At 71.2% G+C, this 113894-nt stretch carries 116 protein-coding genes and 1 pseudogene (1 of these 117 running past the window's edge); 97 read left to right on the forward strand and 20 right to left on the reverse strand.

Going from position 1 to position 113894, the window contains the following annotated elements:
- The 4 genes from AC1DWJ_RS11875 to AC1DWJ_RS11890 all read left to right on the forward strand — a co-directional run.
- A protein-coding gene (locus AC1DWJ_RS11875) for a DUF1326 domain-containing protein (RefSeq protein ID WP_477620868.1) crosses the window boundary here: on the forward strand, nt 1-328 show its 3' portion. Its footprint begins 275 nt before the window's first position; 328 of the gene's 603 nt are visible here — the last part of the coding sequence; the start codon falls outside the window, past its left edge; the stop codon is at nt 326-328.
- Between the two features lie 4 nt (nt 329-332).
- Nucleotides 333-1145 carry a DUF2182 domain-containing protein gene (locus AC1DWJ_RS11880; protein WP_477620869.1) on the forward strand — a complete coding sequence of 271 codons (813 nt, stop codon included), beginning with the start codon at nt 333-335 and terminating at the stop codon, nt 1143-1145.
- A 222-nt stretch (nt 1146-1367) separates the two neighbouring features.
- A complete protein-coding gene (locus tag AC1DWJ_RS11885) occupies nt 1368-2081 on the forward strand; it encodes an SGNH/GDSL hydrolase family protein (RefSeq protein WP_457253380.1) in 714 nt (237 codons plus the stop codon).
- A gap of 121 nt (nt 2082-2202) precedes the next feature.
- Entirely contained in the window at nt 2203-3495 is a 1293-nt protein-coding gene (locus tag AC1DWJ_RS11890; protein ID WP_477620870.1) for a glycosyltransferase family 39 protein, read from the forward strand.
- On the opposite strand, the gene AC1DWJ_RS11895 is transcribed toward AC1DWJ_RS11890, so the two are convergent.
- Nucleotides 3414-3902 (reverse strand): hypothetical protein, encoded by a 489-nt coding sequence (locus tag AC1DWJ_RS11895; protein ID WP_477620871.1) that lies wholly within the window; start codon nt 3900-3902, stop codon nt 3414-3416. The genes AC1DWJ_RS11890 and AC1DWJ_RS11895 overlap by 82 nt on opposite strands.
- Nucleotides 3903-3915: 13 nt before the next feature.
- On the reverse strand, nt 3916-4149 hold the full coding sequence (locus AC1DWJ_RS11900; RefSeq protein WP_056884115.1) for an Lrp/AsnC family transcriptional regulator: 234 nt from the start codon (nt 4147-4149) through the stop codon (nt 3916-3918).
- 225 nt (nt 4150-4374) lie between these two features.
- Here AC1DWJ_RS11900 and thiL point away from each other — a divergent pair, with 225 nt between their 5' ends.
- Nucleotides 4375-5340, forward strand: coding sequence for a thiamine-phosphate kinase (gene thiL, locus AC1DWJ_RS11905; protein ID WP_477620872.1), 966 nt, complete (start codon nt 4375-4377; stop codon nt 5338-5340).
- A gap of 146 nt (nt 5341-5486) precedes the next feature.
- Here the strand turns inward: thiL and rpmB are convergent, their stop codons facing one another.
- Nucleotides 5487-5681, reverse strand: coding sequence for a 50S ribosomal protein L28 (gene rpmB, locus AC1DWJ_RS11910; RefSeq protein WP_056922510.1), 195 nt, complete (start codon nt 5679-5681; stop codon nt 5487-5489).
- A 170-nt stretch (nt 5682-5851) separates the two neighbouring features.
- On the opposite strand from rpmB, the gene AC1DWJ_RS11915 reads away from it, so the two are divergent.
- From AC1DWJ_RS11915 to rsmD, 4 genes are all read left to right on the forward strand, one after another.
- Entirely contained in the window at nt 5852-7573 is a 1722-nt protein-coding gene (locus AC1DWJ_RS11915) for a DAK2 domain-containing protein (protein WP_477620873.1), read from the forward strand.
- 2 nt (nt 7574-7575) lie between these two features.
- Entirely contained in the window at nt 7576-9816 is a 2241-nt protein-coding gene (locus tag AC1DWJ_RS11920) for an ATP-dependent DNA helicase RecG (RefSeq protein ID WP_477620874.1), read from the forward strand.
- A gap of 101 nt (nt 9817-9917) precedes the next feature.
- Nucleotides 9918-10694: an alpha/beta fold hydrolase gene (locus AC1DWJ_RS11925; RefSeq protein ID WP_457253373.1), complete on the forward strand. Its 777-nt coding sequence runs from the start codon at nt 9918-9920 to the stop codon at nt 10692-10694.
- A 25-nt stretch (nt 10695-10719) separates the two neighbouring features.
- Nucleotides 10720-11295 (forward strand): 16S rRNA (guanine(966)-N(2))-methyltransferase RsmD, encoded by a 576-nt coding sequence (gene rsmD / locus AC1DWJ_RS11930; RefSeq protein WP_457253371.1) that lies wholly within the window; start codon nt 10720-10722, stop codon nt 11293-11295.
- A 151-nt stretch (nt 11296-11446) separates the two neighbouring features.
- On the opposite strand, the gene AC1DWJ_RS11935 is transcribed toward rsmD, so the two are convergent.
- Entirely contained in the window at nt 11447-11740 is a 294-nt protein-coding gene (locus tag AC1DWJ_RS11935; RefSeq protein WP_457253370.1) for a hypothetical protein, read from the reverse strand.
- 163 nt (nt 11741-11903) lie between these two features.
- Here AC1DWJ_RS11935 and AC1DWJ_RS11940 point away from each other — a divergent pair, with 163 nt between their 5' ends.
- From AC1DWJ_RS11940 to trmD, 41 genes and pseudogenes are all read left to right on the forward strand, one after another.
- Nucleotides 11904-12461 carry a hemerythrin domain-containing protein gene (locus AC1DWJ_RS11940; protein WP_457253369.1) on the forward strand — a complete coding sequence of 186 codons (558 nt, stop codon included), beginning with the start codon at nt 11904-11906 and terminating at the stop codon, nt 12459-12461.
- Between the two features lie 47 nt (nt 12462-12508).
- Entirely contained in the window at nt 12509-13036 is a 528-nt protein-coding gene (gene coaD / locus AC1DWJ_RS11945; RefSeq protein ID WP_457253368.1) for a pantetheine-phosphate adenylyltransferase, read from the forward strand.
- A complete protein-coding gene (locus AC1DWJ_RS11950; RefSeq protein WP_457253367.1) occupies nt 12966-15146 on the forward strand; it encodes an acyltransferase family protein in 2181 nt (726 codons plus the stop codon). The genes coaD and AC1DWJ_RS11950 overlap by 71 nt, the downstream gene beginning before the upstream one ends.
- 137 nt (nt 15147-15283) lie before the next feature.
- Nucleotides 15284-15871, forward strand: coding sequence for a YceD family protein (locus tag AC1DWJ_RS11955; protein ID WP_477620875.1), 588 nt, complete (start codon nt 15284-15286; stop codon nt 15869-15871).
- Nucleotide 15872: 1 nt separating this feature from the next.
- Nucleotides 15873-16067, forward strand: coding sequence for a 50S ribosomal protein L32 (gene rpmF, locus AC1DWJ_RS11960; protein WP_056922518.1), 195 nt, complete (start codon nt 15873-15875; stop codon nt 16065-16067).
- Between the two features lie 53 nt (nt 16068-16120).
- Nucleotides 16121-16888 carry a ribonuclease III gene (gene rnc / locus AC1DWJ_RS11965; protein WP_457254158.1) on the forward strand — a complete coding sequence of 256 codons (768 nt, stop codon included), beginning with the start codon at nt 16121-16123 and terminating at the stop codon, nt 16886-16888.
- A gap of 75 nt (nt 16889-16963) precedes the next feature.
- Entirely contained in the window at nt 16964-17833 is an 870-nt protein-coding gene (gene mutM, locus AC1DWJ_RS11970) for a bifunctional DNA-formamidopyrimidine glycosylase/DNA-(apurinic or apyrimidinic site) lyase (protein WP_477620876.1), read from the forward strand.
- A gap of 47 nt (nt 17834-17880) precedes the next feature.
- Nucleotides 17881-18177, forward strand: coding sequence for an acylphosphatase (locus AC1DWJ_RS11975; RefSeq protein WP_457253364.1), 297 nt, complete (start codon nt 17881-17883; stop codon nt 18175-18177).
- A gap of 226 nt (nt 18178-18403) precedes the next feature.
- Nucleotides 18404-18595 (forward strand): hypothetical protein, encoded by a 192-nt coding sequence (locus AC1DWJ_RS11980; RefSeq protein WP_457253363.1) that lies wholly within the window; start codon nt 18404-18406, stop codon nt 18593-18595.
- Entirely contained in the window at nt 18592-18918 is a 327-nt protein-coding gene (locus AC1DWJ_RS11985; RefSeq protein ID WP_457253362.1) for a chorismate mutase, read from the forward strand. Before AC1DWJ_RS11980 ends, AC1DWJ_RS11985 begins: the two co-directional genes overlap by 4 nt.
- A 258-nt stretch (nt 18919-19176) precedes the next feature.
- Nucleotides 19177-22749, forward strand: coding sequence for a chromosome segregation protein SMC (smc, locus tag AC1DWJ_RS11990; protein ID WP_457253361.1), 3573 nt, complete (start codon nt 19177-19179; stop codon nt 22747-22749).
- A 60-nt stretch (nt 22750-22809) separates the two neighbouring features.
- Nucleotides 22810-23073, forward strand: coding sequence for a hypothetical protein (locus AC1DWJ_RS11995; RefSeq protein WP_457253360.1), 264 nt, complete (start codon nt 22810-22812; stop codon nt 23071-23073).
- Nucleotides 23074-23277: 204 nt separating this feature from the next.
- Nucleotides 23278-25968: a WD40/YVTN/BNR-like repeat-containing protein gene (locus tag AC1DWJ_RS12000; protein WP_457253359.1), complete on the forward strand. Its 2691-nt coding sequence runs from the start codon at nt 23278-23280 to the stop codon at nt 25966-25968.
- Between the two features lie 84 nt (nt 25969-26052).
- Nucleotides 26053-27273 carry a signal recognition particle-docking protein FtsY gene (gene ftsY / locus AC1DWJ_RS12005; protein WP_457253357.1) on the forward strand — a complete coding sequence of 407 codons (1221 nt, stop codon included), beginning with the start codon at nt 26053-26055 and terminating at the stop codon, nt 27271-27273.
- On the forward strand, nt 27266-28330 hold the full coding sequence (locus tag AC1DWJ_RS12010) for a hypothetical protein (protein WP_477620877.1): 1065 nt from the start codon (nt 27266-27268) through the stop codon (nt 28328-28330). Before ftsY ends, AC1DWJ_RS12010 begins: the two co-directional genes overlap by 8 nt.
- On the forward strand, nt 28327-29172 hold the full coding sequence (locus AC1DWJ_RS12015; RefSeq protein WP_477620878.1) for a phosphotransferase: 846 nt from the start codon (nt 28327-28329) through the stop codon (nt 29170-29172). Before AC1DWJ_RS12010 ends, AC1DWJ_RS12015 begins: the two co-directional genes overlap by 4 nt.
- A 147-nt stretch (nt 29173-29319) precedes the next feature.
- A complete protein-coding gene (locus tag AC1DWJ_RS12020) occupies nt 29320-29676 on the forward strand; it encodes a VOC family protein (RefSeq protein WP_477620879.1) in 357 nt (118 codons plus the stop codon).
- Between the two features lie 69 nt (nt 29677-29745).
- Nucleotides 29746-30207, forward strand: a complete 462-nt coding sequence (locus AC1DWJ_RS12025) for a hypothetical protein (protein ID WP_477620880.1) — start codon at nt 29746-29748, stop codon at nt 30205-30207.
- On the forward strand, nt 30204-31202 hold the full coding sequence (locus AC1DWJ_RS12030) for a hypothetical protein (protein WP_477620881.1): 999 nt from the start codon (nt 30204-30206) through the stop codon (nt 31200-31202). The genes AC1DWJ_RS12025 and AC1DWJ_RS12030 overlap by 4 nt, the downstream gene beginning before the upstream one ends.
- Nucleotides 31203-31211: 9 nt before the next feature.
- Nucleotides 31212-31868: a maleylpyruvate isomerase N-terminal domain-containing protein gene (locus AC1DWJ_RS12035; RefSeq protein WP_477620882.1), complete on the forward strand. Its 657-nt coding sequence runs from the start codon at nt 31212-31214 to the stop codon at nt 31866-31868.
- Between the two features lie 53 nt (nt 31869-31921).
- Nucleotides 31922-32872, forward strand: coding sequence for a hypothetical protein (locus AC1DWJ_RS12040; RefSeq protein ID WP_477620883.1), 951 nt, complete (start codon nt 31922-31924; stop codon nt 32870-32872).
- Between the two features lie 107 nt (nt 32873-32979).
- Entirely contained in the window at nt 32980-34398 is a 1419-nt protein-coding gene (locus AC1DWJ_RS12045) for an ammonium transporter (protein ID WP_457253349.1), read from the forward strand.
- Nucleotides 34395-34733, forward strand: coding sequence for a P-II family nitrogen regulator (locus AC1DWJ_RS12050; RefSeq protein WP_056922536.1), 339 nt, complete (start codon nt 34395-34397; stop codon nt 34731-34733). Before AC1DWJ_RS12045 ends, AC1DWJ_RS12050 begins: the two co-directional genes overlap by 4 nt.
- Nucleotides 34734-35013: 280 nt before the next feature.
- On the forward strand, nt 35014-37389 hold the full coding sequence (locus AC1DWJ_RS12055) for a [protein-PII] uridylyltransferase (RefSeq protein ID WP_457253348.1): 2376 nt from the start codon (nt 35014-35016) through the stop codon (nt 37387-37389).
- Nucleotides 37390-37467: 78 nt separating this feature from the next.
- Nucleotides 37468-39078, forward strand: coding sequence for a signal recognition particle protein (gene ffh / locus AC1DWJ_RS12060; RefSeq protein WP_457253347.1), 1611 nt, complete (start codon nt 37468-37470; stop codon nt 39076-39078).
- Entirely contained in the window at nt 39075-39899 is an 825-nt protein-coding gene (locus AC1DWJ_RS12065) for an alpha/beta fold hydrolase (RefSeq protein WP_457253346.1), read from the forward strand. Before ffh ends, AC1DWJ_RS12065 begins: the two co-directional genes overlap by 4 nt.
- Before the next feature lie 49 nt (nt 39900-39948).
- Nucleotides 39949-40791: a class I SAM-dependent methyltransferase gene (locus AC1DWJ_RS12070; protein ID WP_477620884.1), complete on the forward strand. Its 843-nt coding sequence runs from the start codon at nt 39949-39951 to the stop codon at nt 40789-40791.
- Nucleotides 40792-40815: 24 nt separating this feature from the next.
- A complete protein-coding gene (locus AC1DWJ_RS12075) occupies nt 40816-41901 on the forward strand; it encodes an amidohydrolase family protein (protein ID WP_457253344.1) in 1086 nt (361 codons plus the stop codon).
- 265 nt (nt 41902-42166) lie between these two features.
- On the forward strand, nt 42167-43201 hold the full coding sequence (locus tag AC1DWJ_RS12080; protein WP_457253342.1) for a sulfate ABC transporter substrate-binding protein: 1035 nt from the start codon (nt 42167-42169) through the stop codon (nt 43199-43201).
- Nucleotides 43202-43208: 7 nt separating this feature from the next.
- Nucleotides 43209-44132, forward strand: coding sequence for a sulfate ABC transporter permease subunit CysT (cysT, locus tag AC1DWJ_RS12085; protein ID WP_457253341.1), 924 nt, complete (start codon nt 43209-43211; stop codon nt 44130-44132).
- Entirely contained in the window at nt 44129-44935 is an 807-nt protein-coding gene (cysW, locus tag AC1DWJ_RS12090) for a sulfate ABC transporter permease subunit CysW (RefSeq protein WP_457253339.1), read from the forward strand. Before cysT ends, cysW begins: the two co-directional genes overlap by 4 nt.
- Nucleotides 44932-45585: pseudogene (locus AC1DWJ_RS12095) on the forward strand (sulfate/molybdate ABC transporter ATP-binding protein); the annotation flags it as partial. The gene cysW and the pseudogene AC1DWJ_RS12095, both read left to right, overlap by 4 nt.
- Before the next feature lie 30 nt (nt 45586-45615).
- On the forward strand, nt 45616-45942 hold the full coding sequence (locus AC1DWJ_RS12100; protein WP_457254157.1) for a TOBE-like domain-containing protein: 327 nt from the start codon (nt 45616-45618) through the stop codon (nt 45940-45942).
- 94 nt (nt 45943-46036) lie between these two features.
- On the forward strand, nt 46037-46501 hold the full coding sequence (locus AC1DWJ_RS12105; RefSeq protein WP_457253337.1) for an RrF2 family transcriptional regulator: 465 nt from the start codon (nt 46037-46039) through the stop codon (nt 46499-46501).
- Nucleotides 46498-48033, forward strand: a complete 1536-nt coding sequence (locus tag AC1DWJ_RS12110; RefSeq protein ID WP_457253336.1) for an SDR family NAD(P)-dependent oxidoreductase — start codon at nt 46498-46500, stop codon at nt 48031-48033. The genes AC1DWJ_RS12105 and AC1DWJ_RS12110 overlap by 4 nt, the downstream gene beginning before the upstream one ends.
- Nucleotides 48034-48041: 8 nt before the next feature.
- Nucleotides 48042-49070, forward strand: coding sequence for a phosphotransferase enzyme family protein (locus AC1DWJ_RS12115; protein WP_457253335.1), 1029 nt, complete (start codon nt 48042-48044; stop codon nt 49068-49070).
- A gap of 181 nt (nt 49071-49251) precedes the next feature.
- A complete protein-coding gene (gene rpsP / locus AC1DWJ_RS12120; protein WP_457253334.1) occupies nt 49252-49824 on the forward strand; it encodes a 30S ribosomal protein S16 in 573 nt (190 codons plus the stop codon).
- A gap of 2 nt (nt 49825-49826) precedes the next feature.
- Nucleotides 49827-50069, forward strand: coding sequence for an RNA-binding protein (locus AC1DWJ_RS12125; protein ID WP_056922545.1), 243 nt, complete (start codon nt 49827-49829; stop codon nt 50067-50069).
- Between the two features lie 143 nt (nt 50070-50212).
- Nucleotides 50213-51064: an alpha/beta fold hydrolase gene (locus AC1DWJ_RS12130; protein ID WP_457253333.1), complete on the forward strand. Its 852-nt coding sequence runs from the start codon at nt 50213-50215 to the stop codon at nt 51062-51064.
- Between the two features lie 12 nt (nt 51065-51076).
- Nucleotides 51077-51625: a ribosome maturation factor RimM gene (rimM, locus tag AC1DWJ_RS12135; protein WP_457253332.1), complete on the forward strand. Its 549-nt coding sequence runs from the start codon at nt 51077-51079 to the stop codon at nt 51623-51625.
- 13 nt (nt 51626-51638) lie between these two features.
- Nucleotides 51639-52838, forward strand: coding sequence for a tRNA (guanosine(37)-N1)-methyltransferase TrmD (trmD, locus tag AC1DWJ_RS12140; protein ID WP_457253331.1), 1200 nt, complete (start codon nt 51639-51641; stop codon nt 52836-52838).
- Here the strand turns inward: trmD and AC1DWJ_RS12145 are convergent.
- Together AC1DWJ_RS12145 and AC1DWJ_RS12150 are read right to left on the reverse strand one after the other, a co-directional pair.
- A complete protein-coding gene (locus AC1DWJ_RS12145; protein ID WP_477620885.1) occupies nt 52822-53622 on the reverse strand; it encodes a ceramidase domain-containing protein in 801 nt (266 codons plus the stop codon). The two genes, trmD and AC1DWJ_RS12145, sit on opposite strands and share 17 nt — an antisense overlap.
- A 44-nt stretch (nt 53623-53666) precedes the next feature.
- Nucleotides 53667-54425, reverse strand: a complete 759-nt coding sequence (locus AC1DWJ_RS12150; RefSeq protein WP_457253329.1) for an ABC transporter permease — start codon at nt 54423-54425, stop codon at nt 53667-53669.
- Nucleotides 54426-54585: 160 nt separating this feature from the next.
- Between AC1DWJ_RS12150 and AC1DWJ_RS12155 the strand changes: the two genes are divergently transcribed.
- The 14 genes from AC1DWJ_RS12155 (at nt 54586) to AC1DWJ_RS12220 (ending at nt 66100) form a co-directional block, all read left to right on the forward strand.
- Nucleotides 54586-55656 (forward strand): LacI family DNA-binding transcriptional regulator, encoded by a 1071-nt coding sequence (locus AC1DWJ_RS12155; RefSeq protein WP_477620886.1) that lies wholly within the window; start codon nt 54586-54588, stop codon nt 55654-55656.
- Nucleotides 55657-55705: 49 nt separating this feature from the next.
- A complete protein-coding gene (locus tag AC1DWJ_RS12160) occupies nt 55706-55930 on the forward strand; it encodes a hypothetical protein (protein ID WP_457253327.1) in 225 nt (74 codons plus the stop codon).
- A gap of 279 nt (nt 55931-56209) precedes the next feature.
- Nucleotides 56210-56569, forward strand: coding sequence for a 50S ribosomal protein L19 (gene rplS / locus AC1DWJ_RS12165; RefSeq protein WP_457253326.1), 360 nt, complete (start codon nt 56210-56212; stop codon nt 56567-56569).
- 71 nt (nt 56570-56640) lie between these two features.
- Nucleotides 56641-57381, forward strand: coding sequence for a signal peptidase I (lepB, locus tag AC1DWJ_RS12170; protein WP_457253324.1), 741 nt, complete (start codon nt 56641-56643; stop codon nt 57379-57381).
- Nucleotides 57378-58670, forward strand: coding sequence for a signal peptidase I (gene lepB, locus AC1DWJ_RS12175; protein WP_457253323.1), 1293 nt, complete (start codon nt 57378-57380; stop codon nt 58668-58670). Before lepB (AC1DWJ_RS12170) ends, lepB (AC1DWJ_RS12175) begins: the two co-directional genes overlap by 4 nt.
- 3 nt (nt 58671-58673) lie before the next feature.
- Entirely contained in the window at nt 58674-59405 is a 732-nt protein-coding gene (locus tag AC1DWJ_RS12180) for a ribonuclease HII (protein ID WP_477620887.1), read from the forward strand.
- Nucleotides 59402-59719: a DUF2469 domain-containing protein gene (locus AC1DWJ_RS12185; protein ID WP_091780812.1), complete on the forward strand. Its 318-nt coding sequence runs from the start codon at nt 59402-59404 to the stop codon at nt 59717-59719. The genes AC1DWJ_RS12180 and AC1DWJ_RS12185 overlap by 4 nt, the downstream gene beginning before the upstream one ends.
- Before the next feature lie 164 nt (nt 59720-59883).
- A complete protein-coding gene (locus AC1DWJ_RS12190) occupies nt 59884-60255 on the forward strand; it encodes a YraN family protein (RefSeq protein ID WP_457253321.1) in 372 nt (123 codons plus the stop codon).
- Entirely contained in the window at nt 60252-61787 is a 1536-nt protein-coding gene (locus AC1DWJ_RS12195) for a YifB family Mg chelatase-like AAA ATPase (RefSeq protein ID WP_477620888.1), read from the forward strand. Before AC1DWJ_RS12190 ends, AC1DWJ_RS12195 begins: the two co-directional genes overlap by 4 nt.
- Complete coding sequence (dprA, locus tag AC1DWJ_RS12200) at nt 61784-62884, forward strand: DNA-processing protein DprA (RefSeq protein ID WP_457253319.1); 1101 nt, start codon at nt 61784-61786, stop codon at nt 62882-62884. Before AC1DWJ_RS12195 ends, dprA begins: the two co-directional genes overlap by 4 nt.
- Nucleotides 62885-62957: 73 nt before the next feature.
- Nucleotides 62958-63638, forward strand: a complete 681-nt coding sequence (locus tag AC1DWJ_RS12205; RefSeq protein WP_477620889.1) for a glycosyltransferase family 29 protein — start codon at nt 62958-62960, stop codon at nt 63636-63638.
- Nucleotides 63639-63649: 11 nt separating this feature from the next.
- Entirely contained in the window at nt 63650-64156 is a 507-nt protein-coding gene (locus tag AC1DWJ_RS12210; protein WP_457253317.1) for a hypothetical protein, read from the forward strand.
- Between the two features lie 64 nt (nt 64157-64220).
- On the forward strand, nt 64221-65135 hold the full coding sequence (locus AC1DWJ_RS12215; RefSeq protein ID WP_477620890.1) for a tyrosine recombinase XerC: 915 nt from the start codon (nt 64221-64223) through the stop codon (nt 65133-65135).
- A gap of 137 nt (nt 65136-65272) precedes the next feature.
- Nucleotides 65273-66100, forward strand: coding sequence for a DUF3152 domain-containing protein (locus AC1DWJ_RS12220; RefSeq protein ID WP_457253315.1), 828 nt, complete (start codon nt 65273-65275; stop codon nt 66098-66100).
- Here the strand turns inward: AC1DWJ_RS12220 and AC1DWJ_RS12225 are convergent.
- The 4 genes from AC1DWJ_RS12225 to AC1DWJ_RS12240 form a co-directional block, all read right to left on the reverse strand.
- On the reverse strand, nt 66082-66486 hold the full coding sequence (locus AC1DWJ_RS12225; RefSeq protein WP_477620891.1) for a M23 family metallopeptidase: 405 nt from the start codon (nt 66484-66486) through the stop codon (nt 66082-66084). The two genes, AC1DWJ_RS12220 and AC1DWJ_RS12225, sit on opposite strands and share 19 nt — an antisense overlap.
- A 358-nt stretch (nt 66487-66844) precedes the next feature.
- Nucleotides 66845-68011 carry a pyridoxal phosphate-dependent aminotransferase gene (locus tag AC1DWJ_RS12230; RefSeq protein WP_457253313.1) on the reverse strand — a complete coding sequence of 389 codons (1167 nt, stop codon included), beginning with the start codon at nt 68009-68011 and terminating at the stop codon, nt 66845-66847.
- A 40-nt stretch (nt 68012-68051) separates the two neighbouring features.
- Nucleotides 68052-69308 (reverse strand): MFS transporter, encoded by a 1257-nt coding sequence (locus tag AC1DWJ_RS12235; protein ID WP_477620892.1) that lies wholly within the window; start codon nt 69306-69308, stop codon nt 68052-68054.
- A gap of 55 nt (nt 69309-69363) precedes the next feature.
- The gene (locus AC1DWJ_RS12240; RefSeq protein ID WP_477620893.1) at nt 69364-70227 is read right to left on the reverse strand and encodes a GDSL-type esterase/lipase family protein; all 864 of its coding nucleotides are present in this window, start codon (nt 70225-70227) and stop codon (nt 69364-69366) included.
- A 287-nt stretch (nt 70228-70514) separates the two neighbouring features.
- On the opposite strand from AC1DWJ_RS12240, the gene rpsB reads away from it, so the two are divergent.
- Together rpsB and tsf are read left to right on the forward strand one after the other, a co-directional pair.
- Entirely contained in the window at nt 70515-71552 is a 1038-nt protein-coding gene (gene rpsB, locus AC1DWJ_RS12245) for a 30S ribosomal protein S2 (protein ID WP_477620894.1), read from the forward strand.
- Nucleotides 71553-71650: 98 nt separating this feature from the next.
- On the forward strand, nt 71651-72481 hold the full coding sequence (tsf, locus tag AC1DWJ_RS12250; protein ID WP_457253308.1) for a translation elongation factor Ts: 831 nt from the start codon (nt 71651-71653) through the stop codon (nt 72479-72481).
- 78 nt (nt 72482-72559) lie between these two features.
- Here the strand turns inward: tsf and AC1DWJ_RS12255 are convergent, their stop codons facing one another.
- Nucleotides 72560-73027: an iron chaperone gene (locus AC1DWJ_RS12255; RefSeq protein WP_457253307.1), complete on the reverse strand. Its 468-nt coding sequence runs from the start codon at nt 73025-73027 to the stop codon at nt 72560-72562.
- A 102-nt stretch (nt 73028-73129) separates the two neighbouring features.
- Here AC1DWJ_RS12255 and AC1DWJ_RS12260 point away from each other — a divergent pair, with 102 nt between their 5' ends.
- Nucleotides 73130-73318 (forward strand): hypothetical protein, encoded by a 189-nt coding sequence (locus tag AC1DWJ_RS12260; RefSeq protein ID WP_457253306.1) that lies wholly within the window; start codon nt 73130-73132, stop codon nt 73316-73318.
- A gap of 8 nt (nt 73319-73326) precedes the next feature.
- On the opposite strand, the gene AC1DWJ_RS12265 is transcribed toward AC1DWJ_RS12260, so the two are convergent.
- Nucleotides 73327-75288 (reverse strand): M13 family metallopeptidase, encoded by a 1962-nt coding sequence (locus tag AC1DWJ_RS12265; RefSeq protein ID WP_457253305.1) that lies wholly within the window; start codon nt 75286-75288, stop codon nt 73327-73329.
- Between the two features lie 143 nt (nt 75289-75431).
- Between AC1DWJ_RS12265 and pyrH the strand changes: the two genes are divergently transcribed.
- The 6 genes from pyrH to purU all read left to right on the forward strand — a co-directional run bounded on the left by pyrH (nt 75432) and on the right by purU (nt 81230).
- On the forward strand, nt 75432-76184 hold the full coding sequence (gene pyrH, locus AC1DWJ_RS12270) for a UMP kinase (RefSeq protein WP_056922566.1): 753 nt from the start codon (nt 75432-75434) through the stop codon (nt 76182-76184).
- Between the two features lie 87 nt (nt 76185-76271).
- Nucleotides 76272-76829 carry a ribosome recycling factor gene (gene frr, locus AC1DWJ_RS12275; RefSeq protein ID WP_056922567.1) on the forward strand — a complete coding sequence of 186 codons (558 nt, stop codon included), beginning with the start codon at nt 76272-76274 and terminating at the stop codon, nt 76827-76829.
- 23 nt (nt 76830-76852) lie between these two features.
- Nucleotides 76853-77788: a phosphatidate cytidylyltransferase gene (locus AC1DWJ_RS12280; protein ID WP_457253304.1), complete on the forward strand. Its 936-nt coding sequence runs from the start codon at nt 76853-76855 to the stop codon at nt 77786-77788.
- A gap of 60 nt (nt 77789-77848) precedes the next feature.
- Nucleotides 77849-79102, forward strand: coding sequence for a 23S rRNA (adenine(2503)-C(2))-methyltransferase RlmN (gene rlmN / locus AC1DWJ_RS12285; RefSeq protein ID WP_457253303.1), 1254 nt, complete (start codon nt 77849-77851; stop codon nt 79100-79102).
- A 19-nt stretch (nt 79103-79121) separates the two neighbouring features.
- Entirely contained in the window at nt 79122-80315 is a 1194-nt protein-coding gene (locus AC1DWJ_RS12290; RefSeq protein ID WP_457253302.1) for a monooxygenase, read from the forward strand.
- A gap of 30 nt (nt 80316-80345) precedes the next feature.
- A complete protein-coding gene (purU, locus tag AC1DWJ_RS12295; RefSeq protein ID WP_477620895.1) occupies nt 80346-81230 on the forward strand; it encodes a formyltetrahydrofolate deformylase in 885 nt (294 codons plus the stop codon).
- A gap of 88 nt (nt 81231-81318) precedes the next feature.
- Here the strand turns inward: purU and AC1DWJ_RS12300 are convergent, their stop codons facing one another.
- Nucleotides 81319-81837: a DUF1990 family protein gene (locus tag AC1DWJ_RS12300; RefSeq protein ID WP_477620896.1), complete on the reverse strand. Its 519-nt coding sequence runs from the start codon at nt 81835-81837 to the stop codon at nt 81319-81321.
- Nucleotides 81834-83036 (reverse strand): LOG family protein, encoded by a 1203-nt coding sequence (locus tag AC1DWJ_RS12305; protein ID WP_477620897.1) that lies wholly within the window; start codon nt 83034-83036, stop codon nt 81834-81836. The genes AC1DWJ_RS12300 and AC1DWJ_RS12305 overlap by 4 nt, the downstream gene beginning before the upstream one ends.
- A gap of 62 nt (nt 83037-83098) precedes the next feature.
- Here AC1DWJ_RS12305 and AC1DWJ_RS12310 point away from each other — a divergent pair, with 62 nt between their 5' ends.
- Nucleotides 83099-84097, forward strand: a complete 999-nt coding sequence (locus AC1DWJ_RS12310; protein WP_477620898.1) for an aminoglycoside phosphotransferase family protein — start codon at nt 83099-83101, stop codon at nt 84095-84097.
- Nucleotides 84098-84113: 16 nt separating this feature from the next.
- Here the strand turns inward: AC1DWJ_RS12310 and AC1DWJ_RS12315 are convergent, their stop codons facing one another.
- Genes AC1DWJ_RS12315 through AC1DWJ_RS12330 form a run of 4 tightly spaced genes read right to left on the reverse strand, consistent with a single transcriptional unit; the run spans nt 84114 to nt 87854 of the window.
- Nucleotides 84114-84503, reverse strand: a complete 390-nt coding sequence (locus AC1DWJ_RS12315; protein ID WP_457253297.1) for a pyridoxamine 5'-phosphate oxidase family protein — start codon at nt 84501-84503, stop codon at nt 84114-84116.
- A 27-nt stretch (nt 84504-84530) separates the two neighbouring features.
- Complete coding sequence (locus tag AC1DWJ_RS12320; RefSeq protein ID WP_477620899.1) at nt 84531-85919, reverse strand: NAD(P)/FAD-dependent oxidoreductase; 1389 nt, start codon at nt 85917-85919, stop codon at nt 84531-84533.
- A gap of 16 nt (nt 85920-85935) precedes the next feature.
- Entirely contained in the window at nt 85936-87372 is a 1437-nt protein-coding gene (locus AC1DWJ_RS12325; RefSeq protein ID WP_457253295.1) for an aspartate aminotransferase family protein, read from the reverse strand.
- Complete coding sequence (locus AC1DWJ_RS12330) at nt 87369-87854, reverse strand: Lrp/AsnC family transcriptional regulator (RefSeq protein WP_477620900.1); 486 nt, start codon at nt 87852-87854, stop codon at nt 87369-87371. Before AC1DWJ_RS12330 ends, AC1DWJ_RS12325 begins: the two co-directional genes overlap by 4 nt.
- A 174-nt stretch (nt 87855-88028) precedes the next feature.
- On the opposite strand from AC1DWJ_RS12330, the gene AC1DWJ_RS12335 reads away from it, so the two are divergent.
- The 14 genes from AC1DWJ_RS12335 (at nt 88029) to ispG (ending at nt 103593) form a co-directional block, all read left to right on the forward strand.
- Nucleotides 88029-89486, forward strand: a complete 1458-nt coding sequence (locus AC1DWJ_RS12335; protein WP_457253293.1) for a gamma-aminobutyraldehyde dehydrogenase — start codon at nt 88029-88031, stop codon at nt 89484-89486.
- 110 nt (nt 89487-89596) lie between these two features.
- Nucleotides 89597-90820: a polyamine ABC transporter substrate-binding protein gene (locus AC1DWJ_RS12340; protein WP_457253292.1), complete on the forward strand. Its 1224-nt coding sequence runs from the start codon at nt 89597-89599 to the stop codon at nt 90818-90820.
- Nucleotides 90820-91932 carry an ABC transporter ATP-binding protein gene (locus AC1DWJ_RS12345; protein ID WP_457253291.1) on the forward strand — a complete coding sequence of 371 codons (1113 nt, stop codon included), beginning with the start codon at nt 90820-90822 and terminating at the stop codon, nt 91930-91932. The genes AC1DWJ_RS12340 and AC1DWJ_RS12345 overlap by 1 nt, the downstream gene beginning before the upstream one ends.
- Complete coding sequence (locus AC1DWJ_RS12350; RefSeq protein WP_477620901.1) at nt 91932-92849, forward strand: ABC transporter permease; 918 nt, start codon at nt 91932-91934, stop codon at nt 92847-92849. The genes AC1DWJ_RS12345 and AC1DWJ_RS12350 overlap by 1 nt, the downstream gene beginning before the upstream one ends.
- Before the next feature lie 9 nt (nt 92850-92858).
- Nucleotides 92859-93650 carry an ABC transporter permease gene (locus AC1DWJ_RS12355; protein WP_457254156.1) on the forward strand — a complete coding sequence of 264 codons (792 nt, stop codon included), beginning with the start codon at nt 92859-92861 and terminating at the stop codon, nt 93648-93650.
- Between the two features lie 5 nt (nt 93651-93655).
- On the forward strand, nt 93656-94930 hold the full coding sequence (locus tag AC1DWJ_RS12360) for a saccharopine dehydrogenase family protein (protein ID WP_477620902.1): 1275 nt from the start codon (nt 93656-93658) through the stop codon (nt 94928-94930).
- A gap of 34 nt (nt 94931-94964) precedes the next feature.
- Nucleotides 94965-96080 (forward strand): agmatinase, encoded by a 1116-nt coding sequence (gene speB, locus AC1DWJ_RS12365; protein WP_477620903.1) that lies wholly within the window; start codon nt 94965-94967, stop codon nt 96078-96080.
- The gene (locus AC1DWJ_RS12370) at nt 96080-97540 is read left to right on the forward strand and encodes an NAD-dependent succinate-semialdehyde dehydrogenase (protein WP_457253287.1); all 1461 of its coding nucleotides are present in this window, start codon (nt 96080-96082) and stop codon (nt 97538-97540) included. The genes speB and AC1DWJ_RS12370 overlap by 1 nt, the downstream gene beginning before the upstream one ends.
- A gap of 82 nt (nt 97541-97622) precedes the next feature.
- Nucleotides 97623-98714, forward strand: coding sequence for a DnaB-like helicase C-terminal domain-containing protein (locus tag AC1DWJ_RS12375; RefSeq protein WP_457253286.1), 1092 nt, complete (start codon nt 97623-97625; stop codon nt 98712-98714).
- Nucleotides 98715-98776: 62 nt separating this feature from the next.
- Nucleotides 98777-99253 carry a guanyl-specific ribonuclease gene (locus tag AC1DWJ_RS12380; RefSeq protein ID WP_457253285.1) on the forward strand — a complete coding sequence of 159 codons (477 nt, stop codon included), beginning with the start codon at nt 98777-98779 and terminating at the stop codon, nt 99251-99253.
- Nucleotides 99250-99606: a barstar family protein gene (locus AC1DWJ_RS12385; RefSeq protein ID WP_477620904.1), complete on the forward strand. Its 357-nt coding sequence runs from the start codon at nt 99250-99252 to the stop codon at nt 99604-99606. Before AC1DWJ_RS12380 ends, AC1DWJ_RS12385 begins: the two co-directional genes overlap by 4 nt.
- 163 nt (nt 99607-99769) lie before the next feature.
- Nucleotides 99770-101023 (forward strand): 1-deoxy-D-xylulose-5-phosphate reductoisomerase, encoded by a 1254-nt coding sequence (gene dxr, locus AC1DWJ_RS12390; RefSeq protein WP_477620905.1) that lies wholly within the window; start codon nt 99770-99772, stop codon nt 101021-101023.
- Nucleotides 101020-102381: a M50 family metallopeptidase gene (locus tag AC1DWJ_RS12395; protein WP_457253282.1), complete on the forward strand. Its 1362-nt coding sequence runs from the start codon at nt 101020-101022 to the stop codon at nt 102379-102381. Before dxr ends, AC1DWJ_RS12395 begins: the two co-directional genes overlap by 4 nt.
- A 51-nt stretch (nt 102382-102432) precedes the next feature.
- Nucleotides 102433-103593, forward strand: coding sequence for a flavodoxin-dependent (E)-4-hydroxy-3-methylbut-2-enyl-diphosphate synthase (ispG, locus tag AC1DWJ_RS12400; protein ID WP_457253281.1), 1161 nt, complete (start codon nt 102433-102435; stop codon nt 103591-103593).
- Between the two features lie 9 nt (nt 103594-103602).
- On the opposite strand, the gene AC1DWJ_RS12405 is transcribed toward ispG, so the two are convergent.
- Nucleotides 103603-104991 carry an esterase-like activity of phytase family protein gene (locus AC1DWJ_RS12405; RefSeq protein WP_477620906.1) on the reverse strand — a complete coding sequence of 463 codons (1389 nt, stop codon included), beginning with the start codon at nt 104989-104991 and terminating at the stop codon, nt 103603-103605.
- Nucleotides 104992-105208: 217 nt separating this feature from the next.
- Here AC1DWJ_RS12405 and AC1DWJ_RS12410 point away from each other — a divergent pair, with 217 nt between their 5' ends.
- The 3 genes from AC1DWJ_RS12410 (at nt 105209) to AC1DWJ_RS12420 (ending at nt 106810) form a co-directional block, all read left to right on the forward strand.
- Nucleotides 105209-106054 (forward strand): GNAT family N-acetyltransferase, encoded by an 846-nt coding sequence (locus tag AC1DWJ_RS12410; protein WP_457253278.1) that lies wholly within the window; start codon nt 105209-105211, stop codon nt 106052-106054.
- 23 nt (nt 106055-106077) lie between these two features.
- Nucleotides 106078-106317 (forward strand): hypothetical protein, encoded by a 240-nt coding sequence (locus AC1DWJ_RS12415; protein ID WP_477620907.1) that lies wholly within the window; start codon nt 106078-106080, stop codon nt 106315-106317.
- A gap of 91 nt (nt 106318-106408) precedes the next feature.
- A complete protein-coding gene (locus AC1DWJ_RS12420) occupies nt 106409-106810 on the forward strand; it encodes a DoxX family protein (RefSeq protein WP_457253275.1) in 402 nt (133 codons plus the stop codon).
- Between the two features lie 67 nt (nt 106811-106877).
- On the opposite strand, the gene AC1DWJ_RS12425 is transcribed toward AC1DWJ_RS12420, so the two are convergent.
- On the reverse strand, nt 106878-107489 hold the full coding sequence (locus AC1DWJ_RS12425) for a pyridoxamine 5'-phosphate oxidase family protein (protein ID WP_477620908.1): 612 nt from the start codon (nt 107487-107489) through the stop codon (nt 106878-106880).
- A gap of 184 nt (nt 107490-107673) precedes the next feature.
- On the opposite strand from AC1DWJ_RS12425, the gene AC1DWJ_RS12430 reads away from it, so the two are divergent.
- From AC1DWJ_RS12430 to AC1DWJ_RS12455, 6 genes are all read left to right on the forward strand, one after another.
- Nucleotides 107674-109458 carry a proline--tRNA ligase gene (locus tag AC1DWJ_RS12430; protein ID WP_477620909.1) on the forward strand — a complete coding sequence of 595 codons (1785 nt, stop codon included), beginning with the start codon at nt 107674-107676 and terminating at the stop codon, nt 109456-109458.
- Nucleotides 109458-110228, forward strand: coding sequence for an HAD family hydrolase (locus tag AC1DWJ_RS12435; RefSeq protein ID WP_457253272.1), 771 nt, complete (start codon nt 109458-109460; stop codon nt 110226-110228). The genes AC1DWJ_RS12430 and AC1DWJ_RS12435 overlap by 1 nt, the downstream gene beginning before the upstream one ends.
- Nucleotides 110229-111011: a TSUP family transporter gene (locus AC1DWJ_RS12440; protein WP_477620910.1), complete on the forward strand. Its 783-nt coding sequence runs from the start codon at nt 110229-110231 to the stop codon at nt 111009-111011.
- A gap of 91 nt (nt 111012-111102) precedes the next feature.
- Nucleotides 111103-112536, forward strand: coding sequence for a ferredoxin reductase family protein (locus tag AC1DWJ_RS12445; RefSeq protein ID WP_477620911.1), 1434 nt, complete (start codon nt 111103-111105; stop codon nt 112534-112536).
- Nucleotides 112537-112544: 8 nt separating this feature from the next.
- On the forward strand, nt 112545-113108 hold the full coding sequence (locus AC1DWJ_RS12450; RefSeq protein ID WP_477620912.1) for an FMN-binding protein: 564 nt from the start codon (nt 112545-112547) through the stop codon (nt 113106-113108).
- 32 nt (nt 113109-113140) lie between these two features.
- Nucleotides 113141-113893 carry an FAD:protein FMN transferase gene (locus AC1DWJ_RS12455; RefSeq protein ID WP_477620913.1) on the forward strand — a complete coding sequence of 251 codons (753 nt, stop codon included), beginning with the start codon at nt 113141-113143 and terminating at the stop codon, nt 113891-113893.
- Nucleotide 113894: the final 1 nt, after the last annotated feature.

A 113894-nucleotide genomic window follows, 5' to 3' on the forward strand; every position in this document is an offset into this window, starting at 1 on the left:
GGTCTTCGGTGGCCAGCTGGGTGGGCCCATGGCGGGTCTCGCGCCGCTGATCGGCGAGATGTTGGGCGTCGAACGCGCCACGATCGTCGTCGAGGACGATGGTCTGCGACACAGCGTCCGCATCGGCGACGCCATCGACTTCGAGATCGAGGACATCGTGCCGTTCGGGGTGGAGTCGGGGGAGCCGATCAAGTTCTCCGGCATGTTCCACCCGGTCGGCTCGGACCTCACCATGGCCGAGGCCAAGCGGTCGCGGATCAGCGCCTTCGGCATCGAGTACGAAGGGAAGACCGGGCTGTCGAAGTCGGACTTCGCGTGGACCGCCTGAGACGATGACCGACATCACGTCGGCGGCTCCACCAGCCCGCGGCGGTCCACGTCCTGCGCTCGTGGCCAGCCGCGCGCACTGGGGGCTGGTGGTGCTGCTCTTCGCCCTCGCCGGCGTCGCGTGGTGGTGGACGGTCGAGCTCATGCGCGGCATGGACAACGGACCGTGGACGGCCCTCGGCACGTTCGGCTGGTTCCTCAGCGTGTGGGTCGTGATGATGGCCGCGATGATGTTCCCGTCGGTCGCGCCGACGATCGCCCTCTACGCCAAGATGAGCGGAAGGTCGCGCCTGAGGCCATTGGTCTTCACTGGCGGTTACCTCGTGACCTGGGCTGGCGCCGGCGTCGTCGCCTTCCTGGTCGGGGGAGCGGTGAGCCGGCTGGCGGGAGGGGGGCTGTCGTGGGACCGCGCCGGGCGCCCCATCGCCGGAGCCGTGTTGGTCTTGGCTGCCGGCTACGAGCTGACCCCGCTCAAGAACGTCTGTCTCGGCAAGTGCCGGAGCCCGCTCGGCACCCTGCTCGGGTCATGGCGCGGCGGCTGGTCGGGCGCCCTCTGCATGGGCGCCACCAACGGCGCATGGTGCGTCGGGTGCTGCTGGGCCCTGATGGCGTCCCTGTTCGCGCTGGGAGTCACGAGCGTGGTCTGGATGGCAGTCGTCGCAGGCTTCATCGCGGTGGAGAAGCTGCTGCCGTGGGGGCGAACAGCCACGTACGGCACGGCCCTCATCCTGTTGGTGCTGGGAGTGCTGGTCCTCGTGGCGCCGGACGCGGTCCCCGGTCTGATGGTCCCCGGAAACGACTCCATGTCGATGACCTGAGGGCGGAGCCGACGCTTGTCCACGACGGTGACCGTGAGGAGGGCCGCGATGAACACGGTGGCAGGTCAATGCTCGAGACGCGTCTGGGTCGGTTCGGCCCTCTGCTTGGTCCTCCTCGGCACCGGTTGCGCTGGTGAGGAGAGTCCGACGAACCCAACCAGCAGGGCCGCCACAGCCACGAAGCCCGCGTCTCCGTACACGGGTTACCCGGACTCCGTCGCGGTGATCGGCCACTCGGCAGTGACGGGCGAAGGCACCCAGCCGGGCGGCCAGGAGGTCAAGGCCAACTCGTGGGCCACCGGCAGCAATCCTGAGGTGAACAGCATCTACCGTCGCCTCCTGCACGCACACCCTGCGATTGCGGGCCACGCCGTCAACTTCGGCACGGGGGGCGCCGACGTCGAGTCGCTTGCCGGGCAGGCTGAGGGGCTGATCGCGCAGGACCCACAGCCTGAGCTGGTCCTCATCGCGACCCTTGACGCGGACATCGCGTGTCCGGCCACCCAGGGCGACTTCGCTGCGTACGGCGAGGCCATCGGGAAGGTCCTCGAAGACCTGTCCACGAAGATGCCCGGCAGCCGATTCTTCATCACCACCCAGATCAGCACACCCAGTCGCGATGCCGCGGTGTACTCACGATCGGAGCGGGCACGCGTCGGGGGCACGGGTCCGTGCGCCTTCCTCGACCCGGAAGGCAACGTCGTCCCCACGGAGCTCAGACGGCTCGAAGCCGCGATCGCAGGATTCAAGACCCAGCTGACGAAGGCCTGTTCGCGCACCGACCGCTGCAGCACCGACCAGACCGGCCGGGGCTGGAGCATCCGTCGATCCGACTACAGCGACGACCTCAACCATCTCGACCTGAGTGGCCAGGCCAGATGGGCCGAGTACGTGTGGAGCCTGCTCCAGGAGGCCACCCTCGTCCCCGCCCACTAGCCGAGGTCGGGTCGTCGCTCACCGCGTCCGAGGGTTCTGGCCCGTTGCGGAGTCATCCGTTCGGCTTCGATCGACCCGGGATTGACGCAGGTGCAACCCGGTTGGGGCCTACGCTCCCTCCGTGACGCATCCACCCGGCAGCCGTGCAGCCCTGGCGCCCGCCACGGGCCGGCGAGCCGTGGTGGTGGCGGCGCTCCTCGCCTTGGTCGCCAAGCTCGCGCTCGCGGCCAGCACGGGCGGGACCCAGGACATGGGTGCCTGGAAGGCGTTCGCCGACGGGGTGCGTGAGCAGGGGCCGGTGGGGGTGTACGCCATCGACTTCTCCACCCGCGACGTCACGCAGTACAACCATCCGCCGCTGGTCGGGTACCTGCTCGAGGCCCTCGCCGCCTTGGAGCGCATCGGCGTGCCCCTGCAGTTCTCCCTGCGGGCGACGACCGCGATCAGCGATGTCGTGGGTGCGCTGGTCCTGTTCGAGATCATCCGGCGACGCAAGTCGGTGGCAGCGGCGACGGTCGCAGGGATCGCCCTCGCGGCCAGTCCCATCCTCCTCCTGGTGTCCGGTTACCACGGCAACACCGACCCCCTGATGATGACGTTGCTCTGGCTGGGCGCCTTCGTCCTGGTCGACCGGCGGATGGCGGTGCTCGGGGGCATCGCCCTGGCGCTCGCCATCAGCGTGAAGCTCGCCCCGATCGTGGCGCTGCCGACTCTGGCGGCGTGGCTCCTGGGACGTCGGGAGCTTCGCCTCCTGCTTGGCGCGGCTGCCGGCTTCGTCGCCACCATCGCACTCCTCTGGGGGCCAGCCCTCGTGTCCGAGTGGGACGGCGTGCGGACCAACGTGCTCGGATACGCGGGGGTTGGTGACCGCCCATGGGGGCTGGTGAAGATGCTGGATGCGGTCAGTCTCCCCACGATGTCGGCCTGGTTGATCGGGCCGGGGCGTTACGCGATCCTGCTCGGCTGTGCGCTCGTGCCGGCCGTGCTGGTCTGGACCAGGCCGCGGGCCGCCATGGAGTGCGTTGCCCTCAGCCTCATCGCGTTCCTCGTCCTCTCACCGGCCTTCGGCGTGCAGTACCTTGCCTGGGCCGCCGCGGCCACGCTGGTCCTCCGGGCCAGGATCGCGCTCGTCTACAACATCCTCGGCGGGCTGTTCCTCTTCGCCGTGTATGCCGACTGGAACCACGGCCTCGACTGGAGCGGCGTTGCCAACGGCCAGCCGTTCAGGCCGATCGAGGTCATCGCCGGCGGAGTGTTGTGGGCGATCCTCGTCGTGGTGGTGTTCATCGGGCTGCGCCGCGTCCTCGCCGCCGGGGCGGGCGAGGTCGGGGATCAGTCGCAGTTGCGGCCGTTGGTGGGCAACGCCTTCGCGGCCGGGCCGAACGCGGGGAGCAGCAGCGGCTCGGGTGCGTAGGCGTGGGGGACCAGGACCTCGATCGCCGGCTCTCGTCCGTAGGTCGTGAACCGCACCCCGTCACTGAGCGGCTCGACGACCCAGTAGATGCCGTCGACGTCGAGGCACTCCTGGTCGGTGGGGCCGAGCGCGGGCCAGCCGCAGGTGGCGATGATGGCCGGGTCGCCCCAGGCAGCCGCGTCACCCTTCACGCCGCCGTTGGCGTCGACGCCCCGTCCCTCCCGACCCCCGACCTCGGCCGGCCACTGTGCGGTGGCGGGCTCGCACTCCGCCGTGTGCTGCGGGGGAAAGACCTCGACGAGGCCGGAGCACGCAGACAGCAGACCACCGGCCACCCCGAGGACGAGGAGGCCGGTGGTCGTGGTGCGGACTGGGCGCGCAGCCCTCAGGCGGGCAGCGCGACGCACGTCGGTCGAACGCTCAGACGTGGACGACGGTGCAAGTCAGGGTGCGGGTGATCCCCGGCACGTCCTGGATCTTGGCGATGACGAGCTTGCCCAGCTCGTCGACGGTGTTGGCCTCGACGCGGGCGATCACGTCGTAGGGACCAGTGACGTCCTCGGCCAGGACCACACCGGCAATACCGGCAATGGCCTCGGCAACGGACGCCGCCTTGCCGACTTCGGTCTGGATCAGGATGTAGGCCTGGACCACCACGTGGCACCTCACAGTTCTGTTAAAGGGTTCCGCTGTTGAAAGGCTCAGCTGTTCAAAGGTTCAGCTGTTGAGCAGAACGGATGTTCTTGACGGACGAGTGCGGTCCTGCCGAGACCATGAGTCCCGGAGAACCACGCGGCCGGGGCGCACCTCGGCCACGCCAGACGCTACCGTGCCCGTGTCCCGCCCGTCTCCCCCGACCCGTCACGAGGAGGTCAAGTCATGGTCACGTCCGCCCGCACCCTGGCTGACGTCTCCGAGTCCGAGCTCCTGCGCGAGATCTTTCCGTTCTTCCCTCCGTCGGCAGCACTGTCGGTCGGGCCCGGCGACGATGCAGCAGTCCTGCGCACCGGCCCCGCGACCGTGGCCACGACCGACTCGATGGTGCGGGGCCGTGACTGGCTCGACGAGTGGTCGACGCCGGGCGACGTGGCGACCAAGGTCCTCACGCAGAACCTCGCCGACGTCGCCGCCATGGGCGCGACGTCGACCGCGATCCTCGTGTCGCTGGTGGCGGAGCCTGCCACGCCGCTCGGCTGGGCGGTGGAGTTCGCCCGGGTGCTGGGGGAGCGGGCCTCCGCGGCCGGAGTCGTCGTCGCCGGCGGCGACCTGTCCTCGGCCCCGACCGGTGTCCTGATGGTGTCGGTGACCGCACTGGGCGACCTCGGCGACCGCCAGCCGGTGCTGCGCAGCGGCGCTCGCCCCGGGCACGTCGTGGCCGTCAACGGCACCCTCGGCCGCTCAGCGGCCGGTCTGGCGTTGCTCCAGGGTGGCGCCGACCCGCTGACCGTCGCGGACGGCATACCTCGCTCGTGCCTGGCTCACCACCTGCGTCCGGTTGCGCCGCTGGCGGCCGGACCAGAGGCTGCCCGCGCCGGCGCCACCGCGATGATCGACCTGTCTGACGGGCTGCTGCGCGACGGTCACCGCGTCGCCGAGGCGAGCGGCGTGCGCCTCGCGCTGTCCCCGACGGGCCTCCTCGACGACTACGCGGCCCTCGAGCCCGTCGTCGGCGACGCCGCGTGGGAGTGCGTGCTCGCCGGGGGTGAGGAGCACAGCCTGCTCGCGACCTTCCCGGGGTCTGTCCCCGACGGCTGGCGCACCATCGGCGTCGTGGAGGCCGGCGACGGCGTCACCTTCGACGGAGCCGTCCAGCAGCCGCGCGGCTGGGATCACTTCCGGGCGTAGCAGGAAAATCGATACTTCCGGGCGTAGCAGGAAAATCGATACTTCCGGGCGTAGCAGGAAATCGATACTTCAGGGGCTAGGGGGCATGAAAGAAGCCGACCTCCCGGTCGGAGATCGGCTTGTTTCGGTATGCCGCAGGGGCAGGGTCAGCGCTTGACCTTGCCGGCCTTGAGGCACGAGGTGCAGACGTTGAGACGCTTCGGGGTCACGCCCGCGTCGCCCACCAGCGCCTTGACGCGCTGGATGTTGGGGTTCCAGCGACGCTTGGTGCGGCGGTGCGAGTGCGAAATGTTGTGACCGAAGCCCGGTCCCTTGCCGCAGACATCGCAGTTGGCAGCCACGGGTGTTCTCCTGAAATCGATTGGTACAAGAATGGGGTGGTCCGTGGAGTCTCCTCGCGCGGGCACAGGCCAGCGACGCAGAGGTCCACGGGAACCGGTCAAGCGTAGCCGAGGTGTGGCGCAACGGCCAAAACGGGGCCGCTGACGGAGTCTGCGGCTAGCCTGCCACCGTGCTCGAAGCCCTCACCGCCGTGGACGCGAGGCGATGGGCCGTGCTCACTCGCGCCGCCTTCGCCGCCCGGCGGGCCGAGATCGACGCGCTCAACGTCTACCCCGTCCCGGACGGCGACACCGGCACCAACCTCTACCTCAGTCTCGACGCCGCCCTCGACTCGGTCCGCACCGAGCACGAGAAGGCCGGCATCCTCGGGGCGGCCACCCTGGAGCAGGAGTGCTCGGCGCTGGCCCGCTCGCTGCTGCTGACCGCGCGGGGGAACTCCGGGGTCATCCTCAGCCAGCTCGTGCGCGGGTTCGCCGAGGCGATCGCCGAGTCGGGGCAGGACCGGGCCGGCGCCGACACCATCGCCGACGGCCTCGAACGCGCCAGCCAGCGGGCCTACGCGAGCGTCACCCACCCCGCCGAGGGCACGATCCTGACCGTGGCTCGGGCGGCTGCCGCTGCTGGCGCGGCCGCAGTCGACCGCGGGCTCGTGGCGGTGGCCGAGGATGCCCTCGACGCCGCGACCGAGGCACTGCGGGCCACCACCGCCCAGCTCCCGGCGCTGGAGCGAGCCGGCGTGGTCGACGCGGGCGCGGCGGGCTACCTCCTGCTGCTCGAGGCGCTCGCACGGGTGGTGCACCAGGACGGCACGCACGTGGGTGAGCGCATGGAGGTGTTCGCGGACGACTCGATGCGCCGCCGCGAGGACTGGAGCCAGGTCGGCGGGGTGGTCGAGCCGATCGGCGCCACCGGGGGAGCGCCCACCGGGGAGGGCGACTTCGTCCTTGGCGGGCCGGCATACGAGGTGATGTACCTGCTGCGCGACACCGACGAGGAGCGGGTGGCCACCCTCACGTCGACCCTCGACGGGCTCGGCGACTCGCTGCTGGTGGTCGGGGGGCCCGACCTGTGGAACGTCCACGTCCACGTCGACGACGTGGGTGCGGCCGTGGAGGCGGGGATCGACGCCGGTCGCCCCTACCGCGTGCGGGTCACCCATTTTGATGTTGGGGGTGGTCGTGCCGTTCACGGTGGTGGCCAGGGTCAGATCGGTCGGGCGACGCCGGCGGCCACGGTGGCCGTCGTGGCGTGTGCGGCAGGTCCGGGGCTGGCCGCGGTGTTCGAGGAGGCGGGTGCAGTCGTCGTGTCCAGCGGACCCGGACATCGTGCTTCGGCGGGCCAGCTCCTCGACGCCGCCCGCGCGGCGCATGCCCGCGAGGTCGTCGTCCTCCCCAACGACGGCGACACGGTGATGGCGGCCGAGGCGGCAGCCAGCGCCGCCGAGCAGGAGGGCCTCACCCTCCACGTGGTCCGCTCACGGACCGCAGTGCAGGGACTGGCGGCGCTCGCCGTCTTCGACGCGACGGCCTCCGGCTCCCGCAACGCCGCGCAGATGTCGCACGCCGCCGCGGCCACCCGTCACGGGGCTGTGGCCGTCGCCAGCAAGCAGGCCCTCACGAGCGCCGGCCCCTGCGAGGCCGGCGACGTGCTGGGTGCCGTGGCCGGTGACGTCGTCATCGTGGGGTCCGACCTCGAGGACGTCGCCGTCGAGGTGGTGGTGCGGCTGCTGAGCAGCGGCGGCGAGCTCGTCACCGTGATCGCCGGTGCCGACGCGCCCGAGGGCCTTGCCGAGGCCCTGGGGGCGCGGATCGAGCGGGGACACCGCGACGTCGAGGTCAGCGTCATCGACGGGGGCCAGCCGCACTACCCACTGCTGCTCGGGGTCGAGTAGGCGTGGTCGACGAGCGCACCAAGCTGGACAAGCTGCTCGGCGTGCGGACCGCAGGCAACCTCGCCAAGCACCGTGACCTCGTGACGGTCGGCGACCTCCTCGAGTTCTGGCCGCGTCGCTACCTCGAGCACACCTCCGACCTGTCCGACCTGCACGTCGGGAAGTACGTCGTGGCCGTTGCCGAGGTCAAGACCGCCGTGACGCGGCGCATGCAGAAGCGACGCGGCGAGATGCTCAACGTGACCATCACCGACGGCCGCAACGAGGTCGACATCGCGTTCTTCAAGGCGTGGGGGCACAAGGACGCCCTCGTCCCGGGTGTCCGCGCGGTCTTCGCGGGTGAGGTCGGCATGTACGGCCGGAGGTGGCAGCTCACCCACCCCGCCTACCAGCTGGTCGAGGGCGACCTCGGCGTCGCTGCCACCGACCGGGGTCCGATCCCCGTCTACCTCCAGGTCAAGGGACTGCAGAACTGGACCGTCGCCGAGTGCGTGCGGATCGTCTTCGACCACCTCGAGGACGTGCCCGAGCCGCTGCCTGCCGCCCTCCGCAGGCGGCACGGGCTGCCCGGGCGGCTCGAGGCACTGCGCGGCATCCACGTCCCCAGGGCCTTCCCCGAGGTGCAGCGGGCCAGGCAGCGGCTGCGCTACGAGGAGGCGCTGGTCTTCCAGACCCTCCTCGCCCAACGGCGGGCACGGCAGGCTGCTGACCGCACGGTCGCGCGCACTCCGCGGGAGGGAGGGCTGCTCGCGGCGTTCGACGCCCGACTGCCGTTCGAGCTGACCGACGGGCAGAAGGCGGTCGGTGCCACCCTGGCCGAGGAGCTCGCCAAGGACGTGCCGATGAACCGCCTGCTCCAGGGCGAGGTCGGGTCGGGCAAGACGATCATCGCACTGCGGGCCATGCTCGCGGCGGTCGACTCCGGTGGCCAGGCGGCCCTCCTGGCACCCACCGAGGTCCTGGCGGCGCAACACCACCGGTCGATCACGCAGATGCTGGGCGACCTCGCCGAGGGAGGCCTGCTCGGGGGCAGCGCCATCGGCACGCGGGTCGCACTGCTGACCGGCAGCCAGGCCACGGCGGCACGCCGCGACAACCTCCTGCAGGCAGCCAGCGGCGATGCCGGCATCGTCATCGGGACGCACGCGCTGATCCAGGAGAAGGTGCAGTTCCAGGACCTCGCGCTGGTCGTCGTCGACGAGCAGCACCGGTTCGGTGTTGAGCAGCGAGATGCCTTGCGGGAGAAGGGATCCCAGCCCCCTCATGTGCTTGTCATGACGGCGACACCCATCCCGCGCACCGTCACCATGACGGTCTTCGGCGACATGGAGACCTCGACCCTGGCCGAGCTCCCGCGGGGTCGCTCACCCATCGCGACGCACGTCGTGCCGGCCGACCGGGGCGCGTGGGTGCAGCGCACCTGGGAGCGAGTCGCGGAAGAGGTGCGCTCGGGCCGACAGGCGTACGTCGTCTGCCCGCGGATCGGCGACGGCGACTCCCAGGCCGCCGGCTCCGCGGCGGGGACGGCTGACGAGGAGGAGATCTCCGACGTCGTCGCCCCCGGGGACGACGACGGCGACGAGCGCGAGGTCGCCGCACCGCCGCGCGAGATGGCGAGCGTGTATGCCGTGGAGGCGACCTTGCGTGCCAACCCCGCGCTCGAGGGGCTCTCGATCGCGGTCCTGCACGGCCGGATGGCCCCCGAGGACAAGGACGCCGTGATGAGCGCATTCACCGCGGGTCGCATCGACGTCCTGGTCTCGACGACCGTCATCGAGGTCGGGGTCGATGTCCCCAACGCCACGGTCATGGTCGTGGTGGACGCCGACCGGTTCGGCGTCTCTCAGCTCCACCAGCTGCGCGGGCGCGTCGGGCGTGGTGTCCACCCCGGGCTCTGCCTGCTCATGACGTCGTCCGAGGCGGAGGCGTCGGTCGAGCGCCTCGAGGCCGTGGCGGCCACCAACGACGGCTTCGAGCTGGCCCGCCTCGACCTCGAGCTGCGTGGCACCGGTGACGTCCTCAGCGGCCGGCAGAGCGGGGGCGGCCGGTCCGGACGGGCGATGGGTCGGGGAAGCTTCCGGTTCCTCTCGCTGGTGCGCGACGAGGAGGTCATCCTCCAGGCGCGGGAGGACGCCGCCGAGCTGGTCGCGGCCGACCCAGAGCTCACGGATCACCCCGAGCTGGCGAAGGCCGTCGCGGAGCGGGTCGACGCCGAGCAGGCAGCCTTCCTCGACCGTGGCTAGTGCTACGACACTGCTCGCCCAGAGCGAGCAGTGTCGTAGCACCGCGCCGACGCCGCCTTAAAGAGGGGCGCGGGTGGCCCGCGGCGCAATACGCTCGACGGATGCTGCTCTCGCATGACGATCAAGGTTCTGGTCCCGCGGTCGTGCTGCTGCACGCGGGGGTGGCCGACCGCAGGATGTGGGACGCCGTCACGCCGGCCCTGACCCACGCGTTCCGGGTGATCAGGCCCGACCTGCGGGGCTTCGGCCAGACCCCGCAGCCGCCCGGGCCGTACGCGGACGCCGACGACGTGGACGCCTTGCTCGACTCGCTCGGGGTCGTCGATGCCGCAGTCGTGGGGTCGTCGTTCGGCGGGCGTGTGGCGATGGAGCTGACCACGCTGCACCCGGCCAGGGTGTCCTCCCTGGTCCTCATGTGCACCGCCTATCGGGGGCTGGAGCCGACCGAGCTGGTGAAGGCGTTCGGCGCCGAGGAGGGCCGGCTGCTCGAGGCCGGGGACGTCGACGGAGCGGTGGCGCTCAACGTCGACACGTTCCTCGGCCCCGAGGGCGATGCAGCGGCGCGGGCCCTCCTGACGCTGATGCAGAAGCGGGCCTTCGACGTGCAGCTCGCTGCCGACGAGGCCGACCCCGGCCCCGAACCGCGCCGGGTCGACGTGGATCCCACGACCATCGCCGTGCCCACGGTCGTGGTGTCGGGAGCCCACGACCTCGACCACTTCGTTGAGGTGGCCGCGCTGTTGGGCGAGCAGATCCCGGGCGCGGAGACGGTCGAGCTCGACTGGGCCGGACACCTGCCTGCCCTCGAGCGCCCGGACGCCGTGATCGCGCTGCTGCTCGACGTGCTCCGCGACGACCCGACGGTGCACGCACCCTGACCCACGCCACTGCTACCTTGCCGCCGTGACGCGCATCATCAGCGGCCGCGCCGGAGGCATGCGGCTCGCCACCCCGGCCGGCTCCGGCACCCGGCCCACGAGCGACCGCGTCCGGGAGGCGCTGTTCTCGCGCCTCGAGCACCTCGAGGTGCTCCTCGGCGCGAGAGTCGTTGACCTGTATGCCGGTTCAGGGGCTCTCGGTCTCGAGGCGGCCAGCCGAGGAGCCGCGACCGTGCTGCTCGTGGAGTCGGACAAGGCCGCCGCCAAGGTGACCCGACAGAACGCCGACACCCTCGGCATACCGGGAGCCACGGTGCGGCACGCCACCGTGCAGCGCGTGCTGGCGACGCCGCCCTCAGCGCCGCAGACCCTGGTCTTCCTCGACCCGCCGTACGAGCTCAGCGAGGAGGCGCTCACCGCCGACCTCACGGCGCTGACGACGGGTGGTTGGCTCGCTCCCGACGCGCTCGTGGTCGTCGAGCGTTCGGCCCGCTCACCGGAGCCGGCCTGGCCCGAGGCCCTGGAGCGCGAGGGCGAGCGCCGTTACGGCGAGACGAAGATCTGGTTCGCTGGGCCACGCACCCCTGATGTCGTCGCCTGACGCCTGACGACGGACGACGGACGACGGACGACGGACGACGCAACGACGCACGACGCAACGACGCACGACGCAACGACGCACGACGCAACGACGCACGACGCGACAGAGCCCGACCGCACCGCGGTCGGGCTCTGTCAGTGTTCCGGGTCGGTCAGACCGCGGGGGAGGTGGGCAGGAGGCTGAACTGCACCCCGCCCGTCTCGTCCACCGCGGCGTCGAGCACCTGGTCGCCCAGGGCGACGGCGGCGGTCTCGTCGAGGTAGACCTTCGCGCCGTCCTGCTCGACGACGGCGTCACCGGGCAGCGCCTGCTCGGCGGTGGTGACGGTCAGGCCGCCGGAGTCGACGCCCTCCTGGCTGAACCGCAGACCAGCGTCCTCGGTGCTGAGGTTCTGGTCGACGAGGGTCTTCACGATCGTGCTGGCGTTCTCGGTCAGGGTGAGCATGGGGGCTCTCCTTCTGTGCCAATGAGTCAGGCGTCGAGGTCAGGACCCCTCCACCGTGTCGCACCCAGCGCAGGGACACCAAAACGGGCGTCCGATGGGTGGGACCAGCCGTCTCACCGAGCCCCGAGATGTGACATCAGCGCAGGTGGGAGAGGGTATGGGCATGACGACCTACGAGATCCCCCGCCCCATCGACGGCGACGTCGTCGAGCTGATCCTCGACGACCACCGCCTGTTCGAGGCCCTCCTGCGAGACCTGCGCGATGCCACGGCCGACCGCGAGACCGCGCGCGAGACGCTGTCCAGCGTGCTCATCGCCCACGGCGAGGCCGAGGAGGAGAAGGTCTACAGCCAGCTGAAGAGCAAGCGCGCCATCACCGCCCACGAGGCCGAGCACGGCGAGGAGGAGCACGCCGAGGGCAACGAGGCCCTGCTCGCGCTCCTGGAGTGCAAGGGCACCGACACCCAGAAGTTCGACCACGCGGTCGAGGCGCTCGCCAAGGCCCTCAACCACCACATCGGTGAGGAGGAGCAGACGATCCTCAACCCGGCCCGTGAGGACGTGTCGGAGCAGGTCCGCCAGGACCTCGGCGTCGCGTGGGCCGCCCGCCGCAACGAGCTGCTCGACGAGGGTGCCGGGTCGATCACCAACGTCCGCAAGATCGTCGCCCGGGCGCACCAGGAGGGCCTCCTCCCCGCCGACGAGGAGGAGGACGAGTAGCCGGCAACGGAGTTCGACGGGGACAGCCGCGCTGCTAGCGTTCCCGTGTGAGCAGCGCTGAGACCACGCAGGCCGGGCCCGTGCAGGTAGGGGCCCGGCGGTGTGTGTGCCCCGGCTCCTACGACCCGGTGACGCTCGGTCACACCGACGTCATCCGGCGGGCGGCGGCCCTCTACGACGAGGTCGTCGTCGCCGTCCTGCACAACCCGGCCAAGCGCGGCACCTTCACCCCCGAGGAGCGGCGCGACCTCATCCTCGACTCGTGCGTCGACCTCCCGAACGTGCGCGTCGAGCTGTTCGCCGGCCGGCTGCTGGTGGACGTCGCGCGTGAGGTCGGGGCGAGCGCGATCGTCAAGGGACTGCGGGGTGGCACCGACTTCGCCTACGAGCTGCCGATGGCCCTGATGAACCGTCACCTCACAGGGATCGAGACCGTCTTCCTGCCCGGCGACCCAAGCCTCGAACACATCTCGAGCTCGCTGGTCAAGGAGGTCGCGACCCACGGTGGCGACATCTCCGGGCTGGTCAGCGATCGCGTCCGGGACGCGCTGCTGGCGCGCCTGCTGGAGCGGTGACCTGACCTCGACGGACCCCCGGACGCCCCGCTTCCGGCCCGACATCGAAGGGCTGCGCGCCGTCGCCGTCCTGCTGGTGGTGCTCTACCACGCAGGCCTGCCGCTCCCGAACGGCTTCCTCGGGGTCGACGTCTTCTTCGTCATCTCCGGTTTCCTCATCACGGGCATCCTGGTGCGGGAGCTCGTCACCACCGGCACGATCAGCTGGGCCCGGTTCGTCGGCCGGCGGATCCGGCGGCTGCTCCCCGCCGCGATCCTCGTCCTCGTCGTGACCGCGCTGGTCGCGTGGTTCGTCGTGCCCGGGCTGCGGCGCCGCGACATCGGCACCGACGTCGCCGGGGCCGCGCTCTACGTCGTGAACTGGGTGTTCGCCCACCGCGCCGTCGACTACCTCGCCTCCGACAGCATCCCCTCACCGGTACAGCACTTCTGGTCGCTCGCCGTCGAGGAGCAGTTCTACGTCGTGTGGCCGCTCGCCCTGATCGCACTCGCCGTGGTCATGAAGCGGCTGGGCCGCCGAGCCGGGGTGGGGGTCGTGGGTGGGCTCCTCGCCGCCATCGCGCTGCCCTCCTTCGGGTATGCCGTGTGGCTGGGTCACGTCGACCCAGACCGCGCGTACTTCGTCACCACCACCCGCGCGTGGGAGCTCGGGGTGGGTGCGGCGCTCGCGGTCTGGTGCGCCGGCAGGGAGCCGGCCACGCGGCATACCGAAGGGCTTGTGGGCGCGGGAACAGGGACCCGCACTGTCGCGTGGGCCGTGCTCGGCTGGGCGGGGCTCGCCGCTGTCGTCGGGTCGGCGGTCTGGCTGCCGGCCGGTGCGACCACGCCCGGACCGTGGACGCTGGTCCCGACGGTGGGAGCCGCGGCGGTGCTGCTCGCCGGCTGGTCAGGTGCCCCGGGCGGACCGGTCCGGGTGCTCGGCAGTGCCCCGATGGTCTGGGTCGGGGGGCTCTCGTACTCGATCTACCTCTGGCACTGGCCCTCGCTGGTGCTGACCGAGTGGGCCCTCGACGGCATCACGACGACCCAGCGGGTGCTGGTCCTGGTGGTGTCGTTGCTGCCCGCCTGGGCGAGCCACCGGTTCCTCGAGAGCCCGATCCACCACAGCCGGGCGCTGGCCGCGCGCACCCGGCCGGTGCTCGCCCTCGGCGTCGCCCTGTCGGCCGTGGGCGCGCTGGCGGCCATCCCGCTCGTCACCGCTGAGTCGCCCTTCCGCACGACGCCGATGGCCGGCGCCAGACCGTCGGTCGACACCTTGGGCGCCACGACCCTCTCGTCACCGCCGAGCACTGACCCCGCGAGGTATGCCGTCGACGACTGGGACTGGCTCACTCCCGACCCGCAGCTCGCCGGCACCGACCGCCCCGCCGCCGACGTCGACCGCTGCCAGGTGGACCGGTTGGTCGAGGAGCCGGTGGCGTGCGAGTTCGGCGTCGCCGACGGCCCGACCACGGTGGCCCTGGTGGGTGACTCCAAGGCCATGCAGTGGCTGCCCGCGCTGGAGCGGCTGGCTCCTGCCCGTGGCTGGCGGATCGTGACCTACGGCAAGTCCTCCTGCGCGCTGGCCGCCGGCCACGCCCAGAACGAGGGCCGGCCCTACCCGGCCTGCGACGAGTGGAACCGGCGGGTCGCCGACCGGTTGCGCACGGACCCGCCCGACCTCCTCCTCACCTCCGGGTATGCCGCGTCGGCCTGGGACGGCGCCCACGCCACCCGGGCGGCCCTGGTCTCCGGGCTGGCAGCCCGCTGGTCGCAGCTGCGCGAGGCCGGGGTGTCCGTCGTGGTGCTGGGGGACAGCCCGCTGTCGCCCGACGACCTCGACGTGTGCACCGCCCGCCACCCCCACCAGCTGAGCCGGTGCGCCTTCGACCGGGCTGCAGCGGTGGCCGGGAGCGGGCTCCCCACCCAACGCGAGGCGGCGGCCTCGTCAGGCACCCCGCTGGTCGACCTCACCCCGTGGATCTGCCCGGTGGAGGAGTGCCCCGTGGCGATCGGGAACGTGTCGATCCACCGCGCGGGTGACCACCTCACGGCCACCTACGTGCGGACCCTGGCCCCCGTGCTGGGGGAGGCGCTGGTGCGCGCCGTCCCGTCAGCTGTGCCACGCTGAAGCCCGCCGGCTGGGACGGACCGGGCCGGGCGGCATACCCGCGCATTTGGGGGAGTGGCCCGTGCTCCGGTAATCTCGTGCGTCGGTCTTGTCCTCGCCCGAGGTGAAGTCCGAGTCACTCGACGTCTGCTGGAGCCATGGAACACCTGAACCCCCGATCGCCGCTGGTCTTCGACACCACGGACCTCGGTCGGCGACCCGGTTCCATGGAACGCCTCCAGCGCACCGTCGAGGCACCTGCCGACTTCGGCACGGACGTCATCGCGGTCCCGGAAGGGGCCCCGATCGAGCTGGAACTCCGGCTCGAGTCCGTCGTCGAGGGCGTGCTGGTCACCGGCTCGGCCCGAGCCACGGCAACCGGCGCCTGCGTGCGGTGCCTGGATCCCGTCAGCCACGAGGTTGTCGGACACTTCCAGGAGCTGTTCGCCTACGCCGATCGCGCGGCCCACCACCGTGAGGTGGGCGCGGACGACGACGAGACCGAGGAGCACGTGCTGGAGGGCGACCTGTTCGACCTCGAGCCCGTGCTCGTGGACACGGTGGTGCCTGCACTGCCGTTCCAGCCCGTGTGCCGGGAAGACTGTCCGGGTCTGTGCTCCGAGTGTGGAGCGCACCTGGCGGACGACCCCGACCACCACCACGAAGTGCTTGACCCCCGGTGGGCCGCGCTCAGCGCGCTGTCCCCCGACACCACCCAGAGCAACACCGAAGAGAAGAGGAACTGACGTGGCTGTCCCGAAGCGGAAGACGTCGCGCTCCAACACCCGTTCGCGTCGTGCGAACTGGAAGGCGACGGCGACCACGCTCACCACGTGCCCGCAGTGCAAGGCTGCCATGCAGCCCCACATCGCCTGCCCGTCCTGTGGCACCTACAAGGGCCGTCACTACACGCCGGCCGAGCGCACCGAGCACCAGGGCTGAGCCGGTCTGAACCTCGCGTGAGTACCCCTCAGTCCCCCATCGGGGACAGCGCGATGCAGCGGCCCGTCGACGGCTTCGTCCAGCACCTCACCGAGGTGGTGGACGGAACGATCGACGAGTCGCTGCTTCTGCGTGCCCTCACGCACCGGTCGTACGCGTACGAGAACGGCGGACTGCCCAACAACGAGCGCCTCGAGTTCCTCGGCGACTCGGTGCTGGGGCTGGTCGTCACCGACACCCTCTACGCCACCCACCCCGACCTGCCCGAGGGCCAGCTGGCCAAGCTGCGCGCCGCGGTGGTCAACATGCGTGCCCTCGCCGATGTCGCCCGCACCCTGGGCCTCGGCGACCACGTGATGCTGGGGCGTGGTGAGGAGAGCACCGGGGGCCGCGACAAGGCCTCGATCCTCGCCGACACGATGGAAGCCGTCATCGGGACGGTCTACCTGTCGTGCGGCATGCCCGCGGCGGCCCGGCTGGTGCACCACCTGCTCGACCCGCTGATGGCCGCCAGCGCCACCCTCGGCGCCGGGCTCGACTGGAAGACCAGCCTCCAGGAGCTGTCCGCCGCCACGGCCAAGGGCGTGCCCGAGTACCGCGTGGACGAAGAGGGCCCCGACCACGAGAAGACCTTCCACGCCCGCGCCGTCGTCGGCGAGGAGGTGCTGGGGGCCGGCAGCGGCCGCTCCAAGAAGGAAGCTGAGCAGCGCGCCGCCGAGCTGGCCTGGCGGGCCCTGACGGCCCGCGCGGGCGACCTCACCGGTGCCGGCGACCCCATCGCCTCGGCCGACGAGGATGCCGTGGCGGGCTCGCCCTCCTAGGCGAGCACCCGGCATACCCGACGTCAGTCGGAGCCGGCCCGCAAGGGTGTCGGGCCCGCATGCTTGAGTTGCCCCATGCCTGAGCTGCCCGAGGTCGAGGTGGTCCGTCGTGGTCTGGACGACCACGTGGTCGGGCGCACGATCGCGGACGCCGAGTTCCGCGGCGAGCGCGTGGCCCGCCGGCACCTGCCCGGCCCGCTCGACCTCGCCGCCCAGCTCGCGGGCAACCACGTCGAGCAGGCCCGGCGACGGGGGAAGTACCTCTGGCTGGTGCTGCGCGCGCCCGACGGCCACCGGCACGGGCTGATCGCCCACCTGGGCATGAGCGGGCAGCTGCTCGTCGAGGCGGCCGACGCGCCGGAGGAGAAGCACCTGCACGCGCGGTTCACCTTCGCCGACCGCGGGCCGGAGCTGCGCTTCGTCGACCAGCGGACGTTCGGGGGGATGGCGTTGGCCGAGCTGACCGACGACCTGGTCCCCGAGACGATCGCCCACATCGCGCCCGACCCGTTCGAGGCGGGCTACGACCGGGCCGCCGTCGTCCGTCGGATGAAGTCCCGCGACTCCGCGGTGAAGCGGGCGCTGCTCGACCAGACGCTCGTCGCTGGGATCGGCAACATCTATGCCGACGAGGCCCTCTGGCGGGCGCAGGTGCACGGCGAGCGGCTCTGCTCCTCGCTCACCAAGCCGACCCTGTCACGCGTGCTCGACCATGCCCACGACGTGATGCTGGCGGCCCTCGGCGAGGGCGGGACGAGCTTCGACGCCTTGTACGTCAACGTCAACGGGGCGTCGGGCTACTTCGACCGGTCGCTGCACGCGTACGGGCAGGAGGGTCGTCCGTGCGACCGCTGCGGCACCCTGATCCGGCGCGAGGCCTTCATGAACCGCTCGTCGTTCTCGTGCCCGCGGTGCCAGCCGCGCCCCCGGCCACGGCGCGGCTGACAGCAGGGGCCCTGCGGTTGTACAACTGAACCGAGAGGGTGGTGCAGATGGATCACAACGGTCCGGCCAGGGCAGTCGTCTGGGTGCACGGTCGGGTGCAGGGTGTCGGGTTCCGCTGGTGGACCCGCGCGCGGGCGCTCGAGCTCGGCCTCGTCGGCCATGCCCGCAACGCCGGGGACGGCCGCGTCGAGGTGGTCGCGCAGGGCGACGAGGAGCGGATCCGTGAGCTGGTCGCGCTGATCGAGGAGCGACCCTCCCAGCACCTGCGGCCGGGCGAGGTCCAGCAGTGCGTGACCACGTGGGGTTCTCCCAAGGACGGGCTGGTCGGGTTCGTGGAGAAGTGACCGCGTCGAGAACTGATCGCGTCGGGAAGTGACCTGACCGGGAAGTGACCTGACCGGGAAGTGACCGGGTCGCGAGTGAGCGTGGTTGCGGCAGTTTGCCCACTGCGGCATTGACCGGCTGTGGTCCGGATGTCACCCTGAGAGATGCCCGGACGTGAAGCCGGATGAGATGCCGGAACGGGCACCCGCAGGACGCGACCCCCACGTCTGCGGAGAAGGAGTCGACATGGCCAAGGCCCTGGTGGGCTATCGCGTGGCGTCTGACCCGCGACTGATGCTCGAGACCATCGAACTGCGTCGCCGGGTGCGGGACCTCGAGTTCCTCGTCGACAGACTGCAGCGCGACAACGACAAGCTGCGTGAAGATCTGAGACACCCCGACGCCGTCGCAGCCGGCGTGCCTACGATTGCCGGGTGAGCTCGACCGCATCGACGCCCGGTTCGTCCCGTTCAACTGGTTCGACCCCTGACGATCTGCTGCGCCTTCGGGCGAGCATCGACAACATCGACGCGGCCCTGATCCACCTGCTCGCCGAGCGCTTCAAGTGCACCCAGCAGGTGGGTGAGCTCAAGGCCCGCGAGGGTATGCCGCCCGCTGACCCCACGCGCGAAGAGGCCCAGATCGCGCGGCTGCGCGACCTCGCCGACCAGGCCGGGCTCGACCCGACGTTCGCCGAGAAGTTCCTCAACTTCGTGATCGCCGAGGTCATCCACCACCACGAGGCCATCGCCGGCTCCTGACCCTGCGCACTTCTGGCCACTGGTGTCGCACGTGGTGCTCATTCCGGGGGTCTGCTGCCGCACAGCTGGCCAGAAGTGGGGAAAGGGAGTGGCGCGGCATACCTCTGGAGCCACTTGTGTCACACGAGGCACAGGCAACGCAGGGCGGCGGAAGGTGCCGGGACCACGCGCGGACCGCGGGTAGGGTGGCCCACGCACAACCGCCCAGGCAGACAGCAAGTCAGGCCACCCCGCATCTCACCAGGAGCCGACCCGCTCGTGTACGTCAAGAGCCTCACCCTGAAGGGCTTCAAGTCCTTCGCCTCGGCGACCACGATGCGTCTCGAGCCGGGCATCACCTGCATCGTCGGCCCGAACGGCTCGGGCAAGTCCAACGTCGTCGACGCGCTCGCCTGGGTGATGGGTGAGCAGGGCGCCAAGAGCCTGCGCGGCGGCAAGATGGAGGACGTCATCTTCGCCGGTACGTCCGGCCGCGCGCCGCTGGGTCGCGCCGAGGTCGCGCTGACCATCGACAACTCCGACGGTGCCCTGCCGATCGACTACACCGAGGTCACGATCGCGCGGACGATGTTCCGCAACGGCGGCTCCGAGTACGCCATCAACGGCACGTCCTGCCGACTGCTCGACGTCCAGGAGCTGCTGTCCGACTCCGGCATCGGCCGCGAGATGCACGTCATCGTCGGCCAGGGCCAGCTCGACGCCGTGCTGCGCGCCACCCCCGAGGAGCGCCGCGGCTTCATCGAGGAGGCGGCTGGCGTCCTCAAGCACCGCAAGCGCAAGGAGAAGGCGCTCCGCAAGCTCGAGTCGATGGAGGCCAACCTCACCCGGGTCAACGACCTCACCGGTGAGATCCGCCGCCAGCTCGGCCCCCTGGGACGCCAGGCCGAGGCCGCTCGCAAGGCCGCCGTCATCCAGGCCGACGCCCGTGACGCCCGCCTGCGCCTGCTCGCCGACGACCTCGTCCAGCTGACCTCGACCCTCGAGCAGGAGGTCGCCGACGAGACCGCCTTGGTCGCCAAGCGCACCGAGGTCGAGGAGGGCCTGGCCACGCTGCGCAGCCGGCTCGCCACCCTCGAGCAGCAGGCCCAGGACGCCGCGCCGGAACTGGCGAAGGCGCAGGAGCGCTGGTTCAGCCTGCAGCAGCTCCGCGACAAGCTCACCTCCACGGAGTCCCTGGCCGCCGAGCGCGTGCGCCTCCTCAGCCAGGACACCCACGACGAGCAGACCTCGGGCCGTGACCCCGAGGAGCTGCGCGCGCAGGCCGCCGAGGCGCGCAAGCAGGAAGAGGCCCTGCTCGCCGAGGTGCGCGAGGCCAAGGCCGAGCTCGAGGTCGCCGTCGCGGCCCGCGAGGCCGCCGAGCAGGCGTATGCCGCGGAGCAGCAGCGACTCCAGCGCCTCGCCCGCGCGGCCGCTGACCGGCGCGAGGGGTTGGCCAAGCTCGCCGGCCAGGTGGGTGCCCGCAGGAGCCGGCTCGAGGCCGGGGAGGCCGAGATCGGCCGCCTGCGCGGCGTCATCGAGCAGTCACTCCAGCGCGCCGCAGCGGCGGAGCAGGAGTTCCGGACCCTCGAGGCGTCGGTCGCCGTCGACGAGGAGGGCGAGGAGGGACTCGACTCCGCCTACGAGAAGGCCGCCGCCGTCCTCGAGCAGGTCGAGGCCGAGGTCGAGCAGCACCGTGAGGCCGAGCGCCTCGCCGAGCGCGACCGCACCAGTGGCACCGCGCGGCTCGAGGCCCTCGAGCTGAGCCTGTCCCGCAAGGACGGCGCCGCCACCCTGCTGGCCGCCGCCGACTCCCAGCACGGGATCGTCGGCTCGGTCGCGTCCCTGCTCCAGGTCAAGGGTGGCCACGAGGCAGCCATCGCCGCGGCGCTCGGCTGGGCCGGTGACGCGCTCGCCGTCGAGTCCGTCGACCACGCGGCTCGCGCGCTCACCACGCTGCGCGCCGAGGACGCGGGCCGGGCCTCCTTCCTCGTCGGGCAGACCGCCAGCTCCAGCGACCCGTCCACGTGGCCGGCCCTCGAGGGCTCGGCCGTCTGGGCCCGCGAGGTCGTCGAGGCTCCCGCCACGGTGCGACCGGCGGTGGAGCAGCTGCTCGACCGCGTGGCCCTCGTGTCAGACCCCGCCCTCGCAGCCGCCCTGGTCTCGCGCGGTGAGGGCATCACCGCGGTCACCACCGACGGTGACGTCTTCGCCCCCGGCTTCGTCCGTGGCGGCAGCAGCCACGCGCCCAGCCTCATCGAGATCCAGTCGGCCGTCGACGAGACCCGCGACCGCGTCGCCGACGCGACCCGGCGGGGTGAGCAGGCCCGCTTCGCGTTGACCGCCGCGCTGGAGCGCCACCGTGCGGCGAACGACGACGTCGAGGCCGCCCTCGAGCGGCTGCACGACTCCGACGCCAAGATGGCAGCCGTGGCCGAGCGCCTCGGTCACCTCGGGGCCACCGTGCGGTCCGCCAAGGCCGAGGCCGAGCGCACCGAGCGCACCATCGCCGATGCCACCGCTGCCCTCGAGAGTGACCGGGTCGAGCTGGCCGGACTCACCGAGCGCCTCGACGAGGCCAGCGCGGAACCGACCGAGTCGCAGGACCCGAACACCGACGAGCGAGACCGGCTGGAGCTCGAGGCGAGCCGTGGTCGCACGGCGGAGACCGAGCTGCGACTCACGTTGCGCACCAAGGAGGAGCGTGGGCGTGCCCTCAAGGGCCGGGCCGACTCGCTCGAGGGTGCGGCCCGCAACGAGCTCGCCGCGCGTCAGCGGCTCGCCGCCCGCCAGGAGCGGCGCAAGCGCGAGGCGACCGTGGCCGAAGCCGTGCGCCGGGGAGCGGCCTACGCCTCCACGCTGATCGCCGATGCCCTCGACACCGCGTCCCGCCAGCGCGCCAGCGCCGAGGCGGAGCGCTCGGAGCGCGACCAGGCCCTGACCCAGGTGCGCCGCGAGGTCTCGGTGCTGCAGGACGACCTGCGCGAGCTCACCGACACCGTCCACCGTGACGAGGTCGCGCGCACCCAGCAGCGGTTGCGCATCGAAGCCATGCAGGCCAAGGCCGTCGAGGAGCTGGGCATCGACCCCGATGCCCTGATGGAGGAGTTCGGCCCCCACCAGCTCGTCCCCTTCGTCGCCGGCCCTGACGACGACCCCGACACCCTGCCGGAGCCGGCGCCCTTCGTGCGCGAGGTCCAGGAGAAGCGGATGCGCAAGGCCGAGCGTGCCCTCGGCGCCCTCGGTCGCGTCAACCCGCTGGCCCTGGAGGAGTTCGCCGCGCTGGAGGAGCGCCACAAGTTCCTCACCGAGCAGCTCGAGGACCTCAAGAAGTCCAAGCGTGACCTGCTCGACATCGTCCGCGAGGTCGACGAGCGGGTCGAGCGCGTCTTCACCGAGGCGTTCCACGACACGGCCGCCCAGTTCGAGGGTGTCTTCAGCCGGCTCTTCCCCGGCGGCGAGGGCAAGCTCACCCTGACCGACCCCGCCAACATGCTCACCACGGGGATCGAGGTCGAGGCGCGCCCGCCCGGCAAGAAGATCAAGCGCCTCTCGCTGCTCTCCGGTGGCGAGCGGTCGCTCGTGGCGGTGGCCCTCCTGGTGTCGATCTTCAAGGCGCGGCCCAGCCCCTTCTACATCATGGACGAGGTCGAGGCGGCGCTCGACGACGCCAACCTGGGTCGACTGATCACCCTCTTCGAGGAGCTGCGCGACTCCAGCCAGCTGATCGTGATCACCCACCAGAAGCGCACCATGGAGGTGGCCGACGCCCTCTACGGCGTGTCGATGCGTGGTGACGGTGTGACCACTGTGGTTTCGCAGCGCATTCGGGACGTGGCTGCCCAGAGCGCGTAGCAGACCGGCGGTCGCGCGTCGATTTGAGCAAACGCGTCCGGGCAGGGCACCCTTGGAGGCATGGTCCCCCTCATCATCGGCATGCTCATCTGCGTCGCACTGGCCGTTGCGGTCGTCGCCGTGGTCGCGATCCCGGCGCGCCGTGAGGGTCGCGAGCTGCTCACGCCGCAGGGCGAGGAGATCATCGCCGTCGTCAAGGAGAAGACCGCGTCGACCCTCGAGACGACCGGTGAGGCGATCGTCACGGCGAAGGACAAGGTCGCTGACACCATCACCCCCGGAGACTCCGCCGACGACATGAGCGGTCGCCACCGCGCCAGCTGACGCGAAGCCCTGACGCTGCGCGTCGGGTAGTCCTCGGAGCCGCTTCCCAGTCCATGGGGGCGGCTCTCGTCGTCGGTGTCTGCGCAGGTCAGGCGTGGTACGTCCGATCCCACCCATGACATTTGTCATGGGTCAGTGACCCCGCTGGCGAGGATGCTGGGCGACGGCCCTGACCCGGGGCCCTTTTCAGAGGGAGTACCGCGGATGGCAACACCACTCACGTCCCGCACGCGTCGCATCATCGCGGCCGGCTGCGGCCTGGCCCTGGTCGTCGGCGGTTCCGCCGGCTTCCTGGGTCGGCACGAGCTGAACGAGGCCTGGCTGAAGTACCAATGGCGTGACCGGCACTACAACGCTGCCGTCATGGAGAAGGCCTTGATGATCGCCGGGGGCAACCCGACCGAGGCCCAGAACGAGTCCAAGGAGGCGGTGACGATCGCCGAGCAGTTCGCGCAGGCGCGCACCGCTCCCGGCATCGTCGCGCCCGGCGCGTATGGCAACGCCTTCACCCAGATCCAGGGCCTGACCCACTCGGCCGGCACCTGGAAGGAGGTCACCGGCGTCCCCTACAACGCCGATGACCCGCGCTACCGCGACTACTACTCCAACTCCTCCGGTGGCGCCGGCCACGTGACCGGACGGGTCACCGGACTGGCGGCCGACAGTGCCAACCACGTGTATGCCGCGGGCGCCGACGGCGGTGTCTGGCGCTCCTCCCAGGGCGGCGGCGCGTGGACGTCGATCGCCGACACCCTGCCCTCCCTGAGCGGCGGTGACCTCCAGCTCGCCGGTGACGGCTCGCTGTGGTTCGCGACCGGCGAGTCCAACACCGGTGCCACCTCGTTCGTGGGGGCCGGCGTCTACCGGCTCGGCAGCCCCACGTCGAGCGCGTTCGCCCCGACCGACCGGGTCGGTGGCAAGGAGCTCGAGTCCACCACCATCGGCCGGATCAGGTTCGGCGGCGGGGCGACCGTCTTCGCCGCGACCAACCGCGGCATCTGGTACCACGCGGCAGGCAGCAAGGCCGGGGCCTGGACCTTCGGCTTCGCGCCCAACCCCACGTGGATGCCCGAGATCAAGGACGACGCGGGCAACGTCCTCGTGCCGGCCGGGTCCAACTGGGGAGGCAACACCTCCTCGGGACCCACCGACGCGGCATACAAGAACATCGTCAACGACATCGCGGTCGACCCGAAGAACCCCAAGCACGTCGTGGCAGCCATCGGCTGGCGGTCGGGTGACACCTACAACGGGTTCTACGAGACCAACGACTTCACCGCCGGCCCGTCGAGCTGGCACAAGCTCTCGGTGACCCTCGGCAGCATCACCAACACCTCCGACGTGGGGTACACGACCTTCGCGTTCAGCAAGACCGGTGACCGGCTGTACGCCCTGGTTCAGCAGCCCAGCAAGATCAGCGGCTCGTCGTCGCTGGCGGGGATCTTCGAGTCGAAGACCGGCTCGCCCAAGGGCCCGTGGAACAAGATCGCCGACGCCGCGCAGCTGCACAACAGCGGATCGGCCTTGGACCGCAAGGGTTACGGCGTCGGCGTCCAGGCCTGGTACAACCAGTTCCTCACCGTCGACCCGGCCAACAGCAACCACGTGTGGGCCGGCCTGGAAGAGGTCTTCGAGACGAAGGACGCCGGGAGCCACTGGTCGGCGGTGTCGCCGTACTGGAACTTCTACTTCCCCTGCTGGAACATCGCCGACTCCAAGAACACCTGCCCGATGGCCGGCCACCCCGACCAGCACTCCGTGGCCGTCGGCAGCCGCAACGACACCCCCGTCGTGTTCTTCGGCAACGACGGCGGCGTCTACCGCCGCCCGGTGAACGGCACGGTCAACGCCAACGGGAACGCCACCGACCTCGAGTCCACCTCGACCGACGGCACCCTCGACGCGCTGCAGTACTACTCGGTCTCCGTCGGCAAGGAGACTGCCGGCAGCGGGGTGGTCGTCTCCGGTGGCCTGCAGGACAACGGAACGTCCAACCTGCGCAAGGTCGCCACGAACGGCACCAACGGCGACACCGAGATGGGTTCTGGCTTCGGCGGTGATGGTGGTGACAGTGCCGCCGACCCGCGCCAGGGCTGCAACCAGCTGCAGGAGTACGTCTACCTGGCGGTCAAGGTCACGAACAACTGCGCCACGAACCCCGGCGCCCTGAGCGAGGCCGCGGCGACCAGCTGGTCGCTCGACCCCGGTGACCCCAACCCCCGGTTCATCGCGCCGGTCGGGCTCGATGGCGCCGACCCGGACACCGCCATCTTCGGCGGCCAGTTCGTCTACACCGTCCCGAAGGTGTGGGCCGCTCGCGACGCCTCGGCCGTGAAGAAGGTCTTCGACCTCGGCGCCGGCCACCAGGCCACGGCGGTCTCGATGCAGGGTGGCACCGCATACGTGTCGTGGTGCGGGCCGTGCAACAACAACGGTTTCGCTCGTGGCATCGCGACCAACGCGGGCGGGACGTGGCACCAGCTGACGCTGTCCTCGACCTTCCCGAACCGGTTCGTGCAGGGCCTGACCGTCGACCCGACCAACACCCAGCACGCGTATGCCGCCATCAACGGCTTCTCGCGCCGGTTCACCGAGGGTCCGGGCGCCGGGGTCGGCCACCTCTACGAGACCACGGATGGCGGAGCCAGCTGGACCGACACGAGCGGCAACCTGCCGGACGTGCCGGCGAGCTCCGTCAAGCAGCTGGGCAACGGGGGAGTGGTCCTCGGCACCGACCTGACCACCTTCTACCGGGCCAAGGGCGCGACGACGTGGCAGGTGCTCGGCACCGGCCTCCCGCTGACGGTGGTCATGGACCTTGAGTCCGCGCCGGACGGCAACCTCTACGCCGCCACCCACGGCCGGGGTATCTGGAGCATCCCGGCTCCGCGGTAGCGGGGCCACGAGAGTCGAGGTGGGCGTACCCGGATCGCGGGTGCGCCCACCTCGAATCGTGTCGCGGGGCGGTGATGGGGGAGGATGGCGCGCGTGATCGATCAGCTGTGGGAATGGATTGCCGTCATCGTCGGGCTCCTCGTCATCCTCGGCGGGGTGCTGCTCGGACTCGTGCGTGGCCGCGCAGGCCGCACCAAGTCAGCGCCCTCACCGACCCCGACTCGCGACCGCGACGTGCTGCCCGGCGTGGGCGACGACGCCGAACCGCCGCGCGACGCCCCCAAGCGGTCGATCGAGGACGCCGGCTCGGTCGACACCCTCCCCACCCCGGTCGACGAGACCCTCCCGTCCCCGACTCCGGCGACCACGCTCGACCGCCCTGACGCTCCCGCCGGTCGCCTCCAGCGGCTGCGGGCCCGGCTGGCGCGGTCGAACACCGCCCTCGGCCAGGGGCTGCTCGCCCTGCTGTCCCGCGGTCACCTCGACGAGGAGGCCTGGGAAGAGGTCGAGGACACCCTCATCGCCTCCGACCTCGGCGTCGAGGCCAGCACCGAGCTCGTCGAGTCGCTGCGCGCCCGCGTGAAGATCGAGGGCACGACCGACGAGTCGACCGTGCGCGGCTGGCTCCGTGAGGACCTGCTGCGGCTCGTCGACCCCACCCTCGACCGCACCGTCGTCAGCTCCCGCGTCGACGGGCGCCCGGCTGTCGTCATGGTCGTCGGCGTCAACGGCACCGGCAAGACCACGACGGTCGGCAAGCTGGCGCGGGTGCTCGTCGCCGAGGACAAGGACGTCGTGCTCGGCGCCGCCGACACCTTCCGTGCGGCGGCCGCCGACCAGCTCGAGACCTGGGGGGCTCGCGTCGGCGTGCCGACCGTGCGCTCCGACCGTGACGGCGCGGACCCCGCAGCCGTGGCGTTCGACGCCGTGAAGGCGGGTGCCGAGCTCGAGGCCGACGTGGTGCTCATCGACACCGCCGGACGGCTGCACAACAAGGTCGGCCTCATGGACGAGCTGCGCAAGGTCAAGCGCGTGATCGAGAAGCAGAGCCCGATCGACGAGGTGCTCCTCGTGCTCGACGCCACCACCGGTCAGAACGGCCTGCGGCAGGCCGAGGTCTTCGCCGAGGTCGTCGACGTCACCGGGATCGTGCTCACCAAGCTCGACGGCACGGCCAAGGGCGGCATCGTGGTCTCCGTGCAGCGCAAGCTCGGGGTGCCGGTCAAGCTCGTGGGCCTGGGCGAGGGGCCGGACGACCTCGCGCCGTTCGACCCCGAGGCCTTCGTCGACGCGCTCCTTGCCTGACCTTCGCGGGCTCCTCACCGCGGCGCTCGCCATGGCTGCGGTGGGTATGCCGTGTGCCGCCGCCCCGGCGGCCGCCGCCGGTGCAGGACGGGTGGACTTCCGGTTCGAGGACGCCCGGATCAGCGAGTCGTCGGGGCTGGCCCTCAGTGTCCGCCACCCGCACACGGTCTGGACGGTCAACGACTCCGGCGACACCGCACGGGTCTTCGCCGTCGACACCCGCACCGGCGCGACGGTCGGGGTGCACACCTTCGCCGCCGCGGTGCGTGACGTCGAAGCCCTGGCGGTCACGCAGCAGGGGCGGATGCTGGTGGCCGACATCGGTGACAACGGCGCCTCCCGCGACCTGGTGAGGGTCTTCTGGTTCGACGAGCCGAAGCTGGGCACGACCTCCGGCGCGCGTGGTGGACCGGCATCGTGGGAGCTCCGCTACCCCGACGGACCGCACGACGCGGAGGCGATCGCAGTCGACCCGCGGACGGGTCGCGTGGTGGTCGTCACCAAGGGTCGGCCGGGCAGCGTCTACGCCCTCCCGACCTCGCCCAGCCGTCAGGGGGTCAACCGGCTTACTCGCGTCGGCTCGGCGCCCTCGACCGTGACCGACGCCGTCTACCTCCCCGACGGCTCCGCGCTCGCCGTCCGGACCTACACCTCGCTCCACCTGCTCGACCCGCGCACGTGGACCGAGCAGCTCACCACGCTGCTCCCGCTCCAGCCGCAGGGGGAGACCCTGGCCGTCGCGCCGGGCGGGACCGGTGTGCTGGTGGGCAGCGAGGGCCGGGGCTCCCGCGTCCAGGAGATAGCCCTGCCGCAGCTGCCGAGCACCTCGACCGGCACCGCCACGGCTACTCCCACGACCTCGTCGCCCGACTCGTCGGCCACTCATTCGACCGTCCCCACCACGCCCGCGCCGACCCCTGGCCACGGCGCGGGTGGCGACGACGGCGCACCGCTGGTCGTCAACCGCGGTGAGCTGGTCGCCGGGCTCGGTGCCAGTGCGGGGCTCGTGCTGCTGGCGCTCCTCGTCGTCCGGCTCTCGCGCAGGCACCGACGGTGAGCGATCGCCAGGCGCCACGCGCCGACGTCGAGGAACCACTGGTCGAGGAGGCGTTGAGCGGGGGCAACACCGGCGTGGTGGTGCGGGTCGGCGACACGGTCCGCCGGCAGGCCGGGCACTGGACCCCGGCGGTGCACGCGCTGCTCGACCACCTCGAGTCCGTCGGCTTCGATGCCGCGCCCCGCGCCCTCGGCACCGATGCTCAGGGGCGCGAGGTCGCGGCATACCTGCCCGGGCAGGTGGGGACGCTGGGGCCGGACGTGCTGGCCCCGGAGTTCCGGACCGTCGAGGCGTGCCGCGCCATCGGTGCCTGGCTGCGCGCCTTCCACGATGCACAGGCGGGGTTCGAGCCCGACCCGGCCCTGCCGTGGCGCGTCGTGCCCGGTCGCGCCCTGGCCGCCGGGGAGGTGGTGGTGCACCACGACGTGGGCACCTACAACACGGTGCTGCGACCTGACGGCTCGTTCGCCGTCATCGACTTCGACTTCGCCTCGCCCGGACAACCCGTGGAGGACATCGCGTACGTGCTCTGGTCCTGGACGCCGCTGTGGCACGACGAGGCAGCGGTGCGCCGCGAGATGGGCGGGGTGTCGCTGTCGGAGCGGCTGCACAAGTGCGCGGCGGTGCTCGACGGGTATGCCGCGGACTCGGCCCTGCGCGCGCAGGTGCCCGACGCGGTGCTGCGCCGCATGACGCAGCAGTCGCGCACCCTGGAAGACCTTGCGGCGCAAGGGGATCCGGCGTTCGTGCGGATGGTCGCCGAAGGGCACGCCGAGCGGCCCCGGCTCGACGCCGAGTGGTTCGGGCAGCGGCGCGACCTGTTCGAGGCCGCGATCACCTGACCCTGTGGGTCCTCGTCGGCTCGGTCCACCGGGCGAGGGGCGAGAACCTCATCACGCTTGCCGACCGGGTCCACCGTCTACGACGCGCCACCATGGGGCCCCCAGCGGCGCTGGGTGACTGTCGGGGGTCGTGGCTAGCGTGACTCCATGGCTCCGACACACCACACCATCGACTACATCGAGCTCGCGGCGCCCGACCTCGGCGCCGCGCGCGACTTCTACTCCGCCGCCTTCGGCTGGGAGTTCAACGACTACGGCGGCGAGTACGCCGGCATCGTCGCCCCGGGAGGGGAGGGCGAGGTCGGGGGGCTGAACCCCGAGGGACGCCCTGGCCCCGGCGGTGCCCTGGTCCTGCTCTATTCCGACGACCTCGACTCGACCGTCACCCGGGTCCGTGAGGCCGGGGGCACGATCGCGCGCGAGCCCTATGAGTTCCCCGGCGGACGGAGGTTCTTCTTCCGTGACCCCGCCGGCAATGAGCTCGGGGTGTGGGCGACCGCCTGAGCCTGGTCCGGTCGCCGCCTCGGCCGTCGGGTCGGCCGGACGGCCACCCCGATGGCCTAGCCTGAGCGGGTGGAAACGGGGGTGGACCGACTCGGTCGGGCAGCGAAGACGTGGCGAGCGGCTGTCGTCCTCGGCCTCACCGTCGTGTTCTGCGCGGGGTCCCTCGTCGGTGACGACCACTGGTGGCCGTTCAGCCCGTGGCGGATGTTCTCGACCTCGCAGGCGGCCACCGGCTCGGTCTGGTCGACCGGCATCGAGGTGCAGACCGCTGACGCACCGGGGCAGTGGGTGCGTGCCCCGCTGACCCCGGAAAACGTCGGGCTGAACCGGGCCGAGGTCGAGGGACGCATCCCACAGATCGAGGCCGACCCGTCCCGGCTCGGCACGCTCGCACGCAGCCATGCCCAGCTGCGCCCCACCTCCGCGGAGTGGACCGCCCTGCGGGTCGTGCGCCGACTCATCGTCGTGGTCGACCGCAAGCCCACCGGCGAGGTGCGCACCGAGGTGCTCGCCCAGTGGCAGGCGCCGTGAGCACCGGGGGGTCGGTCGGGACGCCCGCGAACGACGTGACCGGGCTGGGGCGACGCCTCGGTCGACGGTGCTCGGGCTGGCTGTTCGCCCCCATGCCGTTGTCGCGGGTCGCGGCCCTGCGCGTGCTCGTCTTCGCCTTCGTCATCGTCGACGTCGTCCTCCTGCACACCTCCGGCTGGTACCACGGCTACGCCGACCCGGTCTGGTACGAGCCACTGGTCCTGGGCAGGGTGCTGCACGTGCCCGCGGCGTCGGTGCTGCTCGTGCAGCTCCTCAAGTGGGGCTGCGTCGTCGCTGCCCTGGCGGCGATGACCGGTCGTGCCCCACGGGTGCTCGGGTGGGCGGTGGCCGTCGGCTGGGTCTGGTACCAGTACGTCGCGTTCTCCTACGGCAAGGTCGACCACGACCGGGCCGACTTCGTCGTGGCCCTCGCCCTGCTGCCGACGGTCGGGCTGGCGCACCTGTCCGACCAGCGGCGCAGTGAGGCGGCCGGCTTCGCCCTGCGTGCGGTCCAGCTCGCCGCGGTGGCGACCTACTTCCTCTCCGCGTGGGCCAAGGTCCGCTTCGGTGGCTGGGACTGGGTCAACTCCGCGACCATGGTCCGGGCCGTCGTCCGGCGCGGGACGCCGATGGCCCAGTGGCTGCTCGACGTGCCGTGGACCCTGCACTGGTTCCAGTGGGTGCTGATGGGGGCCGAGCTCACCTCGCCGGTGATCTTCCTGCTGTCCGAGAAGTGGCGACGCCGTGCCGTGGGTGGCTGGTTCATCTTCCACGCCATGACCTACGGCGCCATCACCATCGCCTTCTGGCCCCACCTCGTGATGATGCTCGCCTTCCTCCCCCTCGAGCGGTATGCCGCGTGGCTGCGCGAGCGGTTCGCTCGCCTCCGTGGCGGCACACCGCCCACGGCACCCGAGGGGTCGCCTCCCGCACCCCCTCCCGAACCGCTGGATGCGGACCGCTCGAGCCGTGACCCCGTCGGTGCCGCCGGTTAGGGTCGTCCCGTGAGCCGAGCCGAGCACGTCGCCGCCTTCCTCTCCGCCGTCGACCTGAGCGTCGACCTGGCCGCGCGGCCCGAGGTGCGCGAGGCCTGGGGTCGCGAGAGCGCGTGTGCGGGCATGACCGTGGGAGGGCTTGCCCACCACCTGCTCAAGCAGGCCGGCAACACCGTGACAGGGCTGCGCGCTGCGCCGGTCGCGGCTGGTGACGACGCCCCGCTGATCGGGCTGCAGGAGCACTACGCCCGGGCCGCGTGGGTGGAGGCCGCCCCGGACGACGACGTCAACGTGTCGATTCGTGAGGGCGACAACGAGGCGGCGGGCGTCGGTCCCGACGTCGTGCTCGAGCTCGGTCGCGAGTGGGCCGCGGAGCTGCCCTGGCTGCTCGGTGCGCCGCGCCGGCCCGACACGATCTTCATCGGGTGGCAGGGCTGGTCGCTGTCCACCGAGGACTTCCTCACGACGCGGATGATGGAGATGGTGGTGCACGGCGACGACCTGGCCGCGAGCGTCGGGGTGGACACCCCGACCTACCCCGACGACGTGGTCGGGCCGGTGCTGGGCCTGCTCACCGGGGTCGCCGTGCGGCGACACGGGCAGACCGCCGTGGTCCGCGGCCTGAGCCGCCCGCAGCGGGCGCCCGGCTCGATCTCGGCCTTCTGACGCGAGGGCACCACGCGGCATACCTCGTCGGTCGTCGCGCTATCGTCGGCGCCGTGCAGCCAGACCAAGAGCACCTGCCCGCGGCCGTGGTGGCGGAGGCCGCGGCGCCCCTTCCGGACGACGTCGCGGGCTACCGCGACGCCCTCCTCGCGGCGGCCGACGCGCACGACCCGATCCGGATGGACCACCTCGTGCACGGCTGGGCGCAGGCCCGCGCCGAGCTGCTGCCGGTCACCGACCCGGCCGAGCTGACCATGCAGGCCGTGCTCGACCGGCGCCTCGGGCAGATCCTGTTCGGGGCCGGTCATCCCGCGGCGGCGCAGGTCCTGAGCGACGCCCTGGGTGCTGCGGTACTCGCCGACGACGAGGTCGAGACCCTGCGCTGCCACGTCGCGCTGGTGCCGGTGGAGGTGCTGCTGGGCGACACCGACGCGCTCGCGGCCGGGCGCGGCTACGTCGAGCAGCTGCAGGCCCTGGGGGAGCCGGCTCACGCCGCCGGCGGACTGATGGGGCTGGCGCAGGTCGCACCCCCGGAGGAAGGGCCGGTGCTCGTGTTGCGGGCCTCGCACCTCTACGAGCAGGCGGGTGATGGCGGCTGGGCTGCCGAGGCGGCCGTGCTGGCGGCGCGGGCCCTGGCTGCGGCGGGCGACCCGCGGGCCGACGACGCCCTCGACCGGGCTCGTCGACTCGTCCATGCCCTGGCGACCGTCGAGCTGCGCGTGGCGCTGGCCGAGGTCGAGGCGATCGTGCTGTGGCAGCGCGGCGACTCGAAGACCGCGGCGACCCTGCTCGGGGAGGCCATCGGGGCGTCCGAGCGCACCGGCCGGCCGGTCGCGCCCGACCTGCAGATCCTGCTCTGCGACATCCTCGTGGAGAGCCGGCAGTGGGAGGCGCTTCGCGCCCCGGCCGGTGCGCTGGTCCGGTTCGGGGAGCTCGTGGAGGACGACGAGCTGACCTCCCTGGGCCAGCGGTACCTCGCGCGGGCAGCAACTCCCACCATGTGAGACCGGCTGCGGTCCGAAACCTGATCCTTACCGAGGTGAGGATCCGCTAACACGGCTGTAACAAATCCCGGCACGCCCTGAAACGCCCGCCGGTCAGAGTTCTGGCCATGACTCCAGCTCTTCTGCCAGCGGCAGACCCCACGATCAACGAGGCCGCGACCGCCTTCATGCTCGTCGCCGCCTCGATGGTCCTGCTCATGACCCCCGGTCTCGCGCTCTTCTACGGCGGAATGACGCGAGCCAAGTCCGTCCTCAACATGATCATGATGTCGTTCGGCGCCCTCGGCGTCGTCGGTGTCATCTACGTGTTGTGGGGCTACTCCATGTCCTTCGGCAACCTGCAGGACGGCACCGGCGACGTCGGTGGCCTGTTCACCAACCCCTTCCACCTGTTCGGCCTCAAGAACGTCATCGGTGAGGATGGCTCGCGCCTGATCGACGTCTTCGGCGTCGACGTGTTCATCCCCGAGACCGTGTTCGTCGGGTTCCAGCTCACCTTCGCCGTCATCACGGTCGCGCTGATCAGCGGTGCCGTCGCCGACCGCGTGAAGTTCTCCACCTGGCTCGTCTTCTCCGGAGTCTGGGCGACCATCGTCTACTTCCCGATCTCCCACATGGTGTGGGGCGGTGGCGTCCTCTCCGGCGCCGAGGGCGGCCTGTCCGCGAAGATCTTCGGCGCGACCGACGGGGTCGCCAACGTGCTCCCGATCGACTTCGCCGGTGGCACTGTGGTCCACATCAACGCCGGTATCGCCGGCCTGGTGCTGGCGCTGATCGTCGGCAAGCGGCTCGGCTTCGGCTCGCAGGCGATGCGTCCGCACAACGTGCCGGTCGTCATGCTCGGCGCCGGCCTGCTGTGGTTCGGCTGGTTCGGGTTCAACGCGGGCTCCGAGCTCGCCGCGGACGGGCTGGCCTCGACGGTCTGGCTCAACACCACCGCCGCCACCTGTGCGGCCATGCTCGGCTGGCTGCTCGTGGAGAAGATCCGTGACGGCCACGCCACGTCGGTCGGTGGCGCCTCGGGCGTCGTCGCCGGACTGGTCGCCATCACCCCCGCCTGTGGCGCGCTGTCGCCCGTCGGCTCCCTGATCCTCGGTGTGGTCGCCGGTGGCCTGTCCGCCCTGGCCGTCGGCCTGAAGTACCGCTTCGGCTACGACGACAGCCTCGACGTGGTCGGTGTCCACCTGGTCGCTGGTCTCTGGGGCACCATCGGTGCGGGTCTGCTCGCCACCGGGTCCGGCCTGTTCTACGGCGGTGGTGCCAAGCAGCTCGTGGTCCAGATCCTCATTGCCTTCGCCTCCCTGCTCATCAGTGGCATCCTGACCGCGGTGATCGCACTGGCCCTGAAGTACACGATGGGTTGGAGGGTCACCGAGGACGTCGAGTCCGACGGCATCGACCAGAGCGAGCACGGTGAGTCCGCCTACGAGCTCACCGGGCTCACCTCCGGCCGGTTCAGCACCGCGTCAGCTGTCACGACGTCGTCCGCCAAGCCTGCCAAGACCCATGAGGGAGCGTCCGCATGAAGCTCGTGACCGCGATCATCAAGCCCCACCAGCTCGACGAGGTGAAGGAGGCCCTCGAGGCCTACGGAATCTCCGGCATGACCGTCAGCGAGGCGTCCGGCTACGGTCGGCAGCGTGGCCACAGCGAGGTCTACCGCGGCGCCGAGTACACCGTCGACTTCGTGCCGAAGGTGCGGGTCGAGGTCCTCGTGGACGACATCGACGCCACCTCCGTGGCCGACGTCATCCTCAAGGCCGCCCAGACCGGCCGGATCGGCGACGGCAAGATCTGGACCGTCCCGGTCGAGGACGTCGTCCGGGTCCGCACCGGAGAGCGTGGCGTCGACGCCCTCTGACCGACCAGCCGCACCGACGGTGCCCGGGACCGCGCGCGCGGTCCCGGGCACTGTCGCGTCCCCACGGCATACCTACCACCACGACTTCTGGCCACGGGTGTGGCACCGAGGGCCGGAAACCGGGGTGCGATGGAGCGCCAGTGGCCAGGAGTGCGAGTCGCCTCGACCGCTCGTGGTCACACGCGAACCGCCCCGACCCGGCACAAACACCCGTAGACGTCTAACACGCGCGTAACACGGGGGCTCACATTCGGAAACGTCGAGAGGGCACGGTGGTGGAGTGACGATCGAGGAGACCGACCTGGCGGCCCGCCGCCTGGACCTGGCGGGGGCGAGGGGCTTCGACGCCCCCGGAGCAGGGCCGACCCGCCGCGACGCCATCGCCAGCCTGACCCGCGACTGGCTCTCCCAGGTGTGGACGCAGGCCCTGGACGGCAAGCCCACCGACGGCATCGCGTTGGCCTCCGTCGGCAGCCTGGCCCGCGGTGACGCCGGCCCCCTCAGCGACGTGGACCTGGTGCTCCTGCACTACGGTCGCTCGCTCAGCGGCGACGACCTGAGGGGCCTGGCCGACCGCGTCTGGTACCCCGTCTGGGACGCCGGCGTGAAGCTCGACCACGCCGTCCGCACGGTGAACCAGTGCCGCACCGTGGCCTCGGGCGACCTGGCGGCAGCCGTGGGGCTGCTCGACCTGCAGTGCGTCGCGGGCGACCCCGAGGTGGTGGCCGCCGCACGCTCGACCGTCTCGCACGACTGGCGCGCGAACGCCCGTCGCCGGCTGCCGCAGCTGGTGGACAGCCTCAAGGCGAGGCACTCCCGGCACGGCGAGCTGGCCCAGAGCCTCGAACCCGACCTCAAGGACGCCCACGGCGGGCTCCGGGACATGACGGTGCTGAACGCCCTCGTGGCGGCGTGGCTGACCGACCGCCCGCACGTCGGGGTCGACGAGGCGCACCAGACGCTGCTCGACGTGCGCGACGCCGTGCACGTGGTCACCGGCCGGGGTCGCGACCGGCTGACCCGCGAGGACCACGACGCCGTCTCCGCGCTCCTGGGCCACACCGACTCCGACGAGCTGATGACGTCAGTGGCCGATGCCGGTCGCACGATCGCCTACGCGCTCGACGGCACGGTCCGCCGCGCCGGGCAGTCGCAGCGGGCCCGCACCCTGAGGGTCGGTCCGCGCCGCCCGCAGCTGAACCCCCTGGGCTTCGGCATGTTCGAGCACGACGGCGAGGTCGTCCTCGGCCCGCGCAGCACCCTGTCCACCGACGCACTGCTGCCCCTGCGCGCCGCCGTGGTCGCCGCACGGGCCAACCTGCCGATCGCCCCGACCACGCTGGCCAACCTGGCCGGACAGGCCCCCACCCTGAGTGAGCCGTGGCCGGAGATCGCGCGCGACCTCTTCGCCGACCTGCTGGCCACCGGCCCCGGGCTCATCGGGGTCTGGGAAGGCCTCGACCAGGCCGGCATCATCGACCGGTGGCTGCCGGAGTGGGCAGCGGTGCGTTCCCGGCCGCAGCGCAGCGCGGTGCACCGCCACACCGTCGACCGCCACCTCATCGAGACCGTCGTCCTGGCCGGGGGACTGGTGCGCAGCGTCACCCGCGCCGACCTGCTGCTGCTCGCCGCGCTGCTCCACGACATCGGCAAGATCCGGGGGGCGCACGACCACTCATCGACGGGCGCGCCGTTGGCCAAGGCGATCGCCACCCGCCTGGGCTACCCCGCCGCTGACGTCGAGGTCGTCACGACCCTGGTGCGCGAGCACCTCACCCTCATCGACCTCGCCACCCGCCGCGACCACCAGGACGCCGGCACGGTCACGGCCGCGCGCGCCGCCGTGGGCGGGTCGCGCGAGGTGTTCGACCTGCTCGTCGCGCTCACCGAGGCCGACGCGAGCGCCGCCGGGCCGGCGGCCTGGACCGACTGGCGAGCGACCTTGTTGAGCCAGCTCGCAGAGGCCGCCCGCAAGGGCTGGGAGGAAGGCGCCGTGCCACCGCCGGCCGAGACCGCGACCGTCGACGAGGACGACCTGCGCTCCGTGGCCGCAGGCGACCCTCGGGTCATCGTCCGGCCGCAGGGTGGGTGCTACCGCATCGACGTCTTCGACCGCGACCGGCTGGGACTGTTCGCCGACACCGCAGGGCTGCTCGCTGCATACGGGCTGGTGGTCCGCACCGCGATCCTGCGCACGATCGACGGGGTGGCCGCCAACGAGTGGCACGTCGAGAGCCCGAGCGGTGAGCCGCCGCACGAGGAGCGCATCGTCCGCGGCCTCGAGCGGCTGGCCCAGGGTGACCGGGCCCCGCTAGGCCTGCTCGAACGCCGCCGCCAGTTCGCCGCCCGCCCGAGTGCCGAGTCCGGCACCGGGTCGCCCGGCCAGGCCCGTGCGCTCGTGGTGCCCCACGCATCCGAGGAGGCCACCGTCATCGAGGTGCGCGCCCAGGACCGTCCCGGCCTGCTGCACGAGCTCGGCATGGGGTTCGCCAAGGCCGGCCTCTCGGTGCGCTCCGCGCACATCGCCACGTATGCCGGCCAGACGCTGGACACGTTCTACGTCACCGAGTTCGGTGGTCGCCTCCTGTCGCCGGCCAAGGTCGCGCAGACGGTGGCCATGGTGATCGACACCTGCGACGGAGCCACGCCCTCCTAGACGCCCCAGGTCGTGCGTCTGACGCGGCCCCCTGACACGTGTCAGGCGCGCGACCTGGGGTCGATTAACCTTGGGCGCGTGTTCACCTCACTCTCCGACCGCCTGACAGCCACCTTCAAGAACCTTCGGGGCAAGGGGCGGCTGTCCGAGTCCGACGTCAACGCGACGGTTCGCGACATCCGGCTCGCGCTGCTCGACGCCGACGTCTCGCTGCCGGTCGTGAAGAAGTTCACCTCCGCGGTGCGCGAGCGCGCCCTCGGGGCCGAGGTGTCCGGTGCGCTCAACCCGGCGCAGCAGGTCGTGAAGATCGTCAACGAGGAGCTCGTCGGCATCCTCGGCGGCGCGACTCGGACGATCCAGTTCGCCAAGAACCCACCCACGGTGATCATGCTGGCCGGTTTGCAGGGTGCCGGTAAGACCACGCTTGCGGGCAAGCTCGCCCGGTGGCTCAAGGAGCAGGGCCACACCCCGATCCTCGTGGCCGCCGACCTCCAGCGCCCCAACGCCGTGACCCAGCTCGAGGTCGTCGGTGAGCGGGCCGGCGTGCCCGTGTTCGCCCCCGAGCGCGGCAACGTCGGCGGTCACGACGCCGTCGGCCCGACGGGGGAGGGGACGCGGTCCTTCGGCGACCCGGTCTCGGTCTCGCGAGCCGGAATCGAGCAGGCCCGCCGCGCCCAGCACGACGTCGTCATCGTCGACACCGCCGGCCGCCTCGCCGTCGACGCGAACCTCATGCAGCAGGCCGCCGACATCCGCGCCGCCATCTCGCCCGACGAGGTGCTGTTCGTCATCGACGCGATGATCGGCCAGGCCGCGGTCGACACCGCCCTGGCGTTCCAGGAAGGCGTCGACTTCACCGGTGTCGTCCTGTCCAAGCTCGACGGCGACGCCCGCGGTGGCGCGGCGCTCTCGGTCGCCTCCGTCACCGGGCGCCCGATCATGTTCGCCAGCACCGGCGAGGGTGTGAAGGACTTCGAGGTCTTCCACCCCGACCGGATGGCCTCGCGCATCCTCGACATGGGCGACGTGCTCACCCTCATCGAGCAGGCCGAGAAGGCCTTCGACGCCAGCCACGCGCAGGAGATGCAGCGCAAGTTCCTCGCCGAGGAGGACTTCACCTTCGACGACTTCCTGCAGCAGATGTCGGCGCTCAAGAAGATGGGCGGCATGAAGGCGATGCTCGGCATGATGCCGGGCATGGGCCAGATGAAGGCCCAGCTCGACAACCTCGACCCGCGCGAGTTCGACCGCATCGAGGCCATGGTGCGGTCGATGACGCCGTTCGAGCGCACCCACTCCAAGCAGATCAACGGCTCGCGCCGACTGCGCATCGCCAAGGGCTCGGGCGTCGAGGTGTCCGAGGTCAACGCGCTGCTCGAGCGCTTCACCGAGGCCCAGAAGATGATGAAGCAGCTCGCCCGTGGTGGCGGCATCCCGGGGATGCCCGGCCTGCCGGGCATGGGCGGCGGCAAGAAGGGCCGCCAGCAGCAGCCCCAGCGCAAGAAGTCCAAGTCCGGCAACCCCGCCAAGCGGGCCGCCGAGGAGCGGGCGGCTGCCGAGAAGGCGTCGTCGGCCAAGACCGGTGGCGGTGGCTCCGCTTTCGGCGCGCAGGCCGGGGACGGCGGCATACCGGCTGACCTCGACCCCAACCAGCTGCCCGCGGGCTTCGAGAAGTTCCTCGGCAGGTGAGCCCGGCAGCACGGCTGCACACCCTGTCGGTCGGCACGGCCGGTCCGCGAATCGCCTTCCTGCACGGGCTTTTCGGGCAGGGCCGCAACTGGTCACAGATCGCCAAGGCGCTCGCGGGCCCCGACGGCACCGGTGCGCGCAGCACCTTGGTCGACCTCCCGGACCACGGCCGGTCACCGTGGTCGCAGGAGTTCTCCTTCGAGGGGTATGCCGCGGCCGTCGCCGACACCCTGCGCGGCATCGACGCCGAGACGCCCTGGGTCGTCGTGGGTCACTCGCTGGGCGGCAAGACCGCCATGCTGCTCGCCCTCCAGCACCCGGAGCTGGTGTCGCGGCTGGTCGTCGTCGACATCGCACCGAAGAGCTACGGCAGCCTGGAGCGGTTCAGCGGCTACATCGAGGAGATGCAGCGGCTCCCGCTCGCCGAGCTGACCAACCGGGTCGACGCCGAGGCGCGGTTCGAGGAGCCGAACGCCGGGGTCAAGGCGTTCCTCCTCCAGAACCTGCGCCGGGACCGCGACTCGTGGCGGTGGCAGGCCAACCTCGAGCTGTTCGCTGCCGACGCGGCGAAGGGGACCGACTCGGTGATCGCCGCGTGGCCCGACGTCGCCGCTCGGCTCCAGCCCTACCCGGGTCCGGTCCTGTGGGTCGCCGGGTCGGACTCGACCTACATCACGGACGAGGACCTGCCCGCAATGCGTGCGCTGTTCCCGAAGGTGCGGCAGCTGACGGTGAAGGGCGCCACGCACTGGGTGCACACAGACGCCCCGGAGATCGTCGTCGAGGCGCTGCGCCGGTTCGCCCACACCGGTCAGCGCTAGAGCACGAACCCGGCTCGCGCGGCATACCCAGCCAAGCCACACTCGGGTCATGACCGGACTCGAAGAGGCGATCGCGCCGAGCCCCGTGGCGGCGTTGTTCGACGCCGTCGCCGTCGCCGACGACTACGACCAGACGGGCGTCGACTTCTTCGCCCCGATCGCCGATGGGTTGGTCGCCGAGCTCGACCCGCAGCCCGGTGAGTCGTGTGTCGACCTCGGGTGCGGGCGCGGCGCCGTGACACTCGGCCTGGCCGAGCGGGTGCTGCCCGAGGGCTCCGTCGTGGGCCTGGACGTCAGCAGGGGCATGCTCGCGCACGCCCGCGAGCTGGTGGCGTCCCGGGGCTTCGACGTCGACCTCCGGGTCGGGGACGCGGCCGACCCGTCGCTGCCGCGCGGTGCCTTCGACGTGGTGGCGTCGTCGCTCGTGCTGTTCTTCCTGCCCGACCCTCCCGCTGCGCTGGCCCGCTGGGTCGAGCTGCTCGCTCCGGGGGGTCGGATCGGGATCGCCACCTTCGGCGACCCGGACCCGGTCTGGGACGCCGTCGACAAGGAGTTCGGGCCGTGGGTGCCGCCGATGATGAAGGACCCGCGGGTCGTCGGCCCGGACAGCCCGTTCACCTCCGACGCGGGCATGGAGGAGATGCTGAGGAACGCGGGTGCTGTCGACGTGCGGACCGGTGGGTTCCGGCTGGAGGTCCGGTTCGGCGACGTCGGCGGGTGGGAGCGGTTCTCGAGGTCGACGGGCCAGCGCGCCGTGTGGGCCCGGATGTCCGAGGACGAGGTTGCCGGAGTCGTGGCGAGGGCTGGAGAGCACCTCGAGAACGCGTGCGACGAGAACGGGAGCGTCGTGGTGTGGCAGGACATCCGCTACACCCTCGGGGTCGCTCCCTAGCGTCGGTCCCTCTAGGGTCGGCGCATGGCATCGGTGCTGCACCTGCAGGGTGAGGTCCTGGTCGGGCCCGAGGACGTGCGACCCGAGGCATGGGTGGTCGGTGGCCGGCTCACCTTCGAGCGCCCCACCGCGCCGGACGGCGACGTGGAGACGCTGCGCGGTTTCGTCCTCCCCGGTCTGGTCGACGCGCACTGCCACGTCGGCCTGGACGCCCACGGGGCAGTCGACGACGCGACCGCCGAGGCGCAGGCGCTCGCCGACCGAGAGGCAGGCACGCTGCTGATCCGTGACGCGGGGTCGCCCGCTGACACCCGGTGGATCGACCAGCGTGACGACCTGCCGAAGGTGATCCGGGCCGGTCGGCACATCGCCCGCACCCGCCGGTACATCCGCAACTTCGCCCACGAGATCGAGCCCGACCAGCTGGTGGAGCGGGTGCGGCTCGAGGCCCGCGCCGGCGACGGCTGGGTCAAGCTGGTGGGGGACTGGATCGACCGGGACGCCGGCGACCTCACGCCGTGCTGGCCGGTCGACGTCCTGACCGACGCCATCGAGGCGGCCCACGAGGAGGGGGCCCGGGTCACCGCGCACTGCTTCGGTGAGGCGTCGCTCTACGACTTCGCCGCGGCCGGCACCGACTGCATCGAGCACGCGACCGGGCTCGAGGCGGAGACGATCGCCCAGTTCGCGGAGCAGCAGATCGCGATCGTGCCGACCCTGGTCAACATCGCGACCTTCCCCGCGCTCGTGGAGCCGGCCAGGGAGAAGTTCCCCGACTACCACCGACGGATGAACGCCCTGCACGACCGCCGTTACGCGACGATCGGCGCGGCCCGTGACGCCGGCATACCGATCTATCTCGGCACCGACGCGGGTGGCTCGCTGCGGCACGGTCTGGTCGCCGACGAGGCCCTCGAGCTCACCAAGGCCGGCCTGTCCGCCGACGAGGCGTTGTATGCCGCGACGTGGGGTGCGCGCGAATGGCTGGGCCGCCCCGGGCTGGACGAGGGGGCCGACGCCGACCTCGTGGTCTATGGCGCAGACCCCCGGCGCGAGATCCGCGCTCTCGCCGCGCCCGAGCACATCGTGCTGCGCGGCGTCACCCTCTGATCTAGTCCCCCCCTTTATCGGGTCTAGGGAGAAAGGTGTCCTTCACCCCGGAACGGTTCCCGGGTGAAGGCCACCTTTGTCCCATGACCCGATAAAGGTGAGGCGCGGGGGAGGGCGGACGCGGCCTACCTCTCGGGCCTTCCACGATCTGAGACATAAGGTCGTGTTATTTGACCGATAACCAAATGCTATCCAAACTCCTAGTTGTCACATAGGAGATGCGCACCCGCGCCACCACGCCGTCCCGGCGAAGAAGGAGCCCTCGATGAGCCGTCACACCCGCCTTGCTCTGGCCGCAGCCGCGACCGTCGGAGCACTGGTGATGACCGCCTGTGGTGGCGGCGGAGCCAGTGACACGGTCGGCGGCGACGCCGTGAACGCCGGCGCCAGGACCGGCACCATCAACCTCTTCGCGTATGCCGTGCCCAAGGTCGGCTACGACAAGGTCATCCCCGCGTTCAACCAGACCGAGGCCGGCAAGGGCGTGCAGTTCCAGCAGTCCTACGGGGCCTCCGGAGACCAGTCGCGCAAGGTCGAGGCCGGCGCCACCGCGGACTTCGTGAACTTCTCGGTCGAGCCGGACATCACTCGCCTGGTCGACGCCGGCCTGGTCGCCAAGGACTGGAACGCCAACCAGTACAAGGGGATCCCGTTCGGCTCGGTCGTCACCATCGTGGTCCGCAAGGGCAACCCCAAGGGCATCAAGGACTGGGACGACCTGCTCAAGCCCGGGGTCGAGATCGTCACCCCGAACCCGTTCAGCTCGGGCAGCGCGAAGTGGAACCTCCTCGCCCCGTACGCCGCCAAGAGCGACGGCGGGAAGAACCCCCAGGCGGGCCTCGACTACATCGAGAAGCTGGTGACCGGTCACGTCAAGGTGCAGCCGAAGTCGGGCCGCGAGGCGACCGAGACCTTCCTGCAGGGCACCGGTGACGTGCTGCTGAGCTACGAGAACGAGGCGTTGTTCGCCGAGCGCAGTGGCGACCCGGTCGAGCACGTCACTCCGCCGACCACCTTCAAGATCGAGAACCCCACCGCGGTCCTGACCAAGAGCAAGAACTTCGCCAAGGCCAAGGCGTTCAACGACTACCTCTTCACGCCGGAGGCCCAGAAGCTGTGGGCGCAGGCCGGGTTCCGCCCGGTGGACCCGACCGTGGCCAAGGAGTTCGCGGCCGACTTCCCGCAGCCGACCAAGCTCTGGACGATCGACGACCTGGGCGGTTGGAAGACGGTCGACGGGACGCTCTTCAAGAAGGAGACCGGCGCGATCGCGCTCATCTACGACAAGGCTACGTCGTAGGACGGCGATGACCACGACAACCAACCACGCGCGCAGGGGCGACACCTCCACGGAGGGGTCGTCCCTGCCACCGCGCCCGCACCTGCCCCTCGGCGACGACGTGGACTCCCCGCCGCCGGCCCCAGCGTCTCGTCGCCGCACCGGCGTGGCCCGCCCGCTCGGCGTCGGACTGGTGGGCCTCTGGCTCAGCGTGCTGGTGCTCCTCCCGCTGGCGGCGCTGACCGTCACCTCGCTCGGCGAAGGAGTCGGCGGCTTCTGGCACGCCGTCTCCGCCCCTGTCGCACTCGCCTCCCTGCGGGTCACCGTGCTCGTGGCCGCCGTCGTCGCGGTCGTCAACGCCGTGATGGGCACCCTCATCGCCTGGGTGCTCGTGCGCGACGACTTCCCCGGCAAGCGCATCGTCAACGCCCTCATCGACCTGCCGTTCGCGCTGCCCACGATCGTGGCGAGCATCGTGCTGCTGTCCCTCTACGGCCCCAACAGCCCGATCCACGTGCACCTCAACGCCACCCAGCCGGGTCTGCTCGTTGCGCTCGCCTTCGTCACGCTGCCGTTCGTCGTGCGCTCGGTGCAGCCGGTCCTGATCGAGGCCGACCGCGAGGTGGAGGAGGCAGCGGCGTCGCTGGGCGCCTCCAACTGGACCACCTTCCGCCGCGTCGTGCTGCCGACCCTGGCCCCGGCCGTCATCAGCGGCACCGGCCTCGCCTTCGCCCGCGCGATCGGCGAGTACGGCTCCGTCGTCCTCATCGGCGGCAACATCCCGCGCAAGACCCAGGTGGCCTCGCAGTACATCCAGCAGCAGATCGAGATCGACCGGCCGCTCAACGCCGCCGCCGTCTCGGTGGTGCTGCTCGCGATCGCCTTCGTCACGCTGTTCGTCCTGCGGCTCTTCGCCGGGCGCAGCCTGCGCCGCGAGGAGGACGCCCAGTGAAGACCTCCACCACCGCCAGGATCGGTCTGCGGACCATCGCGCTCGGCTACCTCGTGCTGCTGATCGCGGTGCCGATCGTGCTCATCCTCTGGCGCACCTTCGGGGAAGGGGTCGGCGCCTTCGTCGACTCCATCCGCACCCCGGCCGCGATCTCCGCGCTCAACCTGTCGCTGCTCATCGTCGCGATCGTCGTGCCCCTCAACGTGGTGTTCGGGGTGGGCACCGCGCTGGCCCTGGTCCGCGGCCGGTTCCGCGGCCGCGGACTGGTGCAGGCGGTGGTCGACCTGCCGTTCGCGGTGTCGCCCATCGTGGTCGGTGTCTCACTGATCCTGCTCTGGGGCGTCGACGGGTGGTTCGGAGGTCTCGAGCGACTCGGCATCAAGGTCATCTTCGGCCTGCCCGGCATGGTGATCGCCACGCTCTTCGTGACGCTCCCGTTCGTCGTGCGGGAGGTCGAGCCGGTCCTCCACGAGATCGGCACGGAGCAGGAGCAGGCCGCGTCGACCCTCGGGGCGAGCACCTGGCAGACGTTCTGGCGGATCACCCTCCCCGCCATCCGCTGGGGCCTGACCTACGGCATCGTGCTGACGATCGCCCGGGCGCTCGGTGAGTTCGGCGCCGTGATCATGGTCAGCTCCGGCTTCCCCGGGGTGTCCCAGACCCTGACCCTGTTGGTCCACTCGCGCTACATCGACGACCACAACACCTACGGCGCGTATGCCGCGGCCACCCTGCTCATGGGCCTGGCCGTGCTGACGCTGCTCGGCATGACAGCACTCGACCGCAAGAGGAGCAGGACATGATCCGCGTCATCGGAGCCCGCAGGAGCTACGGCGACTTCGCCGCGCTCGACGACGTCACCCTGGACATCCCGGCGGGCTCGCTCACCGCCCTGCTGGGGCCGAGCGGCTCGGGCAAGTCGACCCTGTTGCGCTCCATCGCCGGGCTCGAGCAGCTCGACGGGGGACGCATCGTCATCGCCGGCCGCGACGTGACCGGGGTGGCGCCCCAGAAGCGGGGGATCGGCTTCGTCTTCCAGCACTATGCGGCGTTCAAGCACATGACGGTGCGCGACAACGTGGCGTTCGGGCTCACCATCCGCAAGCGGTCCAAGGCCGAGATCGCGCGCAAGGTCGACGACCTGCTCGAGATCGTGGGCCTCGACGGGTTCCAGCACCGCTACCCGGCCCAGCTGTCGGGTGGCCAGCGGCAGCGGATGGCGCTGGCCCGGGCGCTCGCGGTCGACCCCGAGGTGCTGCTCCTCGACGAGCCGTTCGGCGCGCTCGATGCCAAGGTCCGGGCCGACCTGCGGCAGTGGCTGAGGCGGCTGCACGACGAGGTCCACGTGACCACCGTCCTGGTCACCCACGACCAGGAGGAGGCCCTCGACGTGGCCGACCGCATCGCCGTGCTCAACAAGGGCCGGATCGAGCAGGTCGGCGACCCGGTGACGCTCTACGACCGCCCGGCCAACGACTTCGTGATGTCGTTCCTCGGCTCGGTGGCCCGGCTCGGTGGCGCGCTGGTGCGCCCGCACGACATCGCCCTCGACCGCGACGTCGAGCGAGCCCGAGCCGCCGACGCGCGGGTCGGCAGCTCGCCGGGTGTCGTCGAGGCCGTGGTCGAGCGGGTCGTCCGCCTGGGCTTCGAGGTCCGGATCGACCTGCGCGCCGACTCGGGCACCCGCTTCGCCGCCCAGGTCACCCGCGCGGAGGCCGACGCCCTTGGCCTCGTCGAGGGCGAGACGGTGTACGCCAGGGCCACGACCGGGCCGGACGCCGCCGAGATCCACCCTGCGCTGGCCATCTGAGTCGCGGCCGACCGGCAGCTGGTGGCGGGCGACCGCCCACCGCGATGGGTATGCCGCGTGCTCACGTGCCGCGGCGGTGCGACAGAATGCGTTCGTGGACATCTCGGCACGCACGGAGTACGCGGTCCGGGCCATGCTCATCCTCGCGGAGGCGGCGACGACCTCGGCGGGCCCGGTGAGCGTCGAGACGCTCTCCTACCGCCAGACCCTCCCGCGCAAGTTCCTCGAGGCGATCGTGGCCGACCTGCGCACGGCCGAGCTGGTCAAGAGCACCCGCGGCGCCCGCGGTGGCTACTCGCTGGCCCGGGAGCCCCGCGACATCTCGCTCGGTGAGGTGTTCCGCGCCGTGGACGGGCCGCTCGCGGAGGTGCGGGGCCTGCGGCCGCACGAGACGGCATACGAGGGCGTCGCCACGCACCTGCCCACCGTGTGGGTGGCGCTGCGCGCGAGCCTGCGCTCGGTGCTCGACGAGACCAGCCTGGCGGACGTGCTGTCGGGAGACCTGCCCGACCGGGTGTCGACGCTGGCGGCGGACCCCGACGCGTGGCGCAGTCGATGACGGAGGCCAACCCGACCGACCAGTCCGTGGGCGAGCTCGGCCCGGGCATCGACCCCGACGACCTCGCGACTGCGTTGCGGGTGCTCGAGCAGCTCGCCGAGATCGATGGCGACCACCCCGACATCCAGACCGTCAAGCGGGCCACGGGCCGGATGTACAAGCGGGTGCGCAAGGCTCGTCGTCGCGAGGCCAAGCAGCCCGAGATCGACCACGACGAGGCGATCATCGCCAAGACCGCCACGGGCTCCCCGATGCGGATCGACGACGAGACCAAGGGCATCTCGCTCGTCTCGACCGTCCGTGGCGCCCACGCCGGCGAGCTGATCAACCCGCGCAACTGCTACATCTGCAAGGCCGAGTACACGCTCGTCGACGCCTTCTACCACTGGCTGTGCCCCGACTGCGCCGCGCTGAGCCACACCAAGCGTGAGCAGCGCACCGACCTGACCGGCAAGCGGGCGCTCCTCACGGGTGGTCGCGCGAAGATCGGCATGTATATCGCGCTGTTGCTCCTGCGCGACGGTGCACACCTCACGATCACCACGCGCTTCCCGCACGACGCAGCGAGACGCTTTGCGGCACAGGAGGATTCGTCAGACTGGATCCACCGCCTCAAGGTCGTCGGCATCGACCTGCGCGACCCCACCCAGGTCGTCGCGCTGGCCGACGAGGTCGCCGCCGCAGGTCCGCTGGACATCCTCGTCAACAACGCGGCCCAGACCGTGCGCCGCTCGCCGGGCGCCTACTCCCACCTCGTCGAGGGTGAGTCGGTGCCCCTGGAGGGCGACGTCGCCTACCCGGAGCTGGTCACGTTCGACCGGATCAGCGAGGCCCACCCGGCCAACCTGCTCGGCACCCTGCAGGCCCAGAAGGTCGCCCACCACGAGGGGGAGTCGGAGCAGGAGGCAGCCCGTGCCCTCGCCCAGCGGTCGGCCGCGTCGATGACGTCGATGGCCCTGTCGGCCGGCCACGCCAGCCTCGAGGCGCACCTCGCCGGCACGGCGGTCGACGCAGGCGGCCTGCTGCCCGACACCCAGGTCAACAACTCCTGGACGCAGAAGGTCGAGGAGGTCGACCCGCTCGAGCTGCTCGAGGTGCAGCTGTGCAACTCGACTGCCCCCTTCATCCTCGTGTCGCGGCTGCGACCGTCGATGCGGGCCGCCGTCGCTGCCGGGGCCCGTCGCGCGTACGTCGTCAACGTCTCGGCCATGGAGGGGCAGTTCTCCAGGCGCTACAAGGGATCCGGCCACCCGCACACCAACATGGCGAAGGCGGCACTCAACATGCTGACCCGCACCAGCGCCGGCGAGATGTTCGAGACGGACAAGATCCTCATGACCGCAGTCGACACCGGCTGGATCACCGACGAGCGACCGCACCACGAGAAGCTGCGGATCGCCGCCGAGGGCTGGCACGCGCCCCTCGACCTCGTGGACGGCGCGGCCCGCGTCTACGACCCCATCGTGCGCGGCGAGGCCGGCGAGGACGTCTACGGCTGTTTCGTCAAGGACTTCGAACCCAGCCCCTGGTGAGGCGCGCCATGGACGAGCTGACCGCGTACCTGCTCGACGTCTTCGGCCTCGACGGCGGCGACGGATCGGCGCGGCTGACCTTCGTGGCCCGTGGCGCGGAAGGGCAGGTGAGCCGGCTCGAGTGCCACGGGCTCAGGTATGCCGTGAAGCAACCCTTCGCGGCATACGCGGGCTTCCCGGACCTGGCGTCGGGGGAGGAGGCGGTCCGTCGCGAGGCCGGTCACCTCGAGCACTTCGCCCGGGCCGGCATACCGGTGCCCGTCCCGGTCGCCGACCGGGTCGGGCGGTTCCTCGTGCCGGTGCCTGCGGAGCTGGGCGGGGGACTGGTGCGGCTCAGCACCTGGGTGGACGGGGCGGCTCCGCGGGCCGGCTTCGTTCCCGGCCTGCACGCGTCGGAGCTGGGCACGCTGCTCGGTCGGCTGCACGCCGTGGCGCCTGCGACCGACGACCCGATCGGCTGGTGGTACCGGACCGTCCCGGAGACTCAGGTCTGGGCCGACCTGGTGGAGCGGGCCGCCGACCAGCCGTGGCACGACGCCCTGGTGGCGCGGGTGGCGGACCTCGACGGGCTCTGCGACCTCGTGCGGAGGGTGCCCGCTCCGACCGGGCCGTTCGTGGTCGGCCACCGCGACCTGCACCCCGACAACATCCTGGTGACCGCCGACGGGCAGCTCGTCCCCGTGGACTGGGAGGACGTGGGCCCGGTGCTCCCCGACCAAGAGCTGGCCAAGGTGCTGGTCCAGTGGCACGTCGACGGCGAGGAGGTCGACGCGTCGGCCGTGCGCCGGACGGTCGCGTCCTACCGTGCGGCCCAAGGAACCGGGGCCGTGCGCGGGCTGGACGCGTTCACCATGCTGCTCAGCGGCGAGCTGAACTTCCTCGCCCGGCAGGCCGGGGCGGCCCTGGATCCGGCCACGGAGGACGCGCACCGCCGGCACGCGGTGGCCGAGGTGCAGGAGTGCCTCCTGTGGCTGCCCTCCCCGAGCACACTCCAGCACGTGCTCGACGTCGTGCTCGACCTCATGGCCGCGGGCTGACCCTGCCTGGTCGGGGCATCCCCACAGATCTGGCAGAATGGTCGGCTGTACCCGTCCAGGCACGGGCCCGGTCACGCACCGAGGCCTCCTGGCTGGAACGCCTACACCGAGTTCCGGTACCCCGCGTGAATCCTGCGCGGTCTTGCCGTGCTCACAACCAGAAACAGGAGACACCACCACCGTGGCCGTCAAGATTCGTCTGAAGCGCATGGGCAAGATCCGTGCACCGTTCTACCGCGTCGTCGTCATGGACTCGCGCGCCAAGCGCGATGGCCGGGCCATCGAGGAGATCGGCAAGTACCACCCCACCGAGGAGCCCTCGGTCATCGACATCAACTCGGACCGCGCGCAGTACTGGCTGGGCCAGGGCGCGCAGCCGACCGAGGCCGTCGCGGCACTGCTCAAGGTGACCGGCGACTGGCAGAAGTACAAGGGCGAGCCCGGCACCGAGGGCACGCTCAAGGTCAAGGCAGCCAAGCCGTCCAAGAAGGAGCTGTACGACGCGGCCATCGCCGCGGCGGGCAAGTCCGAGGCCGGCACCGACGGGGCGACCACCCCGAAGAAGCGCGCTGCCAAGAAGGCCGACGAGGCCCCCAAGGCCGACGAGGCCAAGGCCGAGGAGCCCAAGGCTGACGAGGCCCCCAAGGCCGAGGCGCCCGAGGCTGTCGCGGAAGCCCCCGTGGCCGACGAGGCCAAGGCTGAGACCGAGGAGGCCCCCGCGGCCGCCGCGGCCGACGCCGCGGACCAGGCCTGACCGTGCTGGAAGAGGCGCTCGAGCACCTCGTCAAGGGCATCGTCGACCACAAGGACGAGGTTGCCGTGCGACGCAAGGAGCTCCGCCGTGGTGAGGTGCTCGAGGTCCGGGTGCACCCCGAGGACCTCGGTCGCGTGATCGGTCGCTCCGGTCGCACCGCGAGCGCCCTGCGCACCGTCATGGGTGCGCTGGCCGGCGGCCAGAACGTGCGGGTCGACATTGTCGACACCGACAAGGTCCGCTGAGCGCTCACTCGCGCTGACACCTCACGAAGGGCCACCGGGTTTCCGGTGGCCCTTCGTCGTGTCCGGTCGTGCCTTCCCGTCGTAGCCCCGGACGTGCGGTCGTTCGGCTGCGGTGGACCCGCGCCCGGGAGTACGTTCCGCGGGTGGATCGCATCCCGTTCGCCGTGCCGGCAGCCCCGGGGCACCTCGACGGGTGGCGCGCCGGAGCCGGTCCGCCGGTCCTGCTGCTCCATGGCGGACCCGGGCTGTCCTACGGCCACCTCGACTCGCTGGCCGAGGAGCTCGCGGCGGCGTACGACGTGGCGTTCTTCCAGCAGCGAGGCCTGCCGCCCTCGACGGAGGAAGGACCGTTCACCGTCGAACAGGCGGTCGCCGACATCTGCGCGGTCCTCGACGGGATCGGCGTGGAGCGGGTTTGGCTGGTGGGCCACAGCTGGGGCGGTCACCTGGCGTTCCACGCAGCCGCGTCCATCCCCGAGCGTCTGCTCGGCGTCCTGAGCATCGACCCGCTCGGCGCGGTCGGCGACGGTGGGGCGGAGGCGTTCGGCGCGGAGATGATGCGCCGGGTGCCGGAACACCTGCGGGCCCGGGCCCAGGAGCTGGACGACAAGGACACCGACGGCACCGCCACTGACGCCGACGAGCAGGAGATGCTCGACATCGTCTGGCCGTCCTACTTCAGCGAGCCGGCCGCCGCCACGCCGCGTCCACCCCTGGCGGTCTCGAACGCCGCCCACCTCGGGCTGTGGGAGGACCTCGTGGAGCAGCTCCCCGCGCTGGAGGCGGCACTGCCGTCCATCGACGTCCCCGTCGGGGTGCTGTCGGGTGCCGACAGCCCGATGCCGGCCGAGGAGTCGGCGCGGGCCACGGCCGAGCGGATCCCCGACGCCTGGGTCCACGTCGAGCCGGGCACCGGGCACTTCCTCTGGCTCGACCACCCCGGGTGCGCGCTCGCCGCCCTCGACCGCCTGGTGCAAGGGACTTCCGAGACCTGAGAGGATCGGCACATGCCTGCCGACTCCAGACTGCTCGTCGCCCGCATCGGCAAGCCGCACGGCCTGCGCGGTGAGGTGACCGTGCAGACCCACACCGACGACCCGGAGGCGCGCTTCGCCCCCGGCGTCAACTACGCGACCGAGGCCGCCCCCGGGTCCGGCGTGCCGCGCTCGCTCACCCTGCGCACCGCTCGGCTGCACCAGAAGGTCTGGCTGCTCGGCTTCGAGGAGATCCCCGACCGCACCGGCGCCGAGTCGCTGCGCGGCACCCGCCTGTTCATCGACGCCGAGGCCGCGGCCGAGGCTGCGTCCGACGAGGACGACGCGTGGTACGAGGACGAGCTCGTCGGACTCACCGCCGTGGACCCCTCCGGGACCGCCCTCGGCGAGGTCACCGGTCTGCGCACGGGTGCGGTCCAGGACCAGCTGGTGCTGCGGCTGACCGGCGGCGCCGAGGCGCTCGTGCCGTTCGTCGAGGCCATCGTCCCTGAGGTCGACGTCGAGGGTGGCCGGGTCGTCGTCGACCCGCCCCCCGGGCTCCTCGAGCTCAACGCCGAATGACGGCGGACCACCGGTGATCCTCGACGTCGTCTCGATCTTCCCCGAGTACCTCGCACCCCTGGACCTCTCGCTGATCGGGAAGGCCCGGCGCGACGGGCTGCTCGACCTGCGGGTGCACGACCTGCGCGACTTCACCCACGACCGGCACCACTCGGTCGACGACACCCCCTACGGCGGCGGTGCCGGCATGGTGATGAAGCCGCAGCCGTGGGCCGAGGCCCTCGCCCACGTGGCCGCCTCGGGCGCCGACGGCGCCCGCCCGCGTCTCATCGTCCCCGGCCCGGGAGGTATGCCGTTCACGCAGGCCCTGGCGCGCGAGCTCGCCGAGGAGCCGTGGCTGGCCTTCGCCTGCGGACGCTACGAGGGGATCGACGAGCGCGTCTACGAGTACGCCGCTGACGAGCTCGGGCTCGAGGTGTCGGTGGTCTCGCTCGGCGACTACGTGCTGAACGGGGGAGAGGTGGCCGTGCTCGCGATGGTCGAGGCGGTGGCCCGCCTGCTGCCCGGCGTCATCGGCAACGCGGAGTCCCTCGTCGAGGAGTCCCACGAGGACGGGCTGCTCGAGTACCCCGTGTACACCAAGCCCGCCGCCTGGGAGTCGAGTGCGGGCGTGACCCGGGCGGTGCCACCGGTGCTGCTGTCCGGGGACCACGGGGCGATCGCCGCGTGGCGCCACCAGCAACGGCTCGAGCGCACGGCGGCGCGCAGACCCGACCTCCTGCACTCCGCTGCGGCCCTGACGACGCAGGACCTCGCGATCACCGTCGCCCAGCCCTCAGATGCCGCCGAGCTGACGACTCTGCAACGGGCCTGCTGGGTGAGCGAGGCCAAGGCCAACGACACCCACGACATCCCACCACTCGTCGAGTCCCTCGACGACGTGGCGCACGGCCTGCTGGAGTGGCAGACCTGGGTGGTGCGCGAGGGCGGCCGGCTGGTCGCCTCGGTGCGGGCGCGGTCGCACCCGGACGACCCCGCCACCTGGCAGATCGGCCGGCTGATGGTCGCCCCCGACCTCCAGGGCCGTGGCCTCGGGCGCGCGCTGCTCGCCCATGCGGAGGCGCAGGCGCCGTCGGGCACGGCGGCATACTGGCTCAACACAGGGACCCGCAGCGACCGCAACCTGCGGACCTACCGCAAGGCCGGCTACCGCGTGCAGCCCGGAGAGGGCGCCTTCCCCGGCACTGTCGACCTGCTCAAGCGGCGTCGTTGACGCGCTCGCTGGCGTAGAGCCGGTAGAGGGCGTAGGCCGCCACGGCGCACAGCAGGTGCCAGGCGGCGTGGCCCTGCAGGAGCGACTCGGGGTGGCAGAGGGACGACCCGTCCTTGGCGAGGTTCCAGATCGCGAACGCCAGCGCGAGGGCCCCGGCCGAGGCCAGCCCCCAGCCGACCTGGCGCCGCCCCGTGCCACGCCGCCACAGCACGGCCTCACCGGCCAGGGCCACGAGCAGGAAGAGCCCGAACGCGAGGTTGGCGGCGATGTCGACCATCGGCACGTGCCCCGGGATGCGTTCGACCAGCTCGCAGACCAGCACGACGCCGACGAACGAGGCCGCGAAGAAGCCGGTGCCGCGGCCCAGCACCCGCGTGACCGCATACGACGAGGCGAAGGCGGCGATGAGGTACATGCTGAGCAGGTCGAGGTGGCCGCCGAGGGCGCTCTGGGTCGCGTGCATCGCGGCGCTCGCTGGCCCGAGGAGCACCACGACCACCCCGAGGGCCGCCGCGAGCCGGGGGTTGGCCGCAATGGTCGTGCCGGGCGATCCCGCCCTCCAGGCAATGGCCAGGCCGGCGACGACGAACCCGGCGTTGCTGAAGGTGTTGGCGGGCTGGCGGACGAGGGCGTCGCGCGCCGCCTCGCAGAACCGGTCGCCGCGACCGACGTTCGGGCCGAGCCAGCCGTGCAGCACCGCGAGCCACAGCAGGCCCACCGAGACGACCGTGACGGCGCAGGCCAGCGCGAACGGTCGCAGGTCGCGCTGCGTGCGGGTCGGCATGGAGGCGAGTATGCCGCCGCGGGTCACCGCGGGTCGGTGGTGACCTAGTCGACGAGGCTCGCGGCCAGGTCGTCGGGGAGCAGGAGGCGTCCGGCCAGGAGGTGTTCCGCCACGAGCACGGTGACGGTCTGGGCAGCCATGATCCCGAAGAGCACCAGCACCTGGGCCGTGGCCGCCTGCGCCGGGGTGCCGCCGCCGAGCATGACCCCGATGAAGGCCCCTGGCAGGGTGACCACCCCGGTGGTCTTCACCTGGTCGAGCCCCGGGAGGAGCGCCTCGGGTGCGCGGCGGTGGACGATCTCGCGGATGGCCTGGCGGGGGAGCAGGCCGACCGAGAGGCTGGCTTCGTACTGGCTGTGCTCCTCGCGCAGGGCGGCGAAGGCGCGGCGCCCGACGAGGGTGTGTGCCGTCATCGCGTTGCCGACGATGATGCCCGCCACCGGGATGACGGCGATCCCGGTCGGGGGGATCGTGCCCGTGGCCAGCACGATCGCCAACACCGGGAGCACGCCGGCGGCCATCGCCAGCGCGGCCCACGACCACGCCCGCGGCGCCTCCACCCGGCGCGACGTCGTGAGGACCCCCATCGCGAACATCACGCAGACCAGCGCCACCGACCACGGCAGGCTGTCGACCACGGCGGCGATGAGCACGGCCGCGAGCCCCAGCTGGACGATGGCCCGCACCGCGGCGACGAGGACGGGGCGCTCCAGGCCGTAGCCGGCGAAGCGGTGCGCGGCCATCGCGAGTGCCAGCAGCAGGGCCAGCGCGAGGCCGACGGGCCAGCCGGGGTCGATGCTCACAGGCGTCACCGTATGCCGCGGGGCTGCGACGGGGGCGCAGCGGGCCCGCCGCGAAAAAAGTTCGCGGTTCTCGGGAATGTTTCCTGTATCGTTCTACTTGAACGATTTAGTACAACGATCCAGAACGCCGTCCAGCGCACCCAGAAGGAGGCCGGAAGCCATGGGTAACGTCACGCTCAGGTCCGTCGCCGAGGCCGCCGGGGTCTCCGTCTCCACGGTCTCGAACGCCTACAACAAGCCCGACCAGCTCTCCACCGAGGTGCGCCAGCGCGTGCTCGAGACCGCCAAGGCGCTCGGGTATGCCGGGCCCAACCCGGCCGCGCGCAGCCTGCGGTCCCAGCGGGCGCGGGCCATCGGGCTGGTCTTCACCGAGCGGCTCAGCTACGCGTTCTCCGACCCCTACTCGGTGGGCATGCTGGCCGGCCTCGCCGAGGTGGCCGAGCAGTTCCAGACCGGGCTGCTGCTCATCCCGCTGCGACCGTTCGACCCCGAGCGGCCCGAGGAGGTCGAGGCGAGCGCCGAGGCCATGCGGGCCGCCGTCGTCGACGGGCTCCTGGCCTACTGCCTCGACATCGACCACCCGGCCCGGGAGATCGCGGTCGACCGGGGGCTCCGGATGGTCGCCACGGACGACAAGGACCCCCGGATGGACGGGCTCGTCCTCATCGACGAGCGCGGCGCCGCGCGGCAGGTGGGCGAGCACATCCGCCGGCTCGGCCACCGCAGCGTCGGCATCGTCGTCGACAGCAAGGTCGACTCACCCGCCGTGGTCGAGGTCGACGACGTGGAGCACCGGTCGATGTCGTTCTCGTGGGATCGCTACGACGGCTTCCGCGAGGGCGTCGGTCCGGACGTCACCGTGCAGACGGTCGCGCCACCCGGCCACAACTCGGTCGAGGCGGGCCGGGCCGCGGGGGCCCACCTGCTCGACCGGCAGGACCGCCCCACCGCGATCATCACCGTCAGCGACGTGCTGGCCCTCGGGGTCCTCGACGCCATGAGCCAGCGCGGCCTGACCCCCGGCCGCGACGTCTCGCTCTCCGGCTTCGACGACGTGCCGGCAGCGGCCGGCGCCGGACTCACCACCGTGCGCCAACCGATCGCCGAGCGCGGGCGCATCGCCGGCCGGATGCTCCTCGACCCCGATTACACCGAGCGCCGCATCGTGCTCCCCACCGAGCTCGTCGTGAGGTCCAGCACCGGACCAGCCGCGAGGTCACAGACGCGCTGACGGATCCGTCAGCGTCCACAGCACCACCGCACCCTGAAGGGAGAAGGACATGAGCGACTACATCGCCCTCACCATCAACAGCAACGCAGGCGCCGCCCTGGCCCGGTCGGCCCGACCGGACGCCCCCGTCGTCGACGACGGACTCGGCACCAGTCCGGCTCGCCGGCCCGTGCGTCGTTCGTTGGCGACCACCCTGCGCGGCGCCGCCGCCGTCGAGCGTCGCCTGGCTGACCGGCTCGACCCGGTCGGCCGTCCGGCGCCCGCCCGCGCCTGACGCCTGCCGCGGGTATGCCGCCGGTAAGCCGCGGGTATGCCGCGTGGCCCGGCCACGCGGCATACCCGGTCGTCAGGGGCGGCGGCGATTTCTGTCGCGGCCCCTGTGCGTGGCAGAATGGCTCCTTGCGCCCGCGTGACCAGCGACCCCTGCCACAGGGGGAGTGTCCGGGCAGGATCCCGGCCACGTGGTCGGTCACGCACACGGCGCACACCATCATCAGCAGCACCACCCAACACCCTGGGCGACCTGTGGCGCCGAGAAGAAAGCGAATCTGCCATGCAGCGTTTCGACGAGCTCGACAAGGCGTCCCTCCGCGACGACATCCCGGCCTTCCGCGCCGGTGACACCGTCAACGTGCACGTGAAGGTCATCGAGGGCACGCGCTCGCGCGTCCAGGTCTTCAAGGGCGTCGTGATCCGTCGCCACGGTGGTGGCCTGGGCGAGACGTTCACCGTCCGCAAGGTCTCGTTCGGCGTCGGCGTCGAGCGCACCTTCCCCCTGCACACCCCGGTCATCGACCACATCGAGGTCGTCACCCGCGGTGACGTCCGTCGCGCGAAGCTGTACTACCTGCGCGACCTGCGCGGCAAGGCCGCCAAGATCAAGGAGAAGCGCGAGACGACCCCCGCCAAGTAAGGCGGAATCATCTCCCCCTCAGCGCGTCCCGGCGCTCGTCGCCACAGCCCTGAGGGTTAGGCTCCGGAGCGATGAACCCCGGACCGGAAGCACCCCAGCAGGACCCGGCCGCCGCACCAGTCGAGACTGACGCGGCGGCCGAGTCCGAACGCCCCCGAGGCGGCCCTTCGTGGCTGCTGCTCGGCGGCGTCGCACTGCTGGTGATGCTGCTGGTCCGGGGTTTCCTCGTCCAGTCCTTCTACGTGCCGTCAGGCTCCATGGAGCCGACCATCGAGCCGGGCGACCGGATCCTGGTCAACAAGCTGGCCGACGGCGGCTCGGTGCGACGGGGCGACGTGGTCGTCTTCGACGGCACCACGACGTTTGCCGCCGCCGACCTCACCCCGCACCAGGACGACGGCGCCATCGGCAAGGTCCTGGGTGACGCGGCCTCGTTGGTGGGGGTCGACCTCGGCGAGCAGGACTTCGTGAAGCGGGTCATCGGCCTGCCGGGCGACCGCGTGGTCTGCTGCGACCGGGGCAGCCTGACCGTCAACGGCACGGTGCTCGACGAGACCTACGTCATGCCCGGCGACAAGCCGAGCGAGCTGGAGTTCGACGTCACCGTCCCCGTCGGACGGCTCTGGGTGATGGGCGACCACCGCAGCGACAGCGCCGACTCGCGCTCCCACCTGGGCGACCCGGGCGGCGGCACGGTGCGGCTGTCCGACGTCATCGGTCGCGCGAGTGCGACGTACTGGCCGCTGTCGCGCCTCGGCCGCTTCGAGCGCCCCGACGCACTGGCCGACCTGCCCCGCGTGGGTGAGCCGTGAGCGGCACGCCGCGCGACGGCGACAACGGCTGGCTGAGGTTCGAGGCCGACCAGCCGGACCCCACCCGGGTCGAGACCGACGCCGCCCACGACTCCCACGACCCGGCCTGGCTGCGCCACGACCTGCCCGACCCCAGCCCGACCGTCGCCACAGACGCGGGCGCGGCTGCGCCCACCCACCCACCGGACTCCCCGTGGTTGCCGTCCGACGTGGAGGTGGCCCGGCCGACGCCCACGCCCGAGGACGCGCACGACACCGGGGTCCCGCCCACGATCGTCGGCCAGGCCGAGGAGTCGACCCCGGCGCGGGTGACCACCGAGACCAGACCCCTGCCCGAGGAGATCCCGGTGGCCGCTGCGCGTGACGAGTCGGCGCCCCAGGACGACGAAGCAGGAGCCGACGGCGAGGGCGCGACGGGACGGCGCGACGACGGTGAGGGCGCGAAGCGACGGCGCGACGACGAGGGCGCGAAGGGGCGGCGCGACGACGACGAGTCGGTCAGCGGGCTGGCCGTGCTCGGCGCGGCCATCAAGGAGTTCGCCATCGTCGTGGGGATGGCCCTCGTGCTGTCCTTCATCGTCAAGACCTGGCTGCTCCAGGCCTTCTACATCCCGTCCGGGTCGATGGAAGACACCCTCGTCCTCAACGACCGCGTGATCGTCAGCAAGCTGACCCCCGGCCCGATCGACCTCAAGCGCGGCGACATCGTCGTGTTCGCCGACCCCGGACAGTGGCTCGACGAGGCCCCGAAGGCCCAGCAGGGCCCGGTCGCGACCGTCGTCACCGAGACACTCACGTTCGTCGGACTGCTGCCCGACAACGCCGAGAACCACCTCATCAAGCGGGTCATCGGGCTGCCGGGCGACCACGTGGTGTGCTGCGACGAGGGCGGCCGGATCACGATCAACGGCACCGCGATCAAGGAGCCCTACCTCAAGCCCGGCGACGCCGCGAGCGAGCAGGACTTCGACATCACCGTGCCGAGCGGGCGGGTGTGGGTCATGGGTGACCACCGCTCCAACTCGGCCGACTCGCGCGTCCACGACGGCCCCGAGAACAATGGCAGCCAGGGGTCCGTCGACGAGCGTCTCGTCGTCGGCCGCGCCGTGGCCCTCGTCTGGCCGCTCGACCACCTGACCTGGCTGTCCAACCCGACCTCGACCTTCGCCCAGGTCCCGGCCCCCTCGCCTGCCACGGCCACCACCGACTCCCAGGGCGCTGGCGTCACCGGCGACGGTCCCGGTGGCGGCGAGGTGGGCGGCACGGACACACCGACCGGGTCGGGCTGAGCAATGGCCCAGCCCGTGCGCAGTCGCAAGCCCACCCTTCGGGTCGAGCGCCAGCTCCAGCGTGACGGCCACCGCGTCCTGGCCGGCATGGACGAGGTGGGCCGTGGTGCCCTGGCCGGACCGGTGACGGTCGGCGTGGTGCTCATCGACGAGACCTGTCGCAGCGCGCCCACCGGGGTCAAGGACTCCAAGCTGCTGACCCCGGCCGCGCGGGTGGCCATGGTCCCGCGGATCCGGCGCTGGGCCCTGGCCTACGCCGTGGGTCATGCGTCCCCCCAGGAGATCGACGAGATCGGCATCATCGCGGCCCTGCGGCTGGCCGGGTGCCGGGCCCTGGCTGCGGTCGACCTGGTCCCCGACCTGGTCATCCTCGACGGCAACCACGACTGGCTCACCGCGCCCGACGAGGTGGGGCTGTTCGCCTTCACCTCCCACGACGCCCCCGTCACCCCGCCGGTCACGACCATGATCAAGGCCGACCTCAAGTGCTCGTCCGTCGCCGCCGCGTCGGTGCTCGCCAAGGTGGAGCGGGACGGGATGATGGTCGACGTCGCGCCAGAGCACCCGGCCTACGGGTGGGACGAGAACAAGGGGTATGCCGCGCCCGAGCACCTTGCGGCGCTCGAGGCGTTCGGGGCGACGGACCTGCACCGACGGTCGTGGCGGCTGCCGGGAGTGACGATGGATGATGAGAGTGTTCGGCATGGTGAGCAACCGGAGATGAGCACGCGATGAGTTCTGAGGACCTCGAGAAGTACGAGTCGGAGATGGAGCTCCAGCTCTACCGCGAGTACCGCGACGTGGTGGGCCTGTTCTCGCACGTGGTCGAGACCGAGCGCCGGTTCTACCTGTGCAACTCCGTCGACGTGAAGGTGCGCTCCGACGGGGGTGAGGTCTACTTCGACGTCACCATGCAGGACGCCTGGGTGTGGGACATCTACCGACCCGCGCGGTTCGCCAAGCAGGTCCGCGTCGTGACGTTCAAGGACGTCAACGTCGAGGAGCTCGCCAAGGCTGACCTCGAGCTGCCCAAGGACCAGGGCTTCTAGCTGCGGCAGCCAGGGCGGCTCGGCCTGCCAGCTGCCGTATCGGCAGCCGTATCCGCAGCCGTATCTGCGGCGGTTGTCCCCGGTCGGGTGCCCGTCCTGGGCCCGTCCACAGGCCGCATTGCTGGGTGTGCCGCTGGTCGCCCCTGCGGACTTGGGTTGGGCGCATGGCAGACAGGGCGGATCCGCGCAGGGCGCTGGGGGAGTATGGCGAGCGGCTGGCTGAGCGCTACCTGACCGACCGGGGGATGGCGGTCGTGGACCGCAACTGGCGCTGCGCCCGGGGCGAGCTGGACCTGGTGGCCAGGGACGGCGACTGTCTCGTCTTCTGCGAGGTCAAGACCCGCCGGACCGAGCGCTTCGGTTCTCCCGTGGAGGCGGTCACCGCGCGCAAGGCGGCGCGGCTGCGCCGGCTCGCGTCGGCCTGGCTGCAGGAGCACGGGGAACACCCCGCACGCATCAGGATCGACGTGATCGGCATCCTGCGACCGACAGCGGGGCGCGCCGTGGTCCGCCACCTGCAGGGGGTCGAGGCATGACGTTCGGCCGCACCCGGTCGGTCACCCTGGAGGGGCTGGCCGGCTCGGTCGTGGAGGTCGAGGCGCACCTGTCGGGGGGCCTGCCCGCCTTCATGCTGGGCGGACTGCCCGACACCGCGTGTGCGCAGTCGCCCAACCGGGTCAAGGCCGCGGCGGCCAGCATCGGGCACTCCCTGGCGCAGAGCAGGATCACGGTCAACCTGTCGCCGGCCTCGATCCCGAAGAACGGCAGTGGTTTCGACCTGCCGATCGCCATCGCCGTCGCGACCGCCCTCGGACTGATCCCGCCCGAGCGGGTGGGCGACGTGGTGCACCTGGGGGAGCTCGGGCTCGACGGGTCCATCCGATCGGTGCGTGGTGTCCTCCCCGCAGTCCTGTGCGCCGCGCGGGCAGGGTGCCGGGACGTGGCTGTTCCGGTCGACAACGCCGCCGAGGCGCGCCTGGTGCCCGACATCCGGGTGCACCCCGTGGCCCACTTGGCCGACCTCATCGTGGCCCACGCGGCCGGGGTCGAGTCCTTCGGGGTCAGCACCCCGGACCGCGCGCCGCGACTGTCGGCGGCGAAGGCCACGCCGGACCTCGCCGACGTGGTCGGCCAGGACGAGGCCAGGGCGGCCGTCGAGCTGGCGGCTGCGGGCGGACACCACCTCTTCCTGCTCGGCCCTCCGGGCTCCGGCAAGACGATGCTGGCCGAGCGGTTGGTGTCCATCCTGCCGCGGCTCAGCCGAGAGCAGTCGATCGACGTCCTCGCGGTGCGGTCCCTCCTCGGCGTGACGGCTCCCGAGCTGTCCCTCGAAGGGCTGCCGCCGTTCGTGTCGCCGCACCACAGTGCGACGCAGGCGGCGATCATCGGGGGTGGGAGCGCGGCGGTGCGGCCCGGCGCGATCACCTTGGCCCACCACGGGGTGCTCTTCCTGGACGAGGCCCCCGAGTTCAAGGCGGCGGCCCTGCAGTCCCTGCGCCAACCCCTGGAGTCGGGGCAGGTGGTGGTCTCGCGGGCCCGCGCCAGCGTGCGCTTCCCGGCCCGCTTCCAGCTGGTGATGGCCGCGAACCCCTGTCCGTGCGGCCTCGGCTACGGCAAGGGGGTGGGCTGTTCCTGCAGCCCGCTGGCCAAGCGTGGCTACCTGGGTCGCTTGTCCGGCCCGCTGCTCGACCGCGTCGACCTGCAGGTGCAGGTGCCGGCCGTGACGCGGTCGTCGCTGGCCGGACCCGCCGGAGAGAGCAGCGCGACCGTGGCCGCTCGGGTGATCGACGCGAGGAAAGCGCAGGCCGAACGCTGGGACCAGACCCCGTGGGCCCTGAACAGCGAGGTGCCGGGGCCGGTCCTGCGCCGGGGGAGGTGGCGGCTGCCGTCCGGGGTCACCGCGGACATCGACCGAGCCCTCGAGCGCGCCCAGCTCACCCTCCGTGGGTACGACCGGGTGATGCGGGTGGCGTGGACCGTCGCCGACCTGGCCGGCCGTGCGACGCCGACCCGTGACGACCTCGGCCAGGCCCTCACGCTGCGCAACCAGGGCCCGGTGGCGGCATGAGCGGGATCGCGACGGTGCGTGGTGACCGGGCGGCGAGGGTGGCGTGGGCGAGGTTGGCCGAGCCCGGCGACACCGACGTCGCCGCACGGATCGCCGCGGTGGGGGCGGAGGAGGCCCTCCAGGGAGTCGGGGCCGAGACCACCCTCGGCGCGCGGATGGCCGAGCGACTCGCGGAGCTCGATGTCGACCGTGACCTGGCCATCGCCCGGCGGCTGGGCGCCCGACTCCTCGTGCCGGGCGACGAGGAGTGGCCGCTGGGCCTGCACGACCTGGCAGCTCCACCGCTGTGCCTCTGGGTGCTCGGCCGCGCGAGCCTGGGTGACGTGGCTGCTCGGAGCGTCGCGGTCGTGGGTGCTCGGGCTGCCACCGGTTATGGCGTCCACGTGGCGAAGGAGCTCGGCGCCGGGCTGGCTGAGCGAGGGTTCGCCGTGGTGTCTGGCGCGGCCTACGGCATCGACGGTGCGGCGCACGAGGGCGCGATGGCGCTCGAGGGAGTCACCATCGCCGTGCTCGCGTGTGGTGTCGACCGGCCCTACCCAGCGGGGCATGCGGGGCTGCTGCAGCGGGTGCAGGAGGACGGCCTGGTGGTCAGCGAGGTGCCGCCCGGCTCGGCGCCGACCAGGTGGCGTTTCCTCAGCCGCAACCGGGTGATCGCGACGTTGACCCAGGGCACCGTGGTGGTCGAGGCGGGCCTGCGCAGTGGTTCGCGCAACACGGCCCGCCTCGCGGAGGAACACCTGAGGGTCGTCTGTGCCGTGCCGGGACCGGTGTCGTCGGCGGTGTCGGCCGGCTGCCACGAGCTCGTCCGTGCCGGGGCGACGCTCGTCACCGACGCCGGCGAGGTCGCGGAGGCAGTCGGACCCATCGGTGAGCTGGCTCCGCGCAAGGAGGGTGCGGCCCTGCCCGGCGACGACCTCGAGCCGACCCACCGGATCGTGCTCGCCGCGCTGCCGGCTCGCAAGCCTGCGACGGCCGAGGAGCTGGCCCGTCTCAGCGGCCTCAGCAGCGCCGAGGTCCGGGGTGCGCTCGGAGCGCTGGACCTCGACGGCCTCGCCCAGCGGCAGGGGGAGGGCTGGCGCAGGTCGCCGCGTCGCTGAAACCTCCGGAGCGTCGGCGCGCCCCGGCGTCCAGGACCCCTGCGCGGGAGCGGACGGCTGGCACAATGACGCCGTGCTCGCAGCCGAGGTCGCCGCCTCCCAACAGGCCCAGTGGGACCTGGTCCGCGACTACCTCGCCTCCTATGCCGAGCGGCGCCCGGTCCGGAAGGTGACGGTCGTGGGAAACGCACCGCTCGGCCCGAACCCGGACCGAGTGGCGCAGATCGACAGCAGTGACCTGGTCTTCCGGATGAACTCGATGGCCCTGGACGACCCCGGCACCCCGCCGTGCGTCGGCACCAAGTGCCACGTCCTGGTCGTGTCGCGGTACGCACCGGTCACGCCGTGGATGTTCCAGGACTACCGGCAGCGCGCCTACCTGATTCCGCAGGCCGGTTACGGGCTGCGCTACATCCTCCATCCGCAGCCGTACTTCTGGCCCTCGGACCTCGGCACCATGCCTGTCCCGAACGCCCCGGTCATCACCCGGCTGCTCGACCAGCTCGACCCCGACCACGTGCCCAACGAGCTGATCCCCACCTCCGGGACCATCTCGTGCTTCCTGGCCCACGAGATGTTTCCCGAGGCCGAGATGTTCGCGACCGGCTTCTCGTTCCTCGACGGGGTGCAGCAGGACTCGTGGCGCTACCAGAGCGGCGGAGGCAGCCCGGTCATCCCGGCGCACCAGCTGGACCTGGAGGCACGACTGCTCCGCTCATGGATCGACGACGGCACCATGCGGATGCTGCACTGAAAGAGGAGAACATGTCCGGAACAGAAGCGCGGCCCGAGGGCACCGGTACCCCCTCGCCCGGCCCCTACCGACGAGCCCGCCGTGCCTTCGGGCGGTGGCGCCGCAGTGTCGCGGACCCCAACAACCTGGCCGCGAAGGTGGACAAGCAGCGGGCCCAGCTCGAGCGTCAGTCGACCCAGATCGCCGAGCTCAAGGCGTCGGTCGCGGCCCTGGGCAAGCGCTTGCACCCCGTCGAGCACGCGTCGAGCCACCGCGAGGTCGAGCACGGTGGGTTGGCCATCCAGATCGGCATCGTCGAGGAGCGACTCGGCAAGATCGAGGAGGGCCTGCGGGGTGCCGAGTTCGTGGCCGACGACGCCGAGCGAGCTGAGGCACGAAGCCTGGTCGAGGCGGTCCGCCGCGAGCACGAGCAGGTCCGCGTGCGCATGCAGGTGATCGCCCAGTACGAGGAGCGGCTCCGCCGTCTGGAGGACGCTGTCGTCAAGACGTACGACGGGGACGTTCGCCACCCGTTCTGATGCGGCTCCGTGGCGCGCGGGGTGGCGGCTTGTGTGCCGCTCCTGCGTTTGCGACGGTGACGGCGTGAGTGAGTCCCTGGCGCAGACGTTGGCGGCTTTCGAGCGCCACCTGCGCAGTGAGCGCGGCCGCTCGGAGCACACGACTCGGGCCTACCTCGGTGACCTGCGGGGACTCCTGCGCTTCCTCCAGGACGAGTGCGGCATGTCCGACCTCGCCGACGTGGGCCTGCGCGAGCTGCGGGCCTGGCTCGCGGCCCAGGCGGAGTCGGGGGCGGCTCGGTCGACCATCGCTCGCCGATCCGCTGCCGCGCGCACCTTCCTCGGGTGGGCGACCCGCACCGGTCGGATCGCCCAGGACCCGTCGCTGCGGCTGGCCGCCCCCAAGCGCGCGGGTCACCTCCCGGAGGTGCTCCGCCAGGGCGACGCGACGGCGCTGATGGACCTCGCAGCAGTGGCCAGCGACGACCAGGACCCGATGCACCTGCGCGACCGCGCCGCCGTCGAGGTGTTGTACGCCAGTGGGATCCGGGTCGGTGAGCTGACCGCGCTCGACATCGACGACCTCGACCTCGGCGGAGGGGTCCTGCGGGTGATGGGCAAGGGCGGCAAGGAGCGCACCGTGCCCTTCGGCGCGCCGGCCCGCGAGGCCGTCGACGCCTGGCTGACCCTGGGCCGTCCCCAGGTCGCCGTGGCGGGCAGCGGTCCGGCCCTTCTCCTGGGGCGACGCGGCCGACGGGCCGACCCCCGGCAGATCCGGGCCGCCGTCCACGAGCTGCTCTCACACCTGCCCGGCGCCCCGGATCTGGGACCCCACGGCCTGCGGCACAGCGCCGCCACCCACCTCCTCGAGGGCGGGGCGGACCTCCGCCTCGTGCAGGAGCTCCTGGGCCACGCCTCCCTCGCGACGACCCAGATCTACACCCACGTCTCCGTGGACCGCCTCAAGGCCTCCTACCGACAGGCCCACCCCCGTGCCTGAGCGCCGCGGAGGTGCCGCCGGGTTCGGGGTCGTCGGGCGTGCCGTGCCCGCACCGACCGCCCGAAGGAGGAAGATGGACGCCGACGACGTTCGTCCGACCCCTGGGGGTCCTGGGCCCGAGAGGAGCTGTGCAGCGCGTGCGTGAGGATCTGCCGGCGACCCGCCGGGCTCGCCGACACCGACGCCGGCCCAGCCGTCAGGTGCGCCTGCGTCGCACCATCACGGGCGCCGTGATCCTGGTCCTCGTGGCCGTCGTCACCGTGCGGCTCACGACCGGTGACGACACGACCCTGCTCGACGCCGCGGGCTCCGCCGCGAAGGCGACGACCTCGGCACCGTCCCTGCGCACGTCCCAGACCCCCAACAACGAGGACGGCTCGTCCACCACCGAGACCGCGAAGGCCGGAGCCACCACGGTCCCGCAGAACGGCACCGGCAAGATCACCGTGGTGTCCGTGCCGCCTGCCGCAGTCGCGACCACCGGCCGCACGGTCAAGTACACCGTCGAGATCGAGGGCGGCCTCGGGGTCGACCCTGCCGAGGTCGGCGCCACCGTCGAGTCCGTCCTGCTGGACCCCAAGGGCTGGCAGAAGGTCGACGGCGTCCGCTTCGTCAACGTCACCCCGGCGCAGGCCGCCAGGGGCGCCCACGTCGACGTGCGGGTCACGCTCGCCAGCCCCGGCCTGACCGACAAGCTCTGCGCGCCGATGCGCACGCTGTCCCAGGTCTCCTGCTGGAACGGCGAACGCTCGGTGCTCAACTTCCGCCGCTGGGCCCTCGGCGACGACAGTTACGGCTCCGACGTCGCCCGCTACCGCATCTACCAGGTCAACCACGAGGTCGGTCACGGCCTCGGCCACCAGCACCGCCTCTGCCCGGGCAAGGGCAAGCGGGCGCCCGTGATGGTGCAGCAGACCCTCGACCTCGGTGGCTGCAAGCCCTGGCCCTACCCATCCGGCACCTGAGCGAGCGGGAGCAGTCGCACCGGTCGCCCACCCGTGAGGAACACCAGGGGGTCGAGGTAGGTGTGCTCGCGGACCGCGCCGAGGTGCAGACAGGCCGGCCTGCAGTGGGAGCCGGTGGCGGCCAGCTCGCCCAGCCGTGACCCTCGCGCGACCACCTCACCCACGCTGACCGCAGGCTCGACCGGCTCGTAGGTCGACCGCACCCCCGAGGGATGCAGCACGGTCACAGTGCCGCGACCGGCGATCCGGCCCACGTGGGCGACGGTGCCTGCCTCGACTGCCAGCACGCCCTGACCTGTCGACCCGGCGAGGTCGAGGCCCCGGTGCCCTGAGCCGTATGCGGTCGCGGGCCGCAGGAACGGCCGCACGATGCTCGGTCTCGGCATCAGCGGCCAGGCCCATCGTCCCCGCAGCGATGGGGGAGAGCGGGGCACGGCCACCGCAGGGGCCCCCACGGCGAGCTGGGCTGCGCCGACCCGCGTGGCTGTCCCCGACTGAGGCGCTCGGGCTGTACTGCCGGTGTCCGGCGGCCCGGGCTGCGACCTCGGCGCTGCCGGTGTGGGGATCGACAGACCGATCGAGGCCACCACGAGGGCCGAGACCGGCAGGAGGAGTGCGCTTCGCATCCTGCCACCCTGCTGGTCCTGACGTCGTCACGCGACGGAGGGCTCGCCGTCCTGTGGATGACCATGACCTCCGCCGTCGCCTGTGGACGTGCAACGGGGTGTCGCGGGCGGACCTGACTCACGCAGGTCGGAGTCGGCCCAGTCGGCTCACTGCCTCGTGCAGCACCTCGTCGCGCTTGCAGAACGCGAACCGCACCAAGGTCCGGGCCGCATCCGCGTCGTCGTGGAAGACCGACACCGGCACGCCGACGACTCCGGCCCGCGCGGGCAGCTCCCGGCAGAAGGCGAGGGCATCGACCGCCCCGAGCGGCGCGGCGTCGGCGACGACGAAGTACGTGCCGGCCGGAACCGACACCTCGAGCCCGGCCGACTGCAGCCCCGCCACGAGCAGGTCGCGCTTGGCCTCCAACGAGCTGGACAGCCCGGCATACACGGCGTCGTCGAGGCCGAGGGCGAGGGCGACGGCGGGCTGGAACGGACCGGAGCCGACGAAGGTGAGGAACTGCTTGACGGCGCGCACCGCCGCCACTGCGGCCGCCGGGCCGCTCACCCAGCCGACCTTCCACCCGGTGGCGGAGAAGGTCTTGCCCGCCGACGAGATGGTCAGGGTCCGCTCCCACATCCCCGGCAGGGTGGCCACGGGCACATGCACCGCGCCACCGAAGACGAGGTGCTCGTAGACCTCGTCGGTCACGACCCAGGCGTCGAACTCCTTGGCGAGAGAACAGATCAGGTCGATCTCCGACCGGCTGAACACCTTGCCCGTGGGGTTGTGTGGGGTGTTGAGCAGCACCATCCGGGTGTTCGTCGAGAAGGCGGCGCGCAGCGACTCCTCGTCGACCGCGAAGTCCGGGAAGCGGAGCACCGACGTCCGCCGCACCGCGCCCGCGAGGGCGATCGACGCGGCATACGAGTCGTAGTAGGGCTCGAAGGTGACCACCTCGTCACCGGGTTCGCACAGCGCCAGGATGGTGGCGGCGATGGCCTCGGTGGCGCCGACCGTGACCAGCACCTCGGAGCGCGGGTCGACGTCCAGCCCGTAGAACCGGGACTGGTGGGCGGCGACCGCGGAGAGCAGCTCCGGCACCCCCGGGCCGGGCGGGTACTGGTTGCGTCCGCTGTCGATCGCGGCCTTGGCGGCCTCGAGCATCTCCCGCGGGCCGTCGGTGTCGGGGAAGCCCTGACCCAGGTTCACGGCGTCGTGCTCGGTGGCCAGCGCCGTCATCTCGGCGAAGATCGTGGTGCCAAACGGAGCGAGGGCGGGTTTGCCGGGTGGTCGAGCCATGCGCCCGAGCGTATGCCGCGGGGCCGGGTCCGCGGCGGACCTACCCGTGCTCCTCGGCCTGCGCCTCGTCGACGTGCGCGATGTGCCCGAGCTGGCGCCAGACCACGACCAGGGTGACGCCGGAACCCACGAACGCGAACCAGAACGGCGCGGCGGCCCCGAAGTGCGTCGCGATGAGCCCACCGAGGAGCTGGCCGACGAGCAACCCGACGATGAGCCCCACCCAGTAGACGCTTCCGACGCGGCCCTGCAGCTCAGTCGGGGTGGCGCGCTGGCGCACGGCGGACGACAACGAGCCCCAGACGAACGCGTAGCCGCCGAAGACGACCATGATCGCCATCGCCACGGCGGGAGTCGTCGTCAACGCCAGGGACAGGTGCGTCACGACCTCGAGAGACAAGCAGACCTTCATCAGCCGGGCCAAGGGGACCTTGGCCTCGAGGCGGTCGTAGACCAAGACCGCCGTCACGCCACCGACGGCGGAGCAGGTGGTGAGCAGTCCGAAGCCGACGGATCCGACGCCGAGCCGCTCCTGGGCCCAGTAGACGAGGACACCCCACGGGGCGCCCCAGGTGACGTTGAAGATGAAGATGACGAGGGTCAGGGTGCGGATCGGGGCGTTGCCGGCGATCCACCGCAGCCCGTCGAGGATGTCGTGGCCGATGTGCTGCTCAGGGCGGGCCTCGCCGAGGTCGCGGGGGAGGCGCACCCGGCTGAACAGCACGGCCGCCAACAGCAGGGCGCTCGCCTGGACGCCGAACGGCACGGCCGTGCCCACGGCGAAGAGGCTCGCCCCGACCGCCGGCCCGACGAACTGGTTGGCCACGAGGAAGGCGGACATCTGCCGGGCGTTGCCGATGCCGAGGTCAGCGGGCCGCACGAGCATCGGGAGCACCGCTCGCCATCCGGTGTCGGCGAAGAGCTCGGCCACCCCCACCGCGAAGAGCACCCCGAGGAGCAGCGCGATCGTCACCTTCCCGCTCGCGATGGTCACCACGAGCAGGGCCAGGACGACCACGCGGATGAGGTTGGCGGTGAGGACGAGGGTGCGTCGGTCGACCCGGTCGGCGACGGCGCCCGCGTAGAGGCCGAACAGCAGGGTAGGCAGGTGCTGGACCATCGCCGCGGCAGCGATCAGCGTGGGGTTGCGGGTCAGGGAGGCGACGAGCAGGGGCCCCGCAGCGAGGGCGATGCCGTCGCCGAGCTGGGCCACCCACGACGAGGAGAGGTTCCACCGGAAGGGGGTGCCCATGCGAGGCGGTGCGATGACGTCGACGACCCGGCTCAGTGCACTCACGAGCCACCAACCTAGCCAGCCTGCCGACCGCCTCGCGACCGCGTTGTTCGCGTCCTCACGGCACGTCCGTGAAGCCGGCCTTGGCGATGACGGCGGCGATCTTCCGGTGCCCCGCGGTGTCGGGGTGCAGGCCGCCCAGACCGGGAGCCCTCGACCCGGACGGACCGTTGAGCGCCGGCAGGAGGTCGACACAGAGGGCCCGGTGTTCCCTGGCGACCTCGCAGGTGGAGGAGTTCAACGCCTTGAGGGCCCGGGTGAACATCGCGTGGAAGGCGGCGGTCTGGGTGGCCGCGTCGAAGCCCCACTGGCCTGCGAGGTCGTCGGTCTCCCGGGTCGTGTCGGCGTAGGTCACGACCCGCACGCCGGCCATCGACCCGCTGCGGAGGGTGGCGATCTCGTCGAGGGACCTGCCGATCGTGGCGACGACCTCCGACCGGTTCCGCTCGAGGCAGGTGGCTGCGCCCGGCCAGCTGCAGGGACCCTGCCAGTCGTTGTTGCCGACCTGGATGGTGATGATGGCCGCCTTGGCGATGGCCGCACGCATCGCGACGTCGGTCCTGACGCTGAGCAGCATCGAGGCCGACGTCACGTCGTTGTTGTAGGCCATGTTGACCGCCGTGACAGGTCGGCCGAGCGCCGTGGTGGCCAGGTCTGCGAGCACGAGCACGTAGCTCCGGCAGGATCCAGCCGAGTCGTGGCATTCGCCTCCCCCTCCGGGCACCGAGTCTCCCAGCCCGAGCAGGATCGTCCCCGAGGGCAGCCCGGTCGCGCTCGGCGACAGGCTCGGGGACGCAGGTGTGGAGGTCGAGCTCGAGGTGCTCGATCGGGCGGACAAGGGAGCGACCCCGCCAGCGCACGCACTGGTCAGGAGTGCGGCGAAGAAGGCGGCGCCGATGGCCGCCACGAGGCGACGGGTCATACCCGCGATCATCCGGTCCGGCCCGGCCCCGGGGATCGGGGTTTGCCCGTAGTACCGATTTCGCCGGCAGGCCCCTCAGCACGTACGATGGTCGGCGGTCCACGTGTGCTCGCACACGCAGACCTATTTCGCGCGTCTTCCGCCCGCTGACTCGGCTCGCCGACGAAACGGGGGCGCACCACAGCAGTCCGGTGAGTATGCCGGTGGGGTGCGTTGCAGGCGCCAGGCAGGTGGCCGCACCCACGCGGCCCACCGACGCAACTGACAACGACACAAGGAGACACGGCATGGCCGTCGTTACCATGCGCCAGCTCCTCGAGAGCGGCGTCCACTTCGGGCACCAGACCCGTCGCTGGAACCCCAAGATGAAGCGCTTCATCATGACCGAGCGCAATGGCATCTACATCATCGACCTGCAGCAGTCGCTGACCTACATCAACAACGCCTTCGAGTTCGTCAAGGAGACGGTCGCCCACGGTGGGTCGATCCTCTTCGTCGGCACGAAGAAGCAGGCCCAGGAGCCCATCGCCGAGCAGGCGACGCGCGTCGGGATGCCCTATGTCAACCACCGCTGGCTCGGTGGCATGCTCACCAACTTCAACACGATCTCCAAGCGGCTCACGCGCCTCAAGGAGCTCGAGGAGCTCGACTACGACAACGTCGCGGGCTCGGGCTACACCAAGAAGGAACTCCTGATCTTCAAGCGGGAGAAGGACAAGCTCGAGAAGACCCTCGGCGGCATCCGCAACATGGCCAAGGTCCCCTCGGCCGTGTGGATCGTCGACACCAAGAAGGAGCACCTCGCCGTTGACGAGGCGCGCAAGCTCGGCCTGCCGGTCATCGCGATCCTCGACACCAACTGCGACCCCGACGAGGTCGACTACAAGATCCCGGGCAACGACGACGCGATCCGCTCCGTCACCCTGCTCACCCGCGTGATCGCCGACGCCGTCGCCGAGGGCCTCATCGCCCGCAGCTCCGGCAAGTCCGGCGAGCCGGCCGAGGGTGTCGTCGCCGGCGACGAGCCGCTGGCCGAGTGGGAGCGCGAGCTGCTCGGTGGCGACGCCGCCCAGGCCGCGGAGTCCGCAGCACCGGAGGCCGGCGCGACCGCCGCTGCCGACGCGACCGAGGCCGCTCCGACCGAGGCCGCTCCGGCCGAGGCCGCTGCGGTCGAGGCCCCCGCCGAGGCTGCTCCGGTCGAGGCTGCTCCGGTCGAGGTTGCAGAGGCCCCCGCCGCGGAGGCCACCCCGGCCCCCGCCGCCGAGGAGACCGCTGCTCCCGAGGCTGCTGCCGAGACGCCGGCCGACGCCGACGCCAAGGCCTGAGCCGCACCTGCCCTTTAGTCCGACGGCCCCTGCCAGACGCGACCACGTCTGGCAGGGCCCGTCAGGCCCAACCGTGAGAGAAGAGCTGAGAATCACCCATGGCGAACTACACCGCCGCTGACATCAAGGCCCTGCGTGAGTCCACCGGCGCGGGCATGCTCGACGTCAAGAAGGCGCTCGACGAGGCCGATGGCGACCGTGCCAAGGCCACCGAGATCCTTCGTGTGAAGGGCCTCAAGGGCGTCACCAAGCGCGAGGGCCGCACCACGTCCAACGGACTGGTCACCGCCCAGGCCGGTGACGGCGTGGGCACCCTCGTCGAGGTCCTGTGCGAGACCGACTTCGTCGCCAAGGGCGAGAAGTTCATCGCCCTCGCCGCCCAGGTGCTGGCCCAGGCCGTCGCCTCGGGTGCGGCCGACGCCGACGCGCTGCTCAAGAGCTCGCTCGAGGACGGCTCGACCGTCCAGGAGCTGCTCGACGGCGCCAACGCGACCATCGGCGAGAAGATCGAGGTCAAGCGCGTTGCCCGCGTCGAGGCCCCCATCGTCGTGTCCTACCTGCACAAGACCAGCCCCGACCTGCCTGCGCAGATCGGCGTGCTCGTCGGCGCAGAGGGCAGCGACGAGCAGGTCGCGAAGGACGTGGCGATGCACATCGCCGCGTTCAGCCCCACCGTGCTGACCCGTGACGAGGTCGACGCCGTGACGGTCGAGAACGAGCGTCGCGTCGCCGAGGCCACCGCGAAGGAGGAGGGCAAGCCCGAGGCCGCCCTCCCCAAGATCGTCGAGGGTCGCGTCAACGGGTTCTTCAAGGAGAACGTCCTGCTCGAGCAGGCGTTCGCCAAGGACGCCAAGAAGACGGTCGAGAAGGTCCTGGCCGAGGCCGGCACGAAGGTCAGCTCCTTCGTCCGCTTCCGCGTCGGCGGCTGACCACACACCACACGACGAGGCCCCTCACCGGTTGGTGAGGGGCCTCGTCGTCGGTATGCCGCGTGGCCGGCCTCGCGCCTAGCCGGCCGCCTTCTTGACCAAGGCGGCGATCTGCTTCTCGAGGGCCGGTGTCAGCCTCGTGAGCGCGTAGCCGATGGGCCACATGTCACCATCGTCCAGCTGCGCGCTGTCGTTGAACTCGAACGTGGCGTACCGCGCCTTGAACTTGCTGGCGGGCTTGAAGAACGCCACCGCCTTGCCGTCGCGCTTGTAGGCGGGCATGCCGTACCAGGTCGAGGGCTCGAGATCCGGAGCGGCCTGGGTGACGATCTCGTGCAGGCGCTCGGCCAGCTGGCGGTCCTCCGGGGGCATCTCGGCGATCTTGTCGAGCAGGTCCTGCTCGCCGACGGCGCCCTTGGCCTCCTTGGCCCGCTCCTTCATCGCGGCGCGTTCGTCGGCGGTGAACCCGCTCTTACTGCCGGCGATCTTGGGCGCCGCCTTCGTGGTGGCCTTCTTCGCCGTGGTCTTCTTGGCCGTGGTCGGCATGATGTCTCCCCGAGGTCGTGGTGGGCTGTCGAGACCATTCTCCGAGCCAAGGCCCCTTGAGCGCTTCTCGAAAACTGATCACTTCTGTCGCATACTCACCTCATGGGGAGACGAACGAAGCACACGCCACCCGCACCCGCGCGGGCGCGGGTGCAGCCGGACTTCACCCACCTCCCGGAGCGGATCGCGCCCGAGGACATGACCACGACGCATGACGTCGACCCGGGTCCCGGCCCCCGCGGGGGCCGGGACACCGACACCGAGTTCATGCTGCGCAACGCGGGGTTCTGAGCCCCGAGTCAGAAGATGCGCACGCGCTCCTGGGGGTCGAGCCACATGCCGTCACCCTCGGTGACAGCGAACGCGTCGTGGAACTCGTCGCAGTTGCGCACGGCGTTGGCCCGCACCTCGGTGGGCGCGTGCGGGTCGATCGCCAGCAGCCGCTTGGCCTCCTCGGTCCTGGCCTTGCCCGACCAGACCTGCGCCCAGCCGAGGAAGAACCGCTGGGGACCGGTGTAGCCGTCGAGCTCGGGCACGTCCTGGCCCTCGGTGGCAATCCGGTAGGCGGAGTAGCCGATCGCCAGGCCGCCGAGGTCGCCGATGTTCTCGCCGACGGTGAGCGCGCCGTTGACCTTCTCGTCCGGCGCCGCGATCGGGGACAGCGTGCTGAACTGGGCGATGAGGGCCTGGGTGCGCTCGTCGAACCGGGCCCGGTCCTCCTCCGTCCACCAGTCGCGCAGGGCTCCCGTGGAGTCGTAGCGCGAACCCTGGTCGTCGAAGCCGTGGCCGATCTCGTGGCCGATGACCGCACCGATGCCGCCGTAGTTCACCGCGTCGTCGGCGTCCATGTCGAAGAAGGGCGGCTGCAGGATGCCTGCGGGGAAGACGATCTCGTTCATCAGCGGGTGGTAGTAGGCGTTGACCGTCTGCGGCAGCATCAGCCACTCGTCGCGGTCGATCGGGCCGCCCAGCTTGGCGAGCTGACGGCGTAGCTCGAACTCGTTGGCGCGACGGACGTTGCCCACGAGGTCGTCGTCGATGGTCAGCGAGGAGTAGTCCCGCCAGCGGTCCGGGTACCCGACCTTGGGGGTGAACGAGGCCAGCTTGGCCAGGGCCTGCTCCCGCGTCTGCGGGCCCATCCAGTCGAGACCCTCGAAGGAGCGCCGGAACGCCTCGACGAGGTTGGCGACCAGGTCGAGCATCCGCTGCTTGGCCTCCGGCGGGAAGTACTCGGCGGCGTAGAGCTGGCCGACTGCCTCCCCGATCGAGCCCTCGACGAGCGAGACCCCGCGCTTCCAGCGCTCGCGGTTCTCCGGGAGGCCCGAGATGACCCGGCCGGTGAAGTCGAACTCGGCGTCGACCAGCTCCGTGGACAACAGCGGAGCCGCGGACCGGACGACGTGGAAGGCGAGCCAGTGCTTGAGGTCGTCGAGGCTGGTGTCCTCGAGCAGCGCCGACAGTCCCTCGAGGTACGAGGGCTGCCCCACGACGACCTGCGCGAAGGCGTCACGCGCGCCCAGGGAGTCGACGAACGCGTTCCACCCGAGCGTGGGAGCCAGACCCTGCAGCGCGGCATACCCAAAGGGGTTGTAGCTCTTGACCGCGTCGCGGGTCGCGACGTTGTCCCAGTGGTGCCCGGCCAGCCGCGTCTCGAGGGCGACCACCCGCGCTGCAGGTGAGCCCTCGTCCGTGGACCCGTCGCCGATGCCCGCGAAGTCGAGCATGCGGGCCACGTGCGGGAGGTATGCCGCGAGGATGGCGGCGTGCCGCTCCTCGCGGTAGTAGGACTCGTCGGGCAGGCCGAGCCCGCCCTGGCCGAGGTAGAGGACGTACTCCTCGGGGTTCTTCGCGTCCGGCGCCACCCCGAAGTCGAAGAGGCCCGGCCCGCCCTCACGCTGGAGCCGCCCGAGCACCCGGGACAGGTCGTCGAGGCTGCCGATCTGCTCGACGGCGGCGAGGTCGCCGGCGATCGGCGCGAGGCCCAGCTCGTCGGCCCTGGCCTCGTCCATGAACGACCGGTAGAGGTCGCCCACCTTGCGGGTCGGCGAGCCGGCGGGTGCGTCGGTGTCGGCGGCGGCCCGCTCGATGATGGTGCGGACCCGCTCGTCGGACTGCTCCCGCAGCATGTCGAAGGTGCCGTAGCGGCCCCGGTCGGAGGGGATCTCGGTGTCGCGGACCCAGGTGCCGTTGGCGTGGCCGAACAGGTCGTCCTGGGGGCGGACCGAGTCGTCACGGTGACCGGGGAGGATGCCTGACCTCATGCGCGTGTCTTCCTTCAGTGCGTCGATGGACCTTGCGATGACACCCTGCCACGCACGACGGACAGGCGTGCAACCGGCGGCGTGCGTCCCGCGGGAGTGTGGAAGGATTCGGTGACCGCCCCACACCTCCAGGAGGATCTGTCGTGACTTCTGCCCCCGAGCAGACCGCCCCAGCCGGATCCACCACCCCCCGGCGACGGGTCCTGCTCAAGCTCTCCGGCGAGGTCTTCGGCGGTGGCCGGGTCGGACTGGCTCCCGAGGTCGTCCGCGGGATCGCCCAGCAGATCGCGCAGTCGGTCAACGAGGGCATCCAGGTGGCCGTCGTGATCGGTGGCGGCAACTTCTTCCGGGGCGCCGAGCTGCAGCAGCAGGGCATGGACCGGACCCGCGCCGACTACATGGGCATGCTGGGCACGGTGATGAACTGCCTCGCGCTCCAGGACTTCCTCGAGAAGGAGGGCATCGAGACGCGGGTCCAGACCGCGATCACGATGGGTCAGGTCGCCGAGCCCTACATCCCGCGCCGGGCGATCCGCCACCTCGAGAAGGGCCGCGTGGTCATCTTCGGCGCCGGAGCCGGGATGCCGTTCTTCTCCACCGACACGGTGTCGGCGCAGCGTGCACTGGAGATCAAGTGCGACGCCGTGCTGATGAGCAAGAACGGCGTCGACGGGGTCTACGACTCCGACCCGCGCACCAACCCCGACGCCAAGAAGCTCGACGAGATCAGCTACGCCGAGGCCCTCCAGCAGGGTCTGCGCGTGGTCGACGCCGCGGCCTTCAGCCTCTGCATGGAGAACAAGCTGCCCATGGTCGTCTTCGGCATGGAGGGCGAGGGCAACGTCGTCCGGGCGCTGCGCGGTGAGAGGATCGGCACGCTGGTCACCCCCGGCTGAGTCGGCGGCACGCCGACCCACCCACCAGACTGACCACACCACGACCGGCGCAGCCCCTCCGGGGGAGCGCCCGAGAAGGAGCAGGACATGATTGAAGAGACTCTCCTCGAGGCCGAAGAGAAGATGGAGAAGGCCGTCGAGGTCGCCAAGGAGGACTTCGCGGGCATCCGCACGGGTCGCGCGACGCCGGGCATGTTCAACAAGCTCATGGTCGACTACTACGGCGCCCCGACGCCGCTGCAGCAGCTGGCGTCGTTCCAGACCCCTGAGGCCCGCACCATCCTGATCACGCCGTTCGACAAGTCGGCGATGGCGGAGATCGAGAAGACCCTCCGCGACTCCGACCTGGGCGTGAACCCCAGCAACGACGGCAACATGATCCGCTGCGTCCTGCCCCAGCTCACCGAGGAGCGGCGCAAGGACTACATCAAGCTCGCGCGGCACAAGGGCGAGGACGCCAAGGTGTCGATCCGCAACATCCGCCGCAAGGCCAAGGACGAGCTCGACAAGCTCGTCAAGGACGGCGAGGTCGGCGAGGACGACGGCACCCGCGGCGAGAAGGAGCTGGACGCGACGACGAAGAAGTACGTGGACAGTGTCGACGAGCTGTTGAAGGGCAAGGAGGCCGAGCTGCTCGAGGTCTGAGCCGCTCGCCCCACCACGAAGGAATGAACACGCCATACTCCCGTAGCTCGCGGCGCGAGGCCGCCCACCCGGATCCCGGTGCCGGGGGTTCCGGCACGCCTGCGGGGCCGCCCACCCGTCGTGCCGCCAGCGCTCCGGCCCAGCAGCCGTCGAAGGCAGGCCGTAACCTGCCGGCGGCCATCGGTGTCGGCGTGGGCCTGGGGATCCTCATCATCGGCTCGCTGATCCTGCGCAAGGAGCTGATGCTCGGGATCGTCATCGCGGCCATCGTCGTCGGTGTCTGGGAGCTGCGGCGTGCGCTGGCCCAGGTCTCGATCCACGTGCCGCTGGTGCCCAGCCTGGTCGGCAGCGTGAGCATGCTGGTGTCCGCCTACGTGGGTGGGGGAGAGGCCCTCATCATCACGGTCGGGCTGACCTGCGTCGGCATCCTGCTGTGGCGGATCGCCGATGGCGTGCTCGACGCGGTGCGCGACATCGCCGGTGGCTTCTTCGTGGCGGTCTACCCCTCGTTCCTGGCCGGCTTCGCCGCCCTGATGCTGGCTGCCGACGACGGTGCCCGGCGGATCGTGGTGTTCATCCTCGTCACGGTGCTCAGCGACGTGGGTGGCTACGCGTTCGGCGTGCTGCTGGGCCGGCACCCGATGGCTCCCTCGGTGAGCCCCAAGAAGTCCTGGGAGGGTTTCGCCGGGTCGGTGCTCACCTGCGTCGTGGGCGGCGCCATCGTCGTCGTGCTCCTGCTCGACGGCCCCTGGTGGGGCGGTGCCCTGCTCGGTGCCTGCACGGCGATCGCTGCCACGGTGGGAGACCTGACCGAGTCGACGGTCAAGCGCGACCTCGGCATCAAGGACATGAGCACGATCCTCCCCGGGCACGGCGGGGTGATGGATCGCCTCGACTCCCTGGTGGTCGTCGCGCCGGTCGCGTGGGCCCTGCTGGCCTGGGTCGTCCCCCCGGGCTGAGGCCGCCGCGGGTCCTGCGAGTGTGAGGTCAGGGCGCACACCTGAGAGACTGGGCGCACCATGACCACCGACCTCCCCGCGCCCACCAGCGAGCGTCCCCAGCCGGGACAGCTGACCTTCTCCGCCCCGCGTCGGGGCAAGCCGCCGCGCCACCTGGCCGACCTCTCTCCGGCAGAGCGCAAGGAAGCGGTCGAGGCGTTGGGGCACAAGGGGTTCCGCGCCAAGCAGCTGTCGACTCACTACTTCGAGCGGCTCGTCGAGTCGCCCGAGGAGATGACCGACCTGCCCAAGGCGATCCGCGACGACCTCGTCGCCGACCTGCTCCCGAACCTGCTCACCCCGCTCGTGCAGCGCACCGCGGACGACGGCATGACCATCAAGTCCGCGTGGAAGCTGCACGACGGAGCCATCGTCGAGTCGGTCCTGATGCGCTACCCCAAGCGGGTCACGATCTGCATCTCCAGCCAGGCAGGCTGCGGCATGAACTGCCCGTTCTGCGCCACCGGCCAGGCGGGGCTGACCCGCAACATGAGTGCCGCCGAGATCGTCGAGCAGGTCGTCAGGGGGGCCAGGCTCCTGCGCAGCGGTGAGCTCGCGGCGGTCGGGGTGCCTCGCGGCGCGTTCGCCGACGCTGCCCCTGACGGACACGTCGCCGAGCTGGGCGAGGAGGACGACTCCGAGGACCCGCAGGGCGGCACCGGGCCGACCGGTCCCACCCGCATCTCGAACGTCGTCTTCATGGGCATGGGCGAGGCGCTGGCCAACTACAAGGCGGCGATCGGCGCCATCCGCAGGCTGACCGACCCCGCACCCGACGGGCTCGGCATGTCCGCCCGTGGCATCACCATGTCGACCGTGGGCCTCGTCCCGGCGATCGACAAGCTGGCCGCCGAGGGCATCCCGGTGACGCTGGCGCTGTCGCTGCACGCGCCCGACGACGAGCTGCGCAACGAGCTCGTGCCGATCAACACCCGCTGGAGCGTCGACGAAGCCCTCGACGCCGCCCACCGCTACTACGAGGTCACCGGTCGTCGGGTGAGCATCGAGTACGCGCTCATCAGGGACATCAACGACCACGCCTGGCGTGCCGACCTGCTCGGGAAGAAGCTCAATGCCCGCGGCCGTGGCTGGGTGCACGTCAACCCGATCCCGCTCAACCCCACACCGGGGTCGAAGTGGACCGCCTCCCGGGCGGGCGTGGAGCAGCAGTTCGTCGAGCGGCTGCGCGCCCACGGCATCCCCACGACGATCCGCGACACCCGAGGTCAGGACATCGACGGCGCCTGCGGCCAACTCGCTGCCTCCACGGCGTGATCCTGCCTAGACTCGACAGGTGAGCTCACGCCGACTGGCGCTGGTGGTGTCTGCCACGGCTGTCACGGCCGTCGCGGCGACCTTCGCCGTCGTGCTCACGGGGGCGTTCGCGGGTCGAGAGGGCCAGGCTGCCCCCGCCCCGCTGGTCACCTCGCCCCACGGCCACAGCGTCCCGGTGAAGGCGCCGCCCGAGGCCCCGCTGCGCGCGGGGGAGCGCTTCGTCACGCTCCGGATGCCCACGGCATACACCCCGAAGGCGCCGGCGCCGCCGGGCACCGACGACTATCGCTGCTTCCTGCTCGACCCCGGCCTCACCGCCAAGTCGGTCGTGACAGGCATCAACGTCCTGCCGGGCAACCCCGACGTCGTCCACCACGTCATCCTGTTCCGGGTGCCGGCCGACAAGGTGGCCCGGGCCGAGGAGATGGACCGCCTCCAGGTGGGCCAGGGCTGGACCTGTTTCGGTGGCACCGGCGTCGAGAGCCAGGGTGCCGGGCTGAACGGCGCCCCGTGGCTGGGTGCGTGGGCACCCGGCGGTGGCGAGCGGGTGCTCGCCCCCGACCTCGGTATGCCGGTCGAGGCCGGTTCGCGGATCATCATGCAGGTCCACTACAACCTCCTCGCCGGCCAGACGCCCGACCAGAGCGCCGCCAAGCTGCGGGTGGCGGCCGACGACGGGCAGCGCAAGACGCTCCAGACGGTGCTGCTGCCGGCGCCGGTGGAGGTCCCGTGCCGACCCGCGCACCCCGGTCCGCTGTGCGACCGGACGGCTGCGATGGCCGACGTGCAGCAACGCTTCGGGGTCGCCGCGGGCCGCACCGGCGATGCGCTGCACCTGCTCTGCCCCGGCAACAAGGCCGGCCCCACCCAGACCTGCACGCGACCGGTGACCCAGGCCTCGACGATCCGCGCGGTGGCCGGGCACATGCACCTGCTGGGCACGAAGATCTCGGTCACGGTCAACCAGGGCAAGGCCGACGAGCGCACGATCCTCGACATCCCGATCTGGGACTTCGACGACCAGGGCAGCCGGCCGGTGCAGCCCGCGATGAAGGTGGGTCCGGGCGACACGCTCACCGTCTCCTGCACCCACGACCAGCGACTGCGCGACCTGCTGCCGTCGTTCGAGGGGCTGCCGGAGCGCTACGTCGTCTGGGGCGAAGGCACGACCGACGAGATGTGCCTCGGCATCGTCATGGTCACCCGGCCCTAGCGCCATCGCTGCGCACCTAGGCTGACCCGCGTGAGAGCCCACCCCGTCGGAGCCGTCGAGCCGGGACGCGAGTTCGTCCTGACCGTCTCGTGCGCCGATCGCCGGGGCATCGTGCACGCGGTGTCGGGGATCATGCTCGAGCAGTCGATGACGATCCTCGACAGCCAGCAGTTCGCCGACACGACGGCGGGGGAGTTCCACCTGCGGATGCACCTGGCCCGGGAGGGTTCAGCGCTCGCGGTCGAGGAGCTCGACGCGGCGATGCGTGACGTCGCCACGGACTTCGCGATGACGTATGCCGTGCACGACCTGTCCCAGCGGCGGCGGGTGCTCGTGCTGGTGAGCCAGCAGGGTCACTGCCTCAACGACCTGCTGTTCCGGGTCGAGAGCGGGTCGCTGCCCCTCGACGTGCCCGCGATCGTCTCGAACCACGAGGACTTCCGCGGCCTCGCCGAGTGGCACGGGATCCCGTTCCACCACGTGCCGGTCACGCCGGACACCAAGCCGACGGCCGAGTCGGAGCTGCGCCACCTGGTCGAGCTCTACGCCGCCGACACCATCGCGTTGGCGCGCTACATGCAGATCCTGTCGAGCGGGCTGTGCGCCGACTTCCCGGGGCGGATCATCAACATCCACCACTCGCTCCTGCCGAGCTTCAAGGGCGCGAAGCCCTACAGCCAGGCCCACGACCGCGGGGTCAAGGTGATCGGGGCGACCGCCCACTACGTCACGGCCGACCTCGACGAGGGGCCGATCATCGAGCAGGACTTCCGCCGCGTCGACCACCGGATGAGCCCGACCGAGCTCGCCTCGGTGGGGCAGGAGCTCGAGGCGATGGCCTTCGCGAGGGCATTGCGCTGGCACGCCGAGCACCGGGTGGTGCTGCGCGGTCGCCGCACGATCGTCTTCGACTGAGCAGGCGGCCTGAGCCCGGCGGGCTGGTCACGCCGACGATCGAGTCGTCGCGGACGTGCAGGGTCACGAGGCTCAGGCGCTGGGGCCTTCAGCCATCCTGGCGCACGGCCCGCTGGAGGGCGCGCAGGTACCCGTGGGCAGCGCCCCGCTGGAGCTGCCACGTCAGTGGCCCGCCGAGCCGGGTGAGCCAGCGGTCGGCGCGCGCGTAGGCGCGCACCACGGCATACACGTGGTCGCCGCGCCGCTCGACCAGGAAGCCCTCCTCGCCACGCTCGACGTGCCCCTCGAGGGTGCCGTAGCCGAACCCGGTGCGGTCCTGCTCCTCGACCGTCCACACGATCCGGCAGGGGACCCCGAGCCCCACGAGCCGGCTGAGGACGTCGACCCCGACGGCGGCCCGACGGGCCGTGGCCCGAGGCCGGAGTCCGAGCCCGCGTTGCGGCGCATAGGTCATCAGCGCCTCACTGGCCGATCGGTATGCCGCGTCGCCGGCTCCCAGCCGGCGCTCGACCTCGAGGTGGTGAAACCCGGGCGGGAGAGGTCCGTCGAGGGTCAGGCCGCGCGGCTGGTAGGTGAGCTCCAGGTGGGCCAGGTCCGCCAGCCTCACGAAGACCCGCCCCGGCCGGCCGGGTCGGGCGCGTGGTCAGCCGCTCGGTCGGGCGCCTGGTCAGCCGCTCCGCCAGGAGCTCGGTCGAGGATGATGGCGGCCGCCTCCTCGGGGCTGTCGACCAGGTGCACCACGGCGTCCATGCCCCGCTCCTGGCCCAGGGCTCGCACCGCGGCCCACACCGGCACGGTCTCCGACCAGTACTCCTGGCCGACCAGCACAAGGGGCGCGAGGGTCGACTCGGCGGGCGCGTAGAACAACGGCGTGACGGCCTGGAAGATCTCCTGCACCGTCCCGGCTGCCCCCTCCAGCACGACGAGCCCGGCGGCGGCGCGGGCCAGCAGGCCGTCCTCGCGGATCGCGTTGGAGAAGTACTTGCCGATGCCGTCGCAGAAGACGTTGGGCGGCTCGTGGCCGTAGAACCAGGTCGGGATGCCGAGGCTGCGGCGGTCGTCGGAGACGGGCAGCTCGGTGCGCACCTCGAACGCGAGGGAGACCCAGTCGGCGACCGACGGGCGGAAGGTCGGCACGGCGGCCAGTCGGTCGAGGGCCGTGCCGAGCGACTGCTCGTCGGCGGCCAGCGCGCCCAGGTTGGCGGCCTCCATGGCGCCGGGCCCACCACCGGTGGCGACGACCAGACCCGCCGCAGCGAGCGACCGACCGAGCCGTGCCGCCGCGGCATACGCAGTCGTGCCCCGCGCCAGCGCGTGCCCTCCCATGACGCCCGTGACCGGTCGGCCTGCCGTGAACTCGTCGAGGGCATCGCTGATCGAGTCGTCGTGGATGGCGCGCAGGAGCGTGACGAACGCGTCGTGGTGCAGCGCGCCGTCGCGCATCCACTGGTAGGCAAGGAAGTCCGGCGTGGACTCGTACCCGCCGTCGTCGAGGCCGGCGTAGAGCTCGGCGGCGGTGTAGAGCGTGGCGCGGTAGGGGTCGACGGGCGCATGCGGGTCAGTCGGGAACACCAGCGCGCGGTGCGCGCCGAAGTGCGCGCTGAGGGTGGTGGACAGACGACCTCCCAGCACCACGAGCCCTTCCAGGTCCGTGCGGGCGAGCAAGCGGTCCTCGTGTGCCGTGAGGTCGAGGTCCTGGAAGCGAAGCCCGGTCAGGGGTCGGCCGGAGTCGAGCACGGCATCGAGGTCGGCGAGGTCCTCGACCTCGGGATGGAGGTCTGCGGTGCCGCCGCGGTCGCCCTGCATGGTGTGACTCTAGACAGGTCGTCGAGCCCCTGGTCCGTGGTCGGCCTTCTAGAGTCGGGGCCATGGCAGACCTGTTCTCGCAGACCGTGGCGACGGAAGCCTGGCGTGCCGAGGCGACGCAGTGGATCAGCGACGAGCTCTCCGGTGTCGGCCGCCGCGTGACCGGCGACGTCGTCCAACGGCGGATCAGGCCGTGGTCGACCCAGCTGGTCGTGCCGAGCGACCAGGGCACCGTGTGGTTCAAGGCGAACTGTCCGTCGTCGGCCTATGAACCCGCCGTGCACCGAGCGCTCGCCGAGCTCGAGCCCGGCGAGGTGGAGGCTCCGCTGGCGATCGAGGCCGACCGCGGCTGGATGATGACCGCCGACCGTGGGACCACGCTCGGCGACAGCCACGACGCGAGCCTGGCGGAGTGGCAGGCCGTCGTGGCGCTGTCCGCTCGGGTGCAGCGCCAGGTGGCCGACCACGGCGACCTGCTGGTCGGCGCCGGGCTGCCGGACTGCTCCCCGGCCACCGTCCCGGCGCGGTACGCCTGGCTCGTCGACCAGCTCGCCGCGCTCCCGGCCGACCACCCGTCGCACCTGCCGGCCGATGAGACCGACTCGCTCAGGGAGCGGGCCGGGGTCGTCGCCGAGGCCGTGGCGACGCTGCTCGCCGCGCCGCTCCCGGCGAGCCTGCAGCACGGCGACCTCCACCCGGGCAACGTCTTCGTCGTCGACGGGAGCATGCGCTTCTTCGACTTCGGCGATGCCCAGTGGGCCCACGTGCTGGAGGTGCTGGCGGTGCCCTACGGCTACTCCACCCGCGTCACCCACCACCCGTGGCCCGAGCTGCTGGACGCCTACGCGCAGGTGTGGGCGGACCTGCTCGACCGCGCCGCTCTCGAGGCGCTGATGGCGCCAGCCATGGTCACCCATGCGGTGAACCGCTCGTTCACCTGGCTGGGCGCCATCGAGGGCGCGCAGCCGGAGGAGCTCGCCGAGTGGGGGGACTCGGCGCTCTACTACCTGCGGCTCGCCCACGAGCCGTTCCCACCCCTGGACCCCGAGCACGGTCCCTGAGCGGACTGCCGCCGGCTCAGACGTTGCCGAGCACCCGGTCGACGGCGATCTCGACGACCACCCGCTGGGGGTTCTCGCGCGGTACGCGGTAGCGGGCGGCATACCGGCGCACGGCATCGGCCACGGCGTCCGGGTCGGTCAGCACCCTGGCCGTGCCCTCGAAGGACAGCCAGTGGCGGCCGTCGACCTGGCACACGACCGCGCGCCCGCCCGACGCGGCGTTGCGCGCCTTGCGGCTGGGACCGCTGGTGATGACCCGGACCACGAGCCCTTCGGGGTCCCAGGTGAACCCGACGGGCACCACGTGGGGCGACCCGTCCGGGCGCAGCGTGGTCAGCGTGGCCAGGTGCCGGGCCGTCACGAAGTCGAGGGCGGCGGGGGACAGGTCTGCGGGGGCGGTCGACACGGACCGAGTCTCCCCTAGTGAACGGTCCTAGTGGCCGGTGAGCGCGCCGAGGAGTGCGGCGATCCGCGCCGGGCGACCGGTGCGCGCCTCCTCGCGGTCGGCGGCGTGCGCGAGCCGCAGTCCGGCGTTGATCCCCGCCCACCGGGCGGGCTCGGGCTCCCACCGCCGGCTGCGGTGGCCCACCCACGGCAGCTGGGTGAGTGCCGTCGAGCGGCCGGTGACCAGGTCGGCCAAGGTCCGTCCCGCGAGGTTGGTGGCCGCGACACCGTCACCGACGTAGCCGCCGGCCCACCCGAGCCCGGTGCTGGGGTCGTGGCCGACCGAGGGGTGCCAGTCGCGGGCGATGCCGAGGGGGCCGCCCCACGCATGGGTGAACTCCACGTCGCCGAGCTGGGGGAGGAGGTCGGTGAGGGTCGCGCGGAGATCAGCGAAAACCGTTGCCTCGTGGTCGAACTCGGGCCTGATCCGGGAGCCGAAGTGGTAGGGCGCACCTCGTCCACCGAAGGCGAGCCGGTCGTCGACGGTCCGCTGACCGTAGATGATGACGTGCCGGTGGTCGCTGAAGACCTCCCGCTCCGCGAGCCCGATCCTCGACCACTGCTCAGCGCTCAACGGCTCCGTGGCCACCATCAGCGAGTAGACCGGGGCGACGGTGCGGCGCTGGCCGGGCAGCGTGGGGGTCCACGCCTCGGTGGCCCGGACGACGTGGGGAGCCGTGACCTGTCCGCCGCCCTCGAGCACGACGCGGCCGGGCTCGATCGCCTGCACCCGCACACCCTCGTGGACCTGGGCACCCTGCGACCTGACGGTGGCTGCGAGGCCGTCGACCAGCCGCCGCGGGTGGATCCTGGCGCAGTGCGGGCTGAACGTCGCGCCCTCGACCCGGCTCGCGGCCAGCCGTTCGGAGGCCTCGGCCGCGTCGAGCCAGCGGGTGCCCGTGCCCCACTCCCTGGCGTCGTCGACCTCGGCGCGCGCCCTGGCTGCCTGTGCTCGTGAGCGGGCCAGCGCGATCGCCCCACCCTTGCGGAATCCGCAGTCGATCGCCGCGGATTCCGTTGCCCTGCCTACCTCGTCGACGGTGTTCTGCAGCTCGGCGACCATCGCCCGGGCCGCCTCGGCGCCGCTGCGCCGGGCCAGGGTCTGCGGGCCGACCGGCCAGAGGGCCGACACCCAACCACCGTTGCGTCCGCTCGCGCCGAAGCCGACGTGCTCCGCCTCGAGCACCACGACATCGAGGGCCGGGTCAGCCAGGAGCAGGTAGTGAGCGGTCCACAGCCCGGTGAAGCCGCCACCGACGATGACGACGTCGGCCTTGCTGGGCACGACGGGGTGCGACCGAACGGACGGTGCAGGTGCGGAGAGCCCGTCTGCCGGCGACGCGGCATACGGGCTCTCCCACCAGAGCGGGTGGCTCACGGGGTGACGGTCTGGCTCAGAGGTGCTTCTCGGCGCCGGTGAGGACCGACCGCAGCCGCGACTCGATGTCGTCGAACTCGGGCTGGCCGATGATCAGCGGCGGCGCGAGCTGGATCACCGGGTCGCCCCGGTCGTCGGCGCGGCAGTAGAGGCCGGCATCGAAGAGCGCCTTGGACAGGTAGCCCCGCAGCAGCCGTTCGCACTCCGCGTCGTTGAACGTCTCGCGGGTCTCCTTGTCCTTGACCAGCTCGATGCCGTAGAAGTACCCGGCGCCACGGACGTCGCCGACGATCGGCAGGTCGAGCAGCTTCTCCAGGGTGGCCCGGAAGTTCGGGGCGTTGTCCTTGACGTGCTGGTTGAGGCCCTCGCGCTCGAAGATGTCCAGGTTGGCCATCGCCACCGCCGCGCTGACCGGGTGGCCACCGAAGGTGTAGCCGTGCGGGAAGTAGGTCGTCCCCTTCTTGAACGGCTCGAACAGCCGGTCGCTGGCGATCATCGCGCCGATGGGGGAGTAGCCGGAGGTCATGCCCTTGGCGCAGGTGATGATGTCTGGCACGTAGCCGAAGTCGTCGCAGGCGAACATCGAGCCGATCCGGCCGAACGAGCAGATCACCTCGTCGGACACGAGCAGCACGTCGTACTCGTCGCAGATCTCACGAACCCGCTCGAAGTACCCGGGCGGTGGGGGGAAGCAGCCGCCGGAGTTCTGCACCGGCTCGAGGAAGACCGCAGCCACGGTGTCGGGGCCTTCGAACTCGATGGCCTCGGCGATCCGGTCTGCGGCCCAACGACCGAAGGCCTTGTCGTCGTCGCGCAGGTGCTCGGGGGCGCGGTAGGAGTTGGTGTTCGGGACCTTGAAGGCGCCCGGGACCAGCGGCTCGAACATCTCCTTGGCGGCCGGGATGCCGGTGATCGACAGGGCTCCCTGCGGGGTGCCGTGGTAGGCCACTGCACGGCTGATCACCTTGTGCTTGGTGGGCTTGCCGGTGAGCTTGAAGTACTGCTTGGCGAGCTTCCAGGCGCTCTCGACCGCCTCGCCGCCACCGGTCGTGAAGAACACGCGGTTGAGGTCGCCGGGGGCGCCGGCGGCCAGACGCTCGGCGAGCTCGATGGCGCGCGGGTGGGCGTAGGACCACAGCGGGAAGAACGCGAGCTCCTTCGCCTGCTTCGCGGCCGCCTCCGCGAGCTCCTCGCGCCCGTGGCCGACCTGGACGACGAACAGCCCGGAGAGGCCGTCGATGTACTCGTTGCCGCGGTCGTCCCAGATCTTGTGGCCCTGGCCGCGGGTGATGATCGGAACGCTGTGGCCCAGGCCGCCCTCGCTGCGGTCCTCGAAGACCGAGTGGCGCGTGAAGTGCATCCACAGGTGGTCTCTGGCGGCCTCGCTGTGCAGCGTGCCCAGCGGTGTGTGGGTGTCGCTGGACGGTTCGAAGATGGACAGGTCAGTGGTCATCGAGTACCCCAGTTGTAGTGCTGCTTGTTGAGTTTCAGGTAGACGAACGTCTCGGTGGTCTGCACCCCGGGAAGGGTGCGGATGCGACGCGTGAGCAGGTCGAGCAGCTCGGCGTCGTCCTCGCAGACGACCTCGGCCAGCAGGTCGAAGGACCCCGCCGTCGTGACGACGTAGGACACCTCCGACATCGCCGTGAGGGCGTCACCCACCGGCAGGAGGTCTCCGTCGACGCGGATGCCGATCATGGCCTGCCGGCGGAACCCCACCTGCAACGGGTCGGTGACGGCGACGATCTGCATGACCTCCTGGTCGAGGAGCCGCTGCACCCGCTGGCGCACCGCCGCCTCGGACAGCCCCACACGCTTGGCGATGGTGGCGTAGGACTGCCGACCGTCCTCCTGCAGCTGCTCGATGATGGCCTTCGACACGTCGTCGAGGCGCACATCGGCGCTGGTGCTGGGGAGTCGGGTCACGCTGGTCATGGTGGTCCCCAGATGCCGATAAAGCAAGTCCCCACACGACGGAATCAGTCGCACTCGGCGGCATTCGACAACGTTTTCCGTATCTTGACAGCCGCAACCTATTGAAATCCATCGTCGGGCGGCTACAGTGCGAAGGCACCGGAATCAGTACCCGATCCGCATTGGAGCACATCAGTGACTGCCACGTCCGCGGCCCCCCGCGTCCTGCGCAACTTCATCAACGGCGAGTACGTCGAGGCGCAGACCGATGCGACCACCGACCTCGTCAGCCCCGTCACCGCCCAGGTCGTCGCCAAGGCCCCGGTCTCCACCGCGGCCGACGTCGACGCCGCCTACTCCTCGGCCAGCAAGGCGTTCGCCGAGTGGGGACAGACCACCCCGAGCGAGCGCCAGCAGGCCCTGCTGAAGTTCGCGGACGCGATCGAGAAGCGGGCCGACGACTTCGTCAAGCTCGAGGCCGAGAACACCGGCAAGCCGTGGGCCCTCACGGCGTCCGAAGAGGTCCCGCCGATGGTGGACCAGATCCGGTTCTTCGCCGGCGCAGCCCGCGTGCTCGAGGGTCGGGCGGCGGGGGAGTACATGAAGGGACACACGAGCTGGGTCCGGCGTGAGCCGATCGGCGTCGTGGGTCAGGTGACCCCCTGGAACTACCCGATGATGATGGCGGTGTGGAAGATCGGCCCCGCCCTGGCCGCGGGCAACACGATCGTCCTCAAGCCGTCGGACACCACGCCCGAGACGACCCTGCTGCTGGCCGAGATCGCCTCGGAGTTCATGCCGCCGGGCACGTTCAACGTCGTCACCGGCGACCGCGACACCGGTCGCGCGGTCGTCGAGCACAAGACGCCGGCACTGGTCGCCATCACCGGCTCCGTCCGGGCCGGCATGCAGGTGGCCGAGAGTGCCAGCCGGGACCTCAAGCGGGTCCACCTCGAGCTCGGTGGCAAGGCGCCGGTCATCGTGTTCGACGACGCCGACATCGAGGCCGCCGTCGAGGGCATCGCGGTCGCCGGCTACTTCAACGCCGGCCAGGACTGCACCGCCGCGACGCGGGTGCTGGCAGCCCCCCACATCCACGACGACTTCGTCGCCGCCCTCGGCGAGTACGCCAAGAACTCGGCGAAGGTCGGCCTGCCCGACGACGAGGACGCACTCCTCGGCCCGGTCAACAACCGCAACCAGCTCGAGCGGGTCCAGGGCTTCCTGTCCCGCCTCCCCGACCACGCCTCGATCGCCGCCGGCGGCCACCGGCTCGACGCCCTGGGCGACGGGTTCTTCCTCGAGCCCACCGTGCTGTCCGGCCTGAAGCAGGACGACGAGGCGATCCAGGACGAGATCTTCGGGCCCGTCATCACCGTGCAGCGGTTCACCGACGAGGCCGAGGCGATCGCCTGGGCGAACGGTGTCGACTACGGCCTCGCCTCCAGTGTCTGGACCAAGGACTTCGGCCGCGCGATGAGGGTCTCCAAGGCCCTCGACTTCGGCTGCGTCTGGATCAACACGCACATCCCGATCGTCGCCGAGATGCCCCACGGCGGGTTCAAGAAGTCCGGCTACGGCAAGGACCTGTCCATGTACGGCTTCGAGGACTACACCCGCATCAAGCACGTCATGGCCAACATCGACAGCTAGACCGACCACCTGAGGCCGCTGACAGCGCCGCCGGCGGCCCACCCCCCAGAACCCGGGAAACCCTGACCCGGACTTCTCCGAGAATTCCACTCTCACCCGCAGGAGCCCCCATGAACGACAAGACCCCGACCCCCATGCAGGCCGCCTTCATCCGCGGCGCGCTCAGCCGCCGCACCCTGATGACCGGCGTTGCCGGGCTGGGTGTGACGGCACTGGCTGCCTGCGGATCGAAGGGACGCAGTCCCTCGGCGAGCACGACTGGCTCGGTCACGCCGACGGCCAAGGCCGCCCAGGACATGTCCGACACCGAGAAGCTCGTCAACTGGTCGAACTGGCAGCAGTACATCGACGTCTCCGACGACGAGAAGAGCCGCCCGACCCTCGATGCGTTCACGAAGGCGACCGGGATCAAGGTCAACTACACCGAGGACTACAACGACAACGACGAGTTCTACGCGAAGGTGCGTCCACTGCTCGCCGGTGGACAGGACACCGGTCGCGATGTCTGGTGCTCCACCGACTGGATGGTGGCCCGGCTCATCCGCCAGGGCTACGTGCAGCCTCTGGACAAGGCCAACATCCCCAACGCCCAGAACCTCGAGGCGGCGTTCCAGGACGTGTCGTTCGATCCGGGTCGCAAGTACTCGCTGCCCTGGCAGGCTGGGTTTGCCTGCATCGGCTACAACACCAAGGCGACTGGTGGCAAGAAGGTCACCACGATCACCCAGCTGCTGACCGACCCGGCGTTGAAGGGAAAGGTGACGCTGCTGTCCGAGATGCGCGACACGGTGGGCCTGGTGCTGCTCGACCAGGGCAAGGACCCGTCGAACTTCACCGACGCTGACTTCAAGGCTGCCATCGCCATGATCCAGAAGGCCAAGGACGCCGGCCAGATCCAGAAGTTCACCGGCAACGACTACACCGACGGGCTGAGCGCCGGCGACATCGCCGCGTGCGTCGCCTGGTCGGGTGACGTGGCGTCGCTCAGCCTCGACGCACCGGAGCTGGAGCTCACCCTGCCCGAGGCCGGGTACACGCTGTGGTCCGACAACTTCGTCATCCCCGCCATGGCCAAGCACAAGAAGAACGCCGAGAAGCTCATCAACTACTACTACGACCCGAAGGTGATGGCGGAGGTCGAGGCCTGGGTCAACTACATCGCCCCTGTCGCGGGCACCAAGGACGCGGTGGCAGCCATCGACAAGGACCTGGCCGCGAACCAACTCATCTTCCCCTCCACCGAGACCCTCGCAAAGGCGAAGAAGTTCCGCGACCTCACCTCCAAGGAGGAGTCCGAGTTCACCCGCCTGTTCACCAACCTGGCGACGGGCTGATGGCGGCGACGCAGACCTCGGGAGACCTGAAGCTCTCAGGTCTGACCAAGGAGTTCGACACCTTCACCGCGGTGCACCCGATGGACCTCGTCATCCCGCAGGGCTCGTTCTTCGCCCTGCTCGGACCGTCCGGGTGCGGCAAGACGACCACGCTGCGGATGGTGGCCGGCCTCGAGCAGCCCACGGCGGGTCGGATCCACATCGGGGACACCGAGATCACGGACACCAAGGCCCACCAGCGCAACGTCAACACGGTGTTCCAGTCCTACGCCCTCTTCCCGCACATGAACGTGCTCCAGAACGTCGAGTTCGGGCTCCGTCGTCGGGGCGACCGGAACGCCGCGGCCAAGGCCAAGGAGGCGCTGGAGCTGGTTCAGCTGAGCGAGGTCGCGAACAAGAGGCCGGCGCAGCTGTCCGGCGGGATGCAGCAGCGTGTGGCCCTGGCCCGGGCCGTCGTGAACCGGCCCGACGTGCTCCTGCTCGACGAGCCGCTCGGGGCCCTCGACCTCAAGCTGCGACGCCAGATGCAGATCGAGCTCAAACGCATCCAGCAGGAGGTCGGGCTGACCTTCATCCACGTCACCCACGACCAGGAGGAGGCCATGACCATGGCCGACACCATCGCGGTGATGAACGCCGGGCGGATCGAGCAGCTGGGCGACCCGGCCACCCTGTACGAACGCCCCGCGTCCACCTTCGTGGCCAACTTCCTCGGGCAGTCGAACCTGCTCAAGGCGACGGTGTCCGGTCCGGCCCAGAACGGCGAGGTGCCGGTCACGGCATACGACACTGCGCTGACGGTCGCGGCCGACCACCTGCCTGGCAACGCCAAGGAGGTCTGGCTCGGTGTGCGCCCCGAGAAGCTGCGGCTGGGCGAGCACGGTGGTCCGAACCGGCTCCGCGGCACCGTGACCGACGTGTCCTTCACGGGCGTGGCCACGCAGTACCTGGTCCGCATGCCGTGGGGCCGCGAGCTCACGGTGGTCCAGCAGAACGACGGCTCCGACCGCGCCCGCCCCGGCGAGGACGTCACCCTGTCGTGGGCCGCCGAGCACGGCTTCGCCCTCGACGCCGCCCAAGCGGCGGACGCCGGCGTCGAGGAGGAGAGCTAGTGGCCGAGGGCGCTGCCGTCGTCGGCACGGGTGCGCCGGTCCGCAAGCCGGTCCGCCGCGGGCGATGGGTCCCCTACGCACTGCTCGCTCCCGGGCTGCTGTGGCTCGTCGTGTTCTTCGTCGTGCCGATGGTCACGCTGGGCTCGCAGTCGCTGCAGGAAGGCAACATCGACGACGGCTACGTCTTCACGGGGAACGTGTCGATCTACGCCGACGCGGTCCAGCGGTACTGGCCGCACCTCCTGCGCTCGGTCGGCTACGCCGGGACCGCCACGGTGCTGGCGCTGCTCCTCGGTTACCCGCTCGCGTACTTCATGGCGCAGAAGGCCGGACGCTGGAAGAACATCCTCCTCATCCTCGTCATCGCGCCGTTCTTCACCAGCTTCCTCATCCGCACGCTCGCCTGGCGCAACATCCTCTCCGACGACGGGCCGGTGGTGGCATTCGCTCAGTCGATCGGGTTCACGGGCCTGCTCCAGGCGGTCGGCCTGACCTCCAACGACACCTTGCTCGCGTCGAAGTTCGCGGTGATCTGCGGCCTGACCTACAACTTCCTGCCGTTCATGATCCTGCCGCTCTACGCCTCCCTGGAGCGCCTCGACCCGCGCCTGGTCGAAGCGGCCGGCGACCTCTACGCCTCACCGCGCGAGGCGTTCCGGCGGGTCACGTGGCCGCTGTCCCTGCCGGGGGTGGTCGCCGGCACGCTGCTCACCTTCATCCCTGCCTCGGGCGACTTCATCAACTCGAGGCTGCTCGGGAACACCGAGACCGTGATGATCGGACAGGTCATCGACAGCCAGTTCCTGCGAGTGCTCGACTACCCGCTCGCGGCGGCGCTGTCGTTCATCCTGTTGACCATGATCGTCGTCCTCGTGACGTTCTACGTGCGCAAGGCCGGCACCGAGGAGCTGGTCTGAGTGGCCGTGCTGTCCTGGATCCGCCGACACCTGCTGGCCTTCGCGGCCCTGGCCGTCCTGGCGCTGCTGCTCGTGCCCAACGTCGTGGTGGCCGTGTTCTCGTTCAACGACCCGGTCGGCAAGTTCAACTACAACTGGGCCCGGTTCTCGACCGACGCCTGGGCGCACCCGTGCGGGTCGCCGGGGATCTGCGAGTCGCTGGGGCTGAGCCTGCGGATCGGCGTGACCGCCTCGCTGGTCGCCACCGTGCTCGGCACGATGGTGGCCCTCGCGCTCGGCCGCTACCAGTTCCGCGGGCGTGCGGCGACGAACCTGCTGATCTTCGTACCCATGGCCACCCCCGAGGTGGTGATGGGGTCCAGCCTGCTCACGCTCTTCCTCATGCTGGGCATCCCGTCCGGCGGGCTCGCGATCCTCATCGCCCACATCATGTTCTGCGTCTCGTTCGTCGTGGTGGCGGTCAAGGCGCGGGTGGCGACGCTGGACCCGCGCCTGGAGGAGGCGGCGGCCGACCTGGGTGCGACCCCGGCCCAGACGTTCCTCAGGGTGACGTTGCCGCTGGCGGCTCCCGGCATCGCGGCCGGGGCGCTGTTGGCCTTCTCGCTGAGCTTCGACGACTACATCATCACCAACTTCAACGCCTCACCCAGCTCGATCACCTTCCCCATGTTCGTCTGGGGGGCCGCCCAGCGCGGTGTCCCGGTGCAGGTCAACGTGATCGGCACGGTCGTGTTCCTCGCGGCCCTCCTCTTCGTGATCGCCGGCCAGGTCCTCAGCAACCGACGACAGAAAGCGGTCTGATACCCGTGCGCATCCTCATGATCGGCGCCGGTGGCGTCGGCGACGCTGCCGCGCGCATTGCCGTCGAGCGCGACTTCTTCGAGCAGTGGGTCGTCGCCGACTACGACCTCGGCCGCGCACAGGCGACGGTCGCTGCGGCGACTGCCCGCCGGGACGGCGAGCAGCGGTTCGTGGCGGCGCAGGTCGACGCGTCCGACGAGGAGGCGGTCGCGGCACTGGCGCGGGAGCACCGGTCGACCCACGTGTTCAACGCCGTGGACCCACGGTTCGTCATGCCGATCTTCCGTGGCGCCCTGGCCGCGGGCGCGGGCTACCTCGACATGGCGATGAGCCTCTCGCGGCGCCACCCCGACGAGCCCTACGCCAAGGTCGGGGTGAAGCTCGGCGACGAGCAGTTCGCGATGGCCTCGGAGTGGGAGGAGTCCGGCCAGCTGGCCCTGCTCGGCATGGGTGTCGAGCCCGGGCTCTCCGACGTGTTCGCCCGCTACGCCTCGGACCACCTGTTCTCGAGCATCGACGAGCTCGGCACCCGGGACGGCGCCAACCTCGCCGTCTTCGACGAGGAGGGCAACGAGACCTTCGCACCGGGGTTCTCGATGTGGACCATCATCGAGGAGTGCCTCAACCCGCCCGTGGTGTGGGAGAAGTCCCGGGCCACCGCCGGGGGAGGGCTCGAGTCGGGCTTCTTCACGCTGCCCGCCTTCAGCGAGCCCGAGGTGTTCGAGTTCCCGGAGGGCATCGGCCCGGTGGAGTGCGTGCACGTCGAGCACGAGGAGGTGCTGCTCATGCCGCGGTGGCTGGACGCCGAGCGGGTCACCTTCAAGTACGGCCTCGGCGACGAGCTGATCACCATCCTGCGCACCCTCCACACGCTCGGCCTCGACGGCACGGACCCGGTGCGGGTCAAGGGCGTCGAGGTGTCACCTCGTGATGTCGTCGCGGCCGTCCTGCCCGACCCGGCCACCATCGGGCCGCGGATGAAGGGCAAGACCTGTGCCGGCGTCTTCGTCACGGGCACCGGCAAGGACGGGAAGCCGCGTCAGACCTATCTCTTCCACGTCTCCGACAACGAGGAGACCATGGCGGAGTACGGCGCGCAGTGCGTCGTGTGGCAGACCGCGGTCAACCCCGTCGTCGCCCTCGAGCTCGTGGCGACGGGTGCCTGGAGTGGTCGTGGCGTGCTGGGTCCGGAGGCGTTCGACGCGCAGCCTTTCCTCGACCTGCTCGCGGCCCCGAAGCCGCAGGGCTACGGCTCGCCCTGGGGCCTGGAAGACCGCTGATTCCTATGGCCCGCAACGGGACTAGGTTGGTTCCATGACGAGATACGGCCAGCAGTACGGCCCGGACTTCACCTTCCTCGGCGTGGACCGCTGCGACCTCGACGACGAGGCCACGTATACCGGTGCCGACGTCGTCATCCTCGGCGCGCCGTTCGACGGGGGCACCTCCCACCGGCCGGGCACGCGCTTCGGTCCCCAGGCGATCCGGATGACCGACTACCTGCCGCACGACGGCTCGCGACCGTCGCTGGCGCTGCGCACCGATGGCCTCGTCGACCTCAGGGTGGTCGACGCGGGCGACGTCGAGATGTACTCCGGCGACATCGAGCGGTCCCTGCCGAAGCTCGAGGCCGCCGTCGAGCGCGTGACGCGCGCGGGCGCCATACCGGTGGTGCTCGGAGGTGACCACTCGATCGCCTTCCCGGACGCCAAGGGAGTCGCCAACGTGCTCGGCCACGGACGGGTGTCGATGATCCACTTCGACGCCCACGCCGACACCGGGGACATCGAGTTCGGGTCACTGTGGGGGCACGGCCAGCCCATGCGTCGGCTGATCGAGTCGGGGGCCCTGCGCGGCGACCGGTTCCTCCAGATCGGGCTGCGCGGCTATTGGCCACCGCCCGAGACCCTCGACTGGATGGCCGGCCAGCAGATGCGGTCGTTCGAGATGACCGAGATCGTGCACCGTGGGCTGGACGAGGTGCTGACCGAGGCCTTCACGATCGCCACCGACGAGTGCGAGGGTGTCTTCCTCTCGGTGGACATCGACGTGTGCGACCCCGGGCACGCACCCGGCACGGGCACCCCGGAGCCGGGTGGCCTGTCGGCCCGACAGCTCCTCGACGCCGTCCGGCGGATCTGCCTGGAGCTGCCGGTGGTGGGTGTGGACGTCGTCGAGGTCAGCCCGCCCTACGACCACGCCGACATCACCGCCGCCCTCGCGAACCGCGTGGTCCTGGAGGCGCTCTCGGCGATCGCCCGCAAGCGCCAGGACGAGCGTGACGGCACCCGTTGGGACCCGTCCCAGCCACTGCTGTCGGGGCGCAACGGCGCCATCCCGCAGGGCCACATCCCGCACCAGCACACCCACCAGACCCATGACCAGGCACCCGATCAGTCGCACGACCACACACCGGAGGAACAGGGCTGATGGCCACCACGCAGAAGTCCCTCATCGACTCGGTCCCCAAGGGCCTGCTCATCGGCGGCGCGTGGCGTGACGCCACCGGCGGTGCCACGCTCGCGGTCGAGGACCCCTCGAACGGGAGCACCCTGGCCCACGTGGCCGACGCGAGCGTCGCGGACGGCAAGGCCGCCCTCGACTCGGCAGCCGGTGCGCAAGCGGCGTGGGCGGCGACGGCGCCGCGCGACCGCGGCGAGATCCTCCGGGCGGCCTTCGAGCTGATCACCGAGCGGGCCGAGGACTTCGCCACGTTGATGACCCTGGAGATGGGCAAGACCCTGGCCGAGTCGCGCGGCGAGGTGACCTACGGCGCGGAGTTCTTCCGCTGGTTCTCCGAGGAGGCCGTGCGCATCCACGGCCGGTGGTCCACCGCACCCAACGGCGCGACCCGGCTGATGACGATGAAGAAGCCGGTTGGCCCGACGCTGATGATCACCCCGTGGAACTTCCCCCTGGCCATGGGCACCCGCAAGATCGGCCCGGCCATCGCCGCCGGCTGCACCATGGTCGTCAAGCCCGCCAGCCAGACCCCTCTGACGATGCTCGCCCTCGCCGAGCTGCTGCGCGAGTGCGGCCTGCCCGCCGGTGTGCTGAACGTCATCACCACGTCCCACACCGGAGACGTGATGGAGCCGCTCATCCGCGACCCGCGGTTGCGCAAGCTCACCTTCACCGGGTCCACGGGGATCGGTCGCAAGCTCGTGGAGCAGTCGGCCGAGCAGCTGCTGCGGGTCTCGATGGAGCTCGGCGGCAACGCGCCCTTCATCGTGTTCGAGGACGCCGACCTCGACCGCGCCGTCGACGGGGCGATGCTGGCCAAGATGCGCAACATCGGTGAGGCCTGCACGGCGGCCAACCGGTTCTTCGTGCACGAGAGCATCGCCGAGCAGTTCGCGAAGAAGTTCGCCGCCCGGATGTCTGGTCTCACCATCGGCAAGGGCACCAAGAAGGGGGTCGACGTCGGCCCGCTCATCGACGCCAAGGCGCGCGACGGGGTGACCGAGCTCGTGGAGGACGCCAAGGCCAAGGGCGGCACCGTCGTCACCGGCGGTGGACAGGTCAAGGGGCGCGGCTACTTCTTCGAGCCCACCGTGATCACCGGGGTCCCGATGAGTGCCCGCATGATGAGCGAGGAGATCTTCGGGCCGGTGGCACCGATCACGACCTTCCGCACCGAGGCCGAGGCGATCACCAAGGCCAACAGCACCGAGTTCGGCCTGGCTTCCTACGTCTTCACCAACGACCTGGGCCGGGTGATCCGGGTCAGCGAGGCACTCGAGTACGGGATGATCGGCATCAACCAGGGGATCATCTCCAACCCGGCCGCTCCGTTCGGTGGGGTGAAGGCCTCTGGCTTCGGCCGGGAGGGCGGCTTCGAGGGGATTGACGAGTACCTCGAGACGACCTATGTCGGAATTGCCCCGTAACGGCGAGACAAATGTCATCCGTTCGGATGCCAACCACGTCAAACTCCCCCAACGGGGGCCGTGGGGTTGTTGAATCGGTCACATGACCACGGACCCGGCCCCCGTCCTGTCGGTCGCGGGCAGCTTGTCGCCTGACCCCGCGTCCGAATCCGAGGACTTCGCTTCGCACTCGCGCAACGTCGGGCGGCTGCGCTCCCTCAGCGACGTGCTCGTCGAGACCGACGAGAAGCTCCGCCTGGGTGAGACGGCCGGGGCACGGGTCTGGCCGACCGGCTTCGAGGCCCTCGACCTCGCGCTGACCGGTGGCTTCCGCTCGGGTGAGCTCGTGCTGATCGGCGGACCGCAGGGTCTCGGCAAGACCGCGATGGCCCTGCAGATGCTGCGCAACACGGTGGCCGCCAACCGCAGTGCGGTGTTGTTCACCTACGAGCACGACGCCCACAGCATCCTCGAGCGGCTCATCGCCATCGAGGCCGGCGCCATCAAGGGCATCGAGGGCGTCGGGCTCACCAAGATTCGCGCGGGCTTCGAGGCCCGGCACAGCCGCGCGCGGTCGATGCGCGAACGCTTCGCCGACACCGTCGGGGGCGCCGAGGCCGTCGAGGCGCTCGAGGGCTACGCGCAGCGGCTGCACGTGCACACCTCCAGCGGCATGCACACCACGATCGACGCGATCCGCGCGGCGGTCGCCGAGGTGGTCGAGTCCGACGGTCGCCCACCGCTCGTGCTGGTGGACTACCTCCAGAAGGTCCCCGTGCCGGGCGTGACCAACGAGGAGGACCGCATCTCGGTCGTCGTCGAACGGCTCAAGGACATGTCGCTCGAGCTCGGCGTGCCGGTGGTCGCCATCGTCGCCGCCGACAAGTCCAGCCTGGTCGCCGGTCGCCGCATGCGGGTCAACGACCTGCGCGGTTCCTCCGCGCTGGCCTACGAGGCCGACGTCGTGCTGATCCTCAACGACAAGTACGACATCGTCGCGAAGCACCACCTCGTCTACCACCTCGGCAACGCCGAGCGGTTCCGCCACTGGGTCGTCATGTCGATCGAGAAGAACCGCAACGGCGCCGACCACCTCGAGCTGGAGTTCCAGAAGCGGTTCGAGCAAGGCCGCTTCGAGCCCGAGGGCCGCGTCGTCGAGGAGCAGCTCATCGAGGAGCGCGTCTTCCAGCAGTAACCCCACGGCCGTAGGACCTCTGCCGGGTGCGGGGCCGCGAACGCCCCCCTAGGGTCGACCCCATGCCCGCTGACCAGCGCAGGACCGCCAGGCTCGCGGTGGCCCTGCTCGCCGTCGCGGTCGTGCTGGTGGTGTGGTGGTGGGCCGGCCACGGCTCCGACGGCCAGCTCGAGGAGCGCGCCGCAGGAGGCTCCTCCGCCAGGTCCGCGCCCTCCGCGGCAGGCTCCGCCCCGAAGGACGACAGCGGCCTGCCCACGGTGCAGCTGGCCGAGCTCCCGCAGGAGGCGCAGCGGACCCTCGACCTGATCGCGGACGGCGGCCCGTACCCCTACGCCAGGGACGGAGTCGTCTTCCAGAACCGTGAGCGCCTCTTGCCGCGCAAGGCGGGCGGGTACTACCACGAGTACACCGTGCCCACGCCCGGCGAGGACGACCGTGGCGCCAGGCGGATCATCACCGGCGACGGCGGCGAGCTCTACTGGACCCCTGACCACTATGCGTCGTTTCGCGTCATCGTGATGGAGGGAGGTGGCCCGTGATCCGTGTCCTGGGGCCCGAGGTGGCCATCGCCGAGGTGGTGCGTGAGGCCCAGCGCGAGGGGGGAGAGGTGTCGGTGGTGCCCGCCGGGTCGACCAAGGCGGAGAGCATCGACCTGTTCGCCGAGGTGTTGGACTTCCCCGACTGGTTCGGTCGCAACCTCGATGCGCTCGCCGACTGCCTGCACGACTACGCCGAGGAGCCGCACGAGGACGGCCGCACGCGCCACCTCGTCTGGGACGGCGTGGCGCAGCTGCGACGCGACCATCCCGAGGGCTACGCGGACATCACGAGCGTCCTGGACGAAGTGAGCAACGACCACGACACGTTCGTCGTGACAGTCCTCGACCGCTGACTCCCCCCCACCGCGAGCGCGTGAAGGCCGCCCGGTGGGTCGTGCACCCGGCGACCCTCGCGGGGGTCGCCGTCCTCTTCGGGATCTTCGGTCTTGCCTTGGTTGCGGCCGACAAGGGACCGGCTCGGCGGTCACCACGCTCCGCATGAGCGACAATGGGGCAGTGACTTCCCCGCGCACCGTTGCCGTCCTCGGCTCCACCGGCTCCATCGGCACCCAGGCCCTGGACGTCATCGCGCGCAACCCCGACCGCTTCCGCGTGGTCGCCCTCTCGGCCGGCTCGAACCTCGAGCTCGTCGCCGAGCAGGCCGTCACCTTCGACGTCGACCTGGTCGCGGTCGCGCGGGGCACCCACGAGCAGGTGGCCGAGGCGATCGCCGCGTATGCCGCGCGAGCCGGCCGCGCGGCATACCGGCCGCAGGTGGTGGTCGGCGACGACGCAGCTGTCGCGGCCGCCGGGTGCGGTGCGGACGTCGTCCTCAACGGGATCACCGGCGCGATCGGGCTCCGGCCGACCCTCGCGGCCCTCGCGGCGGGCTCGACGCTCGCGCTGGCCAACAAGGAGTCGCTCATCGTCGGGGGCCCGCTGGTCAAGGCGGCGGCCCGCCCCGACCAGATCGTGCCGGTCGACTCGGAGCACTCCGCCATCGCGCAGTCGCTCCGGGGCGGGCGCGCCCAGGAGGTGCGCAGGCTCGTGGTGACGGCGAGCGGTGGCCCGTTCCGCGGGCGCAGCCGCGAGTCGCTGCGCGACGTGACGCCGGCCGACGCGCTGGCGCACCCGAACTTCTCGATGGGGCGGGTCATCACGACCAACTCGGCGACCCTGGTCAACAAGGGGCTCGAGGTGATCGAGGCCCACCTCCTCTTCGACATCCCGTTCGACCGGATCGACGTGGTCGTGCACCCCCAGCAGATGATCCACTCGATGGTCGAGTTCGTGGACGGCTCGACCATCGCGCAAGCCGGTCCGCCGCGGATGCTGGTGCCGATCGCACTCGGGCTGTCGTGGCCGGAGCGGCTGGCGGACGTCGACGTGCCCGTCGACTGGACGCAGGCGCAGTCCTGGGACTTCGAGCCGCTCGACGACGAGGCGTTCCCGGCGGTGCGGCTCGCCCGCCAGGTGGGGGAGGCCGGAGGCACGTACCCGGCGGTCTACAACGCGGCCAACGAGGTCGCGGTGGACGCGTTCCACGACGGTCACCTCGGCTTCGTCGAGATCGTGGACACGGTCGCCCGAGTGGTCGAGGAACACGCATCCGGCAGCGCAGCGGGGATCGAATCAGGGACACTGTCCGTTGAGGACGTGATGCGCGCTGATCGCTGGGCGCGCGACGAGGCACGGAAGGTGCTGGCTTTGCAGACTGGACGGATGACCGCGACACCGCTGGCGGACACCGAGGGGGCGATGCACCGATGACCGTCCTCCTCTACGTGGTCGGCGTGCTCCTCGTGGTCCTCGGGGTCGGGCTGTCGATCGGCCTGCACGAGATCGGCCACCTCGTGCCCGCCAAGAAGTTCGGCGTCAAGGTGACCCAGTACATGGTCGGCTTCGGTCCGACCGTGTGGTCCACCCGTCGTGGCGAGACCGAGTACGGCATCAAGGCGATCCCGCTCGGCGGCTACATCCGGATGATCGGCATGTTCCCGCCGCGGCCGGGTGACGCCGAGGGGACGATCCGGGTGTCGAGCACCGGGCGGTTCACCCAGCTCGCCGACGAGGCCCGCCAGCTGAGCCTCGAGGAGATCAAGCCCGGCGACGAGGACCGGGTCTTCTACAAGCTCTCGGTCCCCAAGAAGGTCATCGTGATGATGGGTGGCCCGGTGATGAACCTGCTCATCGCCGTGGTGGTCCTCAGCGGGATCGTCACCATCTACGGCCAGGAGGTGGAGAAGGACGGCGCCGTCGTCGCCACCGTCGCCGAATGTGTGGTGCCGGCCAGCGCCGCCGCCACCAAGGCCACCTGCGCTCCCACGGACCCCAAGACCCCCGCCTTCCTCGCCGGCGTCAAGGCGGGCGACAAGCTGCTGTCAGTCGCCGGGCAGCCCATCAAGCGCACCTCCGACGTCGGCAAGCTGATCCGTCCGCGGATCGGGGAGTCGACCCCCGTCGTCGTGCTCCGGGACGGCGCGCAGCAGACCTTGCAGGTCACGCCGATCCGCAACACGATCCAGCAGGTCGGTCAGGACGGCACGCCGCTCGTCGACGACGCCGGGGACCCCGTCGTGGTGAGCGCAGGCTTCCTCGGCGTCACGTCCGCGCCCGTCATGGCTCGCGAGCGCCAGTCCCTCACCGTCGTCCCCGGGATCATCGGCAGCTACGTAGGGCACGTCGGTGAGCTCTTCCTGCACCTGCCGCAGCGGTTGACCGATGTCGCGCAAGCCGCCTTCGGCTCCGAGGCGCGTGACCCCAACGGACCGCAGTCGGTCGTGGGAGTCGGCCGCGCTGCTGGTGAGGTCGCTTCCGGTCAGGTGGAGGGGCTCGACAACAGCGTCGTCGGCCGGTTCGTCACCATCCTGTCCCTGATGGTCGGCTTGAACCTCGCCCTCTTCGTCTTCAACCTCATCCCGCTCCTGCCGCTCGACGGCGGCCACGTTGCGGGCGCGCTGTGGGAAGGGCTGAAGCGCAACACCGCCCGCCTGCTCAAGCGCCCCGACCCCGGCCACGTCGACGTCGCCAAGGCCCTGCCGGTGGCGTATGCCGTGTCCATGGTGCTCATCGGGATGTCGGCCCTGCTGATCTACGCCGACTTCGTCAAGCCCGTCAAGCTCGGCTGACCGGCCCCGGCCGGCGCCCGACCCACCATCCCCTTGGGAGATACTGCAACCATGACTGTTGGACTCGGTATGCCGGCCCTGCCCCCGCCCGTCCTCGCGCCCCGGCGCAAGACGCGCAAGATCAAGGTCGGCAAGGTCGAGGTCGGCGGTGACGCGCCCATCTCGGTGCAGTCGATGTGCACGACCCCGACCACCGACATCAACTCCACGCTGCAGCAGATCGCCGAGCTGACCGCCTCGGGATGTGACATCGTGCGCGTCGCGTGCCCGAGCCAGGACGACGCCGACGCGCTGCCCGCGATCGCCCGGAAGTCGCAGATCCCCGTCATCGCCGACATCCACTTCCAGCCGAAGTACGTGTTCGCCGCGATCGACGCCGGCTGCGCCGCGGTGCGGGTCAACCCCGGCAACATCCGCAAGTTCGACGACCAGGTCAAGCAGATCGCCGCCGCTGCGAAGGACGCAGGCGTCTCGATCCGAATCGGCGTCAACGCGGGTTCTCTCGACCCCCGTCTGCTCGAGAAGTACGGCAAGGCCACTGCCGAGGCGCTGGTCGAGTCCGCGGTCTGGGAGGCCTCGCTCTTCGAGGAGCACGACTTCCACGACTTCAAGATCTCGGTCAAGCACAACGACCCCGTCGTCATGGTCAAGGCCTACGAGATGCTCTCCGAACGCGGTGACTGGCCCCTGCACCTCGGCGTCACCGAGGCCGGACCGGCCTTCCAGGGCACGATCAAGTCGGCGACGGCCTTCGGTGCCCTGCTGTCCAAGGGCATCGGCGACACGATCCGGGTGTCCCTGTCCGCCCCGCCGGTGGAGGAGGTCAAGGTCGGCAACCAGATCCTCCAGTCGTTGAACCTCAAGCCGCGCAAGCTCGAGATCGTCTCGTGCCCCTCCTGCGGGCGCGCCCAGGTCGACGTCTACAAGCTCGCCGACGCGGTCACCGCTGGGCTCGAGGGCATGACCGTGCCGCTCCGGGTGGCCGTCATGGGCTGCGTCGTCAACGGACCGGGGGAGGCCCGCGAGGCTGACCTCGGTGTGGCCTCTGGCAACGGCAAGGGCCAGATCTTCGTCAAGGGTGAGGTCATCAAGACCGTCCCCGAGAGCCAGATCGTCGAGACCCTGATCGAGGAGGCGATGCGGATCGCCGAGGAGATGGGCGAGCCGATGACCGAGGAGAGCGCGGGCGCCCCCTCGGTCACCGTCGGCTGACCGTCAGCGCTATCGGAGCAGCCGCGGGTCGACACCCAGCGGTTGGTCCAGGGCGACTTCGATGTACTCGTTCGGGTCGGGCAGGACGGCCGACCGGCCACCGGTGTTGGGGAAGTTGTTGTCGTTCATGACGGCGATCGTGTGGTCGTCGATGACAGCCAGGTCCTCGATGGTCTCGAAGGAGAACGGGAAGAATGCCCCGAGCTTGCCGACGTTGGCAGGATCCGGGACGGCCAGGAGGTTCACGAGGAGCTGCTTGTCGGCATACCCGTCGTGGTCCCGGTCCTTGAGGTCCACGGTGAAGACTGCCTTGAAGTGCGCGTTCGGGCCTGCCCCGGCATCGCGTTCGACCACCAGGAGCTGGTGGTCGTCGATGGCGATCGCGTCACCGATCGAGTCACCGGGGCTCTCGAGGCGGTAGCGCCAGTAGGTGCCGGTGAACTGTGCCTCGAGGTCCTGGTTCACCTTGACCTCGAAGATGCGAAGGTCGGAGGCGAGCCCGGCAGCCTTGTCCTCGGCGAGGGACCCCTCGAGCATCGGATACAGCCGCTGGCCGTTGGGCGAGATCGCCATCCCCTCGAACCCTCGGGACGACGCGAGGTTGGGCTCCCCGCCTGCCGCGAGGCTCGGGTTCTGCGGCGCCTTCACGCCAGGCGTCGGGATGGGGGACTCCAGCAGCCGACCTCGGGCGTCCGCGTGGAGCAGGAACGGCCCGAACTCGTCACCGAACCAGAAGGTCCCGTCCGGCGCGACCTGCATCGACTCCGGGTCGAGGTCCCAGCCGGTCAGCACCCGGTCCCGGGGAGGGCACGTGTAGCCAGCCGGTAGGACGGTGGCCGCTGCGCAGCCCCCGTCCCGCCAGATCGTCCAGTCGACGTGGTGATCGGGATCGCTGAGGACGAACTGCAGGCCGAGGTAGGCCGTCGTTCCCGACGCGGTGTCGGGTCGGATGCGGTTCACGACGAGCTCGAAGTCCTGGCTGTTGCCCTTCTGCCCGTACCCGTTGTCTGTCATGACGAGGTAGCTGCCATCGGCGTTGCGGTGCGTCGCCGAGAACCCCTGCACTGGTTGGGCAGGGTAGGGCCGAGGAACGGCAGTCGTCCCGGTCTGGAAGTAGCCAGACTGCGCGGAACCCGGTCGATATGTCTCCGCCGGGAGGGACGAACGTCCGATGAGCCGCGACTGTGCGGCCGTGGTGGATGCGTCGGGGGCGGCATCCGGGGCATCGGTGCCCGGGGTGGCGCTGCTGGGCGATGAGGCGAGCGCGGTGGCGAAGAGCGCCGCCGCTGCTGCACGACCCGTGGTGCGCGTCCAGCCGGCTCGCGTCCACACGGCACGGGTCCGTGCATCGCGGCGGATGGGGGGAAAGGCTGCCAGGGCCCGTTCGGTAGTGGTCATGATGGTCTCCTGTGTGGGCGTCGTGGTTCTCGCGCGAGCGGTGGTGGCTCGTTGGTCCGCACTGGGCTGCGGCTCCTCGACGGTCTCGTTCTTGACCCAGGTACGTCGTCCGCCCGTGGGTCCGACAGTGTGGCTCTCCCGGCTACAGCCTGTGGACCGCAGGACGACCTCTGGGGATGGGCGGCGGAAGAGCCACCTCACCGCCTAGGCTGACGGGGTGCTGCGCACCCGTAACCCGGTCCACGCGCTGTCGCCCTCGGACCGCGACGCCGCGTTGGAGGTGTGCGCGCAAAACCTCCCCGCGAACGTCTTCGTCGCCGCGCGCCTCCTGGAGGGCGTCCTCAGCACCCAGCCCGGCACGGTGCTCGGTCACAAGGTCGGCGGCACGCTGCAGTCCCTGTGCTGGTCGAGCGCCAACCTCGTGCCGGTCGAGGCCGACGACGAGACCATCAGCTTCTTCGCCGACCGGGTGCGGCGGTGGCGTCGCCACTGCGCGTCCGTGCTCGGGCCCTCCGACCAGGTGAGCGAGCTGTGGCGACACCTCGAGCCGGCCTGGGGTCCCGCCCGGGCCGTGCGCGCGCGACAGCCGCTCATGAGCACCATGGACCGGCCGTCAGCCCTCGGGCTCGAGCTCGACCCCCGGGTCCGCCCCGCCACCGAGGCCGAGGTCGACCTCGTCATGCCGGCCGCCGCGCACATGTTCGAGGGCGAGATCGGCTACCCGCCCTACACCGGTTCGGGCGCGGCATACCGCTCCGCCCTCCTGGCGCTCATCGACCGCGGCCACACGTTCGTGGCGATCGAGGACGGCGCCGTGATCTTCAAGGCCGACGTGGGGTCGGTCGCCCTGGGCTGTGCCCAGCTGCAAGGGGTGTGGCTCGCGCCGCACCTGCGCGGCCGCGGGCTTGCCGTGCCGTTGATGGCGTCGGTGGTGGAGCAGGTCATGGAGACCCGGGCGCGCTGGGTCACGTTGTACGTCAACGACTTCAACGAGAGCGCCCGGGCGACGTACGCCAGGGTCGGGTTCGAGGACGTCGGCACGTTCTCGACCGTGCTGCTCTGACTGCCCGTGAACAGCGTCAGCTGATGGATCCGACACTGGAGTCCGAGCCGAGGCCAGACACCCCGGCCGCAGGTAACGCCCTCGTCTGGATGACGTTGTCCCTGTTCGCGTTCGGGGTCTTCGTCGTCGCGGTCCCGGGCCGTGACCCGGCCGGCCGCACGTGGTTGTGGGTCGGCGTCGTGCTGCTCGTCGTGGGCGGGATCGCGTCCGCCTTCGCGGTGCGGGCCAGGTGGGCGTACCTCCGCGAGCACCGCGCCGACTGACCGCCCACTGCGCCGACTGACCGCCACCGTGCCGCCCGATCGCCACAGCGCCGGCTGACCGGCCCATCGGGCCGGCTGACAGGATGGCGACATGCCCCGCACCGTCGCGCCCCTGACCAAGGACATCATCGGCCTCGCCGGGCTGTTCATCACCTCCGGGACGACCCACCTGGTCAAGCCCGAGGTCTTCGAGCCGCTGGTGCCGCACTCCCTCCCGCGTCGCCGTGAGCTGATCTACGCGTCCGGAGTCGCCGAGCTCGCCTGCGCGGCGGGGCTGCTGCACCCCCGCACCCGTCGGTATGCCGGGTGGGCCAGTGCCGCCCTCCTCGTCGCCATCCTGCCGGGCAACGTCCAGATGAGCGCCAACTACGGCAAGCGGGCACAGCGCAGGGGCACGCCGTCGGCGCAGGCCGCCTTCGCCGGGACGCTGGCCAGGCTCCCGCTCCAGCTGCCATTGATCCGCACGGCGCTCAAGGCCGCCGGGCGCAGCTAGCGGTGCAGCGAGGAGTGCCGTCGGGATTGCGGCCAGCAGTGCCCTTGGCAGGGCACCTGGCAGCGCGTCAGTACAGCCCCGTCGAGTACTGCTCACCGTAGTAGCGCTCGAGCTCCTCGATGGAGTCCTCCGGTCGATCGAGGGCCTTCGCGATCTCTGGTCGCGATCCCACCGCCATCGGGTCCCACGTCTCGGGGTGCCACAGCTTGCTGCGCATGAACGCCTTGGCGCAGTGCCCGAACACCTCGTCGATCTCGACGACCAGCGCCAGCACCGGACGGTGGCCCTTGACCACCATCTCGTCGAACCACGGCGCGTCGGACACCAGGTGGGCGCGGCCGTTGATCCGCAGGGTGTCGCCGCGCCCGGGGATGACGAACAGCAGTCCGACGTGCGGGTTGGCGAGGATGTTCTGGTAGCCGTCGGCCCGTTTGTTGCCCAGCCGCTCGGGGAGCGCGATGGTCGTGTCGTCCAGCACCCGCACGAAGCCGGCCGGGTCGCCCTTCGGCGAGACGTCGCACCGGCCCTGCGCGTCCGAGGTCGCGACCAGGCAGAACGGCGAAGCCGCCAGCCAGTCGCGGTCGAGCTCGTGCAGCGCCGGCCGGGCCTTGTCGCGGACGCGGGGGAGCGGCTCCCCGAGCAGGTCGACCAGCTGGTCGACGGTCTCGATGCGGGTCATGGCCACATTCTCGCAGTCGTGGTCGCCAGTCCGCGGTCCGGCGCGGGCTCGTGCACCCGACGCGACGGGGCGCGCACACGCCGCGACGGGGCGGGCGGGAGCAGGCGCGCGGGGAAACCGTGGTGAGCCCTCGGCATACCGGCGGATATCCTCTGGGGGTTGTCCGCCAACCGAGGAGTGCCACGTGGCCCTGCGCATGTCGACCCTGTTCCTGCGAACCCTTCGCGAGGACCCGGCCGATGCCGAGGTGCCGAGCCACCGGTTGCTCGTCCGCGCCGGCTACATCCGGCGGGTCAGCCCCGGCATCTACACCTGGCTGCCGCTCGGTCTGCGGGTGCTGCGCAAGGTCGAGACGATCGTGCGCGAGGAGATGGACGAGATCGGCGCCCAGGAGCTGCTCTTCCCGGCGCTGCTGCCCAAGGAGCCCTTCGAGGCCAGCGGTCGCTGGACCGAGTACGGCAACAACATCTTCCGCCTGAAGGACCGCAAGGGCGCCGACTACCTGCTCGGGCCGACCCACGAGGAGATGTTCACCCTCGCGGTGAAGGACATGTTCTCGTCCTACAAGGACCTGCCCCTCGCGATCTACCAGATCCAGACCAAGTACCGCGACGAGGCGCGTCCGCGGGCCGGGGTGCTGCGTGGTCGTGAGTTCGTCATGAAGGACTCCTACTCCTTCGACATCGACCCCGCCGGGCTCGACAAGGCCTACCAGCTGCACCGCGACGCCTACATCCGCATCTTCGACCGGCTCGGCTTCCACTACGTCATCGTCCAGGCCATGGCCGGCGCGATGGGCGGCAGCAAGTCCGAGGAGTTCCTCGCCACCGCCGAGAACGGCGAGGACACCTACGTCCACTGCCCCAACTGCGGCTACGCGGCGAACGTCGAGGCCGTGCGCGTCCCGGTCCCCGACGCCCTCCCGTATGCCGACGTGCCGGCTGCCCACGCGGAGTCCACTCCGGACACCCCCACCATCGACACCCTGGTGGCCCACCTCAACGCGCACTTCCCGCGGGAGGACCGGCCCTGGGCGGCGGGGGACACGCTCAAGAACGTGCTCGTCGTCCTGGTGCACCCGGACGGCACGCGCGAGCCGCTGGCGATCGGCGTGCCCGGCGACCGGGAGATCGACGAGAAGCGCCTCGGCGCGCAGGTCGAGCCCGCCGCCGTGGAGGCCTTCGAGGAGAAGGACTTCGCGGCGAACCCCGCGCTGGTCAAGGGCTACATCGGTCCGAAGGCCCTCGGTTCCGAGTCCCCGTCGAAGGTCCGCTACCTCCTCGACCCCCGGGTCGTCGAGGGCACCCGCTGGGTCACCGGCGCGAACGAGGCCGGCAAGCACGTGGTCGACCTCGTCGCGGGTCGTGACTTCACCGCCGACGGCACCATCGAGGCCGCGGACGTGCGCCCCGGCGACGCCTGCCCCAGCTGCGGCCACGGGCTCGAGTCGGCCCGCGGGATCGAGATGGGACACATCTTCCAGCTCGGCACCAAGTACGCGGAGGCGCTCGACCTCAAGGTGCTCGACCAGTTCGGCAAGCTCCAGACCGTGATCATGGGCTCCTACGGTGTCGGGGTCTCCCGTGCGGTCGCCTGCGTCGCCGAGGGCAACCACGACGAGCTCGGCCTGCGCTGGCCGCGCGAGATCAGCCCGGTCGACGTGCACGTGGTTGCCACCGGCAAGGACGTCACCCGCGACCCCGAGGTCTTCACGAAGTCGGAGGAGATCACCCGCGGCCTCGAGGCGGCCGGGCTCTCCGTCCTCTACGACGACCGCCAGAAGGTCAGCCCCGGCGTGAAGTTCAAGGACTCCGAGCTGATCGGGGTGCCCACCATCGTGGTGGTCGGCAAGTCGCTCGAGCAGGGGATCGTCGAGATCAAGGACCGCGCCACCGGCGAACGCCGCGAGGTCTCGGCTGACGACGTCGTCACCGAGGTCATCCGCGAGGTCCGCGGCAGCGCGTCCTGATGGGGGCCGCACCCTCGACGGCCCCACTCCGGGCGGTCATCTTCGACTGGGGCGGCACGCTCACCCCGTGGCACGACGTCGACCTCCCGCAGCAGTGGCGGGTCTTCGCCCGTGAGGTGCACGGTCTTCCGGTCGAGGACCCGGCCATGTCACCCGAGGACCTGGCCGAGGCCGACTCGCTGGCGGTGCGGATCCACGCCGCCGAGGAGCGGGCCTGGTCGCGCGGTCGCCAGACCCACGAGAGCGCCTCGATCGAGGCGATCCTCGCGGACGCCGGGGTCGACGCGGACCACGACCGGCACCTGCTGGCGCTCGCGGCATACCGGAGGTTCTGGGAGCCGCACACCCACACCGACCCGCAGGTGCGCCCGCTCTGGGAAGGACTGCACGACCGCGGGCTCAAGATCGGCGTGCTGTCCAACACCATCTGGAGCCGTGAATACCACCGCGAGGTGTTCCAGCGCGATGGCGTGCTCGACCTCGTCGACGGCGACGTCTACTCCTCCGAGATCCACGTCGTGAAGCCCCACCCGGAAGCGTTCCTCGCAGCGTGCACGGCGGTCGGGGTCCAGCCGGCCGAGGCGGCCTACGTCGGCGACCGGCTGTACGAGGACGTCCACGGCCCCCAGCAGGTCGGCATGCGGGCGATCTGGGTGCCCCACAGTGACCTTCCCGCGTCGCAGGTGGTGCCGGTCGAGGTCACCCCCGACGCACAGGCCCACGAGCTGCTCGACATCCTCGGGATCGTCGACGGCTGGTTGGGCAGGTAGGTGCCCGACCTCGACCTGACCACGCTCCTCCTCATGGCCCTCGCGGGCTTCGGGGCGGGGTGGGTCGACGCCGTCGTCGGTGGCGGGGGACTGGTGCAGCTCCCGGCTCTGCTGCTCGGCTTCCCGGGGGCGAGCCCCGCCCAGCTGCTCGCCACCAACAAGATCGCCTCCATCTTCGGCACCACGACCAGCTCGATCACCTACTGGCGCAGGGTCCGTCCCGACCTGCGCACTGCGCTTCCAATGGCCGCCGTGGCCTATGTCGGGGCGGTTGGTGGCGCACTGATCGGCCTGCACATCCCCAAGTCGGCGTTCAACCCGATCATCCTCGGCATGCTCGTCGTCGTGGGTGCCTACACGGTGGCCAAGCCCTCGTTGGGCGTCGAGACGGCGCTGCGGTTCGACGGCCACCGACACACCGTGGTGGCGATGCTGACCGGTTTCGTCATCGGTGTCTACGACGGAGCGCTCGGTCCCGGCACCGGGTCGTTCCTCGTCTTCGCGCTGGTCGGGCTGATGGGCTACGCCTTCCTCGAGGCCAGCGCCAAGGCGAAGATCGCCAACTTCGCCACCAACCTCGGGGCCCTCACCGTGTTCGTGCCGGGTGGCCACGTGATGTGGCAGATCGGGCTCGTCATGGCGGTGGCCAACATCGCGGGCGGCTATGCCGGCGCCCGCACGGCGGTGGCCCGGGGAAGCAGGTTCGTGCGCGTGGTCTTCGTGCTCGTCCTGGTGGCCTTCATCGTCAGGATCGGCGGCTCGGTGCTCGGCATCTGGCGCTGAGCAGACCCGCGGACGGCGGGTTGCCGAGGTTCAGCGGCCAGTCATGGCTGGTCCACAGCAAACACCCAGACTGCGACCGCACAGTCTTCCTGTGACCACGATCGACCTGCCTCCAGCCGCGGTGACCGCGGCCTCCCAGCCCGCGTCGCACCCCCGTCGGGGCAGCACCCCACGACTCGTCCCGCGCTGGTGGCGCGACGCGTCGGTCGCGGCGTTCTGGCTGGTGCTCCTGTGGGTCACCGCCCTGTGGGTCGCCCACGGCGGGGTCCAGGACCTCGGCTCGCTCTCGGGAGCGCTCACGTCCGTCGGCCGCCTCACGGGGCTCATCGCGTCGGCGCTGCTGCTCGTCCAGGTGTTCCTCATGGCGCGCATCCCGTGGTTCGAGCAGGCCTGGGGCCAGGACGAGCTCGCCCGCACCCACCGCCTCGTCGGCTTCACCTCGTTCAACCTGCTCTGGGCGCACATCGTCCTGATCACCCTCGGGTATGCCGCGGCGTCCACGCTGGGCCTGTGGGGCACGATCGTCGACTTCGTCCTCAACTACCCCGGCATGCTGCTGGCGGTGGCGGGCACGGTGGCGCTCTGCCTCGTGGTGGTGACCTCGGTGCGCACGGCGCGTCGCCGGCTGCGCTACGAGTCGTGGCACCTCATCCACCTCTACGGCTACCTGGGCGCGGGGCTCGCGCTGCCGCACCAGCTGTGGACCGGTCAGGAGTTCCTCGCCTCCACCGCCTCGACCGTCTTCTGGTGGAGCCTGTATGCCGCGTGTGCCGCGTCCGTGCTCGGGTTCCGGATCGGGGTGCCGCTGGTGCGCTCGCTGCGCTCGCCGCTGCGGGTCGTCGCCGTCCACCAGGAGGCGCCCGGGGTCACCTCGGTGGTCGTCGGCGGGCCCGGTGTGGCTGCGCTCCGACCGGCTGCCGGCCAGTTCTTCCAGTGGCGGTTCGTCGACGGACCGGGCTGGACGCGGGCCAACCCCTACTCGCTCTCGGCCGCCCCTGACGGGAGGCACCTCAGGGTGACTGCGGCCCACGTCGGCGACGGGACCCGTCGGCTCACCGACCTGCGACCCGGCACCCGGGTGCTCGTCGAAGGCCCCTACGGGCGTCTCCACGCAGGGGTCCGGACCCGGCAGAAGGTGCTCCTGATGGGTGCGGGGATCGGGATCACGCCGATCCGCGCCCTCCTGGAGGACCTCGACCAGGACCCCGGTGACGTGGTGGTCGTCCACCGCGCCAGCACCCGTGACCAGCTCGTCCTCGGGCAGGAGCTGGTCGACCTCGCCAGCCGCCGCGGAGCGCGCTACGTCACCGTCGAGGGTCCCCGCGTCCCCGGTCGGGACACCTGGCTGCCGGCCTCTGCCGCCCACCTCAGCGACGCCGAGGCCCTCGCGCAGCTGGTGCCGGACGTCGCCGAGCGCGACGTCTACCTCTGCGGCGCCCCCGGCTGGATGGACGCCGCCCGGCAGGCCGCCCTCGCCTGCGGTGTCCCGCCCACCCATGTCCACCTCGAGCGGTTCGAGTACTAGGAGCCTCCATGCGACGCATCACCTTGTGGGCGCTGTCCACCCTGACCACCCTCGTGCTGTTGTTCAGCTACCACACGTCGACCGGCGGTGCCGGGACGGCGGTGGCCGCCGGCACCTCGGTGCAGGCCCCCGCCGCGGCCGGCACCGGCTCCGGGACGACCGACTCCGGGACCACGGGCTCCGGGACCACGGGCTCCGGGACCACGGACTCCGGGACGACCGGCTCCGGCACCTCCGGCTCGAGCAGCACTGACTCGGGGACGAGCGGCTCCGCCACGACCTCGGGGAGCACTGCGAGCAAGACCTATGACGGCGACACCGTGCAGACCCGTTGGGGGCCGGTGCAGGTGCGGATCACCGTCGTGGCCGGCAAGATCACCGCGTCGGAGGCGATCGTCTACCCCAACGGCAACCACGAGGACGAGCAGATCAACTCCGTCGCCCTCCCGGTGCTCAACCAGGAGGCGGTCTCTGCACAGAGCGCCTCCATCGACATGGTCTCGGGGGCGACCGTGACCTCCGAGGGATACCTCTCCTCGCTGCAGTCCGCGATCGACCAGGCCCACCTGTGAGTGCCGTGACCACTCGCGCAGGTACCGGCCCCGTGACGCGGTCGACCGTCCAGCCGGGCTCGTCCGACAGTGCACCCCGCCGGGCCTTCGTCGAACAGGTGATGGGCCTGCCGGTGTCGGTCCACGTCCGCGGCGAGGTCGACCGGCCCGAGGTGGGGACGGCGGTCGAGCAGGTCTGGGGTGTCCTGCACCGGGCCGACGCGGTGTTCAGCGCCTGGCGGCCGGACAGCGAGCTGATGCGGCTGCGCCGCGGCGACGTGTCCGCCGCGCAGGTCCACCCCTGGTTGGCCGAGGTCGAGCAGCTGTGTGTGGACGCCGAGCGCCGCACCGGTGGCCTCTTCAGCGCCTCCTTCGACGGCGCCCACCACGACCCCACGGGGCTGGTGAAGGGCTGGGCGGTCGAGCGCGCGGCCCTGCACCTGCGCCACGTCCCCGGCATCTCCTGGTGCGTCAACGCCGGAGGGGACCTGCTGGCCGGGGCGGGTCGAGACGCCGTCCCGAGCACCTGGCGCATCGGGGTCGAGGACCCGCGGGTGCCGGGGGCGGTGGCCGCGACCATCCCGCTCCGGGCCGGTGGGCTGGCCACGTCCGGAGCCGCGGCTCGTGGCGCGCACGTGGTCGACCCCCGCACGGGCACGCCCATCGGTCGTGCCGGTTCGGCCACGGTCTGGGGCCCGACCCTGCTGTGGGCCGACGTGTGGGCGACGGCCCTCTTCGTGGACCCGGCCGCAGGCGCCGCGACGCTGGAAGGTGCCGACCCGGCATACCGCTCGCTCGTGCTCTGAC

It is taken from the genome of Pedococcus sp. P2_D7, from assembly GCF_056404295.1.

Coding starts and splice junctions, on each gene's coding strand:
- AC1DWJ_RS12070 (WP_477620884.1), top strand. CDS start 39,949: ATGACCGGACTCGAAGAGGCGATCGCGCCGAGCCCCGTGGCGGCGTTG.
- AC1DWJ_RS12450 (WP_477620912.1), top strand. CDS start 112,545: ATGCGACGCATCACCTTGTGGGCGCTGTCCACCCTGACCACCCTCGTG.
- tsf (WP_457253308.1), top strand. CDS start 71,651: ATGGCGAACTACACCGCCGCTGACATCAAGGCCCTGCGTGAGTCCACC.
- AC1DWJ_RS12435 (WP_457253272.1), top strand. CDS start 109,458: ATGGGGGCCGCACCCTCGACGGCCCCACTCCGGGCGGTCATCTTCGAC.
- AC1DWJ_RS12180 (WP_477620887.1), top strand. CDS start 58,674: ATGGCCCAGCCCGTGCGCAGTCGCAAGCCCACCCTTCGGGTCGAGCGC.
- AC1DWJ_RS12210 (WP_457253317.1), top strand. CDS start 63,650: ATGTCCGGAACAGAAGCGCGGCCCGAGGGCACCGGTACCCCCTCGCCC.
- speB (WP_477620903.1), top strand. CDS start 94,965: ATGACGAGATACGGCCAGCAGTACGGCCCGGACTTCACCTTCCTCGGC.
- AC1DWJ_RS11975 (WP_457253364.1), top strand. CDS start 17,881: ATGGATCACAACGGTCCGGCCAGGGCAGTCGTCTGGGTGCACGGTCGG.
- AC1DWJ_RS11935 (WP_457253370.1), bottom strand. CDS start 11,740: ATGCTCACCCTGACCGAGAACGCCAGCACGATCGTGAAGACCCTCGTC.
- AC1DWJ_RS12230 (WP_457253313.1), bottom strand. CDS start 68,011: ATGGCTCGACCACCCGGCAAACCCGCCCTCGCTCCGTTTGGCACCACG.
- rplS (WP_457253326.1), top strand. CDS start 56,210: ATGCAGCGTTTCGACGAGCTCGACAAGGCGTCCCTCCGCGACGACATC.
- AC1DWJ_RS12050 (WP_056922536.1), top strand. CDS start 34,395: ATGAAGCTCGTGACCGCGATCATCAAGCCCCACCAGCTCGACGAGGTG.
- AC1DWJ_RS12115 (WP_457253335.1), top strand. CDS start 48,042: ATGGACGAGCTGACCGCGTACCTGCTCGACGTCTTCGGCCTCGACGGC.
- lepB (WP_457253324.1), top strand. CDS start 56,641: ATGAACCCCGGACCGGAAGCACCCCAGCAGGACCCGGCCGCCGCACCA.
- AC1DWJ_RS12330 (WP_477620900.1), bottom strand. CDS start 87,854: ATGACCAGCGTGACCCGACTCCCCAGCACCAGCGCCGATGTGCGCCTC.
- AC1DWJ_RS12075 (WP_457253344.1), top strand. CDS start 40,816: ATGGCATCGGTGCTGCACCTGCAGGGTGAGGTCCTGGTCGGGCCCGAG.
- AC1DWJ_RS12380 (WP_457253285.1), top strand. CDS start 98,777: ATGCCCGCTGACCAGCGCAGGACCGCCAGGCTCGCGGTGGCCCTGCTC.
- AC1DWJ_RS12305 (WP_477620897.1), bottom strand. CDS start 83,036: ATGCAGGGCGACCGCGGCGGCACCGCAGACCTCCATCCCGAGGTCGAG.
- thiL (WP_477620872.1), top strand. CDS start 4,375: ATGGTCACGTCCGCCCGCACCCTGGCTGACGTCTCCGAGTCCGAGCTC.
- frr (WP_056922567.1), top strand. CDS start 76,272: ATGATTGAAGAGACTCTCCTCGAGGCCGAAGAGAAGATGGAGAAGGCC.
- AC1DWJ_RS12415 (WP_477620907.1), top strand. CDS start 106,078: ATGGATCCGACACTGGAGTCCGAGCCGAGGCCAGACACCCCGGCCGCA.
- AC1DWJ_RS12370 (WP_457253287.1), top strand. CDS start 96,080: ATGGCCACCACGCAGAAGTCCCTCATCGACTCGGTCCCCAAGGGCCTG.
- AC1DWJ_RS12045 (WP_457253349.1), top strand. CDS start 32,980: ATGACTCCAGCTCTTCTGCCAGCGGCAGACCCCACGATCAACGAGGCC.
- dprA (WP_457253319.1), top strand. CDS start 61,784: ATGAGCGGGATCGCGACGGTGCGTGGTGACCGGGCGGCGAGGGTGGCG.
- rnc (WP_457254158.1), top strand. CDS start 16,121: ATGCAGCGGCCCGTCGACGGCTTCGTCCAGCACCTCACCGAGGTGGTG.
- cysT (WP_457253341.1), top strand. CDS start 43,209: ATGACCACGACAACCAACCACGCGCGCAGGGGCGACACCTCCACGGAG.
- AC1DWJ_RS12000 (WP_457253359.1), top strand. CDS start 23,278: ATGGCAACACCACTCACGTCCCGCACGCGTCGCATCATCGCGGCCGGC.
- ispG (WP_457253281.1), top strand. CDS start 102,433: ATGACTGTTGGACTCGGTATGCCGGCCCTGCCCCCGCCCGTCCTCGCG.
- rpsB (WP_477620894.1), top strand. CDS start 70,515: ATGGCCGTCGTTACCATGCGCCAGCTCCTCGAGAGCGGCGTCCACTTC.
- AC1DWJ_RS12310 (WP_477620898.1), top strand. CDS start 83,099: ATGGCAGACCTGTTCTCGCAGACCGTGGCGACGGAAGCCTGGCGTGCC.
- AC1DWJ_RS11995 (WP_457253360.1), top strand. CDS start 22,810: ATGGTCCCCCTCATCATCGGCATGCTCATCTGCGTCGCACTGGCCGTT.
- AC1DWJ_RS12420 (WP_457253275.1), top strand. CDS start 106,409: ATGCCCCGCACCGTCGCGCCCCTGACCAAGGACATCATCGGCCTCGCC.
- AC1DWJ_RS12020 (WP_477620879.1), top strand. CDS start 29,320: ATGGCTCCGACACACCACACCATCGACTACATCGAGCTCGCGGCGCCC.
- AC1DWJ_RS12265 (WP_457253305.1), bottom strand. CDS start 75,288: ATGAGGTCAGGCATCCTCCCCGGTCACCGTGACGACTCGGTCCGCCCC.
- AC1DWJ_RS12375 (WP_457253286.1), top strand. CDS start 97,623: ATGACCACGGACCCGGCCCCCGTCCTGTCGGTCGCGGGCAGCTTGTCG.
- AC1DWJ_RS12160 (WP_457253327.1), top strand. CDS start 55,706: ATGAGCGACTACATCGCCCTCACCATCAACAGCAACGCAGGCGCCGCC.
- AC1DWJ_RS12080 (WP_457253342.1), top strand. CDS start 42,167: ATGAGCCGTCACACCCGCCTTGCTCTGGCCGCAGCCGCGACCGTCGGA.
- AC1DWJ_RS12155 (WP_477620886.1), top strand. CDS start 54,586: ATGGGTAACGTCACGCTCAGGTCCGTCGCCGAGGCCGCCGGGGTCTCC.
- AC1DWJ_RS11980 (WP_457253363.1), top strand. CDS start 18,404: ATGGCCAAGGCCCTGGTGGGCTATCGCGTGGCGTCTGACCCGCGACTG.
- AC1DWJ_RS11880 (WP_477620869.1), top strand. CDS start 333: ATGACCGACATCACGTCGGCGGCTCCACCAGCCCGCGGCGGTCCACGT.
- AC1DWJ_RS11925 (WP_457253373.1), top strand. CDS start 9,918: ATGCTGCTCTCGCATGACGATCAAGGTTCTGGTCCCGCGGTCGTGCTG.
- mutM (WP_477620876.1), top strand. CDS start 16,964: ATGCCTGAGCTGCCCGAGGTCGAGGTGGTCCGTCGTGGTCTGGACGAC.
- AC1DWJ_RS12100 (WP_457254157.1), top strand. CDS start 45,616: ATGTCGTTCCTCGGCTCGGTGGCCCGGCTCGGTGGCGCGCTGGTGCGC.
- AC1DWJ_RS12185 (WP_091780812.1), top strand. CDS start 59,402: ATGAGTTCTGAGGACCTCGAGAAGTACGAGTCGGAGATGGAGCTCCAG.
- ftsY (WP_457253357.1), top strand. CDS start 26,053: ATGGCGCGCGTGATCGATCAGCTGTGGGAATGGATTGCCGTCATCGTC.
- AC1DWJ_RS12395 (WP_457253282.1), top strand. CDS start 101,020: ATGACCGTCCTCCTCTACGTGGTCGGCGTGCTCCTCGTGGTCCTCGGG.
- AC1DWJ_RS11955 (WP_477620875.1), top strand. CDS start 15,284: ATGGAACACCTGAACCCCCGATCGCCGCTGGTCTTCGACACCACGGAC.
- AC1DWJ_RS12110 (WP_457253336.1), top strand. CDS start 46,498: ATGACGGAGGCCAACCCGACCGACCAGTCCGTGGGCGAGCTCGGCCCG.
- AC1DWJ_RS12340 (WP_457253292.1), top strand. CDS start 89,597: ATGAACGACAAGACCCCGACCCCCATGCAGGCCGCCTTCATCCGCGGC.
- AC1DWJ_RS12345 (WP_457253291.1), top strand. CDS start 90,820: ATGGCGGCGACGCAGACCTCGGGAGACCTGAAGCTCTCAGGTCTGACC.
- AC1DWJ_RS12145 (WP_477620885.1), bottom strand. CDS start 53,622: ATGCCGACCCGCACGCAGCGCGACCTGCGACCGTTCGCGCTGGCCTGC.
- AC1DWJ_RS11940 (WP_457253369.1), top strand. CDS start 11,904: ATGACGACCTACGAGATCCCCCGCCCCATCGACGGCGACGTCGTCGAG.
- AC1DWJ_RS12280 (WP_457253304.1), top strand. CDS start 76,853: ATGAACACGCCATACTCCCGTAGCTCGCGGCGCGAGGCCGCCCACCCG.
- rlmN (WP_457253303.1), top strand. CDS start 77,849: ATGACCACCGACCTCCCCGCGCCCACCAGCGAGCGTCCCCAGCCGGGA.
- rimM (WP_457253332.1), top strand. CDS start 51,077: ATGCCTGCCGACTCCAGACTGCTCGTCGCCCGCATCGGCAAGCCGCAC.
- AC1DWJ_RS12240 (WP_477620893.1), bottom strand. CDS start 70,227: ATGACCCGTCGCCTCGTGGCGGCCATCGGCGCCGCCTTCTTCGCCGCA.
- AC1DWJ_RS12190 (WP_457253321.1), top strand. CDS start 59,884: ATGGCAGACAGGGCGGATCCGCGCAGGGCGCTGGGGGAGTATGGCGAG.
- AC1DWJ_RS12325 (WP_457253295.1), bottom strand. CDS start 87,372: ATGACCACTGACCTGTCCATCTTCGAACCGTCCAGCGACACCCACACA.
- AC1DWJ_RS12405 (WP_477620906.1), bottom strand. CDS start 104,991: ATGACCACTACCGAACGGGCCCTGGCAGCCTTTCCCCCCATCCGCCGC.
- AC1DWJ_RS12260 (WP_457253306.1), top strand. CDS start 73,130: ATGGGGAGACGAACGAAGCACACGCCACCCGCACCCGCGCGGGCGCGG.
- AC1DWJ_RS12255 (WP_457253307.1), bottom strand. CDS start 73,027: ATGCCGACCACGGCCAAGAAGACCACGGCGAAGAAGGCCACCACGAAG.
- AC1DWJ_RS12195 (WP_477620888.1), top strand. CDS start 60,252: ATGACGTTCGGCCGCACCCGGTCGGTCACCCTGGAGGGGCTGGCCGGC.
- AC1DWJ_RS12425 (WP_477620908.1), bottom strand. CDS start 107,489: ATGACCCGCATCGAGACCGTCGACCAGCTGGTCGACCTGCTCGGGGAG.
- AC1DWJ_RS12225 (WP_477620891.1), bottom strand. CDS start 66,486: ATGCCGAGACCGAGCATCGTGCGGCCGTTCCTGCGGCCCGCGACCGCA.